The 112,553-nt window shown below is 68.7% G+C and carries 100 protein-coding genes, 2 tRNA genes, 10 pseudogenes and 1 riboswitch (1 of these 113 running past the window's edge); of the genes and pseudogenes, 52 read left to right on the top strand and 60 right to left on the bottom strand.

Annotated elements, in window-relative coordinates:
- The 4 genes from ACZ68L_RS23840 to ACZ68L_RS23825 form a co-directional block, all read left to right on the top strand.
- Positions 1–28: the final stretch of a NaeI family type II restriction endonuclease gene (locus ACZ68L_RS23840; protein ID WP_469579928.1), read on the top strand. Its footprint begins 899 nt before the window's first position; only the last 28 of its 927 coding nucleotides appear in the window; its start codon lies beyond the left edge, outside the window; it ends in the stop codon at positions 26–28.
- A gap of 143 nt (positions 29–171) precedes the next feature.
- Positions 172–1,581, top strand: coding sequence for a PIN-like domain-containing protein (locus ACZ68L_RS23835; RefSeq protein WP_469579926.1), 1,410 nt, complete (start codon positions 172–174; stop codon positions 1,579–1,581).
- A gap of 41 nt (positions 1,582–1,622) precedes the next feature.
- Positions 1,623–2,231 carry a hypothetical protein gene (locus tag ACZ68L_RS23830; protein ID WP_469579925.1) on the top strand — a complete coding sequence of 203 codons (609 nt, stop codon included), beginning with the start codon at positions 1,623–1,625 and terminating at the stop codon, positions 2,229–2,231.
- A complete protein-coding gene (locus ACZ68L_RS23825; RefSeq protein WP_469579923.1) occupies positions 2,218–2,673 on the top strand; it encodes a very short patch repair endonuclease in 456 nt (151 codons plus the stop codon). The genes ACZ68L_RS23830 and ACZ68L_RS23825 overlap by 14 nt, the downstream gene beginning before the upstream one ends.
- Here ACZ68L_RS23825 and ACZ68L_RS23820 read toward each other — a convergent pair.
- Positions 2,608–3,819: a DNA cytosine methyltransferase gene (locus tag ACZ68L_RS23820; RefSeq protein WP_469579921.1), complete on the bottom strand. Its 1,212-nt coding sequence runs from the start codon at positions 3,817–3,819 to the stop codon at positions 2,608–2,610. The genes ACZ68L_RS23825 and ACZ68L_RS23820 overlap by 66 nt on opposite strands.
- 855 nt (positions 3,820–4,674) lie before the next feature.
- Positions 4,675–5,307 (bottom strand): ATP-binding protein, encoded by a 633-nt coding sequence (locus ACZ68L_RS23815; protein ID WP_469579919.1) that lies wholly within the window; start codon positions 5,305–5,307, stop codon positions 4,675–4,677.
- 213 nt (positions 5,308–5,520) lie between these two features.
- On the opposite strand from ACZ68L_RS23815, the gene ACZ68L_RS23810 reads away from it, so the two are divergent.
- Positions 5,521–6,387, top strand: a complete 867-nt coding sequence (locus tag ACZ68L_RS23810) for a helix-turn-helix domain-containing protein (protein ID WP_469579917.1) — start codon at positions 5,521–5,523, stop codon at positions 6,385–6,387.
- Positions 6,368–6,577 (top strand): DUF397 domain-containing protein, encoded by a 210-nt coding sequence (locus ACZ68L_RS23805; RefSeq protein ID WP_469579915.1) that lies wholly within the window; start codon positions 6,368–6,370, stop codon positions 6,575–6,577. The genes ACZ68L_RS23810 and ACZ68L_RS23805 overlap by 20 nt, the downstream gene beginning before the upstream one ends.
- A gap of 62 nt (positions 6,578–6,639) precedes the next feature.
- Here ACZ68L_RS23805 and ACZ68L_RS23800 read toward each other — a convergent pair whose 3' ends face one another.
- From ACZ68L_RS23800 to ACZ68L_RS23785, 4 genes and pseudogenes are all read right to left on the bottom strand, one after another.
- Positions 6,640–12,183 carry a DEAD/DEAH box helicase gene (locus ACZ68L_RS23800; RefSeq protein ID WP_469579913.1) on the bottom strand — a complete coding sequence of 1,848 codons (5,544 nt, stop codon included), beginning with the start codon at positions 12,181–12,183 and terminating at the stop codon, positions 6,640–6,642.
- Positions 12,184–12,191: 8 nt separating this feature from the next.
- Positions 12,192–13,157 carry a hypothetical protein gene (locus tag ACZ68L_RS23795; RefSeq protein ID WP_469579912.1) on the bottom strand — a complete coding sequence of 322 codons (966 nt, stop codon included), beginning with the start codon at positions 13,155–13,157 and terminating at the stop codon, positions 12,192–12,194.
- Positions 13,154–15,271: a hypothetical protein gene (locus tag ACZ68L_RS23790; RefSeq protein WP_469579911.1), complete on the bottom strand. Its 2,118-nt coding sequence runs from the start codon at positions 15,269–15,271 to the stop codon at positions 13,154–13,156. Before ACZ68L_RS23790 ends, ACZ68L_RS23795 begins: the two co-directional genes overlap by 4 nt.
- Before the next feature lie 325 nt (positions 15,272–15,596).
- A pseudogene (locus ACZ68L_RS23785) lies at positions 15,597–16,097 on the bottom strand (DUF5753 domain-containing protein); the annotation flags it as partial.
- Between the two features lie 425 nt (positions 16,098–16,522).
- Here ACZ68L_RS23785 and ACZ68L_RS23780 point away from each other — a divergent pair.
- Positions 16,523–16,975 carry a hypothetical protein gene (locus ACZ68L_RS23780; RefSeq protein WP_469579909.1) on the top strand — a complete coding sequence of 151 codons (453 nt, stop codon included), beginning with the start codon at positions 16,523–16,525 and terminating at the stop codon, positions 16,973–16,975.
- A gap of 125 nt (positions 16,976–17,100) precedes the next feature.
- Here ACZ68L_RS23780 and ACZ68L_RS23775 read toward each other — a convergent pair.
- Positions 17,101–17,217: pseudogene (locus tag ACZ68L_RS23775) on the bottom strand (IS5/IS1182 family transposase); the annotation flags it as partial.
- 280 nt (positions 17,218–17,497) lie between these two features.
- On the opposite strand from ACZ68L_RS23775, the gene ACZ68L_RS23770 reads away from it, so the two are divergent.
- Together ACZ68L_RS23770 and ACZ68L_RS23765 are read left to right on the top strand one after the other, a co-directional pair.
- Complete coding sequence (locus ACZ68L_RS23770; RefSeq protein WP_469579908.1) at positions 17,498–18,688, top strand: NAD(P)/FAD-dependent oxidoreductase; 1,191 nt, start codon at positions 17,498–17,500, stop codon at positions 18,686–18,688.
- Positions 18,689–18,698: 10 nt separating this feature from the next.
- Positions 18,699–19,637 carry a sigma-70 family RNA polymerase sigma factor gene (locus ACZ68L_RS23765; protein ID WP_469579906.1) on the top strand — a complete coding sequence of 313 codons (939 nt, stop codon included), beginning with the start codon at positions 18,699–18,701 and terminating at the stop codon, positions 19,635–19,637.
- A gap of 358 nt (positions 19,638–19,995) precedes the next feature.
- On the opposite strand, the pseudogene ACZ68L_RS23760 reads toward ACZ68L_RS23765, so the two are convergent.
- The 5 genes and pseudogenes from ACZ68L_RS23760 to ACZ68L_RS23740 form a co-directional block, all read right to left on the bottom strand.
- A pseudogene (locus ACZ68L_RS23760) lies at positions 19,996–20,178 on the bottom strand (IS5/IS1182 family transposase); the annotation flags it as partial.
- Between the two features lie 337 nt (positions 20,179–20,515).
- Positions 20,516–21,964, bottom strand: coding sequence for an amidase (locus ACZ68L_RS23755; protein ID WP_469579904.1), 1,449 nt, complete (start codon positions 21,962–21,964; stop codon positions 20,516–20,518).
- A gap of 156 nt (positions 21,965–22,120) precedes the next feature.
- On the bottom strand, positions 22,121–22,696 hold the full coding sequence (locus tag ACZ68L_RS23750) for a DUF4240 domain-containing protein (protein ID WP_469579903.1): 576 nt from the start codon (positions 22,694–22,696) through the stop codon (positions 22,121–22,123).
- Positions 22,689–23,843 carry a hypothetical protein gene (locus ACZ68L_RS23745; RefSeq protein WP_469579901.1) on the bottom strand — a complete coding sequence of 385 codons (1,155 nt, stop codon included), beginning with the start codon at positions 23,841–23,843 and terminating at the stop codon, positions 22,689–22,691. The genes ACZ68L_RS23750 and ACZ68L_RS23745 overlap by 8 nt, the downstream gene beginning before the upstream one ends.
- 158 nt (positions 23,844–24,001) lie before the next feature.
- Entirely contained in the window at positions 24,002–24,391 is a 390-nt protein-coding gene (locus ACZ68L_RS23740) for a hypothetical protein (protein WP_469579900.1), read from the bottom strand.
- 150 nt (positions 24,392–24,541) lie between these two features.
- On the opposite strand from ACZ68L_RS23740, the gene ACZ68L_RS23735 reads away from it, so the two are divergent.
- From ACZ68L_RS23735 to ACZ68L_RS23710, 6 genes are all read left to right on the top strand, one after another.
- A complete protein-coding gene (locus tag ACZ68L_RS23735; RefSeq protein ID WP_469579898.1) occupies positions 24,542–25,348 on the top strand; it encodes an alpha/beta fold hydrolase in 807 nt (268 codons plus the stop codon).
- A gap of 168 nt (positions 25,349–25,516) precedes the next feature.
- Entirely contained in the window at positions 25,517–26,608 is a 1,092-nt protein-coding gene (locus ACZ68L_RS23730; RefSeq protein ID WP_469579896.1) for a Rossmann-fold NAD(P)-binding domain-containing protein, read from the top strand.
- A gap of 181 nt (positions 26,609–26,789) precedes the next feature.
- Positions 26,790–27,101, top strand: coding sequence for an ArsR/SmtB family transcription factor (locus tag ACZ68L_RS23725; protein WP_351073365.1), 312 nt, complete (start codon positions 26,790–26,792; stop codon positions 27,099–27,101).
- A 75-nt stretch (positions 27,102–27,176) separates the two neighbouring features.
- Positions 27,177–28,385 carry an MFS transporter gene (locus ACZ68L_RS23720; RefSeq protein ID WP_469579894.1) on the top strand — a complete coding sequence of 403 codons (1,209 nt, stop codon included), beginning with the start codon at positions 27,177–27,179 and terminating at the stop codon, positions 28,383–28,385.
- Between the two features lie 92 nt (positions 28,386–28,477).
- Complete coding sequence (locus ACZ68L_RS23715) at positions 28,478–29,077, top strand: DinB family protein (protein WP_469579892.1); 600 nt, start codon at positions 28,478–28,480, stop codon at positions 29,075–29,077.
- Positions 29,078–29,647: 570 nt separating this feature from the next.
- Positions 29,648–30,505, top strand: a complete 858-nt coding sequence (locus tag ACZ68L_RS23710) for a hypothetical protein (protein ID WP_469579891.1) — start codon at positions 29,648–29,650, stop codon at positions 30,503–30,505.
- Between the two features lie 259 nt (positions 30,506–30,764).
- Here ACZ68L_RS23710 and cpt read toward each other — a convergent pair whose 3' ends face one another.
- Positions 30,765–31,286, bottom strand: coding sequence for a chloramphenicol phosphotransferase CPT (cpt, locus tag ACZ68L_RS23705; protein ID WP_469580059.1), 522 nt, complete (start codon positions 31,284–31,286; stop codon positions 30,765–30,767).
- A 242-nt stretch (positions 31,287–31,528) separates the two neighbouring features.
- Here cpt and ACZ68L_RS23700 point away from each other — a divergent pair, with 242 nt between their 5' ends.
- The gene (locus ACZ68L_RS23700) at positions 31,529–32,158 is read left to right on the top strand and encodes a hypothetical protein (RefSeq protein ID WP_469579890.1); all 630 of its coding nucleotides are present in this window, start codon (positions 31,529–31,531) and stop codon (positions 32,156–32,158) included.
- Positions 32,159–32,298: 140 nt separating this feature from the next.
- On the opposite strand, the gene ACZ68L_RS23695 is transcribed toward ACZ68L_RS23700, so the two are convergent.
- Positions 32,299–32,823, bottom strand: coding sequence for an SMI1/KNR4 family protein (locus ACZ68L_RS23695; protein ID WP_469579888.1), 525 nt, complete (start codon positions 32,821–32,823; stop codon positions 32,299–32,301).
- Between the two features lie 302 nt (positions 32,824–33,125).
- Here ACZ68L_RS23695 and ACZ68L_RS23690 point away from each other — a divergent pair, with 302 nt between their 5' ends.
- Positions 33,126–33,782: a DUF6461 domain-containing protein gene (locus tag ACZ68L_RS23690; protein WP_469579886.1), complete on the top strand. Its 657-nt coding sequence runs from the start codon at positions 33,126–33,128 to the stop codon at positions 33,780–33,782.
- A 25-nt stretch (positions 33,783–33,807) separates the two neighbouring features.
- On the opposite strand, the pseudogene ACZ68L_RS23685 reads toward ACZ68L_RS23690, so the two are convergent.
- The 6 genes and pseudogenes from ACZ68L_RS23685 to ACZ68L_RS23660 all read right to left on the bottom strand — a co-directional run.
- A pseudogene (locus tag ACZ68L_RS23685) lies at positions 33,808–33,984 on the bottom strand (recombinase family protein); the annotation flags it as partial.
- 59 nt (positions 33,985–34,043) lie between these two features.
- On the bottom strand, positions 34,044–35,153 hold the full coding sequence (locus ACZ68L_RS23680) for a 2,5-dihydroxypyridine 5,6-dioxygenase NicX family protein (protein ID WP_469579885.1): 1,110 nt from the start codon (positions 35,151–35,153) through the stop codon (positions 34,044–34,046).
- Between the two features lie 5 nt (positions 35,154–35,158).
- On the bottom strand, positions 35,159–36,385 hold the full coding sequence (locus ACZ68L_RS23675) for a CynX/NimT family MFS transporter (protein ID WP_469579884.1): 1,227 nt from the start codon (positions 36,383–36,385) through the stop codon (positions 35,159–35,161).
- The gene (locus tag ACZ68L_RS23670; protein ID WP_469579883.1) at positions 36,385–37,125 is read right to left on the bottom strand and encodes a FadR/GntR family transcriptional regulator; all 741 of its coding nucleotides are present in this window, start codon (positions 37,123–37,125) and stop codon (positions 36,385–36,387) included. Before ACZ68L_RS23670 ends, ACZ68L_RS23675 begins: the two co-directional genes overlap by 1 nt.
- A 425-nt stretch (positions 37,126–37,550) precedes the next feature.
- Positions 37,551–38,525 (bottom strand): Lrp/AsnC family transcriptional regulator, encoded by a 975-nt coding sequence (locus tag ACZ68L_RS23665; RefSeq protein WP_469579882.1) that lies wholly within the window; start codon positions 38,523–38,525, stop codon positions 37,551–37,553.
- Between the two features lie 202 nt (positions 38,526–38,727).
- Positions 38,728–40,308 carry an MFS transporter gene (locus ACZ68L_RS23660; protein ID WP_469580058.1) on the bottom strand — a complete coding sequence of 527 codons (1,581 nt, stop codon included), beginning with the start codon at positions 40,306–40,308 and terminating at the stop codon, positions 38,728–38,730.
- Positions 40,309–40,751: 443 nt separating this feature from the next.
- On the opposite strand from ACZ68L_RS23660, the pseudogene ACZ68L_RS23655 reads away from it, so the two are divergent.
- Both ACZ68L_RS23655 and ACZ68L_RS23650 read left to right on the top strand, forming a co-directional pair.
- Positions 40,752–41,085: pseudogene (locus tag ACZ68L_RS23655) on the top strand (transposase); the annotation flags it as partial.
- Positions 41,075–41,602 (top strand): annotated as a pseudogene (locus ACZ68L_RS23650) (IS5 family transposase); the annotation flags it as partial. The pseudogenes ACZ68L_RS23655 and ACZ68L_RS23650, both read left to right, overlap by 11 nt.
- An 8-nt stretch (positions 41,603–41,610) precedes the next feature.
- Here the strand turns inward: ACZ68L_RS23650 and ACZ68L_RS23645 are convergent.
- The gene (locus ACZ68L_RS23645; protein WP_469579881.1) at positions 41,611–42,414 is read right to left on the bottom strand and encodes a sulfite exporter TauE/SafE family protein; all 804 of its coding nucleotides are present in this window, start codon (positions 42,412–42,414) and stop codon (positions 41,611–41,613) included.
- 85 nt (positions 42,415–42,499) lie between these two features.
- Here ACZ68L_RS23645 and ACZ68L_RS23640 point away from each other — a divergent pair, with 85 nt between their 5' ends.
- The gene (locus tag ACZ68L_RS23640; protein ID WP_469579879.1) at positions 42,500–43,273 is read left to right on the top strand and encodes an AraC family transcriptional regulator; all 774 of its coding nucleotides are present in this window, start codon (positions 42,500–42,502) and stop codon (positions 43,271–43,273) included.
- Between the two features lie 127 nt (positions 43,274–43,400).
- Here the strand turns inward: ACZ68L_RS23640 and ACZ68L_RS23635 are convergent, their stop codons facing one another.
- Positions 43,401–43,667, bottom strand: coding sequence for a hypothetical protein (locus ACZ68L_RS23635; RefSeq protein ID WP_469579877.1), 267 nt, complete (start codon positions 43,665–43,667; stop codon positions 43,401–43,403).
- Between the two features lie 551 nt (positions 43,668–44,218).
- Here ACZ68L_RS23635 and ACZ68L_RS23630 point away from each other — a divergent pair.
- From ACZ68L_RS23630 to ACZ68L_RS23620, 3 genes and pseudogenes are all read left to right on the top strand, one after another.
- Entirely contained in the window at positions 44,219–44,566 is a 348-nt protein-coding gene (locus tag ACZ68L_RS23630) for a hypothetical protein (protein WP_469579874.1), read from the top strand.
- Positions 44,567–44,782: 216 nt separating this feature from the next.
- Entirely contained in the window at positions 44,783–45,337 is a 555-nt protein-coding gene (locus ACZ68L_RS23625) for an NADPH-dependent FMN reductase (protein WP_469579871.1), read from the top strand.
- Positions 45,306–45,605: pseudogene (locus ACZ68L_RS23620) on the top strand (IS5/IS1182 family transposase); the annotation flags it as partial. The gene ACZ68L_RS23625 and the pseudogene ACZ68L_RS23620, both read left to right, overlap by 32 nt.
- Before the next feature lie 27 nt (positions 45,606–45,632).
- Here the strand turns inward: ACZ68L_RS23620 and ACZ68L_RS23615 are convergent.
- From ACZ68L_RS23615 to ACZ68L_RS23605, 3 genes are all read right to left on the bottom strand, one after another.
- A complete protein-coding gene (locus ACZ68L_RS23615) occupies positions 45,633–46,313 on the bottom strand; it encodes a DUF4232 domain-containing protein (RefSeq protein ID WP_469579869.1) in 681 nt (226 codons plus the stop codon).
- Positions 46,314–46,829: 516 nt separating this feature from the next.
- Positions 46,830–47,411: a TetR/AcrR family transcriptional regulator gene (locus tag ACZ68L_RS23610; RefSeq protein WP_469579868.1), complete on the bottom strand. Its 582-nt coding sequence runs from the start codon at positions 47,409–47,411 to the stop codon at positions 46,830–46,832.
- Positions 47,408–48,919: an MFS transporter gene (locus ACZ68L_RS23605; protein WP_469579866.1), complete on the bottom strand. Its 1,512-nt coding sequence runs from the start codon at positions 48,917–48,919 to the stop codon at positions 47,408–47,410. The genes ACZ68L_RS23610 and ACZ68L_RS23605 overlap by 4 nt, the downstream gene beginning before the upstream one ends.
- Positions 48,920–49,096: 177 nt before the next feature.
- Here ACZ68L_RS23605 and ACZ68L_RS23600 point away from each other — a divergent pair, with 177 nt between their 5' ends.
- Positions 49,097–49,399 (top strand): hypothetical protein, encoded by a 303-nt coding sequence (locus ACZ68L_RS23600; protein WP_469579864.1) that lies wholly within the window; start codon positions 49,097–49,099, stop codon positions 49,397–49,399.
- Between the two features lie 309 nt (positions 49,400–49,708).
- On the opposite strand, the gene ACZ68L_RS23595 is transcribed toward ACZ68L_RS23600, so the two are convergent.
- Positions 49,709–51,091, bottom strand: a complete 1,383-nt coding sequence (locus ACZ68L_RS23595) for a DUF445 domain-containing protein (protein WP_469579862.1) — start codon at positions 51,089–51,091, stop codon at positions 49,709–49,711.
- A gap of 144 nt (positions 51,092–51,235) precedes the next feature.
- Between ACZ68L_RS23595 and ACZ68L_RS23590 the strand changes: the two genes are divergently transcribed.
- A complete protein-coding gene (locus ACZ68L_RS23590) occupies positions 51,236–52,486 on the top strand; it encodes an SGNH/GDSL hydrolase family protein (RefSeq protein ID WP_469579861.1) in 1,251 nt (416 codons plus the stop codon).
- A 67-nt stretch (positions 52,487–52,553) separates the two neighbouring features.
- Here ACZ68L_RS23590 and ACZ68L_RS23585 read toward each other — a convergent pair whose 3' ends face one another.
- From ACZ68L_RS23585 to ACZ68L_RS23570, 4 genes are all read right to left on the bottom strand, one after another.
- The gene (locus ACZ68L_RS23585) at positions 52,554–53,237 is read right to left on the bottom strand and encodes a DUF1707 SHOCT-like domain-containing protein (protein ID WP_469580056.1); all 684 of its coding nucleotides are present in this window, start codon (positions 53,235–53,237) and stop codon (positions 52,554–52,556) included.
- A 61-nt stretch (positions 53,238–53,298) separates the two neighbouring features.
- On the bottom strand, positions 53,299–54,306 hold the full coding sequence (locus ACZ68L_RS23580) for an ABC transporter ATP-binding protein (RefSeq protein WP_469580054.1): 1,008 nt from the start codon (positions 54,304–54,306) through the stop codon (positions 53,299–53,301).
- A gap of 170 nt (positions 54,307–54,476) precedes the next feature.
- The gene (locus tag ACZ68L_RS23575; protein WP_469579859.1) at positions 54,477–55,364 is read right to left on the bottom strand and encodes an ABC transporter permease; all 888 of its coding nucleotides are present in this window, start codon (positions 55,362–55,364) and stop codon (positions 54,477–54,479) included.
- Positions 55,357–56,157: an ABC transporter permease gene (locus ACZ68L_RS23570; RefSeq protein ID WP_469580053.1), complete on the bottom strand. Its 801-nt coding sequence runs from the start codon at positions 56,155–56,157 to the stop codon at positions 55,357–55,359. The genes ACZ68L_RS23575 and ACZ68L_RS23570 overlap by 8 nt, the downstream gene beginning before the upstream one ends.
- Positions 56,158–56,334: 177 nt before the next feature.
- Here ACZ68L_RS23570 and ACZ68L_RS23565 point away from each other — a divergent pair, with 177 nt between their 5' ends.
- Positions 56,335–58,842 (top strand): transglycosylase domain-containing protein, encoded by a 2,508-nt coding sequence (locus ACZ68L_RS23565; protein WP_469579857.1) that lies wholly within the window; start codon positions 56,335–56,337, stop codon positions 58,840–58,842.
- Here the strand turns inward: ACZ68L_RS23565 and ACZ68L_RS23560 are convergent.
- The 3 genes from ACZ68L_RS23560 to ACZ68L_RS23550 all read right to left on the bottom strand — a co-directional run bounded on the left by ACZ68L_RS23560 (position 58,836) and on the right by ACZ68L_RS23550 (position 60,065).
- A complete protein-coding gene (locus ACZ68L_RS23560) occupies positions 58,836–59,156 on the bottom strand; it encodes a DMT family transporter (protein ID WP_469579855.1) in 321 nt (106 codons plus the stop codon). The two genes, ACZ68L_RS23565 and ACZ68L_RS23560, sit on opposite strands and share 7 nt — an antisense overlap.
- Before the next feature lie 39 nt (positions 59,157–59,195).
- Positions 59,196–59,260, bottom strand: a riboswitch (guanidine-III (ykkC-III) riboswitch).
- 54 nt (positions 59,261–59,314) lie between these two features.
- Positions 59,315–59,653, bottom strand: coding sequence for a GroES family chaperonin (locus ACZ68L_RS23555; protein WP_030923137.1), 339 nt, complete (start codon positions 59,651–59,653; stop codon positions 59,315–59,317).
- 91 nt (positions 59,654–59,744) lie between these two features.
- Positions 59,745–60,065 carry a DUF3618 domain-containing protein gene (locus ACZ68L_RS23550; RefSeq protein ID WP_469579853.1) on the bottom strand — a complete coding sequence of 107 codons (321 nt, stop codon included), beginning with the start codon at positions 60,063–60,065 and terminating at the stop codon, positions 59,745–59,747.
- A 128-nt stretch (positions 60,066–60,193) separates the two neighbouring features.
- On the opposite strand from ACZ68L_RS23550, the gene bcp reads away from it, so the two are divergent.
- From bcp to ACZ68L_RS23525, 5 genes and pseudogenes are all read left to right on the top strand, one after another.
- On the top strand, positions 60,194–60,661 hold the full coding sequence (gene bcp, locus ACZ68L_RS23545) for a thioredoxin-dependent thiol peroxidase (protein WP_469579850.1): 468 nt from the start codon (positions 60,194–60,196) through the stop codon (positions 60,659–60,661).
- Between the two features lie 174 nt (positions 60,662–60,835).
- Positions 60,836–62,332, top strand: a complete 1,497-nt coding sequence (gene proP, locus ACZ68L_RS23540; protein ID WP_469579848.1) for a glycine betaine/L-proline transporter ProP — start codon at positions 60,836–60,838, stop codon at positions 62,330–62,332.
- Between the two features lie 164 nt (positions 62,333–62,496).
- Positions 62,497–63,124, top strand: a pseudogene (locus tag ACZ68L_RS23535) (HNH endonuclease signature motif containing protein).
- Entirely contained in the window at positions 63,121–63,960 is an 840-nt protein-coding gene (locus tag ACZ68L_RS23530) for an HNH endonuclease signature motif containing protein (RefSeq protein ID WP_469579846.1), read from the top strand. The pseudogene ACZ68L_RS23535 and the gene ACZ68L_RS23530 overlap by 4 nt, the downstream one beginning before the upstream one ends.
- 12 nt (positions 63,961–63,972) lie before the next feature.
- Positions 63,973–64,048 (top strand) — tRNA-Leu (locus ACZ68L_RS23525).
- A gap of 53 nt (positions 64,049–64,101) precedes the next feature.
- On the opposite strand, the gene rdgB is transcribed toward ACZ68L_RS23525, so the two are convergent.
- From rdgB to ACZ68L_RS23505, 4 genes are all read right to left on the bottom strand, one after another.
- A complete protein-coding gene (gene rdgB / locus ACZ68L_RS23520) occupies positions 64,102–64,704 on the bottom strand; it encodes an RdgB/HAM1 family non-canonical purine NTP pyrophosphatase (protein WP_469579845.1) in 603 nt (200 codons plus the stop codon).
- 57 nt (positions 64,705–64,761) lie between these two features.
- Positions 64,762–65,154: a hypothetical protein gene (locus tag ACZ68L_RS23515; protein WP_469579843.1), complete on the bottom strand. Its 393-nt coding sequence runs from the start codon at positions 65,152–65,154 to the stop codon at positions 64,762–64,764.
- Between the two features lie 125 nt (positions 65,155–65,279).
- Positions 65,280–66,017 carry a ribonuclease PH gene (gene rph / locus ACZ68L_RS23510; RefSeq protein ID WP_469579841.1) on the bottom strand — a complete coding sequence of 246 codons (738 nt, stop codon included), beginning with the start codon at positions 66,015–66,017 and terminating at the stop codon, positions 65,280–65,282.
- Positions 66,018–66,228: 211 nt separating this feature from the next.
- Positions 66,229–66,462, bottom strand: coding sequence for a PTS sugar transporter subunit IIB (locus ACZ68L_RS23505; RefSeq protein ID WP_014156020.1), 234 nt, complete (start codon positions 66,460–66,462; stop codon positions 66,229–66,231).
- 222 nt (positions 66,463–66,684) lie between these two features.
- Between ACZ68L_RS23505 and ACZ68L_RS23500 the strand changes: the two genes are divergently transcribed.
- Both ACZ68L_RS23500 and ACZ68L_RS23495 read left to right on the top strand, forming a co-directional pair.
- Positions 66,685–67,995 carry a PTS transporter subunit EIIC gene (locus tag ACZ68L_RS23500; RefSeq protein WP_469579840.1) on the top strand — a complete coding sequence of 437 codons (1,311 nt, stop codon included), beginning with the start codon at positions 66,685–66,687 and terminating at the stop codon, positions 67,993–67,995.
- Between the two features lie 258 nt (positions 67,996–68,253).
- Positions 68,254–69,519 (top strand): PTS transporter subunit EIIC, encoded by a 1,266-nt coding sequence (locus ACZ68L_RS23495; RefSeq protein ID WP_469579838.1) that lies wholly within the window; start codon positions 68,254–68,256, stop codon positions 69,517–69,519.
- 100 nt (positions 69,520–69,619) lie between these two features.
- Here the strand turns inward: ACZ68L_RS23495 and ACZ68L_RS23490 are convergent, their stop codons facing one another.
- Positions 69,620–70,372 carry an MBL fold metallo-hydrolase gene (locus tag ACZ68L_RS23490; RefSeq protein ID WP_469579836.1) on the bottom strand — a complete coding sequence of 251 codons (753 nt, stop codon included), beginning with the start codon at positions 70,370–70,372 and terminating at the stop codon, positions 69,620–69,622.
- Positions 70,373–70,550: 178 nt separating this feature from the next.
- Between ACZ68L_RS23490 and ACZ68L_RS23485 the strand changes: the two genes are divergently transcribed.
- The gene (locus tag ACZ68L_RS23485) at positions 70,551–71,057 is read left to right on the top strand and encodes a type II toxin-antitoxin system PemK/MazF family toxin (RefSeq protein WP_469579835.1); all 507 of its coding nucleotides are present in this window, start codon (positions 70,551–70,553) and stop codon (positions 71,055–71,057) included.
- A gap of 239 nt (positions 71,058–71,296) precedes the next feature.
- On the opposite strand, the gene ACZ68L_RS23480 is transcribed toward ACZ68L_RS23485, so the two are convergent.
- From ACZ68L_RS23480 to clpS, 7 genes are all read right to left on the bottom strand, one after another.
- Positions 71,297–72,247: a PLP-dependent cysteine synthase family protein gene (locus ACZ68L_RS23480; protein ID WP_469579833.1), complete on the bottom strand. Its 951-nt coding sequence runs from the start codon at positions 72,245–72,247 to the stop codon at positions 71,297–71,299.
- Complete coding sequence (locus tag ACZ68L_RS23475; protein ID WP_469579831.1) at positions 72,247–72,558, bottom strand: MoaD/ThiS family protein; 312 nt, start codon at positions 72,556–72,558, stop codon at positions 72,247–72,249. Before ACZ68L_RS23475 ends, ACZ68L_RS23480 begins: the two co-directional genes overlap by 1 nt.
- Positions 72,559–72,662: 104 nt before the next feature.
- A complete protein-coding gene (locus ACZ68L_RS23470) occupies positions 72,663–72,788 on the bottom strand; it encodes a putative leader peptide (RefSeq protein WP_469579829.1) in 126 nt (41 codons plus the stop codon).
- A 192-nt stretch (positions 72,789–72,980) separates the two neighbouring features.
- Positions 72,981–73,412, bottom strand: a complete 432-nt coding sequence (locus ACZ68L_RS23465; RefSeq protein ID WP_469579828.1) for a M67 family metallopeptidase — start codon at positions 73,410–73,412, stop codon at positions 72,981–72,983.
- Positions 73,413–73,583: 171 nt separating this feature from the next.
- Entirely contained in the window at positions 73,584–75,023 is a 1,440-nt protein-coding gene (locus ACZ68L_RS23460; protein WP_469579827.1) for an amino acid permease, read from the bottom strand.
- Positions 75,024–75,558: 535 nt separating this feature from the next.
- On the bottom strand, positions 75,559–76,143 hold the full coding sequence (locus tag ACZ68L_RS23455; protein ID WP_469579826.1) for a DUF2017 domain-containing protein: 585 nt from the start codon (positions 76,141–76,143) through the stop codon (positions 75,559–75,561).
- A gap of 50 nt (positions 76,144–76,193) precedes the next feature.
- Positions 76,194–76,508, bottom strand: coding sequence for an ATP-dependent Clp protease adapter ClpS (gene clpS, locus ACZ68L_RS23450; RefSeq protein WP_469579825.1), 315 nt, complete (start codon positions 76,506–76,508; stop codon positions 76,194–76,196).
- Between the two features lie 78 nt (positions 76,509–76,586).
- Here clpS and ACZ68L_RS23445 point away from each other — a divergent pair, with 78 nt between their 5' ends.
- Positions 76,587–77,915 carry a nicotinate phosphoribosyltransferase gene (locus ACZ68L_RS23445; RefSeq protein WP_469579823.1) on the top strand — a complete coding sequence of 443 codons (1,329 nt, stop codon included), beginning with the start codon at positions 76,587–76,589 and terminating at the stop codon, positions 77,913–77,915.
- Between the two features lie 198 nt (positions 77,916–78,113).
- Positions 78,114–78,698, top strand: coding sequence for a nicotinamidase (locus ACZ68L_RS23440; protein ID WP_469579821.1), 585 nt, complete (start codon positions 78,114–78,116; stop codon positions 78,696–78,698).
- A 52-nt stretch (positions 78,699–78,750) separates the two neighbouring features.
- Here ACZ68L_RS23440 and ACZ68L_RS23435 read toward each other — a convergent pair whose 3' ends face one another.
- Together ACZ68L_RS23435 and ACZ68L_RS23430 are read right to left on the bottom strand one after the other, a co-directional pair.
- Entirely contained in the window at positions 78,751–79,086 is a 336-nt protein-coding gene (locus ACZ68L_RS23435; RefSeq protein ID WP_469579819.1) for a hypothetical protein, read from the bottom strand.
- A 124-nt stretch (positions 79,087–79,210) separates the two neighbouring features.
- On the bottom strand, positions 79,211–81,610 hold the full coding sequence (locus ACZ68L_RS23430) for an immune inhibitor A domain-containing protein (protein WP_469579817.1): 2,400 nt from the start codon (positions 81,608–81,610) through the stop codon (positions 79,211–79,213).
- A gap of 376 nt (positions 81,611–81,986) precedes the next feature.
- Here ACZ68L_RS23430 and ACZ68L_RS23425 point away from each other — a divergent pair, with 376 nt between their 5' ends.
- The gene (locus ACZ68L_RS23425; RefSeq protein WP_469579815.1) at positions 81,987–82,352 is read left to right on the top strand and encodes a hypothetical protein; all 366 of its coding nucleotides are present in this window, start codon (positions 81,987–81,989) and stop codon (positions 82,350–82,352) included.
- A gap of 95 nt (positions 82,353–82,447) precedes the next feature.
- Here ACZ68L_RS23425 and ACZ68L_RS23420 read toward each other — a convergent pair whose 3' ends face one another.
- Positions 82,448–83,155, bottom strand: coding sequence for an RDD family protein (locus tag ACZ68L_RS23420; RefSeq protein ID WP_469579813.1), 708 nt, complete (start codon positions 83,153–83,155; stop codon positions 82,448–82,450).
- 206 nt (positions 83,156–83,361) lie between these two features.
- Positions 83,362–85,047 carry an RDD family protein gene (locus ACZ68L_RS23415; protein ID WP_469579812.1) on the bottom strand — a complete coding sequence of 562 codons (1,686 nt, stop codon included), beginning with the start codon at positions 85,045–85,047 and terminating at the stop codon, positions 83,362–83,364.
- Positions 85,048–85,259: 212 nt separating this feature from the next.
- Here ACZ68L_RS23415 and ACZ68L_RS23410 point away from each other — a divergent pair, with 212 nt between their 5' ends.
- Positions 85,260–85,736: an SsgA family sporulation/cell division regulator gene (locus ACZ68L_RS23410; RefSeq protein ID WP_469579811.1), complete on the top strand. Its 477-nt coding sequence runs from the start codon at positions 85,260–85,262 to the stop codon at positions 85,734–85,736.
- A gap of 23 nt (positions 85,737–85,759) precedes the next feature.
- Here the strand turns inward: ACZ68L_RS23410 and ACZ68L_RS23405 are convergent, their stop codons facing one another.
- The gene (locus ACZ68L_RS23405; RefSeq protein WP_469579809.1) at positions 85,760–87,127 is read right to left on the bottom strand and encodes an FAD-binding oxidoreductase; all 1,368 of its coding nucleotides are present in this window, start codon (positions 87,125–87,127) and stop codon (positions 85,760–85,762) included.
- A gap of 97 nt (positions 87,128–87,224) precedes the next feature.
- Between ACZ68L_RS23405 and ACZ68L_RS23400 the strand changes: the two genes are divergently transcribed.
- A complete protein-coding gene (locus ACZ68L_RS23400) occupies positions 87,225–88,940 on the top strand; it encodes a tetratricopeptide repeat protein (RefSeq protein WP_469579807.1) in 1,716 nt (571 codons plus the stop codon).
- Positions 88,941–89,058: 118 nt separating this feature from the next.
- Here ACZ68L_RS23400 and hppD read toward each other — a convergent pair whose 3' ends face one another.
- The gene (gene hppD / locus ACZ68L_RS23395; protein ID WP_469579806.1) at positions 89,059–90,204 is read right to left on the bottom strand and encodes a 4-hydroxyphenylpyruvate dioxygenase; all 1,146 of its coding nucleotides are present in this window, start codon (positions 90,202–90,204) and stop codon (positions 89,059–89,061) included.
- 133 nt (positions 90,205–90,337) lie between these two features.
- Between hppD and ACZ68L_RS23390 the strand changes: the two genes are divergently transcribed.
- The 8 genes from ACZ68L_RS23390 to ACZ68L_RS23355 all read left to right on the top strand — a co-directional run bounded on the left by ACZ68L_RS23390 (position 90,338) and on the right by ACZ68L_RS23355 (position 97,162).
- Entirely contained in the window at positions 90,338–90,811 is a 474-nt protein-coding gene (locus ACZ68L_RS23390) for an Lrp/AsnC family transcriptional regulator (protein WP_361451003.1), read from the top strand.
- Positions 90,812–90,826: 15 nt separating this feature from the next.
- Positions 90,827–91,474: an ABC transporter permease gene (locus tag ACZ68L_RS23385; protein WP_361451000.1), complete on the top strand. Its 648-nt coding sequence runs from the start codon at positions 90,827–90,829 to the stop codon at positions 91,472–91,474.
- Positions 91,467–92,753, top strand: coding sequence for an ABC transporter ATP-binding protein (locus ACZ68L_RS23380; RefSeq protein ID WP_469579803.1), 1,287 nt, complete (start codon positions 91,467–91,469; stop codon positions 92,751–92,753). Before ACZ68L_RS23385 ends, ACZ68L_RS23380 begins: the two co-directional genes overlap by 8 nt.
- Complete coding sequence (locus ACZ68L_RS23375; protein ID WP_469579801.1) at positions 92,750–93,649, top strand: ABC transporter permease; 900 nt, start codon at positions 92,750–92,752, stop codon at positions 93,647–93,649. The genes ACZ68L_RS23380 and ACZ68L_RS23375 overlap by 4 nt, the downstream gene beginning before the upstream one ends.
- Positions 93,650–93,651: 2 nt before the next feature.
- Positions 93,652–94,632: a glycine betaine ABC transporter substrate-binding protein gene (locus ACZ68L_RS23370; RefSeq protein WP_469579799.1), complete on the top strand. Its 981-nt coding sequence runs from the start codon at positions 93,652–93,654 to the stop codon at positions 94,630–94,632.
- Between the two features lie 86 nt (positions 94,633–94,718).
- Entirely contained in the window at positions 94,719–95,327 is a 609-nt protein-coding gene (locus tag ACZ68L_RS23365) for a helix-turn-helix domain-containing protein (RefSeq protein WP_469579797.1), read from the top strand.
- Positions 95,328–95,531: 204 nt separating this feature from the next.
- Complete coding sequence (locus ACZ68L_RS23360; protein ID WP_469579795.1) at positions 95,532–95,729, top strand: hypothetical protein; 198 nt, start codon at positions 95,532–95,534, stop codon at positions 95,727–95,729.
- A complete protein-coding gene (locus tag ACZ68L_RS23355) occupies positions 95,726–97,162 on the top strand; it encodes an MFS transporter (protein WP_469579793.1) in 1,437 nt (478 codons plus the stop codon). Before ACZ68L_RS23360 ends, ACZ68L_RS23355 begins: the two co-directional genes overlap by 4 nt.
- On the opposite strand, the gene ACZ68L_RS23350 is transcribed toward ACZ68L_RS23355, so the two are convergent.
- The 4 genes from ACZ68L_RS23350 to ACZ68L_RS23335 form a co-directional block, all read right to left on the bottom strand.
- Positions 97,101–97,889, bottom strand: a complete 789-nt coding sequence (locus ACZ68L_RS23350) for a YlbL family protein (RefSeq protein ID WP_469579791.1) — start codon at positions 97,887–97,889, stop codon at positions 97,101–97,103. The two genes, ACZ68L_RS23355 and ACZ68L_RS23350, sit on opposite strands and share 62 nt — an antisense overlap.
- Before the next feature lie 77 nt (positions 97,890–97,966).
- Entirely contained in the window at positions 97,967–98,608 is a 642-nt protein-coding gene (locus ACZ68L_RS23345; protein ID WP_148838225.1) for an IclR family transcriptional regulator, read from the bottom strand.
- A 335-nt stretch (positions 98,609–98,943) separates the two neighbouring features.
- On the bottom strand, positions 98,944–100,914 hold the full coding sequence (locus ACZ68L_RS23340) for a hypothetical protein (RefSeq protein ID WP_469579789.1): 1,971 nt from the start codon (positions 100,912–100,914) through the stop codon (positions 98,944–98,946).
- Positions 100,915–101,110: 196 nt separating this feature from the next.
- Positions 101,111–102,727, bottom strand: a complete 1,617-nt coding sequence (locus ACZ68L_RS23335; RefSeq protein ID WP_469579788.1) for a WxL domain-containing protein — start codon at positions 102,725–102,727, stop codon at positions 101,111–101,113.
- A 310-nt stretch (positions 102,728–103,037) separates the two neighbouring features.
- Here ACZ68L_RS23335 and ACZ68L_RS23330 point away from each other — a divergent pair, with 310 nt between their 5' ends.
- From ACZ68L_RS23330 to ACZ68L_RS23315, 4 genes are all read left to right on the top strand, one after another.
- Complete coding sequence (locus ACZ68L_RS23330) at positions 103,038–103,607, top strand: hypothetical protein (RefSeq protein ID WP_469579786.1); 570 nt, start codon at positions 103,038–103,040, stop codon at positions 103,605–103,607.
- A 377-nt stretch (positions 103,608–103,984) separates the two neighbouring features.
- A complete protein-coding gene (locus ACZ68L_RS23325; protein ID WP_469579785.1) occupies positions 103,985–104,431 on the top strand; it encodes a hypothetical protein in 447 nt (148 codons plus the stop codon).
- Positions 104,431–106,728 (top strand): hypothetical protein, encoded by a 2,298-nt coding sequence (locus ACZ68L_RS23320; RefSeq protein ID WP_469579783.1) that lies wholly within the window; start codon positions 104,431–104,433, stop codon positions 106,726–106,728. The genes ACZ68L_RS23325 and ACZ68L_RS23320 overlap by 1 nt, the downstream gene beginning before the upstream one ends.
- 73 nt (positions 106,729–106,801) lie before the next feature.
- Complete coding sequence (locus tag ACZ68L_RS23315; RefSeq protein WP_469579782.1) at positions 106,802–107,431, top strand: hypothetical protein; 630 nt, start codon at positions 106,802–106,804, stop codon at positions 107,429–107,431.
- Positions 107,432–107,494: 63 nt separating this feature from the next.
- On the opposite strand, the gene ACZ68L_RS23310 is transcribed toward ACZ68L_RS23315, so the two are convergent.
- From ACZ68L_RS23310 to ACZ68L_RS23295, 4 genes and pseudogenes are all read right to left on the bottom strand, one after another.
- The gene (locus ACZ68L_RS23310; protein ID WP_469579781.1) at positions 107,495–109,276 is read right to left on the bottom strand and encodes a DEAD/DEAH box helicase; all 1,782 of its coding nucleotides are present in this window, start codon (positions 109,274–109,276) and stop codon (positions 107,495–107,497) included.
- A gap of 164 nt (positions 109,277–109,440) precedes the next feature.
- On the bottom strand, positions 109,441–109,809 hold the full coding sequence (locus ACZ68L_RS23305) for a type II toxin-antitoxin system death-on-curing family toxin (protein WP_469579779.1): 369 nt from the start codon (positions 109,807–109,809) through the stop codon (positions 109,441–109,443).
- Entirely contained in the window at positions 109,809–110,006 is a 198-nt protein-coding gene (locus ACZ68L_RS23300) for an Arc family DNA-binding protein (RefSeq protein WP_469579777.1), read from the bottom strand. Before ACZ68L_RS23300 ends, ACZ68L_RS23305 begins: the two co-directional genes overlap by 1 nt.
- A gap of 32 nt (positions 110,007–110,038) precedes the next feature.
- Positions 110,039–111,504: pseudogene (locus ACZ68L_RS23295) on the bottom strand (MFS transporter).
- Between the two features lie 186 nt (positions 111,505–111,690).
- Between ACZ68L_RS23295 and ACZ68L_RS23290 the strand changes: the two are divergent.
- Positions 111,691–111,762: transfer RNA gene (locus tag ACZ68L_RS23290), tRNA-Cys, on the top strand.
- A gap of 258 nt (positions 111,763–112,020) precedes the next feature.
- Here the strand turns inward: ACZ68L_RS23290 and ACZ68L_RS23285 are convergent.
- Positions 112,021–112,461 (bottom strand): annotated as a pseudogene (locus ACZ68L_RS23285) (IS30 family transposase); the annotation flags it as partial.
- Positions 112,462–112,553: the final 92 nt, after the last annotated feature.

Raw genomic sequence — 112,553 nt, 5'->3', positions numbered from 1 at the left:
GAGCCGGGCCAAGGTACTGAGCGAGTGAACAACCATTTCCAGCCGTGGCTAGGTTCCACACCACAGCCCTCAGGCGGCCCCTCAGGGGCTGACTGACGGACTTGTAGCGCCGCCGCGCCGAAGACGAGATCATTACTTACAAAACCCCGACCGAGGCAGAGGAGTTGATCCGTGGCCAGCCCTGAGGACGAGTTTCCATTGATCAGGCAGTACCGGGACTGGATTCAAGACGGCCCGTCAGAGACGGATCCAGATCGGGAGCCCTTCTTCACGCGTGGGACCGTCGTGCTCGACACGAACGTCTTGCTCAGCCTCTACGAATACACGCCTACCGCACGGGAACAGGTACTGAACGCCCTCCAAAGCGTGCAGCAGCGCCTTTGGCTTCCACACCAGGTCGGACTTGAGTTCGTTCAGAACCGCTACCGCATCATCACGGGCAGGAAGAAAGCACTGGATGAGGCTCACAGATCCCTCCAGAACAAGCTCCGTGAAGCAAAAACAGCAATCAAGGAGGCTAGGACGTTCACCCAGAGCTTGTTGATCAAGTACGCGCAGGACGCCAAGGCCAGCGATGAACTTGATTCAGAGATATCAAATAAGGCCATTGAAGAGCTTCTCGGCAGCTGGAGTACGACACTCGAAGGTCAAATTAAGAGGCTCAGAGAATACGATATCTCCATTTCACCAGGAAATCAGGGCGACTCCGTACTTTCCCAAGTGGCCGCCCTGTTCGGCGATAGGATCGCCGCTCCTCCGGCCCCAGACGAAATCCGCCGACGCGTAGAGAAAGCCTCGTCATACAGATTTCCTAACCTCATCCCCCCAGGCTTCAAAGACGCTGGCAAAGGAACCGCCTTGTCATCGTCCGGCGACTTCCTGCTCTGGGAGGAAACGATCGGACACATGGCAGGGTCAGAAGAGCGTTCACATCTGCTACTCGTCTCCAACGACACGAAGGACGACTGGTATCAGCCGCAGGGCGAAGGCCGGAGCAGATCTCGGCCCTGGCCGTCCCTGGCAAGTGAGTTGAGGCTACGAACGGGTGCTGAGCTGCGGATCGAGACACCTGGGGATTTCTACCGCGGCGTAAACCGCTTCCTGAACGCGAAGATCGCCCCGTCGACATACGCAGAGATCGACCGCGCAGCCAAGAACCTCGTCGAGACCGTAATCGCAGAGCAGGAAGCCGTCCATACTCAGCCACCGCCTGACCTAATTGCAGCAGCATTCGATGCGATCGGTCTGGACCAGTCCATGCTGGGCAGCATCAGCGATGCAGCTTCTCGGCTGCTGTTCATCTGGTGGCTGGTCGGCGTCACCGCACAGCTGGGTCGACGCCCACGCTTGGACGATGAACCAGACGTGTCAGTCACCCCCGCAACGCGCTCAGAAGTACCGCCAGACCCGAGCTGGCTACCTGGCCTCCGCCTCCACCTAGGCGAATGGCCCTACCGGAGTTCATCCTGGATCGCCCCATGGTTCGCTCAGACCGTCAACCTCTCGACACGGCACGACAGGAAGATCCTGCAAGGGCTCGCTGCCCAGCAGCTGGATTTCGAGCTGGCAGACGAGGATTAATCATGTTATGAACGTCCCCCGCCGGAAGACTGGAGTGACTTATGACCAGCCAGCACTCGCCTGAAGATGAGTGGCAGCGACTCAGGCCGGACGCCGAGCACGCCCTGATTCATCTCCTCTCAGAAATCTCAAACCATAAGAATCCCCAGTCGCTGTTCGAGGCATACACGTACGCCAAGGACATTGCAGCCCGCACCATAAAGTCCCGGATGTTGATGCACCTTCCGGCTGAGAACCACCAGTTCAAAGCGCTGCACATGGAGATCCAGCAGAAAATTCACTCTCGCTACGCAGGCATAATTCCGGAACGGCTTCTCAGGGCTCCCTACAGCGGAAAGACTCACGAGCGCCTCTTCTCTTTGCTACAGGAGAACCTGGGTCGGCCCGTACCAGCCGCCATGCTGCGCATTGTGACAGGCGACGACGTACACACCGAGCGGAGAGCACGCGAACTGCGCGAGCTCGGATTCGACCTCGACTGGTATGAGCGGGAAGAAATCAACGTATACGAGCTACGGTCACTCGAGCTGGATTTCAGCATGGTCTTGGCCATCGTGAGAAACAAAGTGCGGCAGACGAAGTCGCTTAGCAAGGACGAGAAGCTGCGCATCCTCAAGAACGCGGGTATTCCTGAAGATGGAAAGTGGTAGCAGCTGGGAGCCCCCGCACGGCTCCTGGGCCTCATCGGCCGCCCGGCGCCGGAACATGCAGGCGATCCGGAGCCGGGACACCAAGCCGGAGCTGGTGATCCGGCGACTTCTGCATGCGCAAGGGTTGCGGTACCGGGTAGCGACCAAGCCGCTACCCGGGCTTCGCCGGACGGCCGACATTGTCTTCCGTCCGGCGAAACTCGCCGTGTTCATCGACGGCTGCTACTGGCACGGCTGCCCAGAGCACTACGTCTCGCCGAAAACCAACCCCGACTACTGGTCGGAAAAGGTCGTGCGAAATGTGACCCGAGACCGGGACACAGATGAACGCCTCCGCCAAGCCGGGTGGACCGTGCTCCGATTCTGGGAGCACGAGTCACCCGACGACTGCGTCCTCAAGATTACTACGACGGTCAGCCGGCTTCGGGAAAGCCGGGACTGAGAGATCGTCCATACTGAACAACTCTCCGTTGTCCTGCTCCCTGACCTTGATCCGCTTCTGCCGCACCGGCGCTTTGACCCCGGTTTTCAGAGCCGCCTCAAGCGCCGCCCTGATCTGCTCCCCTACAGCCTGCGCGACCGGCGGCGGGAAAGCGTTCCCAACCTGCCGGTACGCAGCGGTTTTCTTGCCGGTGAAATTCCAGTCCTTAGGGAATCCCTGGATGAGCGCTGCTTGGGTCACTGTGAGTTTGGGGCCCGCATCAGCAAAGAGGTCACGCTCTACACTCTCCATGCGCTCCATGTCCTCCGGCTCATTCGCGACCCCGAGTCCGCACACGCCCAACGCTGCCCACGCCTTCTTGGCCCGGGTCGGCCCGAGGTCAGCGCCGCCATGCTTCTTCGAGCCGCCGACGAGTGTGGGCGCGACACCCTTCGAGGCATCTTTGAGCCAATCCTTGAACGCTTCGTCAGCCCGAGGGTCGTCGACTGCCTCGAAGCGCTTGCGCATGGAGTCCTCGAGCGCCTCCCTCACCGTTACCAGAGGGAGCACCGCCGGCTTCTTCGTCGGAAAGAACGGAACGTAGTCCCGCTTCATCGCCACCAGAATTGCGCGCGGGCGGAGCTGCGGAACCCCGTAGTCTTTGGCTTCCAAGACTTCCCAGTAGCACTTCCCGTAGCCCATGGTCTCGAGTTCTTTCAGGATCCAGCGGCGGTACCCCCGGAACTTCTCCACCGGCTCCAGCAGCCCCCGGACGTTCTCGATCATCACAGCCTTGGGCTCAAGCTCGTCGACGAGCCTGAGCATCGTCGGAAAAAGATCCCTCTCATCGTCCCGACCCAGCTGCTTCCCGGCGACAGAGAATGGCGGGCAGGGGACGCCACCGGCCAGCAGGTCCAGGTCTCCTGGCTCCAGCCTCAGGCGCTCCCTCAACTTCTTCGGAGCGAGTTTCGTGAGGTCAGCCGGGATGACCTCACAGCCCTCCCACTCCGCGTTGCCCTGCACGTTCTTCTCAAGAGTGGTGACCGCGTTAGGGTCCATCTCGATCAACGCAAGATGCTTGAACAGTGCATTGTGCAGGCCTAGCGCTTGCCCACCCGCCCCAGCGCAGATCTCAACCGAGGTGAGCTTCCTCTCGGTGCTGGTCATGCACCCTCCTTCCAGACGTGCCCGACTGGCACCGATTGCCACCAGCCATCACAGAGGGTGACAGACCCCACTGACAACGCGACCTCATCCCAGTCTGCGTCACTCATCATCGCGCTCTGGCCGCCCCACACGTGATAGCGAACACTCAAAACGATATTGCCCATGCCGAGGCGCCCCGCACGGCCCCGTGATGAGCTGCTGTCGGCCCGCGTGCTTCGTGGTCGAGAGCGACTGCCAGGAGCTTCGGGGGGCGCCTCTCGCGCTGGCGACCCTTCCGACCTGCTCCGGTCGCTGCCCAACCATGACGGTGCAGCACAGCTCAGATCCATCTGCAGCGTCAGCCGCAAGCTTCCGACCTGGTCTCGAACCTCTCGCAGGCCGACTCGGCAAAGAAGCATCGCCGCTTTCGCAGCCCGGCCATCCGAGATGATCGAGACTGCCACAGCTCTGCGGCCGGGCATCGGCGCGGGCGAGCTGCACGCTACACCCGAAGACCCAGATGAGCTCAACGATGAAGGAAGCTCGGTGATCGAGGGCCGCCTCCGCGCCCGCCGAGCCTTGCATCGCGAGCGGGGCGGAAACTGCGGGCTCGCAAGATCGCACGGCCTGAGAAGCTGGGGCAGCCCTTGCAGCACCAGGCCTGCACTTCCGATTTCGGCCGGTTCTCCGGAGCCCTCGGCAAGGGCTTCGTAGATGTTCACGCGCACCGCCCCTCCACAAATCCGGGCCCTGGCATTCCTGTGCATTAATTGCCACCGCATGTGACACAGGGCCGCTCCGAATCCTGGCGCACGCCGGCCGCGCTGCGGACCGAGATAGCCCACTCCGCGCCAGAAACCGCCACCACCTGGGAGATCACGCAGCAGCATCCAGTTCGGCCTCGTAATGCCGCTGAGCACGGTCAAGGACTTCATCCGGATCGCAGCCCTGAGCGACCAGCCAGTGAAGCATATCCGCGATCAGATTGGTCGCCGCCTCCTGCGCCAGCAGGCGGCCAAGCAGCGGCGCATTGGCCGACCCAGCCAGCTCCCAGTACTCACCGAGGACCGCCTTCGCCCGCTGGATCCGGCCACACGCGCCGTCTCCGGCAAACGGCAGTTCACACCAGACCCATTTCCCCGACGCCGTCACAACAGTGCCCCAGTCGCTGCCCAGCGCGGCGAGCAGATGGAGACCACGGCCGCACTCTGACATACACCCCGTCTCGTTGAGAACCGGAACTGCGTAGCTCGTGTCATGGACCTCTACGCAGATCCCGAGCGCGTGCAGTTCGAGGACGAGGGTGGCCACACTTCCCGCACCTACGTGCTTGGCAACGTTTGTCGCGAGCTCCGTCACTACGAGCTCCGCCTCAGCTGCGAGACCAGCCAGACCCCAGATGTGGAGCTCTGCCCGCACGACGCGCCGGAGGCTGCATAGCACCTCAGGGGACGCTCTGAACGGAAGTACGTATCGGTGCGGAGTCTGAGCATTGCCACGACTTGTCATGCCGGTACTCCCTCCCTGGCCACACGAGTGCCCAACCTGCCGTATCCGTACGACTGCACTGTGTAGCGATTGATGTGAGTATGGCATTGAGACATCTCGTTTTGTAACTTCTCACGACTCTCGATCGAGTGAATCCGTAGTACGGCAAGTCAACGCCGATCTAGCCTCATTGGGCCGCCGGTCTGCATCCCGGCGCCTCAGGAAGGGATCCGTATGTCAGCGAGGGCCACAACCCGCCGACGCCACCTCGGTGCGACGATGCGAAAACTGCGCGCCCGCGCAGGAATGACCCTGGAGGAAGCCGGTCAGCTCGTCGGGGTATCCAAGGCCACCGTCAGTCGTTACGAGGCCACCGAAGGGCCCGTCAAGTGGCTGGTGATCGATGCCCTCTGCCGTGAATATGGAGCAAGTGACGCAGAACGCAAAGCACTTGTGTCCTTGGCCAAAGATTCAAAGCAGCAAGGCTGGTGGAGCTCGTTCGCCGACCACATCCCCGAGACGATGAATCTGATGCTCACCCTCGAAGACGAGGCTGTACGCGAGGACCACTTCTCCTGTGTGTACGTCCCAGGCCTGCTCCAGACGCGGAGCTACACCACTGCGCTGCAGCGGGCCAATGAGATGCGGCGCTCGCCCGAGGAGATCGAACGCCTCGTGGACATCCGCATGCGGCGCCAGGAGATTCTGGCCCGCCCAAAGGCGCCACACCTATGGGCCATCCTCGATGAGTCCGTCATCCGCCGGGTGATGGGCTCCCCCGGGATCATGTGCGAGCAGCTCAGTCATCTGCTCGCTGCCAGCGTCTCAGGGAACATCACCCTTCAGATCCTGCCTTTCTCCCGCGGTGCACACTGCGCGGCCCTGGGCAGCTTCGTCATCCTCGGCGGCGCCGAGCCCTCGCTGGATGTGGTGTACGTCGACCTTCACGTCGGCTCCGTCTTCATGGAGAAGGATGCGGAACTGGATCGCTACCGACTTGCGTTCGAATACCTGCGCGCACAAGCGTTGGACATCGAAGCGTCACGGGAGCTGATCAGCCGTGCCAAGGAGGACCTGAAGGATGCCAAGGACGAACATTGAGGTTCCGGACTCTGCCTGGTTCAAGTCGTCGTACAGCGGCGGCAACGAGACCGAGTGCGTAGAGGCGGCCTTCACTGCCGCCGACGCCTCTGTACGCGACAGCAAGTGGCCACACAGGCACCGGCTCGTGGTGCAGTCGGCGGCCTGGACCGGGTTCATTGGCGCTGTGCGGAGTGGGCAGCTCAGCTGACCTGCGCGGCGAACGTGCCCTGCCACAACATCGGTTGTGGCAGGGCACGCGGATCTGGTCTGCTACTGCTCCAGGAACTCGTCAAGCTGGACAGTGAACCGTGACGGCACCCGCTCCAGCAGGAAGTCATCAACAAAGACAACCTCCTCTACATCCCAGCCCTGCTGAGCAATCTCATCACCGAATTCCATGATCCGCTTGCTCTCCAGATCCTCGCCAACCATTTCGAAGGGGCTCTTCACCGCAACCGCGACGCGTTCATCAAAGAGCACCACCGGATGGCTCTCGAGCTCCACCACGGACCCCGCGTCTTCCGTATCAGTAGCCCAGTTCGTCAACAGGATGGTTGCGTTCTGGCGGTCTACGTCAAGCTTGCCGCCACGCATGATCTTCAGCAGGTCGGCGGCCAGCCGCCAGTCAAGGAGCGGGTGGAAGGCCATGTTCGTGTAGTCGCGCAGGCACTCGTAGCAGGAGCCCCTGCACTCATCTCCGTGGCTGCCTTCCCCGAACTTTGCCAGCATGGCGTCCGTGGCCTCCATCAACTGACTGAAGGTCTCCGGCTCTGCCAAGTGCGTGCAGTAGCCGGCACCGTTATCAAGGGTGTCAGAGAGAAAGGCGAAGACCCTGGCTCCCACGTCCTTGGAAACCGCACCATGGATACCGGCGGCGATCTCTGACGGCTGGATATCGAGCAGCACCCCGGCCGACTTCCGCAGTAGCGCGGCCAGGGAGTACCAGGCTGCCTTACGGCCCGTACGGTCGTCGGAGAATCCGTTGACATGCGGTACGGGCGACAGGTCGAGCCGGTATCCATGTTCGCGGAAGACGGGCTCACGGGGTCCGAAGAGAAACAGATCTGTCCGCTGGGTGGCGCCGAGGGCCACGCTGATCGCCTGGTCCTCGTGCACCTTGATCAGCGATGACTGCTCGATCGCGCCAAGCTCGGCGTAGGCGCCGGACCACAGGTTGGTGGCCTGGACGGGGGCGAACCTGAAGAGGCTGCCGCCGTTGTCATTCACCGCATATCTGCGTCCCTTGCCGGCATGGATGGCGATACTCTCCGGGCCGACCTTGCGTTCCCGAGCTTCAGTCTCCAGGTTCGCCCCGGTCCTAGGAGCTAGCGAGCGAGCCCGCCAGGAGAAGTTTCCGTCGAAGTCTCGCTTGAAGGGCGGCCTCGTGGGTGCGAAAAAGCCTTCAGGTTCACGAAGCTCGACATGTGCGTACATACCCTCGGATGAGGTGCACGCGGGGCAGGAGAGCGGCTTGTCGCTCTCCTCGGACACTGCGGGCGTAATCCCTTCCTCCACATGGGAGCAAGCGCGGCAGATGCCGATGTGCCGCGCGGGACCCAGCGGATCGTGGAGAGCCTGTGCCTCGAGCCCCGCAGGGCGGAAGTTCGCGACACCTGCGGACGTATAGACCGCGCCGTCCTTCACCGTCTCTGCGCCTGGTGCGAACTGCGATACGGCAATGGGCAGCCCGCGGTCGACCACACCCGCTGGCGGCCAAGGGTAGGCCCGGTTGGGCTTGCGCGTGTAGAGGTACCGGACGCTAGTAGGGAAGCCGAACATGGGCAGCAGGCCCTCTTCGGCCAGACGCTGGCTGAGATCTCCGTGGCCATGTCCAGCTTCAGAGATTTCATCAATCGTGCTGATGAGGCTGCTCTGGACCCAGAGGACCGCATGCTGCGCCTGCTCCGGTTCCTGCGTATGGGCCGCGAGTGCCCGGGCAATCCCGGTGATGACCTGATGGTGTCCGTCGATCCAGATACCGATGGGCTTGCGTACTCGCTCCCAGTCAGCAACAGTGCCGAACTGCCCGTGCACATTGCGTGTCAGATCCAGATCCTGCCCGTCCGCTGCGACACCGCCGACCGCCGCGAAGGCTCGGCGGAGGACTTCAGCTGAGAGAACACGCTGATAGATGTCGCGCATGTTCGTCGAGAGGTAGGGCTCGGGCGTTTCATCGTTGGTGATCCGCTCTGGTGCCTGGAAGTAGTGCTCGTCGTGGCTACGGCCTCGGCATACGGTCAGCGCGAGTGCCACCGGAGCGGTACGACGTCCAGCACGGCCCACACGCTGCTGGTAGTTGAACCGGGTGGGAGGCATGTTGGCCATGAGCACGATGGCCAACGAGCCGATGTCCACCCCGGCTTCCATGGTCGTGGTAACTGAGAGGACATCGACGCTGTCGGGCCCCTTGGTCTCCGTGCCCTCAAGGAAGATTTCCTGGAAACGGGCCTGCCGTGCCTGGGCTTCGAGACGATCCGTCTGTCCGGTCAGCTCCGCGCAATTGAGGCGGAACCTGCCGTTGCCCTGGGACGCCTGCCAGGCGTAGTAGTCATCGTCTGCCCTGCTCACCAGCACGGGCTCCATCGAAAGCGGACGACCGCACTTGGGCTTCGTGCAAACGCCGGTTCCCGGGTGCAGGTGCTTGCGCTTGCACTTCGCGCAGACCCACATGTGCGGGCCAGCGGGCCGAATGCAGACCTTCTCCGGGTTGATGACGTATTCGAGTACTGCATCGCCCCAAGCCCGCTCAGCCCGGCTACGCACATCCTCCGGCTCCTGGCCGGCATTCGCGGCGACAGCCTCCCAGAAGATCCGCAGCGGTGCGGGCGGCTCAGACTGCCCGCCCCGCAGTTCCTGAAAGCGGCGAAGGTGGCCGAGTACACGCAGGCTGGCACGCACAAGCGCCGTGTCCGAGGAGGGATCAGCATCGATAGGAGAGGTGTCAGACGCTAGGCTCAGCCAGCCAAGGCCCAGCGACTCGAAGTCCCTTCCAGCACTGCCGAAAAGGCCTCCAAGTACCTCGCTGCGGAGGGACTCCTGAATGCTTCTCAGGAGGTCTCCCTGGCGCACCTCAAGCCCAAACTGCGGCTCGACTGGCTCCCTGGTCCAGTCGTAGAGGGATGCCCAGGACAGGTCAGGCGCCCCCTTCTGCCACGCCACCCGCTCCAGACTTTGCTTGGGGCCGCCGGGATTCACGCCGAGACTGAGGAGGGACTCCTCGATCTGTACCGAGTGCGACTTCAGATTCGGGAACTTGCCAAGGTGGGCCAGGAGTTCCGCCTCACGAACCGGGTCAGGAACTCCATCGATCGGGTCTGCACTCCAAATCTCCCTGAGTGCGACCACCGCATCCTTGTCGCGTGAGCGCATTCGGGCGAGCGCCTCCGTGGCACTCTGCGTATCGACCTGCCCCTCATGCTTGAAGTACCTCCGCACAAGCTCTGCGTCGTCGGCAGGGTTGCCCTGCCCCGCCACTTTCTCAGCGAGCAGCAGCCTGAGCAGGTCCTGGTAGTGGCGAAGCCCCAGGCCTGCCGAGATTTTGGCGGCGTCCTGGCGGCTGTCCGAGAAGATGACCGCCTTCTTCTCGGACAACATCGACAGCACACTGGTCGTGAGTACCTGGTTGATCTTTTCGAAACCAGTACGCATAGAACGTACGGGGGTCCTCATCCGGCGTCTGTCCGCCAAGCTCAGCGCCTCGGATCTGATCTTGGGCGTCTCCCAATCGTCCCCGCAGGCAGGGCAGCGGGTGGGGGCTGCGGGCAACTGCTCCAAGCGGAGGGCTTGCTGCTTCCTCGACTGAGGAACCGACACGTGGAACGACCAACCCGTAGCCTCACTCCGGTCACGGGAGTTGGCCAGATGCCCCGTGCACGGGCTGAACTTGCTTCGCTTGAACTTGAATTCGGCACTTCGCACGCCGCCCTCAGAGGACCTCGCCCACGCAAAGTCAGTTGCGTCGATCACAGGTTCCTGCGTGCGCGGCCAGTACACGATGTAGTTCGCGGCACTCGATCCCAGCGACGCACCCTCAGCCTGTGCCTCCAGATCCGGCAGGTCGGGGAGGAGCCCCCCGTCAAAGCTCTTGGCTGTGATCGCCGAAGCCGGGGCGTAGCCGCCCAGCATCACGTCACCGCAGTTCTGGCAGTAGAGCAGCTCTAGGACGCGGGAGGCGCAGCTGCTGCACCGGGAAGTCGGGCGCGCGAAGAGCTTGCCGACGGTCCGGTCATCGCCCTCGGTGCGCACCACACCAGAGCAGTCCGGATCTGAGCAAGCCCAGATTCCCGGGATGTTCCTGAAGAAGAGGTGACCGCGCAGTTTGGGGAGCGGTCCCGTCACTTCTTCATCTGCGGTACGCAGGGTGGTGAGGAGGCCGCGGAATGCCGCTGTCCTTGACTCTTCATCCACTTCAGGGAAGAGGATCGCGGCGACATCATTGTCCAGTCGAGCGACAAGTTTCTCACCGTCATGAAGAGCAGCTACCAGAGCCCGGTGGGCGGCGGTTTCCCGTAGCACCTGGGCAGAGTCCGCAGCGGATGGAGACTCTCCGATCCCGCTCAGCCTTTCCGCATGTTCAGAGATATTGGCGGTTTCGGCCATCGGGAGATCAAGCTCACCGCCCAGCACCTCAAAGCGGTCCTGTGGAAGTCCGAAGAATTCCTCCAAAAATTCACCGTCTCGCTGCGGGTCCAGAGAGGCGGATGCAGCAAGGATTCTGAACTGTTCTGGCCGCTCGCTGAGCCCCAGCCGGTGGCGCAGATTTCGGAGGAGGTAGGCAACCTCAGTACCGGCAGTGCCGCGGTACATGTGCAGTTCATCGATAATCAGCGTGAACTTCGCCGCCGGATCGTCCTGCAGCCACTGTCGGGTCTGCTCGAAGATTGCGTCCTCTTCAGGCCGCTGGAGCATGATATTCAGCATCGAGTAGTTGGTGATCATGATGTCCGGCGGAGAGTCGATCATGTCCCACCGGGATCGCATTTCAGCGCCGTCTGCGCGCGGCACGAAGTACTGCTCACCGCGCTCGCTCGCGTTCTCCCTCGCGCGGTTCGACCGCTTCTCGGTCTCCTGCAACAGGGTGCGGAGCTTTTTCACCGCCTGCTTGTTGTCCCGATTCCCCGTAACCGGGGTCGCCCCGGTGTACCGGCCGAAGTAGAAGCGGTGTCCGTTGCGATACTTGTCGGCCCACTGCCGTGCCGCATCGCTGTCGAGGGCCCTCCGCAGGCGCATCATCTGGTCTTCTACCAGCGCGTTCATGGGATAAAGCACCAGTGCGCGTACGGCAGGCCTGTGCCCTGTCTCGCCACGCCGTTGCGGGACATACGAGCCGTCCTGGCCAGACCACCACTTCCCTGGCTTCGCCGGTGTGCCGACCATCCAAGCCTCGGACTCCCGTACCAGCTCGGCCAGGACAGGCGCCATGAACGACTCGGTCTTGCCGGATCCGGTTCCGGCCGTAATGACGACATCCTTGCCGTCCCGGACGGCGGCCACCAGGGACTGATGCTGGTGGGAGTGCATCTTCTCGATGCCTTCCATCAGTCCGGCGCTGATCAGCCCGGCTAGCTCGCCGGGCGCTCCCGCCGCTGCCACCGACCCCGCGATGTCCATCCCAGAGGACTTGTACTGCGGACGAATTTCGATGAGCGGCCGGCGCCAGGCCCCTCCATCCACATCAAGGAGGTCACGGCGCTCTTGCATCAGCCGCTTGTTCGCTAGTCCGAATGGAGTGTCGTAGTAGCGGAAAAGCGCATGGCGCAGCTGCTCAAACGATCCATTGATATCAAGTGCGTTACCGTCCCCGGACACCTGCACACCCTTCCTTAGTCTTCCCTGTCACCGAGTTCTTGCTTGAGCGATATTGCAATGCGCTCGGCGACAGCGCGAGGAACATTGCGATAGGTGATCGTCCTATGGTTCTTGCCAAATTCAGGAGGCAACGCAGTGCACATAACAGCGATGCGCCGCTGGAGATCTGGAAGAGGTTTCCCCCAGTCGATAATGAGTCGCCCAACGCGCCCCCGCCCCATACCCTCCTCCTTAAACCAGCGGAGGTTCTTCCGGGGGTCAATCGCTAGCCGGTCCAGCTCCAGATAGACACCACGCTCCTGGGACACGGAGTACCAGGAACCTTCCCTGAGAATCTGGCACACCTGCCGGTGGTCGGCGCGCCTGAAGCGGTAGAGCCCGTCATCTTCACAGCGTCGGACCGGAACGAACGTCGGCCGTTCCAGCTTCAGGTCGTACATCTCCAACCCGGTACCGAAGGCCGGAGCCGATGCCAGCGGACCGAGCTCGAGTGGCGGAAGCCACGCGGCAGCCTGGATTGCGAAGCAGTCGGAGTACTCAACTCCCAGCCCAGCCGCAGTCGTGGCGAGCTCCCGGGAATCCTCGTACTGCACCAACCAGGCGTCCGGCACCGGGATGTCAGCCTCTGGGAGCGAGCTGGGCACCCTGACCAGTGTGATGTCTTCCGACTCCGCCTGCTCCACCTGCTCTTCGAACCTGGCCGAGCGGCTCCCCACAAGCGCGGCCAAGCCATCTGCCGACGGCAGCCGGGTGAGTACGCCAGGGGCCACACTCCAGCGCCCAGAACGCCAGTCCACGTCGAGGTGCCCAAGCGACTGGCAGTCTCTGATCCACCTGCCTCCTGCGCCATACGTAATCGGCAGGTTCTCGCTGCGAGCCAGCCAAGTGACTCCGCGTTTCAGGTCGGTTATGTTCCCCGACCCCAGCTCACTGACCCAGCGCAGCAGCAGTCCGCCAACATCGCTCCCCGACCCCGTCACTTCAGCACCTTCCTTGCTGCAGCGACGTACGCATCCCACAGAGGTCCAGTCCGTGATGAGGCTGCGGACAACACCGTCTCCGCCCACTCAGTATCGTCGTCCCCGGGAGCGGGATCGGGAGTCCGCCCACCGCTGTCCTCCAGGCTCCTCACCGTCGTCCGGCGTTCCCAACGCTGCACCGCCCAGACGTAACCCTCAGGAACTGACACCTCGGCGCAGTAGCCGAGCGTCTCGCCCGGCAGCCGCTTGACCATCCAATCCGGAATGGCCGGCAGATCCAGTGGCAGCAACTCACCTTTCGCACCAATGAGTATGATCTGCTGCACCAATCGCGGGACCATCAGGGACCGCGGCAGTGTCAGGCTCTCGGGTACCTTCGCACCCCGGATCGCCGAGACCTCGGGGCCCACCCTCGTCGCCTCAAGCTCTGCCAACACATCGCAACGGTGACCGATACTTCCCGCGTCAAACGCCTGCCTCTCGCGCATCGCCGACGAAACAGTGAACGTCGACTTCCCAGCGCCTGGTGTGCTCAGGTGATACGTGCCATCAGAAAGCCGCAACCGCCTTGCTGGAAAAGGCCGCAGAATCTCCCTCAGCGGAAAGTCGTGCGAGTGGGAAGGCTGATCGTCGCCCTCCGTTAGCGTGACCCGCAGAGTCGCCGCCTCACCTTGCGCAAGGTCACCTGGCAGCAGCCAGTCCGGAATTCCGCCCTGGAGGTAGTGGTGGCGCCCGACGTCACTGCCGATCCGAAGGCCTCCGGAGAACCGGATCCCGCGGCGTGTCGACGGGACGAAGTGCTCTGCATGCAGTGTGCCGCCCTCGAGCAGGTTCGCCGGGGACACATCGACGTCCAGGTCGACGTTCTTGATAAGCGTCCAGCCAGCCAGGGGTGCCTTGCGCGTGGTGATCCGCCCACAGTCAGCAACCTTCTCCAACACGGAGCGGACACTGCCTAGAGCACTGTTCGGGACCAGGATGTGGTGCGGTTCGCCCGGGCTGAAGGCACCGACGCTGGTGAAGTTGCCGTCGTACTCGTCCTCCCTGAAGAAGATGAGCGGTTGAGGCGACCACGTCAGGTAGAGTTCCTCACCTTCAAGCACCAGCCCACTCATCACCTGGTGTGTAGATACTTCAAGCTCCCTGAGCCCTTCGTAGAAGCCGCCGTAGGGGACCGACAGTTCGTAGTGCTCCCCCGACTCCTTGTGCAGCACCGTCGTGGCAGACAGGCCCCGTGCCGCCTCGGCCGCCCAACGCAACTCACGGCCGCGACGCTCCAGCACAAGCCGCAGCGCGGAGACAGGGCGGGGCCTGTGGCCGTCCTCGTACAGCGCGCCGTCCCAGTGCTCAACGAGACGCTCAAGGAGCTTCGCCAAGACTTCTCGCTTGTCTGCCAGCTCACCTCCATTCCCCCTCCCATGGAGCACTTTGAGCAGGGGACCGGACAGACCGCGCTGGTTCGATGAAGTCCACAACCGAAGCCGCCTCGTGATCTCCGGCCCGGGGAAGTCCTCCGGGCTCCCCGGTTTCACATCGCTGGTGGCAAAGAACGTTGTAAGAATGCGCCGGTCCTGTTCCCGCAGGAGCGCCTGTGATATTGGGTAGCCGATGCGAGTCCGGTGGCTGTCGCCGGAGATGGTGCTGTAGCCCCGTTCGCCACCGCGTGACTCCAGCCAGGAGTCCAAGGCCCGCCACATACCAGCTACCGGCGCAAATTGGGCGCGCAGATCGTCTCGTCCGACCTCATCCACGCCAAAAACTTCGGCTAGCCGCGTGTAGTAGTTGGAGGACGAGATCTCGCCGTCCGACGCCATTCGGGAGGCCGCCAGCACACTCACGGCCAGCAAAGGGAGGCTGGGCGGCGCTTGACTCTGCTCCCCGTACGCCCACTCACGGCACCGCATGGACAGCCAGCCGAACATCTCGGTTGGCCGATTCCAGTGGAGCTCCTCACCGACTGCAGCCGCGAGCGCTTTCAGAGGGGCGTGTGCCTCCCGGAGCTCGCTCTCCACGTCAACGTTCACGTAGAATACTCCGGCGCGACCGGCCATCTGAGGCCCGAAGAACTCGCGCTCGAGGACGTGCTGCCACTGGTCGTACGCCGATGCAGGCACAACTCACTCACTAACTGACAATCCGTCACGATTTGACGTGCACCCTCATTGCGTCCAACAGACCCGACACGAAGTCCCCATGACCAGCCGATTGGTACACACACGCATCATCTGCGATGTCTCGCCCACAGGGAACCCGATTCCCTCAAATCGACCAGGTGTACGTCGAGATCGTCGGACAGCAGAGTGCAACAGCCTCATGAAGCTACCTCTGGCCTATTACCGCAGCCCCGTGGTGAAACGCCATGACCCGGCCGCCCTCGCCGAGATGATGGCGCTGCATGCTTGGCGGGATGCCCGGCGGTGTTCCGCCTGGCCGCCGCGGTCAGCAGACATCGAGGCTCCGGCGCGCCCTGGCGATCACATGTTGTGCCTCGGCTCCGAACAGGGCAGATTCACTCAAGGACTGCCACACCCTCTGGTACGTGGCGATGGTGTCCGTGTCGTCGAGCCATAGTTCGGCATGCCAGTCCTCGGTGATCACGGGGCGGCCGTCGAAGCTCCAGAAGCCGTTGGCCGGAGGGACCCTCACTGCTGCGTGGAGAGGGACGATCCCGAGGTCGACGGTGTCCATGCCGATGGCACCGGCCAGGCGGTCCAATTGCGCGGCCAGTACCTGCGGAGGGCAGATCAGGGTGTGCAGCGCCGCTTCCCACATCAGGACGTGAAGCTTCTTGCCCGGGCGGTACAGCCACTCCTGCCGCTTCATTCGGGAGCGGACGGCTTCTTCTGTGTCACGGACCGAGTTCTGGAGCTCCGCGTACCTGATGAAGACAGGGCGCGCGTAGTCGACCGTCTGAAGCATGCCCGACACCATGGTCGGCTCAAGTGGACGTGGCGTGCATGAGCCACACCGGGCTCAGCGGGCACAAGACCTTCCGGCGTGTTTGTAGGTCGTTCGCCGTGGTCGTGCGCGAGTGAGATCCCGGGGCACAGCCCTGGCAGCAAGCGTGTCAGCTCAGGTGCCGGGATCTCTTCGCCAGGAGTGGTGTGGTCGTGGTGCTCACCTTGAGATGGGGCGCCCGCAGTGGGGATGGGAACCATCCTCTGTTTCGTCCCCTCGGTGGAACAGGACCACGGGACTGCTGCATCGTGCGCTGAGGTGTTGCGTTGCTTCCTGGATCTCGGGCTGTGTCCACCCGAGGCGTGCGGCCGAATCTGAGTCGCTGAGCCGCCCGCCGGGGGAGCCCGTGCGGCACCGAATCGTCGGAAGGAATCCCTCCGCGGCGAGCAGTGGTTAGTGTCCGTCGCATGACACATATGAGGAAGATCCAGGCACGACGGATGACGGTGGCGCTGGTCGGCGCGGCCGTCGCGATGGTGCTGGGTGTGGGCGGGGCGATTGCCGTGGCCGACCAGGACGGCGGAGCGTCCGGCCCGACTCCTGTGTCCGAGGAGACGTCCGATACGGGAAGCGGCGGTCTCTCGGGCGGCGCGGACACCGGCGCTGGGGACAGTGGCTCCGTCAGTGGTTCAGGTGGCACCGACGGCGGCGGCTCGGACGGTTCGGATGCGGGCCCGGGGTCGTCCGAGTCCCCAGCTCCTACGGACGGACCCACATCGCATCCCACGGCTCCGGCAAGCCTGGACGACCTGGCGGAACGCATCGACGGTCTGGAGAAGAAGGTGGATGAGCTGCCCACCAAGAAAGAGCTGGCCGATGCTCTCCGCGCCTTCGCCGACGCGTTGGAGCAGCAGGACTGAGCCCACGGAACATGCTGCGGCGCACCCAGGGCGAGGCCGTATCGAAGGCTGATCCGGGCAGATCTGCTTCGTCGCGTGCTCGTCAAAGCTAGGGCGCGTGTTGAGTTGTGATCAATCGGCGGCCCGATGAACTGCGTGCTGTCCGCGGCCTGGCCCGCGGTCAGCACGAACGCCGGCGGGCGGCACTTGCGATCGGCGACGAGATGGACCTTGCTGGTCAGCCCGCCCCTGGAGCGTCCGAGGGAATCAACCCTCGAACTGCTGCCGCAGCCGCTCGGAGCACGGGCCGTACGCGCCGATCGGCAGGTGCGGCCCGATGAACTCCCGCTCGTTGTCCGTCAGTTGCATGCGCGTCATGCCAGAAGGTCTACCGGTCCAGGCCCCACCGCGAGGGCGAATCCGGCAGATTGATCACGACTCGATACGCGCCCCGGTTCGGTGACCCGCGTCACACCCGGCTCCTGTCAGCAATCGGGGCGCCGTCTCGTTCAAGGGGCACGCGAACGAGACAGGAGCAACGCCATGAAGCACCGCATCGTCGTACTCGGCGCCGGATACGCCGGGGCCTTCGCCGCCGGAAACCTGGCCCGCCGACTCTCCCCCGCCGACACCGAGATCACCGTCGTCAACGCCGTGCCCGACTTCGTTGAGCGGATGCGGCTCCACCAGCTCGCGATCGGCCAGGACCTCGCGTTCCGCAAGCTCGCCGACGTGTTCGAGGGCACCGGGGTGCGGCTGCGCCTGGCGCGCGTCACCGGCGTCGACCCCGAGCGCAGGACCGTCGCCGTGACCGGCGAGGACGGCGACGGCGAGCTCGCGTACGACACGCTTCTTTACGCGCTCGGCAGCTCCGTAGCCCATCATGACGTCCCCGGCGTGGCCGAGTACGCCTTCGATGTGACCGGCCGGTCCTCGGCGCTGCGTCTGCGCGAGCGCCTGGCCGACCTGGGCGAGGGCGGCACCGTGCTGGTCGTCGGTGAGGGGCTGACCGGCATCGAGACCGCCACCGAGTTCGCCGAGTCCCGGCCCGACCTCTCGGTCGCGCTCGCCGCCCGCGGCGAGCTGGGCGCCTGGCTCTCCCCGAAGGCCCGCCGTCACCTGCGCCAGGCCTTCGACCGGCTCGGCATCACCGTCCACGAGCACACCGGCATCGAAACTGTCGAGCCGACACGGGCGATCGCCGCCGACGGTACGTCCATCCCGGCCGACGTGACCGTGTGGTCGGCCGGGTTCGCCGTGCACCCCATCGCGGCCGCCAGCGGCCTGGAGGTCGCCGAGACCGGCCAGATCGTCGTCGACCGCACCATGCGCTCGGTCTCGCACCCGGACGTCTACGCCGCCGGTGACTGCGCCTACGCGATCGGCGAGAACGGCCGGCCGCTGCCGATGTCCTGCGCCTCGGCCGGCCTTACCAACATGCAGGCGACCGCCGCGATCACCGCGCGCCTGACGGGCAGTAAGGTCCCGACCACCGGGCTGAAGTACCACGGCAACCACATCAGCCTCGGGCGGCGGGACGCGATCTTTCAGATGGTGGACGGGGACGTCCGGTCGAAGTCCTGGTACCTGGGCGGCCGGACCGCCGCGTGGCTCAAGTCGGGCGTGCTCAAGGGGGCCGGATGGGGTATCGCCCACCCGACCTTCGGCATGCCGAAGCGCAAGCGCCGCCTGGCCACCGCGCTTGACCGGGCCGGTGTGAGGGCCGCCGCATAGGCTGCTCCGCATGGACAGCGCAGCCATCGATCGGTTCGAGGCCAGCCGGGGCCGGCTGGCCTCGCTCGCGTACCGTCTGCTCGGCTCGGCCGCCGACGCCGAGGACGCCGTGCAGGACACGTTCCTGCGCTGGCAGGCCGCAGACCGCGAACGGGTCGAGGTGCCGGAAGCGTGGCTGACCAAGGTCGTCACCAATCTCTGTCTCGACCGGCTCCGCTCGGCGCAGGCGCGCCACGAGCGAGCGGCCGGTGCCTGGCTGCCCGAGCCGCTCCTCGAGGGCGACCCGATGCTCGGCCCGGCCGACACCTTCGAGCAGCGCGAATCGGTGTCCTTGGCCGTACTGACCCTCTTGGAACGCCTCTCGCCGGTCGAGCGGGCCGTCTACGTCCTGCGTGAGGCCTTCTCGTACAGCCACGCCGAGATCGCCGGGATCCTCGACATCACCGAGTCCGCGAGCCAGCAGCATGTCCACCGGGCCCGGATACGGGTAGCCGCCGAGCGCCGCCGCGGCGGCGAGGCCGACCTCGCGTCCGCGCGCCGGGTCGTCGAGGAGTTCCTCGCCGCCGCCAAGTCGGGGCGCACCGAACGGCTGGTGGCGCTGCTCACCGACGACGTGACGGCGCTCTCGGACGGCGCCGGACTGGGCAAGCGGCTGCTGCGGTACAAGACGCGCGAGCGGGTCGCCTCCTACGTGCGGGCCGGCTTCAAGCCCACGCCGGCGAAGCGGCGGCTGGCCGGCGGCTCGCCGGCGATCCATATCGCGCTGGTCAACGGCTCTCCGGCCGTCCTCGCCGTGGTCGACGACCGGGTCGTGGGCGCCGTGGCGTTCGAAGTCAGCGACGGCAAGGTCGCGTCCCTGCGCGGCATCGCCGCCGCGGGCCGGCTCGCGCGCCTCAACGATGCCTGGCGGCAGCACGAACCCGACGCGCCGGTCATCAACGCATGGTGACCGGAGCCACCGGAAAAACAGGCGATACCGAACTCGGCGCCGATCCTGACAAGTTGAGGGACCATTCCCGCCATTTCGCACCAGGGTTCGAGCCCGGCTCGGTTGGCTGCTTCACGGTCCGCGGCTTCTTCCGCCTGGCGCCGCGCAAGGCGTTCGGCTTCCGCGCGGTCGGCGTCGTCCTTCGCACTCGGCCCAGCGGCACGTACTCGCCACTGTCCGGAACGGCCGCCAGCGTGGTGACCACGTTGGTCACCAGGTTCGGGACATCCGCCTCGCAGGACTCAGTCAGTGGACCTTGTATCCGTCCCACGCGGTGTCCCGTTTGACGCTGCCTCGTGCGTCGGTGCCATAGAGGGTGACCGGAGGGCGGTCTGGCAGGGCGGCCCCGGGAAGCGAACAGATCCGCGAACTCCTCGCCGCGGAACATCGGCCCCAGCGCGTCCCGGCCCCGGATCGCCAGACTCCCTTTCGGGAACGCAACCCGCGCAACCCGCACCGTCTCCACCGGGATCCCGCCCGGCCCACTCGGCCGCATCGACACCCGCACCACGCCCATACGACAACGTCGGCCTTCAAGACCACAACCAGGTCTTGAAGGCCGACGTCACGCGCGGGACCGAATTGACCAACAGCGTCCCGGGGGTGGCGCGGGCCCCGGTGTGAGGGGCAGCAGCCCAGGTTGTCCTGTCACAGACCGCAGACCGCACCTTCCCTGTCGACGGGCCTGGCGGCAGCCCCGCGACCCGCGACGGGGGTTGACCGACCGACCCGGCCTGCCCGCAGGCACCCTCGGCCAGGGAAGCGCTCCGCACACGACGAGAACGCGGCGGCCAGGTCGCCCGCCGCTACGCCACAGGCCGGCAGCCCGGTGGCGGCTCTCAGAATCCCGGCGGACGGCGGAACCCGCCGATCACCTCCGCTAGGCACCGCACGAACTGGACCGCGGTGCGGTCGTGCAGGTAGGGCGCGATCACCTGGATGCCGACCGGAAGCCCGTCCCGGGTCGCCCCGACAGGTGCCACCGCCGCGGGCAGATGGTTGACCGCCGACGGCGCCATCCACGTGAGCATCTCGCGATACGGCCGGTCGGCGCCGTCGACCCGCAGGGTCCGGACCGACCACCCGGGATCGGGTCGGTGGTCGTGGGGGAAGGCAGCCGTGGGGCTCACCGGGCAGAGGAGCACGTCGACGTCGCGGAAGAACTCGGCCCAGCGGCGGCGGGAGTGTTGCCGACGTTCGTCGAGGTCGTGCCAGTCACGGAAGCGGAGCGTCAGGTCCGACGCGAACCCGCCGGCGGCCCCTTCCGCCACGGCGAGCTCCACGAGCCCGGCATACGACTCGTCCGGCTCGACCAGCCCGCTCTGTGCCATCAGCAACGGCTGGTAGAGGGCCATCGTCTCTTCGAGCCCGACCGGCCCCTTGCCCTCGACCACGACGGCGCCCTCGGCCCGCACCGCCTCCAGCGTGGCCTGCATGATCGCGGCCAGCTCACTGTCGACGGGGCAGAACGGGTCGTCGACCCATGCCGCGACTCGAAAGTCCCGCAGGGTGCTCGACCTGGCGGCGGGCAGCTCCAGCCGCCATCCCGGGGCGCGGTCGTGGTCCGCTCCTGCGAGGACGTCGAGACCCAGGTCGAGGTCGTCGGCGTGCCTGCCGAGCGGGCCGAGTACCGCCATGTCGAAATCCGCCAGCGTCCCAGGAGCATGTCCCGAGACGCTCCCGTACCTCGGCACGATCCCGAACGACGGGCGCAGCCCGTAGATGCCGCAGAAGTGGGCAGGCACCCGGATCGAGCCTGCCGTGTCGCCGCCGAGTTCCAGGCCGGTCAGCCCCGCGGCGACTGCCGCGGCGGACCCGCCGGACGAACCGCCGGGTCCGCGGGTCGGGTCCCACGGATTGTTCGTGGTCCCGTAGACCTCGTTGTAGGTCTGCCAGTCCCGGGCGTCGGGCGGCATGTTGGACTTGCCGAAGACGACCGCTCCCGCGTTCTTGAGCCGCGCGACCGACTCGGCGTCGCTCGTCGAGACATGCTCTCCCCAGCGGGCCGAACCCCCGGTGGTCCGCATGCCCGCAACCTCGAGACTGTCCTTGATCGTCACGGGGACGCCGTGCAGGCGGCCGAGCGGCTCGCCACGGGAGACCGCGCGGTCGGCCGCCAGTGCTGCGGCTCTCGCACCCTCCTCGTCCCGGGCGACGATGGCGTTCACCTTCGGATCGAGCCGCTCCACCCGGGCGAGGTAGTGGTCGAGCAACTCGATGCTCGACACCTCTTTCGCCGCGACTGCGGCAGCGAGCTGGCCTGCGGAGCGAAATGCTAGATCGGTCATGCAATCTCCAGGAAAGGCTAGACCCGCGGCGATCACATCGCTGTGGCCGACGCAAAATCCCAGTTCAGGGCGGGTCTAAGCCGACCTTAGCGGTCGTGGGGGACCATGTCGGGGTGTGGTTTTGCTCACTTTCACCCGCGAACAAAGCCAGTGGACTCAGCCGGTGAGTGGAAACATTCGACTGAGGCGCGGCAGCCGACGTGACGCCTCATCCGCGTTGCGTATGTCCCACGCCTCGCCGCTCGGTTCGGGGTTGCACGGGTTGTCCAGTCCCTCGGCCTCCAGGGCCGTCTCAAGGCCTTCCTCTTCGCCCGTCAACGTGTCGAAGGCCTCAGCCGCGACGTAGTCCAACGACTCCCACTCGGGCCACTCGTCGTCCGACCATGTCTCCATGGACCGCCCGGCCAGCCGGCGCAGCTCCGGGACGTCCGCCAGTGAATCCGGGTCGGCCGCGGCCCTCCCGAGCACCTCTCGGCCGAGGCCGAGCACCCAGAACTGGAAGTACCAGAAACTGTCGTCGGAGCACCATCCGCCGTGAATCTGCTCGGCGGCGGCCCACATCTCCCACGTGTCGATCCGCCCTCGCACCCGGTGCAGGCAGGACTGGAACTGCACTATCTCCGGCAGTGGCCGCTGCATGAGTTGCTCACGCAGTGCCTCCAGCCGCTGGTCCGGGTTGCTGGTCTGCTGCTGAGAGCCCTCAATCAGGGCCCAGAAGGAGTCCTCATCCATGGACCGCACTATGGCAGTCGGGTCGGACACTCCTCTGCCGCTCGGGCAGGGCCACCGACGTCCCGTTGATTCTCGCGATCCGTTCCCGCCACGGGATGGGGTCCGGCTCCGGCGCGGGGGTGCCGTGTTGGGTCGCTTGCGCTGCGGACCGGCGGCACGGCGCGCATTCCGTCTCGTCGGCCAGTGGGCGGAAGAGGTGTTTGCCGCCCGGCCCCTCGCACTCCAACAGCTCGCGTACGGGCCGGGGCTCGTACGGCGGGGGTGGGGTCCGGGGCTCGGGGAGCTTTTGGATGAGGCGGTAGCGGAGGAAGCCGACCGCTGAGCGCACGCCGTTCTCCGGGCGTTCGGCGAGTAAGGCCTGGCGCAGGTCGGACTCGCTCAGGCCGCGCTCCAGCCACTTGACCGCCTCCACGGCCAGCGCACTGGCTTCCCTTACGCCGAGGTGAAGTTCGCGGCGGTAGTGGCGCAGGGAGAGCAGGATCCGTTCCGCGCGGGCCAGTTGGAGGGAGTCGGCCGGATCCGCCGTCGGCTCGGGTGCCGGGGCCGGAGCCGGGGCGGGGCCGCGAGCCGGAGGCGAGTCCGGGGCCGGTGTCTGGGCCAAATCCGGTGTCGGCTCCGGGGCCAGGGCCGGGGCCGGTGTCGGTGTCGGTGTCGGTGCCGGTGTCGGTGCCGGTTCCGACGTCGGCTCGGCTTCGGAGGGTGGGTGGGTTGTGGTCTTATCACTGTGGTCTTCTACCAGTTGATAGCCACCGGCCGGCCGGGCAGTCGGTTCGCCGACCGTCGGGAACTGCTTACTCGGTGGCGGGGCGACCGTGGGCGGGGCCCCTCGCAGGTGTCCCGCCTGCTCACCCGTCAGTGGGTTGTTCGCGACCAACTGCTCGGTGAGCCAGCGGCCTCCGCCGCCCTGGCTCCGCCACTCGTGCACGTATCCGTGCGCGACGAGCTGTTCCTTCGCCTTCTGGTACGCGCGGCCCTTGATGCCCAGCTTCTGGGCGAGTTCGCTCAACGGCTTGTACGTGGGGTCCTCGGGCAGGCCCTGGACGTACAGGAGCAGGATCTTCGCGTCACTGCTCAGACGCGGATGGCGGACGACATCGTGCGATGCCTTCGTATAGCGCGCGGACGGCGCGATAGCATGACGCAACATTTCCGGTGGCTCTCTCCACTGGTGGTGTAGGCCCTCGGAATGGTGTTGGCGCACCGCCGGGGGCCGCCCTATGTGCGCGCGGGCACACGGAGCGTGATGTTTTCGTCACCGTACCGCATTGTCTTCATCTCTGGCCACGCGAACGGGACTTCGCTCCATCAGGCGAGCCAGATCGAGCCGTGCCGGTGGTTTGCCGGTGGTACGTCCACCGTCTCCGCCGCTTCGCGCGCGAGTTCGCCGGTGGGGTTGTTCACCAGGCGTCGGATGGTCTGGGTCTGTGCGCGGAGGCTTTGGCGGGCCACGCGTTCCGCCAGGGCGGAGGCCCGTGAGACCCCGCGGTCGCGGTTGTGCCGGGGGAAGCAGTAGACGTCCACCCGGCGGCGCACCCTTTGCGGCCGGGGCCTGCGCCCCTCCCCTGCCGCTTCGGTGAGGCTTCGGGCGCTGTACCGGAGAGCGTCCAGGACCGCGGAGTGCCAAGGGCCGCTCACACGGTCGTCATGGCTCTTCCTGGTCAGCGAAGGGGGAAGGTGATGTGCGGTACGTGCCACGAGGCTCCGTCGGTAGCGACCAGCGGGGATGGATCAGCTCCTGGCGGGCTACGAGAAGGGCATCCGCCGGGGCCGGCGGTCGGTGTCGGCAGCGCGGAATGTCGGCGGACTCCCGGCGCGAGACCGGCCGCCACGTACAGACTCGTGCGCATGGCTGAGCTTCTCGCAACATCCGATGACGGTCGACCGATTACCGCTCTCGACGACGGACGCGGGGCGAACATACTGGTGGTCCACCCGGGCGGCGGGACCGCCGCGACCTGGGACGGCGTCACCCGACAACTGATCGCCGACTACCGCGTCGTCAGGATTCACCGACGGATCTACGCTCCCGGGGCGGACATCGCGCTGCCCCATTCGATGGCCGTCGAGGCAGCCGACATCGTCGCCGTCGCGGATCTCCTCAAGCCCCCGGCGCTCCTCGTGGGGCATTCCTCGGGCGCCGTCGCCGCGATGGAAGCCGCGTTGCTCGCGCCGTCGGCATTCGCCGGGCTGTTGCTCTACGAACCTCCTATGCCCACACGCGAGTTGGTCGCGGGGGCGGCGGGAGTCCGTGCCCGTGCCGCACTCGACGCGGGCGATCCGGTCGAGGCGATGCGGATCCATATGCGCGACATCGTCCGCATGCCCGCCGACGCGGTCGACGCGATGCTCGCCGACCAGCGGGTGCGGGCCGCCCTCTCCGTCCACGCGGAGGCGCTGATCGCCGACGACGAGGCGATCGACGCGCTCGGGGTCGGTACCGATCGCTTCGCCACGCTCGAAATGCCGACGACCCTGGTCGAGGGAGACCTCAGCCCCGCCCACTTGCGTGAGCGCCTGGCCGACCTGGCGGCAACCCTGCCGAACGCGCGGATCGTCACGCTCACCGGCCAGGGGCACGTCGCCCACCTCACCGCTCCCGACGCGCTGGCCGACGTGGTCCGGGACGCGGCGGAGCAGGTTCTCCGCACCTGAAGCCTTCGGGACCTGAAGCCTTCGGGACTTGTAGCTTTCGGGGCGTCGCCGCCGCTTTCCGGCTCCGGGAAGCGGTGCCGGAAAGCGGCTCCGGGCCTGCCTCCGGCGCCCCGGACGTTCCGTGTCGCGGTGGTGCGGTGCGGGTGCTTTCCTCGGAAGGAGGGGGAAGTGGAGGTGCCTGCGGTGTTGCGGTTGTGGATGCGCCACGAATCGCGACCGTCCGAGCGGCGCGCACCGATCGTGCCCGAGGACGCGCGGACGCTCACCGGTGCCGGTGTCGAGCTGATGGTGGAGGCCTCACCGCAGCGGGTGTTCCCCGTGGAGGAGTACGCGGCCGTCGGGTGCCGAATCGTTCCTCGGGGCAGCTGGGGGGACGCGCCGGAGGAGGACTGCGTCGTCGGGCTCAAGGAGCTCGACGCGGAGCCGTGGGCGCTGCGTCACCGGCACGTCTTCTTCGGGCACGCCTTCAAGGGCCAGTCGGACGGACGGGTGCTGCTGGAGCGGTTCATGGCGGGCGGCGGGGAGTTGCTGGACCTGGAGTACCTGGTGGACGGGCGGGGGCGTCGCCTCGCCGCGTTCGGGTACTGGGCGGGTTACGCCGGGGCCGCCCTGGCAGTGCTCCACCGGGCCGGCCTGCTGACCGTGCCGGTGGGGCCGCTGGCCTGGCGCGATCTCGATGCCCGGTTGCGGGCCTGCCGGCAGCCCGCCGTCGGCACGGGCGAGGCCGGGAACGCGCTGGTGACCGGGGCGTGGGGCCGGTGCGGATGCGGGGCCCGTGACGCGCTGGCGGCGGCGAGGATCGCCACGACCGCCTGGGGGCCTGCCGAGACCGCGTCCCTGCGACACGAGCGGCTGCTGGCCCACGACATCCTGGTCAACGCGATCGGCACCAACCGGCCCATGCGGCTGCCGTTGCTCACCCCGGCGGATCTCACCGCGCCGGGACGGCGGCTGTCGCTGCTGTGCGACGTCACCTGTGACTTCGGCTCCCCCTACAACGCCGTACCGGTCTACGACCGACTCACCGACTGGGACCGGCCGGTACTGCGCATGCGTGGCGCCGGACGCCCACTCGACGTGATCGCCATCGACAATCTGCCCTCGCTGCTGCCCTTCGAAGCAAGCCGTGCCTTCTCGTCGGCGCTGGCCCCCCACCTGCTCGCCCTTGCCTCGGGGCACGGCGACGGGCGGGCTTGGCAGCGCAGCTTGCGCGCCTTCCACCGGGCCGTCGACGCCCACGCCTGCCGCCCGTCGGCCTGAGCACGATGCCCGACGCTCCCCATGCCATGCCCTGCCCTGCCATGCCCGCCGCCCCTGCCTCCCGTCGGCTCTCAGGATCCGCACCACAGGGCTCCGCTCCGGCGACTTGACTTGCTCCTACATATCGCGAAAGCTAGATGCATCCCCTTCAGGGACACAGAGAGCACGGAGAGGCAGACCGGTGGACCCCCTGGCCGTACACAAGGCGCTCGCCAATCCCGCACGCCTGCAGTTCATGCAGTGGCTGCGGGAGCCGGAGAAGTACTTCGACGAGGACTCCTACCGGCAGCAGGGGCTCGGCTTCCACATCGGCGTATGCGTGGGCGACATCCAGAAGCGTGCCGGGCTGGCGCAGTCCGTGGTGTCCGGATACCTGCAGACCCTGAAGGACGCGGGGCTGCTCACCTCGGAACGCATCGGCAAGTGGACGTACTACCGGCGCAACGAGCCGGTGATCGCGGAGTTCGCCGCGCACGTCCGCGACGAGCTGTAGACCCGACGAAATCCCCTGTGCGCGCCGCCTCGGGGCGCAACATATCTACTTTTTTAGATTTGACGAAAGGTTGCGATGAAAAAGGCCTCCCTCACCGTCCTGGTGCTCGCCCTGGGCGTGTTCGGGATCATCACCACAGAGATGGGCATGGTCGGCGTGCTCCCCCAGGTCTCGGCGGAGCTCGGCGTCGCGCCGTCCACCGCCGGCTGGCTCGTCGGAGTGTTTGCCCTGGTCATCGCCGTATCCGGGCCGTTCACCACGCTGCTCGCCTCCGGCATCGACCGCAAGAAGGTGCTCGCGGCCGCGATCGCCGTGTTCGCCGTGTCCAACGCCGTCTACGCGCTCACCACGCAGTACGAGGTGATGCTCGTCTTCCGGATCGTTCCCGCGCTCTTCCATCCGGTGTTCTTCGCGGTCGCGCTCGTGACCGCCGCACGACTGGTGCCCGCCGAGGACACCACCCGGGCCACGACCACCGTGTTCGGCGGCGTCACCGTCGGCTTCGCCTTCGGGGTGCCGCTGACCTCGTACCTCGCCGAGCATGTGTCCCTGGCGTCGGCGTTCTGGTTCGGCGCGCTCGTCAATCTGCTCGCCTTCCTCGGCATCCTGCTGTTCGTGCCGCCGATGCCGGTCGGTCAACGGGTGTCCTACGGCGCTCAGTTGAAGGTTCTGAAGCGGTTGCGGCTGTGGCTGACCATCGCATCCGTCGTCCTCGTCTTCGCGGCGATGTTCTCGGTCTACGGCTACTTCGCCGAGTACCTGGGCCAGGTCACGCACATGGACGGCACTTGGGTCAGTGCCATGCTGATGGCATTCGGCGTGGTGATGGTCCTCGGCAACTTCGCCTTCGGTGGGCTGTTGCGGCGCGATCTCATACGTACCGTGGTCGGCTACCCGGTTCTGTGCCTGCTCGTCTACGTGCTCCTGTACGCGGTGGGCCCACTGTTCACACCGATGATTGTGGCCGTACTGGTCTGGGGGGCCGTGCACTCGGGCGGACTCATCGTGAGCCAGAGCTGGCTGGGGCGGGACGCCGTCGACGCGCCCGAGTTCGGCAACAGCCTCTTCATCTCGTTCTCGAACCTCGGCATCACGATCGGAACAGCGGTCGGGGGGTGGGTCATGTCCGCGTACGGCACCCGTCAACTCGCCTGGGTGGGGGCGGGATTCGCCATCGCAGCCCTGTTGGTCATGGTTCTGCGGCTGAGCCTGGACCGCGCCGGGATGCGGCAGACACCGTCGGTCACCCCTGGCGGACGGATACGCGGAGAGGTGCGGACCTGACACCCGCAGTACCCGTCTCGTCTTCGCTCCGGGGCCGTCCGGGAGACGCCGTAGTGTTTGCGGCCAGGAACCGTCCGGAGGGGGAACGTTTCATGGGAACGACAAGCACGAACGACGCACAGGCCGGGGAACGCGAGGATCTTCTCGCGATCGTCGCCGATCAGCGCACCAACTTTCTCTATACCGTCGCGGACATCAGCGACCAGCAGGCCGGCCTCCCCACCACTGTCAGCGAGCTGACGCTCGGCGGCCTGGTCAAGCATCTCGGCGATGTGCAGCGGACGTGGCTTGCCGTGGTCGACGGTACGGCGCCGGGCGAGATGGGCTGGGCCGACCTCGACCCCGACGGCAATCGGATGACCGACGGCGAGACCCTGGCCGGGCTGCTCGACGCCTTTCACGCGGCGGCGGCGGACTTCGATCGCACCGTGCGGCAGGAGCCCGATCTCGGCCGTCTCGTGACACTCCCCCGGTACCCCTGGTCACCGCCGGAGCCGATCACATGGACCGTGCGGCACGTGCTGTTGCATGTCTTCCGGGAGATCGCGCACCACTGCGGGCACGCGGACATCATCCGCGAGGCGCTGGATGGTGCCAGCACCACGGCCCGGATGGCCGAGGCCGCCTCGCGCGGCGCCGAAGCGGAAAGCGGAAACGCGGAAAGCGGCGTCGGCAGCGACAACGGCAGCTGAGGGCCGGGGCCGGCCCGGTGGTTCACTTCGGTTACGGAACCCGTGCCCGACCTGGATCCGACCTGGCGTGGACCTCGCCCCGGTGGTGGGTCCGCCTGGATACGCCTCCGCCCCGGATACGCCTCCGCCCCGGACCTGCGCGGTACGCGGTCCGGGGCGGTGTGCGTCCCCGGTGTCACCGGGGACGAGCTGCCGTCGGCCGCGAACCGGCACTGCTCGGAGAACTCGGCCGGTGGCCCGCAGCAGTGGCGCCCCCGCCGCGAAAACCCCACGTCCTGCCGTCTTCTGGCGCACCGCGTTCCGCCACTCCCCTCGTGCCGCCCTACGTTGCGATGGCGTGGGCCGTGCCGGTCCGGCAGGGCACTCCACCGGTGAAGCGCATGCGGCCAAACGAGTGTCTCGGGGTCGGTCTCGGGGCGCGCGGCAGGAGTAATCAGGAGACTGGCGGTCAGTACTGAAAGTGGCTCCTGGCCGTTCGCGCCGAAGGGGCGATTTCCGGCCACAACACAACGCCCCTTACGCTGCACCATATCGGTCACCAACGGTCGGCCGGGAGAGAAGGGCGACACCATGACCTCAGAGACCAACACCCTGGGCACCATCGATGCCACAACTGCCGTGCTGGAGGCGGAACTTCCCCGCCTGGAGCAGCACCAGCAGACCCTGGAGAAGGAACTCGCGACTGTCACCGAGCGGCTGGAGTCGGTGCGGACCGCGCTGACGGCACTGCGTTCGCTGGCCGCCTCCCCCGTTCCCGCGAGCGCGGAGGCGCGTGACGTCAAGACGGAGAACGTCAAGACGGAGGACGCGGGCGTCAAGGCCGAAGCCGAGAGCGTTGTCGCGGCCAAGGTTCCGCAGACCCCGCAGATCCCGCAGCAGGCTCAGGATTCCATCGACTCCGCCGTCCGGGCAGAGGCTCCGCAGGAGCCGGCAGCGGCTGCCCCCGCACGCGGCACCGCCCGGAAGGCGTCCGCGCCCAAGGGCCGCAAGCAGGCTGCCGCCGCCAAGCCGAAGAGCGAGCGCGGCCAGGCCAAGAAAGCCGTCGCGACCAAGGCCGCCAAGTCCGCGCAGCCCGCGAAGACCACGAAGTCCGCCGAGCCCGCTGCCGAGAAGGCCGCCGACCCGAAGGGCAAGAAGGCCGCCGCGGCACCCGCCAAGGCCACCAAGTCCGCGAAGGCCGCGGCCCCGAAGAAGGCGGCGCCCGCCGCACCGGCGGTCGACGACAGTGGCAACCTCACCGAGATGGCCATCAAGGTGCTGTCCACGTTCGGCGACACCCCGGTTCGTGCCCGTGACGTCACCAAGGCCCTGGGGCGTGAGCTGACCCCCAACAGCATCAACACCGTGCGCAGCACCCTCGACCGGCTCGTCGCCACCTCTCGCGCCCACCGCGCCGGCCGGGGCCTCTACCAGGCCCCCGCCAACTGAGGTTCCCCCTGGGGAACAGCAGGGGCCGTGCGTCCCCGCTCCTGTTGCGACCTCCGGGCCGCAACAGGAGCGGGGACGAGGTCGCCGGTCAGCCGGAACTCGGCGACGTGCGGTGCAGTCATCGGTGACGTGTGGTGCGGCCGTCGGCGCCGCGTGCGTTGTGCGTGCTGCGCGCGCTGCGCGCGCTACATGTGTGGTGCGTGTCGTGCGTGTCGTGGCCGGAAACAACCATGGCCGGGACGGGGTGTGAACGAACGGGTCACTCGACTCGGTCGACGATGATCCGCGCGCACTCCATGGACTCGCTCCGCGTCGTGTCCACCTCCAGGTCGTAGAACACTCCCCGGTGGACCACGTCCGCCTGCGACGCCGCCATGCCCGTGACCCGGTCGCCGCGCGCGACCTCGCGGGCCGCGGCGACCTCGCTGTCGCACCGTACGCCGACCCACAACACCCCTACGCCGTCGAGCGCCTTCTGCCAACGCCGCTGGGACTCCGCTCCGCCGAGGAAGACCTCGTCGACGATGACTCCGGCTCCGGCACGGGCCATCGCGGCGACCCCCTCGATCCACGCCGTCTCCAACGTACGGAACTCGGGGCCGACGATCACCTCACCGTCCGGTGCGAACGCGATGCCCGCGTCCGATGCCCGCATGGACGCGGGCATCGCGTCGACGAGTGTGTCGACGCCGAAGGCCAGCCAGGGCTCCGGCAGGACCGCCTGCAGACACCGGGCGATCCCGGACTTCCCCGAGCTGGAGCCACCGTTGAGCACGATCATCCGGGTCATCACGGCGCCACTCTATGACCGTGCCCGCTGACCGTGCAGGGTCTCCCCCGCAATGCGTGCGACCGGGTGCCGGGCGGGCTTCCGGGCCGGGCCTCGGGCAGGCTTCCGACACAGCCTCGCCACCGCGCGCAACCGCTCACACAACAGATCCATAAGCTCTGGACGTGCCCGCCGGGCTCATGAGTCCATAGGAGACCGGAAGAGGCCGGATCAGCGTCGTCAGGGGGTCGTCAATGCCACGCCTCAGAATGAGATTTCCGAGTGGTCGGCTGTGCGCGGGGATCGTGCTCGGCCCGGTCGTCGGGCTGGGAACACTGTGGCTGCTGACCCTGCTCGGTCGCGCCCTCTACACCTGGGAGGGCACGCTCGGACTGCTGCTGCTGGTGGCGGGGAGCGGCATTGTCATCGGTTGTGCCATGGCACTCGCGCGGCTGGGCACCGGCACCGGGTACTCGTGGGGGTTGCTGGGCGGGATAGCGGCCATGTTCTTCTGCGCCCTGCACATGCAGTACCTCTCGTCCAACGCCCTGCACGACCGGGGCCGGGAGGTGTACGGCGTGATAGAGAAGGAGACCTCCGCGTCCTCCGACCCGGAGGGCATCACGACCTACTCCTACGCCGTCTCCTACCCGGGGAACCTGCGTCAGCGCGAGCTGTCCACGGTGAGCACGGAGTTGCGGACCGGAGCGCGGTATCTCATCACCATCGACCCGCAGCGCAAGGTCCACCCGGTCGTCGGCCCCAGACCCGGTACGGACATCAACGACCTCGTCTGGGAGATCGTGAGCGGCGTATTCGTCGTGCTCTTCTGGACCGCCTCCGTCATGATGGGCTTCCGGCCGCACGAACTCGAAGGCTGGTGACACGATTAGGGCCGCTCGCTCGGATCATGCCGGGCTCGCGTGCCTGTGGGCCGGCCGCGGAGGTCGGCGCGATGCTTCGCGTGGTCATCGCATGGTGGCATCTCCCTTTACCAGGACGGGAGATGCCGCCGTGTTCATTTTCAGGGCAGGAACTCGTAGAACGGGCGGTCGGGCGCGAAGTTGCGGGAGCATAGCGTTACGTCCCTACCTCTGAGGTACGCCAGCAACCAGTCGCTGAACGACATCTCGTAGAGAGTCCAGGCCGGGCTGTCGAACTCCTGAACCACGACGCGCCAGGGCGACGAGGGGCCGTCAGGTACACGGAGGAAAACCGCTTCCCCCGTCGTGGCCGATGCCACCGGTATCAGCTCACCGGGGTTCGCCCCCACCGGACTCGGCAGGAACTCGGCCATGTCCTCCTCGCGCCAGAGGTCGAGGTCCCTCCTGATGAACTCTCCCAGACTATGCAGAAGATGACCGGCGGGGTGCTTCAGATACAACTGCCGGTTGACCTCGATCGAACCGTAGGCGTCCACGATCTCACGGAAGTCCGCGGGAAATCCGATACCGAGTTCCCGCTCCAGTTCGATCCACGGAGCCGGATCCGACCAGTTGAACCGGGGTTCGCCCATCAGGGCCGTGATCTCTGGAAGCGTTGCCACCACTGGGTTCCTTCTCGCACGCCGAGCCGATGCCTGTCTTGGAGTTGACCGCAGTACAGGAGGGAGTCTCCTCGGCCCCCGAAGTTCGTCCATGGTCGTTCCCCCTGGACGGTGGCAGGAACGGCCGAATGAGGGTCCCCGTACACGGGCACAACGTAACCCGCCGAACAACGGAACGCGTTCACCATGTGCAATCAGGCATCATGCGCCGGGCTCCCCGCCGTGCCGCGCGCACGGCCGGGAGCCCGGCGGCCTTGGGGACCCGGGGCCGCCGGGCTCCCGGCCGTGAACGACGGAGGCAGGACATGGAAGCAAGCGCGGACGAGCGGTCGCTCCGCTGGGCGACGGCCTGGATGTGCGTCACCTTCACCCGCGGCCTGAGCCCCGAGGAGGTGTTCACCCGCTACGGGGCCGACCCGGACCGGGCGCGCCCGCTCGACTGGGACGCGGCCTCGGAGCTGCCCTCGGGCGACTCCGGCGACGGGGCGGTCTCGCTGCTGCGGGCCGGGAGGCTCGGCGAATGGGCCTTCTGCGTCGAGGAGGACGGCGTCATCGGCTCCTGGGACGAGCCACTCGCGGAGCTGTCCAGGGGCACCGAGACGTACAGTGTGGCGACCACCGATGGCCTCGACGTCTTCCAGTACTGGCGCGACGGCGAGTGCGTCGAGAACTTCGAGCCCGGCATGGAGTACACGCGGCCCGACCGGACCGCACCCTGGTGGGACCGGGTGGAGACGGCGCTCGCCGCGCACGAGGGCGAGGGGATGGCGCCCGTGGTGGCCCTCGTACTCGACCACCTCGGCATCGCCCTGGACGACGCCACCCTCGCCGGGCCCTGGCCCAGCCTGACGCTCGCCGAGGACAACGCGACGGCGGCGCCGCTGGGCGACACCTACGCGGGCGAGGGGCCGATGCCTCCCCGGCCGCCGCGCGAGGCGTGCGGCCGAGCCGGTCCAGGGTGAGCACGTTGATCCGGTCGCCTGGCCGCGCGAAGCCGAGTAGTGCGGTCAGGCCCTCGCGGTCCATGTTCGCGCCGGTGCGCTTGTCGACGTAGATGTGTTCCTCGGCGATACCGGCTTCGCGAAGCGCGTCGATCTGCCGGTCGAGGTCCTGAGCGGTCGTACTGAAGCGGGCGTAGGCGAGATCGGCTTGCCGATCCGGCACACCCGGCCAAGCGGTCCGGGTGTGCCGGGCACGGTCTTGAGACCTACCGGCCGCTGCGGTCAGCGGCTGTAGCGGGGCGGCAGCACAAGGCGGTCGTTGGGGTCCAGAAGGATGTCGGCAGGGCCGAACTTTCTGGCCAGCTCTTGGATTTCGGGGTCGTCGAGGAGCAGCAGGTAGCCGTCCTCGATGAAGGGCTTGCCGTCGAGGGTGATGGTCGGCCTGTCGAACTGGCAGTCGCAGTGGGCATGCCCGGGGCCTTTGCGGTCGGCCGTTCCCTCCGGGGTGAGGCCGTCGAGGCCGAAGTAGAAGGCGCCGGCGTGCTTCTCACGCTCGAACTGGGTTCCTCCTGCGGACCGCACCTTGGGGTTGAGCCCGATGAGCGCGTGGCGCATGTAGTAGCCGTTCGGTGCGTAGCGCCGCAGTGCGGCGGCTGCGCCGCCCTCGATGGCGGTGACGCGGTTGTTGGCCAGCTCAATTGTGGTCCGTTCGGCGGGGACGCCGGTGACGGTGGATTCCTCGATGACGACGACGCCGTCGGTCTGGTCGGGGTAGAAGTTGACACCGCCGTAGGGGAAGGGGCGCCACATGCCGGGGGTCAGGGGGGCGTGGTGTCCGGCGGTGGTGAAGCTGCGGAAGGTCACATCGGTGCTGAGTGCGGTGGTCACCCGGATTTCTTCTGCAGCGGCGAGCTGGGCCGTTGCCCTGGCCTCCAGCGCAAAGTACAGATCGAGTGGGAGCCGGGCACCAGTGGACAGGGCCGCGGCGGTCGCCGTTTGGTGCAGCGAGACGAACCGGGCTCGGCGCTTGGCGATCTCATCGAAGAACAGGTGTGGTGTGTGCACCTCTCCCCACCAGGTCAGTGAGATCACGACATCGGCAGCGCCATGGGCGGCGGGCAGGAGCGGGGAGGGCGTCGCGCGGTCCCATCCGCCTGCGCTGAACGGTGCGGTGGACAGCACGTGGACGTCGGCGTTGCGGTAGGCGGCCGCTGCCGCGATGGCCTGGATGACCACCGGGTCGGTACTGTGCTCGGCAAGTATCAATACCTGTTCCCCTGCCGCGACGGCGGCGTACTCCAGCAGGTTGTAGACGCCGGGCATCAGCTCGGTGATCGACAGGGGTGCCGCTGTCGGCGTGTCCAGGTAGCTGAAGGGGGCGGTTACGGTCATGGTCGTCAGTCTCCGATCCGTACAGGTGCAGAACTGCATGAGGTGGTCTTCAGGAGGAGGTCCCGGCCAGCGCCGGCTCCGACGACGGCCTGGGTGAGGGTGAGGGCGACCAGCACGGTCAGCGGAAGCGCCCAGCCGCCGGTGAGGTCGTGCAGCGCGCCTAGAAGCAACGGCCCCGAAGCTGCCACCAGGTAGCCGACGCTCTGGGCCATGGAGGCGAGCGCGGCCGCCTGCGAGGCATCGGCCGCCCGCTGGCCCTGGAAGGCCAGGGCCAGGACCAGGCACGCTCCGCCGCCGAAGCCGATGAGCACACTGGAGACGACCGCCAGCTGGGGGGCCACCGCCAGCAGTGCGAAACCCAGAGCGCCGATCGCCGAGGCGGCCGCGGCCAGGATCCGCTGGTCTTTCCACCGGCGGGTCAGGACAGGCAATGTGCTGCTGGAGACGAGGCCGACGATCTGGAAGAGAAACAGCTGCCACCCGGCGGCGGCCTCGCCCACTCCCTGATCGTGCACGATGCTGGGCAGCCAGGCGATGGTGCTGTAGAAGCCAAGGGACTGCAGCCCCATGAACAGGCTGACCTGCCAGGCCAGGGGGGAACGCCAGGGAATGCGCTGCCGTCCCGCATACGTGGGCGTCGCGGGGCCGGTGCGGCGGTACTGCGGAGCCCACACTGCGTAGGCCAGCACCGCGAGGACGGCCCAGCAGCCCAGCGCGGCGCGCCAGCCCCCGGGCAGATGGTCGGCCAGCGGCACGGACACTCCTGACGCCACGGCGGCCAGGAAACCCATGGCGGTGACGTACAGGCCGGTCACCTGGCTGATCCGGTCCTCCGGCACGGTGCTCTTGACCACGGACGGCAGCAGCACGTTGCCGTAGGCGATCGCGGCGGCGACCACCACAGTGCCCGCGAACAGGAAGAACGTGCCGGGAAGGGACCGCAGCAGCAGCCCGACCGCCAGGACGGCCAGAGAGAGGCCCAGGGTGCGCGGGGCGCCGTAGCGGTGTGTGGTGCGGCCGACCAGCGGGGAGGTGGCGGCGAACGTGAGCAGTGGCAGGGTGCTGAGCAGTCCGGTCCAGGCTCCGGACAGGCCGGTCGATCTGCCGATGTCCGGAAGCAGCGGACCGACCCCGGTCAGCGCGGCGCGAAGGTTCGCGGCCACCAGCAACACGCCCACCAGCAGCAACGCAGACACCTGGCCGCCACGTACGGCACCGGGCACCTCACGCATCAGGACCGGCCCCGGTCTACCGCATCGTCGTGTTCGGCGACCGCGTCCTGGCCCGCTTCGTCGGCCAGCCGGCTGGTCACCCGGACCAGCATGGATGCCGCGTAGCGGGCGGCAACCGCGTCGCCTGCGGCGACTGCGTCGACGAGCGCACCGTGCCAATGGTCGTGCTCGGCAGCGACGTCGTCGTCCCAGGGCAGCGCCGTCAGCAAGGACGACAAAGCACTGCCCAGGTAGTCGTACAACTCCCCGAGCAGTTCGTTGCCACCGGCCTGTACCACTGCCCGATGGAAAGCGCCGTCGGCGGCAGCGACCTGCGTCATGGACCCCGAGCGGTTACTCTCCTGCACCGCCGCCAGCACCTCGCGCAGCCGCGCAATGTCTGCCTGGGAGCGCCGTTCGGCAGCCAGCCCGGCGGCATGCTCCTCCAGCACCGCCCGCAACTCCAGAACATCCACCGGCCGCGTCGTGGCCGTCCGTCGCAGCAGGACGGCTTCCAACTCGTTGGCCACCCGGACATAGGTGCCGTCGCCGACCCGCGACTCCAGCAGACCCAGATGCACCAGAGCCCGCTGCGCCTCACGGACTGTATTCCGGCTGACCTGGAGCAGGCCGGCAAGCTCCAACTCTCCCGGGATCCGGGTGCCTACCGGCCATTTCCCCGTGGCCAGCTGCTCCCGCAGCTGGTCGGCGACCTGCGCGGCGAGAGTCGACGCTCGGCGCGGCTGCCGCAAAGCATCCATGGAGACCTCCAAATGTTGGACATCTGAACATCTGCATAAAAACACACGGACAGTCGAATCGGCTAGCGCCGACTTGCGCGGCCTGGCCTAGGAGCCCTCGTCGTAGGGGGTAGCCGGTCAGGTCGATCAGGCCGGTCGGCTCGGCGACTTCCGCGCCCTCGCGCAGGATGCCGTCCTGTCGCTCCGGCTCGCTCATCCACCCGGCGGAGTTCTGCCAGTTCTTGGACAGGCGCGGGTCGATGAGCGTCGCGCGGGCTTCGTCGTGTCCGACGATGAGCCACACCTCACGGCCGCCGGGAAGGCGGACCCACTGAACGGGCCCCTGCGCACGCAGATCGGCGTATACGGGATAGGGGGCGGCGGTGAACGCCTGCCGGTCGGAGCCGAGGTCGATCACGGTGCCTCCTGGGGTGGGGGACAGGAGGTCAGCGGCTGGGCTCGTAGGTGAGCTGCTTGACCTGGCGCAGGATGAAGGCGGTCTCGGCAGACTGGATGCCGTCGAGACTGCCGATCTTGTCGCTGAGGTAGGCGTAGACGTGCTCGGGGCTACGGAAGAGGCCAGAGACGACGAGGTTGGCCAGGCCGGTAGTGGCGGAGGCGAACTGCACCTCAGGGTGGCTGGCCAGGGCCTGTCCGGCGGCGGTGGTGGCGTGAGGGGCGACGGTGAGCCAGAGCATGGCCTGCACGTCGTGGCCCATGGTCGCGTGGTCGTACTGGACGTCGAAGTACAGGACGCCCGTGGACCGTAGACGGTCGAGCCGTCTTTTGACGGCGGATTCCGGCTGCCCGGTGACGGTTTGCAGAGTGCTGAGGGTGCTCCGGCCATCCCGTGACAGGAGAGCCAGGAGTTCGTCGTCCGCGGCGTCGAGCAGGACGGGGTCTTCGAGGGGTGCAGGGGCCGGCGGGCGCAGTGCTTCCTGCTGGCTGCGGTCGAGCGCGTCGATCTTGGCAAGCCATCCAAGCGGGCCGCCGTAGAAGCGGTGCAGCAGGCAGTGGGCCGTCACGGAGCCCACGTGCGGGGTGCGGGGCAGCCGTTCGAGGAGCAGTTCGTCTCGCTCGCGGGTGCTGCGCGGCTTCATCCCGCAGATGACTTCGGTGCCGCCGGACATGAGGGCGACGTAGATCGTGTCAGGGCGCTTGGCGAGCGCGCCGGCGAGCTGTCCGGCCACGTCCGGTGTGCAATGCAGGCGGACGATCCAGCTCTGCCGCGCGAGCCGGGCGTCGTCGGTCATGCCAAGGACGCGGAGGTTGACGGCGGCGAGCAGGCGACGGTAGCGACGGGCCACGGTCTGGTCGGAGACACCAAGCACGGACGCGATCCGTTTGAAGGGCGCGCGTCCGTCGAGTTGCAGCGCCTGCAGGAGCTTCAGGTCGAGGGAATCAAGTGTGGGCAAGGGCACCGGTGCTCCTGACGGACTGAGTCTGGGCGGGCTGTGCTGTCGGACATGCGGCCCGCGGCGATCCCAGGATCAGCCCGGTTCGGGGTGGGAGGCCACCGTGTGTCCGTCGGGTGAGAGGCCGGGAGCGGGCGCCTCCGCTCCCGGCCTTGCAGGGTGTCCCGCTGTTCCCGCAGGGAACACCCTGCAGGCAGTGGGGCCGCTGTCAGGTTGCTGTGTGCCCTGCGGGAGGGCCGGTCTGTACCAGCGCAGCAGTGGCTTCACGGACTATTCCGCGCCGGTCGTCCTGGATATCCGGTGTGTCAGGCGTCGAGTGCTGCGGTGGGCGGCGCAGCAGGACCATGCCGACCAGCGCTGCGAGCAGAACCAGGGCTGCGGCGACGATCAGGCACAGATGGATGCCGTCGAGGAAGGAATCGCTCACGGCGCTCAGGGCCCTCCCCTTGGCGCTTCCCAGATCCATCCGGGCCACTGCGCCCAGGCCCCTGCTGCTTACGGCTGACGTGATCCGGTCCGTGGTCGGTCCGGGCAGGCCGGCCCCGGTGAGGTGGCCGGGCAAGGCGTCGGTGGCCTTGGTGGTGAGCAGCGCGCCGAGGACCGCAGGTCCGAGCGCGCCACCGACTTGACGGAAGGCGTTGTTGCCGGCGGCAGCCATGCCTGCGAGGTGGTGCGGGACCGAGGCCACGGCCGTGGCGGTCATCGGCGTGATGATCGCGCCCAGGCCCGCGCCCAGGAGAGCCAGCCGCCAGGCCAACGATCCGAAGGAGGTGTCGGCGCCGATGCTGGTCAGGGAAAGCAGGGCAGCCGCCGTGACGAGCAGCCCGCTGGTGATGAGCAGGCGTGCCGAGACCCGGTGCATCAGACGTCCGGCCGGGATGCCCACCAGGATGGACATCCCGGTGACCGCGAGGAGCCTGTAGCCCGCCGCCAGGGTGTCCAGCTGCTGCACGAGACCGAAGTACAGGCTCAGGACGAAGAAGAAGCCGATCAGCCCTAGGAAGGTGATCGTTGCGATCAGGGTCGTCGCGGTGAATGCGGGACTGCGGAACAGGGACAGGTCCAGCATGGGACTGCTGCTGCGGCGCTCCGCCACCACGAAGGCCACAGCGCTGACCACGCCCACCATCAGCGACAGAACCACCCGGGAGTCGGTGAAGGAGGCGGCGCCACCCTCGATGACGCCGTAGACCAGGGCGGTGATGGCAAGGGCGGCAGTGATCTGGCCGGGCCAGTCCAGGCGCCGTGTACCTGGGGCACGGGAGTCGGTCACCAGCCGGGCCGCAGCCGCCATGGTGAGGAGGCAGGCGGGAATGGGCAGAAGGTAGATCCAGTGCCAGGCAGCGCGGTCGAGGATGACACCGGCGATCAGCGGCCCGATGGCCAGGGCGGCCAGAAGGGCGGTGGCCCACAGGCCGACGTACTTGCCACGCTCGCGCGGGTCGGGCACTGCGTGACTGATCAGCGCCAGCGTGGTGGGCAGCAGCGCGGCCGCGCCGAGCCCGGCGAATGCCTGGCCGACCCACAGGACCTGGACCGACTGGGAGCACAGGGCGATAGCGGCGCCGACCGCGGCGAAGGCGAGCCCGGCCTGGAAGACCTTCTTGCGGCCGTGGACGTCACCGAAGACACCGGCGGTCAGGATCAGCGCGGCCATGGGCAGGACGAAGGCGTCAGAGACCCAGGACAGCTCGGCCGTCGATGTGTGCAGGGCCCGTTGGATGGCCGGCAGGCTCACTGACACGGTGGTCACTGGCAGATAGGCGACAAACACGCCGACGCAGGCCATCACGACCGTGGCCGCTCGCCGCTGGGATGGCAGGTTTGCTGGACTGGGGGCGTTCACAGAGTTCTCCCTTGCGGCGCCGAGCGCCGCGGTCAGATGATTCCGGCCGTCACCCTCGGACACGGACCGTTCCGAGGCCAGCCACCGGCGCGAGCCACCGGAAAATCGACACAGGCACCCAACGTCGTGAGGATTTTCGACACCCGCTTGCGGTGTTGACCGATCGGCCTTGAGCGCCGTTCCCCGCGGCGCAGGAGTGCCGCGATCTGTGGAAAGCCCTGGCAATGGCCGGCGTCCCGCTCCTCGACTCGCTGGCCAAGCAGGGATACATGACGTGAGTCGTCATGTACGTGGCTCCATGCTTGGGGTATGAAGTCGGAGCGGTTGCTCTCCAGCCTGCTGTTGCTGCAGACCCATGGGCAGATGACTGCCAGCGAGCTGGTGACCTGCACGTATGTGATGTCGCCGTGGTCTCGCAGGCCGGGTCGGTCCTGCTGGTGGAAACGGTCCGCAAGACCGGCCTCGACCAGGCGATATCCGTGGCGCCGGCGCCGTGGCGGAAGTCGCGGGCCGTCCATGATCCCGGGAAGGTTCTCCTGGACGTCGCGCTGGCGGTCGCGTTGGGCGGGGACTGCCTGGCCGATGTCGGCATGCTGCGGTCCGAGCCGGCCGTGTTCGGGGCGGTTATCTCCGACCCGACAGTCTCCCGCCTCATGGACGCCCTCGCAGCCTCCGGGGAGCAAGCTCGGCGGGCAATCCGTGCCGCGCGGTCGGCGCGCGGGGGGAGTTGGACTGGTCGCGGTGCGCGATCGACTCCGTCAGTGTCCGGGCGGCAAAAGAGGGCTTCTGACGGGACCGAATCCGACCGACCATGGCAAACCCGGATCGAAAATCCACTTGATCACCGACCGGAACGGGCTGCCGCTGTCGCTCGGGATCTCCGGCGCCAACATGCATGAAGTCAGGGACTGGAACCGCTCGTGCGCGGTATCCCGCCCATCCGGTCCCGCCGCGGCCCCCGCCGCAGGCGTCCGGCCAAACTGCACGCGGACAAGGGGTACGACTACGACCACCTGCGCCGATGGCTCCGCAAACGAGGCATCCGCCACCGCATCGCCCGCAAGGGCATCGAGTCCTCAACCCGCCTCGGCCGCCACCGCTGGGTCGTCGAACGACCGTGTCCTGGCTCGCCGGCTGCCGACGCCTGCACCGCCGCTACGAACGCAAACCCGAGCACTTCCTCGCCTTCGTCGGCATAGCCGCAACCCTCATCTGCCACCGCCGCCTCACCAAGTGAAACGACCTCTAAGCCGCGAGCAACATCGCGACCGTCACCATGGCAAGCAGCCCGATGTACGCCCAGGCGTAGGTGCGGTCGGGGATCCGCGGCGGGCGCCGCCGCAGCACCGCGATCACCGGCAGCGCTCCGAGGAGCAGTGCCGAGGCGGCGCGGAGGTCGACGAGACCCACCAGGTGCACCTGCGCGTCCGCGGCGGCGGGGACCGCGGCGCCGCCCAGCGACAAGGCGGTGGCCGGGAGCGCGATGGCGAGGGTGAGGGGGTTGGCCAGCGCGGTCGCCACGTGCATCGTGTGCCCGGCCCGTCGCATCGCGGGGACGGTCATGACGCTGCCTCCCACGCCGAGAAAGGCCGCGACCGCGCCGACCGGCGCGCCGAGGACGGCCGACGGCGGACGCGGAGCATCGCGGGTCGCCTCGACCCGGGTGCGTGGGCGCAGGAAGCCGGGGCGCAGGAGCAGGTCGGCGATGGTGAGAGCGACGTACGCGACGAACGCCCAGCGGGCCAGATCGGCCGGGGCGAGGCGTGTGGCGAGCGCGCCGGCCGAGGCACCGGCCGCCAGCAGGAGCAGCAGCGTGCCGCTGCCGCGGAGCGCGAGGAGGACCCGCCGCGGTGTGACGGCCGTCGCGAACCCGGCGTTCACCAGCATCACCAGGGCCGAGGTGGCCGTCGCCACCCGCATCGCGTCCGCGCCGAGTGCGGCGTCCGCCCACACCACGACCGGCACCGCGACGAATCCGCCGCCGAACCCGAACAACACCGTCGTCGTCCCGGTGAGGAGTCCGATCCCGATCAATGCCACCACGTCCATGGGCCCCACTCCACCAGCTCGGGCAGGGTTCCCGCATGCGATGGTCGGCACCATTCCTTCGCGTCTCGGCCAGTAGGGTGGGTGGGTGAAGAACGTCTCCTTGGACGACGTCGACCACGTCGACCGGGCCGTCCTGCCGATCGGCACCGACTACCCGCACGGCCATGTACTGGACTGGCACGAACACCGGCGCGCGCAGTTCCTCTACGGCGCCACCGGGGTCATGGTCGTCGACACCGCCGAGGGCAGCTGGACCGTTCCGCCCGAGCGCGCCGTACTGATTCCGGCCGCTACCCGGCACCGGGTCCGCATGATGGGGGTGAGCACCCGGAGCCTGTACATCGAGCCGGACGCCATCCCCTGGTGGCCCGGCACCTGCACGGTCGTGGACGTTTCGCCGCTGCTGCGCGAACTGCTCCTGGCCGCCGTCGAGTTCGAGGCCGACTACAGCCTTTCCGGGCGGGAGGGAAGCATCGCCGCGCTCCTCCTGCACGAGATCGCCGAGCTCTCCCCGCTCCCGTTCCACGTCGGCCTTCCCGCCTCAGCCGATCTCGCGAGGCTCTGCCGCGAGTACCTCGCCGCTCCTGACGCGGGCGTCACCAATGCCACGTGGGCCGCGAGGACGGCCATGAGTGAACGGGCCTTCACCCGGCGCTTCCGCTCCGAGACCGGTGACAGCCCCGCCGTCTGGCGGGCTCGCGCCCGCCTGCTCGCGGCCGTCCCACTGCTGCGCGCCGCCTCGGTCAGCGAGGTCGGCGGCCGTCTCGGCTACGCCTCTCCCGCCGCGTTCACCGCCGCCTTCACGCGTACCTTCGGCATGCCGCCGTCCCGCTTCGCGGCCAGGAGCGTGTCTCAGTAACGGGCAAGCGGCGGGCGGTCGTGATCGGCGGGGACGGTGCCCAGCGGATGGCTCACGAAGTCGTCGGCGGTCCCGGCCGCGCAGGGCGGGAAGCAGGGGACGCCGACAGCAGCCCGGATGCGATGAACTACCGCACGTCCCCCAGCCAGTCCCACCTGTCCGGCGCGCCGTGCCTGGGCCCGTACTCGGCGCGGCCACCCGGACCGTAGGCGCCGATCTCCGTGATCAGCATGGCTCCGGTCGCACGTTCCTCGGCCGTCCAGCCGGTCACGTCCAGGAGCAGCCCGTCGAGGGGGCCGCCGACCAGTTCCACGTACTCGTGGCCGGGCTGCGGTCCGGGGTCGGGGTCGTCGTGGTCGGCGCCGTAGACCCGGCGCCGCATCAGCTCGTCCATGTGGGCAGGATCGCATCGACCACTGACATCACCAGGCGACTTCGTACTTCACGAACGGTCTCGGCAGGGACCGGGGTCATGGACGACGACAGCCCCCGCTGACGTCGGCCGGTTCCTCTGCCGTGCGGTCGTGCTGTTCGGTGAGGTTGTCGACGCCCTCCAGGAGAAAGCGAACAGGGTTCAACTGGGCGTTCACGTAAGAGTTGTAGGACGCGGTCAGCTACGACCAGTCGCAACACAACAGGAAGACCGCATCGGCGGGATCATCCTCCTCTCCATCGGTGGGATCGTGGTCGCGGTGGTCGGCTGGGCCGGGGCGGTCATGGGCAACCAGAGGTTCAAGGAGTCGCGGCCTCGCGTCGTTGGGCCCGGCCAGACCCCGGGGAGCCACCGGTGGCGGGGGTTCGCACGTGACCCGCATGGCCGTCGGCAGAACCGATTCAGCAGTTCCCGTCCGGGTGAAGAAATCCCGTATCCGTCAGTAGTCGCAGGTCAGCCGCACAGACTTGGGCGGTTCCGATATTTCCTTTCCCGCACAAGGAGTGCCTTTCATGCGTCTTCGTTCCACCGTGGCTGCCGCCTTCGGAGCGCTCGCGCTCATCGTCGCCGTGCCGGCCTCCGCCGACGCGGCCTCCGGAGACTTCGGCTACACGTACAGCGGTCTCGACGGCTCCCCGCAGATCGGCTTCCTCGTCGACCCGCCGAGCGGGGTCTGCATCACCCTGCCCGAGGTCGCCGACCCCGCCTCGTCGAGCCCCGCCCACACGCCGTGGAACCACACCGACGCGACTGCCGTCGTCTTCACCGGCGTCGACTGCGAGGGCGACTACTACCCCCTCCGGCCCAACGGCGGCCACGCCTCCAGCCGGCTGAAGCTGCGGTCCGTCGTCTTCAGCTGATCCGTCACCACCGTGCGACCCCACCCCGGTACGAGCCTCACCGCGCTCGTACCGGGGTGGGTGTTTGCGGGGTGGCGAGTCGTCACGGGTGGCGAGTCGTCACGGGAGGGGGTGGAGTCGTCGCAGGCGGGTGAGGGGGCGCCGTCGGCGGGGCCGCCACGGCGCGGGTTCCATGGGATGGGGGAATGAGGCCTGGCCCGAGCTGGTTGGTCGGACATGTCGACGCCTCGTGTGATCCTTTTGCTGTCCGGGAGTCTGCGCAGCGGCTCCTCCAACGAGACCGTGCTGCGCACCGCACGGGCGGTGGCGCCCGCGGATGTCCGGACCGTCCTGTACGGCGGCCTCGCGACGCTCCCGCATTTCAATCCCGATGACGACACCGATCCGCTGCCGGAGCCGGTGGCCGCGCTGCGCGCGGCGATAGGCGAGGCGGATGCCGTTCTGGTCTGTACGCCGGAGTACGCGGGGACCCTGCCGGGGGCGTTCAAGAACCTGCTGGACTGGACGGTCGGCGGCACCGAGATCTGCGACAAGCCGACCGCGTGGGTGAACACCGCCACCCCCGGCCGCGGCCAGGGCGCGGAGGCCACGCTGCGGACGGTTCTCGGCTACACCGGCGCGGACATCGTGGAGCCGGCCTGCGTACGGATCGCCGTGGACCGGAACGCGGTCGACGCGGAGGGGATCATCACGGACCCGGATGCCCGCGAGCGACTCGGGCAGGTCCTCGGGCTGCTGACGGGGCGGGCCGCGGAGATCAAGCACGACTAAGGCCGGTCCGCGGGTCCCGAAAGAAGGAACGACGCCCCGAAACCACCGCCCCGACGAGGGAGTCGGACGGTCGCGGGGCGGTCTGACCAGCAAAATCCACCTCTCCGGTGAAGGCGGCTGCCGCCCCTGGCCCTTGCGCAACGAAGTCGAGCGGACCATCAACCGGCTCACGAACTTCCGGGCCGTCGCGATCCGTTACGACAAGCGGGCCTACGTCTTCCACGGCACACTCACCGCAGCAGCGATCCGCCTCTGGCTCCGCCCATGATCCGCCGGACAGTGCCTGACGCGCGGGTCAGCCCTCGCCCTGACCGGCGCTGCCCATCGGGCCGACCTTCACCTGGGAGCCGGAGCCGTCCGTGACGGGCAGCGTGGCGGCACCCGGCCAGTCGAGCGTGACCGACTTCGTCTCGTCCGGCGGGGTCACCACCAGGCCCGTGATGCGGACGCCGGAGCCGCCCGACTTGTTGCTCGGGTAGTTGATACCGAAGTACACCGACTTCCCGGCCTTGAGGGTCATCGGGGTGGCCTTCTCACCGGTGCGCTTCGCGGACAGCGACCCCGAGCTGGTCTTCAGGTCGACGCCCGCGTACCCGGAGAGCGTGCAGTCCCGGCCGCCGCCGTTCTTCAGCTCCACCGCGACGGTCTCATCGGTGTCGCCGTCGATGGTGCTGTCCGCCGCCGTGATCTTCAGCTCGTCGGTGCGGCACTTGCCGACCTGGCCGTTCTCGTTGGAACCGGTCCCGGCGGCCGTGCCCTGTCCGCCGGCGCTCTTCCCGGCGGAGTCCTTCCCGCCGCCCTGATCCGAACCGCCCGAGCCCGAACCGCCCGAGCCCGAACCACCGCTCGCGGAAGACGCGGTGGACGCGGACGACGGGGCGCTCTGTCCCGTGCTTTCGTCGCCGTTCTGGCAGGCCGTGAGCGAGAGACCCGCGACAACGGCCAGGGCGGCGAAGGTCAGCTTGTGAACACGCATCGTTTCTTCCTCAGTATCGGTGGGGGGTGCCGGCTGCTCGGTACGAGTCGGTACGAGCGAGAGTTTCTGATCACCAGGACCCGCCCTGCCCGGTGAACCGTTCCGCCCAACCACCCCCTAATACATCCCTGTTACACGCACAGCCAGGCACAACACGCACCACCACCGGGCACACCGCGCCGGGGCACGCCGCCGGCCGGCCGGGACGGCGGTTCCCGCCACCGTTCCGCACCTGTCCGCGGCCGCCGCCCGCTGGGACAGACCCGTAACCCGGCGGATCTTGACCACAACCGGTGGCACGCCCTCCTCGACCCGCCTCGCCCGCGCCCGGGGCAGCCGCCCGGCCGCACCGCCCAGTCCGCGAGCGCCGGTTCCACGCTCCTCGCCGATGGCGCCACACCCCCGGTCGTTCCCGGGCGCTCCATCACCCGTGACGACGCCGTCCGCCCGGCCCGAGGACAGCGGTTCGCCTCGCGGAGGAGTCGCCCTTCGCGGAGGGCCGCACCTCGACGCTCCTCAGCCGGCGATCAGGGCCTGCAGCGCGGGCGCGTACAGATCCGCGATGTGTTCGGGGGCGGCTTCCGCACCCGCGCCGTCGCGGTGGAGGCTGAGGGTGGCGCCGAGGCCGAGGAGGTGGCCGGCGATCAGTTCGGCGCGCAGGGCGGGTTCGGGACCGGGAAGGCGGGCGGCCAGGGGTTCGGTGACCTGTTCGTGGAAGCGGTCGCGCAGCAGCGAGCGTTCGTCGCGATTGCCGAGCGAGAAGACCACCCGCAGCAGGGGGTCGGACTGCAGCTCCCGGCGGCGCCTGACCAGCGTCACAACCATGTGGCGGCCCAGCGTGCCGAGCGGTGCGTCGAAGAGTTCCGCGGCCGCGGGGCCGAAGTCGGCGACGGTGTTGAAGAGCTCTTCCTTGCGGCCGAAGTGCTTGACGACCAGGGACGGGCTCACCCCCGCGTCGGCCGCTATGCCTCTGATGGTCACCTCGGCGTACGGTCGCTGCGTGAACGCCCGGCGCGCGGCCCGCAGGATCGCGTCCCGGCCCGTGCCCGCCGCGTCCACGGCACCCGGCGCCGGTACGGTGGCCTGGCCGCTGGTCATGCGCCCTCCCGGATCGAGATCGTCCGCACACCGTCCTCCCGGTCGCCGGGGGCGTTGCGGCTCCCTTCGACCGTACCCGTCGCGGACGTACGGCTGCCGGGCAGGCACAGCGTGACCAGCAGCGCCGCGAGTGCGGCGCCCGCCGCGACCAGGAAGACCACCTGGTAGGCGTGGAGCGTCGGGGCCGTCCGGCCGCCCACCAGGAACGTGAGGTTGGCGAGCACCGCGGCCACCGTCGCGCTGCAGAACGCCTGCCCGACCGACCGCATCAAGGTGTTGAGGCCGTTGGCCGCGCCCGTCTCACTGACCGGGACGCCGCGCATCACCAGCGCGGGCAGCGCCGAGTACGCGATGGCCGTGCCCGAGGCGACGACCGTCGCACCGGCGATGATCAGCCAGAGGCTGTGACTGGTGAAGTACCGCACCACGTATCCGGCCGCGATCACCCCCGCCGCCAACGCCAGGCTGACCTTGGGACCGTACTTCGCGGAGATCCGCGCCGAGACCGGCGAGAGCGCCACCATCATCACGCCGCCCGGCAGCAGACACAGCCCGCTGACGACGAGCGAGGCGCCCAGCCCGTAACCCGTCGCCTTCGGCTCCTGCACCATCTGCGCGGTGACCAGGGAGTTGGCGTAGAAGGCGAAGCCGATCAGCAGGGCCGCGACATTGGTCAGCAGGACGGCCGGGCGGGCCGACACACGCAGATCCACCATGGGCGTCGGGACGCGGAGCTCGTACGCGCCCCAGACCGGCGCCAGCACCACGGCCGCGACGAGCAGTCCGACCGTACGGGCCGAGGTCCAGCCCCAGTCCGCGCCCTGGGTGACCGCGAGCAGCAGGCAGACCAGGGTCCCGGACAGGCCCAGCGCGCCGACGGCGTCGAAACGGCCGCGGGTGCGGATCGGGGACTCCGGTACGCACCACAGCACCAGCAGGATGTCGATGACGCCGATCACCCCCGAGACCCAGAACATCGTGTGCCAGTCGAAGTTCTCGACGACGAGCGCCGCGACCGGGAGCCCGATCGCCGCGCCGATGCCGAGCGTCGAACTCATCAGCGCCACGGCGGACAGCACGCGCTCGGGCGGGAGTTCGTCACGCAGGATGCTGATGCCCAGCGGCGCCACGGCGAGCGCCGCGCCCTGCAGGGCGCGGCCGACAATCAGTACGCCGATGTGGGAGCTGACCGCGCACAGCACCGAACCCAGCACCAGCACCATGAGCGAGGCGACGAGCACCCGCCGCTTGCCGTACATGTCACCGACGCGGCCCAGGACGGGCGTGAAGACGGCGCCGGTGAGCAGAGTGACGGTGACCAGCCAACTGGCCGCGGCCGGGGTGGCGCCGGTGAGGGCCGGGATGTGCGGGAGCAGCGGTACGACGATCGTCTGCATGACCGCGACCACGACGCCGCAGAAGGCCAGCACGCCGACGGCGAAACGAGGATGCGGGGCCGGTTCGGCGGTGGCGGCGGCGGTGGTCGAGGCGGGTATGTCCGCGGGCATGGCTCTCCGTACGGTGCTCGTCGGCCGGGGCATCGCGCAGGGGTGCACGAACGTTCACCCGCTCAGGGTAAACGCCTGTGCACCCCCTCGGCGACAGGAAGTACGGGCTCCGCGTTAGCCTCGAAGCCCCGGGCTCCTGACCCGGACGACACGGACGAGAAGGCGAAGGTGGCTGCGATGGCGAAGGTTCCGGCAGCGGCGGTGGCGGCGAGCGGGCTGGTCGGCGGGTACGCCGTCGCCCGGTGGACGAAGAAGCGGCCGCTGGGCGGGGTCGCCCTCGCCGCCGCGGGCAGCGTCGCCGCGTACGAGTGGAACCGGCAGGCGGGACCGCGTGCGGCCGCCGGGCTGACCGCCGCGTATGTCGCCGCGTTCGCCGGTTCGCACCCGCTGGCCAAGAAGGTCGGTGCCTGGCCCGCCGTCTTCGCCGTGGCGGGCGGCGTGGCCGCCGCGTCGTGGGCGGTCACGCGCCGGGCCGTCTGAATCACCTCGGACGCCCGCGATCCCGTCGCCGGCGCACCGCCGGTGACGGCCCGCCGCACCGTTCGACCGCGGGCGGTGCCCCCGTACGTTCACGGGGGCACCGCGCGCGAGAGCGGGCACGCATCCGTACGGCCGAGGACGGGCACACGGACGGGTACACGGACGGACACGCCCCCAAAGCCCCTCAAGGGCCCTGGAGTCCCCTCCGAGCTCCCGGCGCCCGTCCCCGCGAACCGGCGCCCCGGGGGCACGCCGGGCCCTCGGCTTTCCTCGGACCGGAACCCCCGGCCTTCGCGCGCGCCCCGCGCCCTACGCCCCCAGCGCCCGCGACACCGTGTAGATCAGCAGCCCCGCCAGCGCACCCACCACCGTGCCGTTGATCCGGATGAACTGCAGGTCGCGGCCGATGTGCGCCTCGATCTTCTTCGACGTCTGCTCCGCGTCCCAGCTCGCGACCGTGTCGCTGATCAGCGAGGTGATCTCCGGGCGGTACGTCGTGACGACATAGACCGCGGCGTCCTCCAGCCAGCCCTCCAGCTTGGCCTGCATCCGCCCGTCCGTCGCCAGCCGCGCGCCGAACGTCAGCAGTGAGGCGCGCGCCCGCAGCCGCAGCTCGCTCTGCTCGTCGTCCGCCGCCGCGATGACCATCGTGCGTACGGACGACCAGGCCGACGCGATGACCTCCTGGACCTCACCGCGCCCCAGGATCTCCGACTTCAGCCGCTCCACTCGTGCCCGGGTGTCCGTGTCCGTCTGGAGGTCGGCGGCGAAGTCCGTCAGGAAGGTGTCGATCGAGGCGCGCGCCGGATGCCCCGGCATGTCCCGCATCTCCGTGATGAAGCGCAGCAGCTCCTTGTAGACCCGCTCCCCCACCCGCTTGTCGACGAACCGCGGCGTCCAGCCCGGTGCCCCGCCCTGCACCGCGTCCATCACCGAATCGCCGTGCAGCACCAGCCAGTCGTGGGCGCGCACACAGATCAGGTCCACCACCCTGCGGTGGCCGCCGTCGGCGACGATCTTCTCCAGCATCTTGCCGAGGCCGGGGGCGATCTCCGCCGCGTTGGCCCGCCGGGTGATCGCCTCGCCCACCACGGCCTGCACATCGGAGTCCCGCAGCACCGTCAGCGCGCCGCGCAGCGCGGTCGACAGCTCGGCGGTGACCCGGTCGGCGTGCTGCGGCTCGGCCAGCCAGGCCCCGAGCCGACCGCCGATGCCGAGCGAATGTATGCGGCTCCGTACGACATCGCCGGAAAGAAAATTCTCCCCGACGAAGGAACCCAGGGAGGCCCCCAGCTGGTCCTTCTTGGTGGGGATGATGGCGGTGTGCGGGATCGGCAGGCCGAGCGGACGCTTGAACAGCGCCGTGACGGCGAACCAGTCGGCCAGCGCACCCACCATCCCCGCCTCGGCTGCGGCGGCGACGAAGCCCGGCCAGCCGCCCACGCCCGCGTTCTTCGCCCAGGTGGCGAGGACGTACACCAGCGCGACCAGCAGAAGGAGGCCCGTCGCCGTGGTCTTCATCCGGCGTACGCCGCGCCGCTTCTCCTCGTCGGCGGCGGTGTACGCGAACGAGGCAAGGGGGGCCGGACGGCCGCCGGGCGCGGAACGGGCCGCACCCGCCACCTGCTCTTGGGCACGCTCCGCCTGCCCCGCACCCTGTTCCCCGGGTCCGGTCCGATCGATCCGTTCCATCCGCTCCACCCGTCCGCGTACGTATCGCCCCCGGTGTCCCGTACGCATTGTCCTTACCTGACCTACTCCCGGGCCGCACGTCGAGTTCCCGGAGCCCTGCCCCATCATGGGATCAGCCGACAACCACGAGGAGAAAAACCGCCCATGCCCAGGCGTCAGGGGTACGCCCTGCTCATCGCCCTCGTGGCGGGCACCGCCGCACTCGCCGCCGGTGTGGCGTTCGCCGGCTCCCTGCTGTTCTCCGGCTCCGGCACCGGCCGCAAGCAGATCGCCGCACCCGACCCGCGGTCCGTCGCCCGTACGCCCGCCGCGCCCGCCCACTCCACCGGCCTCTGGCTCAGCACCTGGACGGCGGCACCCACCACCGGCGTGATCGACACGTACCACGGCGGCGACCCGGCCCGGCGCACCATCCGTAACGTCGTGCACACCAGCATCGGGGGCGACGCGGCCCGCATCACCCTCTCCAACCTCTTCGGTACGCACCCGCTGGTGATGGACCACGCCACGGTGAACACCCGCCCCGTGACCTTCCGGGGCGCGTCCGCCGTCACCGTCGCCGCGGGCGGACGGGTCGTCAGCGACCCGGTCGTCGTCCCGGTCGCCGCCGACACGGATCTCGTCGTCACCCTGCGCACTCCCACCGCCGAGGGTCCCGTCACGATCCACCCGGGCACCCACCAGACGTCGTACGTGGAGGACGCACGGGGCACCTGGCGCACCACCGACTGGCGCTACCTCACCGCCGTCGACGTGCACAACGAGACCGCCGCCGGAACGATCGCGGTGATCGGCGACTCGCTCACGGCGGGCACCGGCTCCACCCTCGACGCCGACAGCCGCTGGCCCGACGTCCTGGCCGACCGGCTGCACGACCGGTACGCAGTGGCCAACGCGGGCATCGCGGGCAACCGCATCCTGCGCGACGGACGCGGCGTACGGGCGAGTGCCCGCTTCGACCGCGACGTACTGGACGTCGCCGGGGTGAGGACCGTCGTCATCGCGCTGGGCATCAACGATGTGCAGCAGTCCCCGCAGGAGACCGACCCGCGACGCATCGCGGACGCCCTGCGGTCCCTGACCCAGCGCGCCCACGCACGCGGAGTGCGGGTCGTCGGGGCGACGCTGATGCCGTACGAGGGGTTCCGCACCTGGACGCCCGCCCAGAACGCCGTACGGGAACAGGTCAACGGGCTGATCCGGGCGGGCGGGATCTTCGACTCGGTCATCGATTTCGACCAGGCGGCCCGCGACCCGTACCGCCCCTCCCGGCTCCTGCCGTCCTACGACTCCGGCGACCACCTCCACCTGAACGACACGGGCTACCGGCGGCTGGGCTCGCTGATGGATCCGGCGGCCCTGCGGCACGGACAGCCCGTCTCCGACCAGCTCTGACGAGAAGGGCCGGGGCACGCGAGCCCGGCCCGGTCCAGACGAAGGGTTACGGCCTCGCCCGCGGCCGTTAGTCCTTCTCCAGCCGCCCGCGCCGCCGGTCCAATTCCCGCACCCGTTCGGCCTCCTTCAGCCGCTGCTTCTCCGCCTTGCTCCGCTTGCGCTCCACACCGACGCCGCCCATCAGCGCGAACCCGGTGACACGCACCCGCGGGGCATCCGGCGACGGATCCCCGTCGTCCTTCGAGCGGTCCCCGAAGCCGCCCATGATGCCGAGGCCCCTGACGTCGGTATTCAGCTCCGGCGGCACCACCACATGAATACCGCCCATGATCGTGATGCAGCGGATCACCACCTCGCGGTCCTCGAAGTCGGCCTCGCGCAGATCGATCTCACCGCCGCCCCACATCGCGAACGCGGTGAACTTCCGGCCCACCGTCCAGTTCCCCCGGCGACCGAACCCGCCCCAGATCGCGAAGGCCCCGTTCGACGTGGCGGGCTTGCCGACCCGGTCCGCCCAGCGCGCCGCCGATCCCGTCGCCCGGCGTGCCGGGGCCGGGGCCGGGGTCAACGAGGCCACCTCCGTGCCCGGCGCCGGAAGGTCGCGTACGAGCGGCTCCAGTTCCCCGTGCGTACGCGCCTTGTAGGCCGATTCGAGCCGATGCTCGAACTCCTCCATCTCCAGCCGGCCCTCGGCCACCGCCTCGCGCAGGGTCTCGGCGACACGCTCACGCTCGGTATCGGAGGCACGCATTTCCGGAAGTTCACTTGTCATACCGCGCAGCCTATTGAACGCGTACGCTCCCGTCACCGACCTACATGCCGCCGGCCGACGCGTACATCTTCGCGATCACATCCTCGATGTCTGGCTCGCGCACCGACAGGTCGACCAGCGGGTAGTCCGCGGCGATCCGGGCGACCAGCGGCGCGGCCGACTCCGAGGCCGGGAAGGCCAGCCACTGGCGCGGCCCCTCCACCTTCACCGTGCGGACCGAGGGCGACGAGTCCAGCCGGATCGGGGGGAGTTGACGCGCCAGGTCGACCACCAGGGTCCGCTCGCTCTCGCCCACCTCATGCAGCCCGGCGAGCGCGCCGTCGTACATCAGCCGGCCGTGGTCGATCACCATCACGCGCTTGCAGAGCTGCTCGATGTCCGTCAGATCGTGCGTGGTGAGCAGCACGGTCGTGCCGCGTTCTGCGTTCAAGTCCCGCAGGAACTGCCGGACTTTGACCTTGGACACCACATCCAGGCCGATCGTCGGCTCGTCCAGGTACAGCACCTCGGGATCGTGCAGCAGCGCCGCCGCGATGTCACCGCGCATCCGCTGCCCCAGCGACAGCTGCCGTACGGGTACGTCCAACAGCTCGCCCAGATCGAGGAGTTCGACGCAGCGGTCCAGATTCTCGCGGAAGCGGGCGTCGGGAATCCGGTACATCCGGTGCATCAGCCGGTAGGAGTCGCGCAGTGGCAGGTCCCACCAGAGCGTGGTGCGCTGGCCGAACACCACACCGATCCGGTGCGCCAGCCTCGTACGCTCCCGGGACGGGTCGATGCCCGCCACCCGCAGCCGGCCGCCGCTCGGGGTGAGGATGCCGGTCAGCATCTTGATCGTGGTCGACTTCCCGGCGCCGTTCGGCCCGATGTAGCCGACCATCTCGCCGCGCGCGACGCGGAAGCTGATGGAGTCGACCGCCCGCACCTGGCGGCGTTCACCGCGCATGAAGCCGGTCTTCCGGCGCACGTCGAAGACCTTCTCGACGTTGTCGAGCTCGATGAATCCGGCGCCGGCGCCGGCGCCGGCGCCGGTGCGTGCGGCGTCCATGGTTTCGGTGGTGTCGGTGGTGTCGATACCGCTGACAGCGGTGTCGGTATCGGTGTCGGGTCCCGCGTCCATGTCCCTCGTCCCTGACCTTGTCCCTGGCCTGCCCTGCGCTGTCCTGCGCTGCCCTGCGCTGTCCTGCGCTGTCCTGCCCTGTCCTGCCCGGTGTTCCGTCAATTTCCCGTGCTGCGGTAGGCGCGCAGCCCCGTGCGCCAGGCCAGACCCGCGAGCAGCCCGCACAGGCCCGCCACCACCGGGGGCAGGAACGCCACCCAGTCCGGCAGGTCCAGCGGATAGTCCCGGCCCAGCACGTAGAGCGCGGGCAGCCAGTTCACGAAGGCCAGCGGCACCACGAACGTCACCCCGCGCACCAGATCCTTCGCGAAGATCGACGGCGGGTACTGGAGCAGCGTGTTCCCTCCGTACGTGAAGGAGTTCTGCACCTCGGAGGCGTCCTGCGCGACGAACTGGAACGCCGCCCCGGCCACGAACACCGCGGCGAAGATCGTCGCCCCGCTCAGCAGCATCAGCGGGATCATCACCACCCTCAGCGGCGTCCAGTCGATGTCCAGCGCCACCAGCGCGTACCCGAGGACCAGCGCCCCCTGGGTGATCCGCCCCAGCCTGCGCAGCGCGAACCGGTCCGCCGCGACCTGGGCGAGCACCGGCACCGGCCGTACCAGCAGCGTGTCCAGCGTGCCGTCGCGCACCCGCCGCCCCAGCCGGTCCATCGAGCCCATCACCAGGTCGGCGAGCCCGAACGCGGTACCCGAGGCCCCGTACAGCAGGGCGATCTCGGGCAGTGAGTATCCGCCCAGCGCGTCCACGTGCGAGAACATCAGCAGGATCGCGACGAAGTCGAAGGCGGTCGCCGCGAAGTTCCCGAACGCCGTCATCGCGAACGAGGCACGGTACGCCATCGTCGAGCGCAGCCACATCGCCGCGATCAGCCCGTATGCCCGGACCCCCTCGACGAGCCTCGACCGCTCGACGAACACCACCTCGGGCGGGTCCGCCGTCCCGGCCCCGGCCGCCTTCACCGCCCCGGCCGTCTCAGCCACCCTGGACCACCACCCTCCTCGTCGCCACCGACTGCACCAACCGCCCCACCAGCAGCAGCGTCACAGCCCAGCCGCCCTGGAAGGCATACGCCTCCACCAGACCCCACCCCGTGCGCTTGCCGAGCAGCACATCGGCCGGCACCTGGAGCAGCGACGCCCACGGCAGGACGCGCGCCACCTCGCCCAGCGCCCCGGGGAACAGCGTCAGCGGCAGCAGCATCCCGGAGAAGAACATCCCGGCCAGGGCCGTCATCTGCGACACCCCCGCCCCGTCCAGCAGCCAGAACGCGGAAAGCGCCACCAGATAGCGGAGGGCGAAACTGACCACGACACCGAGCGCCACCGAGACGAGAAAGGCCAGCCAGACCCCCGGCGAGCCGGGCAGCGCCAGCTCGAAGGCGAGCGAGCCCAGCAGCATCGGCACGATGCCGCGGCCCAGCAGATGGAACGCCGCCCGCCCCAAGTCTCCCGCCAGCCACCACAGTTGGAGATCCACGGGCCGGTAGAGATCGACCGCGACATCGCCGGTACGGATCCGCTCGATCAGCTCGTCCTCGAAACCGCCGCCCATCATGGCGCAGGTCATCAGCAGAGCCTGCCCCAGCCACACATAGGTGAGCGCCTCGGGCATGTCGTAGCCGCCGAGCCGCGGACGCTCGTCCCACAGCGCCACATAGGTGTACGCCATGATGAAACCGAAGACGGTGTTGGTGAAGACTCCCGCCGCCGTCGCCGTCCTGTAGGTGGCATAGCGCCGGAACCCGCCCGCCGCCACCACCGCGTACAGCCGCACCGCATCCACCCCCGTCGCTCATCGCACGGGCGCCCAACGGCGTTGGACACCAAAGCGCAAGACCTTAGACCAGTGGAGGCAGCCGCCGCGACCGCTTTTCGGGGGTCGATCCGGGGCTTATTCCATAGAAAAGGGCACTATGAGGGAACTGACCGCGGCCGAGGAGTCTGCACGGACATGAGCGACGAGCCACAGCAGCCGAGCGGGGAGAACGAACCCCGGCCCTGGGCCCCCAGGGATCCGTCCGCCCACGACGACAACAGCGCTCACGCCGGCCACGGCAGCCACAGCAGTCACAGCGGCCACGGCGGAGAACAGAGCGGCGGGCGCGGCAGGACGAAGAAACCCATGCGCCCCAAGCGCAACGGCTGGCGCCGCGCCGTCCCCACCTGGCGGATGGTCGTCGGCGCTCTCCTCGTCGTCGTCGCCCTCCTGATCGGCGGCTTCATCGCCGGGTACGAACTCGTCGGTATCCCGCCCGCCAACGCCAACGCCACCGCGCAGTCCAACGTCTACCTCTACAAGGACGGCAGCGTCATCGCCCGCTCCGGCGAGGTCAACCGGGAGAACGTCAAGCTCGCCCAGGTCCCGCTGACCGTCCAGCACGCGGTCCTCGCCGCCGAGGACCGCGACTTCTACTCCGAACGGGCCGTCGACCTCATGGCCATGGCCCGCGCCGCCTGGAACACCTTCACCGGCAAGGGCACCCAAGGCGGGTCGACCATCACCCAGCAGTACGTCAAGAACTACTACCTCGGCCAGGAACAGACCGTCGCCCGCAAGATCAAGGAGTTCTTCATCGCGGTCAAACTCAACCGCGAGGAGTCCAAGAGCCAGATCTTCGAGGGCTACCTCAACACCAGCTACTTCGGCCGCAACGCCTACGGCATCCAGGCCGCCGCCCAGGCCTACTACAGCAAGGACATCGGCTCGATCACCACCGCCGAGGGCGCCTACCTCGCCTCTCTCCTCAATGCCCCCAGCGCGTACGACGTCGTCGTCCACCCCGAGAACAAGACGGCGGCCCTCGCGCGCTGGAACTACGTACTCGACGGCATGGTCAAGGAGAAGTGGCTCGGCACCGGCGAACGCGCCGCCATGAAGTTCCCCATGCCGGGCAAGGTCAAGCCGTCCATCGGGCTCTCCGGACAGCGCGGCTACGTCGTCCAGGCCGTCGACGACTACCTCACCAGCAACAACATCATCGAAGAGAACACCCTGGCCACCGGCGGCTACCGGATCACCACCACCCTGGAGAGGAAGAAGCAGAACGCGCTCGTCAAAGCCGTCGACGACAACGTGATGTCCCAGACGAGCGCCGACCGCGAGACCGACCGCAACGTCCGCGTGGGCGGTGCCTCCATCGACTCCGGTACCGGCCGGGTCGTCGCCATGTACGGCGGTGTCGACTACACCAAGCAGTACGTGAACAACGCGACCCGCCGCGACTACCAGGTCGGCTCCACCTTCAAGCCGTTCGTCTTCACCTCCGCCGTCGCCAACGGCTCCACCACCCAGGACGGGCAGCGCATCACTCCCAACACCGTCTACGACGGCACGAACAAACGCATGGTCGAGGGCCCCAACGGACCCACCGGATACGCCCCCGCCAACGAGGACGACATCGACTACGGCCCCATCACCGTCCGCGAGGCCACCGACAAGTCCGTCAACGCCGTCTACGCCCAGATGGCCGAGGACGTCGGCCCCGGAAAGGTCAAGCAGACCGCCATCGCCCTCGGCATCCCCGAGAACACCCCCGACCTCGCCCCGTACCCCTCCATCGCGCTCGGCGTCGCCACCGCCGCCGTCCTCGACATGGCCGAGGCGTACGCCACCCTCGCCAACCACGGCACGCACGGCGCGTACGTCCTCGTCGACAGGGTCAGCAAGGGCGGCACGGACCTGGAACTCCCCAGCAGGAACACCGAGCAGGCCGTCAGCCGGGAAGCGGCCGACACCACCACCTCGATCCTCCAGAGCGTCGTCGAGCGCGGCTCCGGCGCCGCCGCCCAGGCGGCCGGCCGCCCCGCCGCGGGCAAGACCGGCACCGCCGAGGATGACAAGGCTGCCTGGTTCGCCGGGTACACCCCCGACCTCACCACCGTCATCGCCGTCATGGGCCAGGACCCCGACACCGGCGCGCAGAAACCGCTCTACGGAGCACTCGGACTGGCCCGCGTCAACGGCGGTGACGCACCCGCCCGGACCTGGGCCCAATACACCGAGGCCGCGCTTCGCAACACCGTGGCCCAGGACTTCGTCCTCAACCTCGAAAGCGGCGCCGAAGAAACCGCCCCGCCCACCGAACAGAGCAGCAGCCCAGGCAACACCGTGACACCGTCCGGGCCCCCCGCCGGCACTCCGCCCAGCAGCACCGGCGGAGGCACCTCGCCCAGCAGCCCACCCGGCCCCGGAACCGGCGGACCCGCCGACGGCGGCGCGGCTAACGGCGGCGGGGGCATCAGTGGTCCAGGCGGCCCGGGCGGCCCAGGCGGCGGGAACGGCTACGACCTCTACCCGGGCGCCCAGGGCACCCCCGCCCCCTCGGCACCCCCGGCGCCCGCACCCCCGGCCCCGGCACCCCCGGCCCCGGCACCCCCGGCCCTGGCCCCGGCACCCCCGACGCCCGCGGCACCCCCGACGGCCGCGGCACCCCCGGCGACCGTGACACCGCGTCAGTGACCCGAGGTCGCCTTCAGCCCCACGACCGCCACCAGCAGCAGACAGACGAAGAAGATCCGGGCGGCGGTCGCCGGCTCACCCAGCACCGCCATGCCGAGAATCGCCGCACCGGCCGCCCCGATACCGACCCACACGCCGTACGCCGTACCGATCGGCAGCGTCTTCGCCGCATGGGACAGCATCACCATGCTCGCCACGATCCCGAGCCCCGTGAACACACTCGGCCACAGCCGGGTGAACCCCTCGGTGTACTTCATCCCGATCGACCAGGCCACTTCCAGCAGACCGGCGACAACCAGCAGAACCCATGCCACGACGGCACCTCCGACAAGACAGAACGCGAACAAAAACGGGGTGCGTCGTCTTTGCGAAGCCCGGTACGGCGCGTCTCGTCGGGGTGGCTCCACCGTAGCAAAGAACAAGCAAAAGACCTGGTGACGCCGGTCACCAGGTCACTCGCGACTGCCACGACCTACAGATACAACCCGGTGGAATCCACCGACCCCTCGAACCGGTCCGCCGCCACCGCGTGCAGATCCCGCTCGCGCATCAGCACATACGCCACACCGCGCACCTCGACCTCCGCACGGTCCTCGGGGTCGTACAGCACCCGGTCACCCGGCTCCACCGTCCGCACGTTCTGACCCACCGCGACCACGACGGCCCAGGCCAGCCGACGGCCGACCGCGGCCGTCGCCGGAATCAGGATGCCGCCGCCCGAACGCCGCTCGCCCTCCGGCGTATCGGACCGGACCAGCACACGGTCGTGCAGCATGCGGATGGGCAGCTTGTCGTCGGTGTTCTCGCTCACGCCCCGCAACCTACCTGCCCGCCACGGCTCCGCACGCCCCCGGGGTACACGGATCGCGGCACCAGTTCTTGCGGCACCAGTTCTTGCGGCATCAGTTCTTCCTGCGCCGCTTCGACACCACGACCAGACCCACGACCCCCACCGCGAGCAACGCCGCCGGAATCACCCGCTCCATACGCGGAGCACCGTCCTCGGACACGAACTGCGCCTTCACGTCCGAAACCGTCCGGTTCACCGCGACAAAAGCCCGCCCCGCCGTCCGGTCCACCGCCTCGGCGGCCTTGGCCTTCGCATCACCCATGATCGTCTTCGGGTGCACCCGCACCCCGATCTCATCGAGCACCACCGCAAGCTGCTCACGCCTGCTGATGATGTCCGCCTCGATCTGCGCAGGGGTCCTGGCATCCGACACCGCGCCGCCTCCGTGGTCCTCGTCCGGTAAACCTTCATCGACAGTCTGTCAGCTCGACCGCCCACGCACCCGGCGGCACCCCTATTACGCTCGGTCCCGTACACCCCACGTGCCACCTGAGGAGAACCATGAGCGAGCGACTCCAGCCCGGCGACACCGCCCCCGCCTTCACCCTCCCCGACGCCGACGGCAACGAGATCTCGCTCGCCGACCACAAGGGCCGCAAGGTCATCGTGTACTTCTACCCGGCCGCCCTCACCCCCGGCTGCACCAAGCAGGCCTGCGACTTCACCGACAACCTGGAGCTGCTCACCGGCGCCGGATACGACGTCATCGGCGTCTCCCCCGACAAGCCCGAGAAGCTCGCCAAGTTCCGCGAGAAGGAGAGCCTCAAGGTCACCCTGGTCGGCGACCCCTCCAAGGAGACCCTTGAGGCATACGGCGCCTTCGGCGAGAAGAAGCTCTACGGCAAAACGGTGACGGGCGTCATCCGCTCCACGATCGTCGTGGACGAGGAGGGCAAGGTCGAGCGAGCCCTCTACAACGTCAAGGCCACCGGCCACGTAGCCAAGATCATCAAGGACCTCGGCATCTGACCCGCCCCGCCGAGAACGGCTCCCGCGACCGCCGAACCCCTGGCGGAAGTCCAGGAGCCCCCGGACGGCCGAATGCATGTGAGGGACATCGCATTCGGTCACCGATTCGGTTTGCGACCGCCATGACCGCGCAGAAGCCTTTCCCGAACACCCACCCGAGGAAAGGACCCGGCCATGGCGGCCCCCGACCCCCACCAGGCGGCCGATCCGGAAGCGGTCAAACGCCACCCCACCCTGTTCCGCGCCATCCGGCAGCGGAAGAACCCGAGGCTGCGCCGGACGGACATCACCGTCACCGACGACCGGGCGGTCAAGCGAGCGGTGAAGGCGGCATCACTCGGCAACGCCATGGAGTGGTTCGACTTCGGCATCTACTCCTACCTGGCCGTCACCCTGGGCCATGTCTTCTTCCCGTCCGGGAACGACACCACCCAGCTCCTCTCCTCCTTCGCCACCTTCGCCGTCGCCTTCCTCGTACGACCCCTCGGCGGAATGTTCTTCGGCCCCATGGGCGACAGGATCGGCCGCAAGAAGGTCCTCGCCCTCACCATGATCATGATGGCGGTCGGCACCTTCGCGATCGGAGTCATCCCCTCGCACGACTCCATCGGGCTCTGGGCCCCCGCCCTGCTGATCTTCTTCCGCCTGGTCCAGGGCTTCTCCACCGGCGGTGAATACGGCGGCGCCTCCACCTTCATCGCCGAGTACGCCCCCGACAAACGCCGCGGCTACTTCGGCAGCTTCCTCGAATTCGGCACGCTGGCCGGCTACGTGGGCGCCGCCGGACTCGTCACCGCGCTGACCGCGATACTCGACTCCGGCCAGATGGACGCCTGGGGCTGGCGCATCCCGTTCCTCGTCGCGGGCCCGCTGGGCCTGGTCGGTCTCTACCTGCGACTGCGCCTCGACGAGACCCCCGCCTTCCAGAAACTGGAGGGCGGCACCGCGCACGCGACCGAGGCCGCCGACGGCGTCGAGACCACCGCCAAGGGCGACCTCGCCACGATCTTCCGGGAGTACTGGCCGACGCTGATCCTCTGCATCTGCCTGGTCGGCGCGTACAACATCACCGACTACATGCTGCTGTCGTACATGCCGACCTACCTCTCCGACGCACTCGGCTACAGCGAGACGCACGGCCTGCTCGTCCTGCTCGTCGTCATGGCCTTCCTGATGCTGATCATCAGTCAGGTCGGCAAGCTCTCCGACCGCTTCGGCCGCAAGCCGCTCCTGATGACCGGCATGCTCGGCTTCTTCTTCCTCTCCCTCCCGGCCTTCCTCCTCATCCGCCAGGGCGGCATCCCCGCGATCACGACCGGCATGCTGATGCTGGGCCTCTCCCTGGTCTGCATGCTGGGCACCATGTCCGCCGCCCTCCCGGCCCTCTTCCCCACCCAGGTCCGCTACGGCTCCCTCTCGGTGGGCTACAACCTCTCGGCCTCCCTCTTCGGCGGTACCACCCCGCTGGTGATCACGGCCCTGATCAGCTGGAGCGGCACCAACCTGATGCCGGCCTACTACGCGATGGCGGCGGCCCTGGTCGGCGTGATCGCGGTGGCCTGCATGAAGGAGACCGCCCAGCAGCCCCTGGCCGGCTCCCCGCCCTCGGTGGAGACGGAGGAGGAGGCGGCGGAACTGGCTGCGGCCCAGACACCGGATCCGAGGTTCTGACCCGCGGACACCGTCTCTCGACGAAATGGCCCGCACCACCTTCGGCCTCGGTTGAAGCGGTGCGAGCCATTCCACATCTTGTCGGATATCGGACGTGACTGTCCGATATAAGACTCGTTGATCCGCACGAGGCCGCGAACGTGCGGTCGGATGCGGAGGGGAACATGCCGGTTCGGTATACCCGCGAACTGCTCGAAGAAGCGGCGCGGGAGACCACGAACGCGGATGATGCGGTCCGTTGGTGCGGTGGGACACCGACGCCGGGGAGCCGGAGATATCTGCGGGCCAAGATGGCTGGGGCGGGGATAGACATCTCGCACTTCGTCGACACAAGGGTGCGCCACACCGAAGAGACGCTGCGCGAACTGGTCGCCTGCTCCAAGAGCGTGGCCGAGGCAGTACGCCGATTGGGCATCAGTCCCGTGGGCGGCAATCAGGCACACATCGGCCGCCGCATAGCCGCGCTGCGCATCGACACGTCACATTTCCTGCGTACTCCTCCCCGCAGGCCCAGAGGGGCGCTGGGGACCCCCCTGGTTCTCGGTTCTCCGTCCGCCGGCAGAATTCCCGGCGAACGACTGCGTCGCGAACTGATCCGCAGCGGAGTTGAAGACGCATGCGCCCTGTGTGGCAACAGAGGAGAGTGGTTGGGCCAGCCGTTGAGACTCGAAGTCGACCACATCAGCGGGCGACTGGTGGGACAACCGCCAAGATAACCTTCGGCTCCTCTGTCCCAACTGCCATGCCGCAACAGACACTTACCGCGGTCGCAAGCGCAGGAAATCGGCATGAGCGAGCAAAATAAGTATCCTCGTGACCTGCTCGTACGAACCGCAGCCGCTTCGACCAGCCTCGTCGACGTTTTGCGTCGGCTCGGCGCCCCGCTGGGCAGCCGTCCGCGCCGATACCTGCGTGACCGGCTGCAGCACTACGGCATCGACACGTCCCACTTCGTCGAGGAGCCTCTTCCGAATCGAGAGCACCGCAGTTACACGGCGGAGCTTCTTGCTGAAGCCGCCGCCCACTCGCACAGCATCCGGGAGATGTTCGTGTACATGGGCCTGCCGCCGAGCGACAGCCCGTACGCCTACATACGAAGGAAGCTCGATCGCCTCGAGATCGACACCTCCCACTTCACCAGCGGACGCAGGTATGGGACGCCTTCCACACCACGCGATGAACTGGCATCGGCCGTCATCCAGTCCCGGAGTCTGGCCAGCGTCTTGAAGCTCCTCGGCTACGTCGATAACGGTGGCACCCGTGCTCGCGTGAAGCGGGATATCGAGGCGTACGGCCTGTCAACTACTCACTTCTCCGGCCAAGGCCATTGTCACGGCACACGTTCTCCGTACCGCAAACCAGCGGCCGAGATACTTCAGCGCCTGGAGTCCGGAGCGTCGCGGACGAACACATCCTTGTTGCGACGGGCACTCGATGAGACCAAGGTTCCTCACGTATGCGTGAGGTGCGGCATCGGTGACACCTGGCGGGGGATGCGCATCGTTCTGGAGATCGACCACATCAACGGCGACCGGCTCGACAACCGCCAGGAGAACCTGCGCTACCTGTGCCCGTCCTGCCACAGTCAGACCGAAACCTTCGCGAAGCGACGCCACGGCGCACAGTAGAGTGGGATACGCGGGTCCGTACCCCAGCTGGCCAAGAGGGCGCCGGTTTAGGTCCGGTGTGTCGTGGGTTCGAGTCCCACCGGGCCCACAGGCAAAAAGGGCCGTCGCCTTCGCCTCGAAGGCGACGGCCCTTTTTGGGCGTCACCCCACCAGCTCCCGCACCACCGGCACCAGGGCCCGGAACGCCTTGCCGCGGTGGCTGATCGCGTTCTTCTCCACCGGGGTCAGCTCGGCGCAGGTGCGGGTCTCGCCCTCCGGCTGGAGGATCGGGTCGTAGCCGAAGCCGTTCGTGCCGGACGGGGTGTGGCGCAGGGTGCCCAGCAGACGGCCCTCGACCACGCGTTCCGTGCCGTCGGGGAGGGCCAGGGCCGCCGCGCAGGCGAAGTGGGCGCCGCGGTGGGGGTGGTCGATGTCGGAGAGCTGGGCCAGGAGCAGGTCCAGGTTGGCCCGGTCGTCGCCGTGGGTGCCGGCCCAGCGGGCGGAGAAGATGCCGGGGGCGCCGCCGAGTACGTCCACGCAGAGGCCGGAGTCGTCGGCGATCGCGGGGTGGCCGGTGGCCTTGGCGAGCGCGTGGGCCTTGAGGAGGGCGTTCTCGGCGAAGGTGACGCCGGTCTCCTTGACGTCGGGGATGTGCGGGTACGCGTCCGCGCCGACGAGTTCGTGGTCGAGGCCTGCGTCGGCGAGGATCGCGTGGAGTTCGGTGATCTTCCCGGCGTTGCGGGTGGCGAGGATGAGGCGGGTCATGTCACCCAGTATCGGTGGCGGTCAGGACGTGCAGGACCGTCACGGCTGTCCCGGCTGTCAGGGGGTGCAGACCTTGCCGATCTCCTTGGCGGCGGCGGTGACCGGGGTGATGTCGGGGGTGGCGTCGCCCTTGTCGATGGCGTCGCGGACATTGCCGACGCCGGACCGGAGGTGGTCGACGGCCTTGCCGAGGTCGGCGTTGTCGGTCTTGTCGCCGAGGTCGCCGAGCTCCTTCTCGATGGCGTCGAGGGCTTCCGATGCCTGAGTGGGGTCGTTCGAGGCGTTGGAGACGGCCTGTTGGAGGTTGTCGACGCCGGTGGCGATGGCGTCGGCGGTGCGCACGCAGTCGAGCGCCTTGTCGACGGCGCCGCAGCCGGCTGCCGCGGTGACGGTGAGGGCGGTCAGGGTCAGCGCGACGGCGATGCGGCGGTGGCGGGCGGCCTTGGCCATGGTGCGGTTCCTCCCCGGGTGCGGATACACGGACGGGCGCACGGTTCGACCCGTGCGCCCGTGTTCGCAACGACGCGTTGCGGTGCGTACTTGGTTGCTTCTTTACCCGTGCCTCGCGGGGGGAGTCACTCGCCGAGGGTGCGGGCGAGGGCGTCGTTCTGGAAGACGGTGAGGTCCGCGCAGCCGGCGGTGGCGAGGTCGAGGAGGGCGCCCAGTTCCTTGCGGTCGAAGGGGGTGGCCTCGGCGGTGCCCTGGACCTCGACGAAGCGGCCGTCGCCGGTGCAGACGACGTTCATGTCGGTGTCGGCGCGGACGTCCTCCTCGTAGCAGAGGTCGAGGAGGGGGGTGCCGTCGACGATGCCGACGCTGATCGCGGAGACGGTGTCGGTCAGCGGCTTGCGGCCGTGCTTGACGAGCTTCTTGTGCTGGGCCCAGGTGACGGCGTCGGCGAGGGCGACGTAGGCGCCGGTGATGGCGGCGGTGCGGGTGCCGCCATCGGCCTGGAGGACGTCGCAGTCCAGGACGATGGTGTTCTCGCCGAGGGCCTTGTAGTCGACAACGGCGCGCAGGGAGCGGCCGATGAGCCGGCTGATCTCGTGGGTGCGGCCGCCGATCTTGCCGCGTACGGATTCCCGGTCGCCGCGGGTGTTGGTGGAGCGGGGCAGCATGGAGTATTCGGCGGTGACCCAGCCTTCGCCGCTGCCCTTGCGCCAGCGGGGGACGCCCTCGGTGACGGAGGCGGTGCAGAAGACCTTGGTGTCGCCGAAGGAGATGAGTACGGAGCCTTCGGCGTGCTTGCTCCATCCGCGTTCGATGGTGACGGGGCGGAGCTGTTCGGGGGTGCGGCCGTCGATACGAGACATGGCGTCGACTGTATCCGGTGCGGGGATGGCGCCCGTTCGGGTGCCGGGGGCGGCTGCCGGAGCGATGCCGTGCGGGGTCGGCGCGGTGCCGTGCGGGGCCCGGCGCGGCTCCCGTTCGGGTGCGGCACAGGCCCCGTCCGGGCGGGCGGGGCCTGTGTGGTGCTGAGCGGTCCGGCTCAGCGGGTGGCTATGCGGAGGGTCCGGCGGCCGGTCACATCATGTCTTCGATGTCGGCGGCGATGGGGTCGGCGTCGGTACCGATGACGACCTGGATCGCGGTGCCCATCTTGACGACGCCGTGGGCTCCGGCGGCCTTGAGCGCGGCTTCGTCGACCTTGCTGGGGTCGTGGACCTCGGTGCGGAGGCGCGTGATGCAGCCTTCGATCTCGTCGATGTTCTCGATACCGCCGAGCCCGGCGACGATCTTCTCAGCCTTGCTGGCCATGGCCTTCTCCCTGGTTGTTCACATGCGTGCGACGGCCCACCCTGGGTCCGTTTCGTCACCGTAACGCACGTTTGGCCCAGCTTCGCGGGCGGGTGTCTGGACCGTCCTCAATGATGACGATCACCGGTGCCCTGCCTTCCAGGCGGGTTACGCACCGTACCTCAATTGGTCTACACCAGTCTGCAACGACCGCCGACCGCGCCGTGTTCCGGGAGGACGCCGATGAGCTCAAGCAGCGCCGCAGTGCCACGGAGGACATGGTGGAACGGCTTCTTCCAAGGCCTCCAGAAGATGGGCCGCAGCCTCCAGCTCCCGATCGCCGTCCTGCCCGCGGCGGGCATTCTCAACCGGCTGGGCCAGCCGGACGTATTCGGCGACGAGGGCCTGCGCTGGGGCAACGTGGCCAAGGTGTTCGAGGCCGCGGGCGGTGCGCTGCTCGACTCGGGGCTCGGTCTCCCGCTGCTGTTCTGCATCGGTGTGGCGATCGGCATGGCGAAGAAGTCGGACGGTTCGACCGCACTCGCCGCGGTGGCCGGCTTCCTCGTCTACTACGCGGTACTGCACGCCTTCCCGGTGGACTGCGCGCCCGGCTCGACCTTCACCTCGGGCGGCACCTGGTTCGGCACCTGCGTCACCGGCAACGCCAAGGTGACGGCCGCGCAGTACCAGAACCCCGGGGTGTTCGGCGGCATCGTGATGGGTCTGCTGTCCGCCTGGTTCTGGCAGCGGTACCACCGGGTCAAGCTGGTGGACTGGCTGGGCTTCTTCAACGGCCGCCGGCTCGTCCCGATCATCATGGCGTTCGTCGGCCTGCTCTTCGCCGCGCTGTGCGCATGGCTCTGGCAGCCGATCGGGGACGGTCTGACCAGCTTCTCCAAGTGGCTGGTGGACCTGGACTGGGCCGGCTCCGGCATCTTCGGTGTCGCCAACCGCGCGCTGCTGGTCATCGGTCTCCACCAGTTCCTGAACACGTTCGTCTGGTTCCAGTTCGGCGACTTCACCAAGCCGGACGGCACGGTCGTGCACGGTGACATCAACCGCTTCCTCGCGGGCGACCCGACGGCCGGTCAGTTCACCTCGGGCTTCTTCCCGATCATGATGTTCGCCCTGCCCGCGGCGGCTCTGGCGATCTACCACTGCGCCAAGCCGCATCGCCGCAAGGCGGTCGGCGGCATGATGCTCTCGGTCGGCCTGACGTCGTTCGTGACGGGTATCACCGAGCCGATCGAGTATTCGTTCCTCTTCGTCGCGCCGCTGCTGTACGCGATCCACGCGGTGCTCACCGGTGTCTCGATGGCGGTGACGTGGGCGATCGGGGTCAAGGACGGCTTCAGCTTCTCCGCGGGTCTGATCGACTACGTCATCAACTGGAGCCTGGCGACCAAACCGTGGCTGATCATTCCGATCGGCCTGGTCCTCGCCGCCGTGTATTACGTGATCTTCCGGTTCGCGATCACCAAATTCAATCTCCAGACGCCGGGCCGAGAGCCGGACGAACTGGAGGCCGAGATCGAGAGAGACCTCACGAAGTAGCACGTCACCAGGGTCTTTCGACCCGGTTGGAGCAGGCCCTCGGACCCCTTGGTCCGGGGGTCTTCGCCATGTCACCGAGCGTGGATGATTGCTCATGCGAAGTAGTCGGATGCGAAGGTTCCTTATCCAACCCACATCATGCTACAACTGGTCTACACCACTGAGTGGTCCAGACCACGTGGCGCTCTGCCGCGTTCTTCGAGTCGTCGCCTCCCCCCTCATCGACCTGGGCGGCGCCTTGTCCAATGGAGGAAGAAGATGTCTACGGCAGACACCGCGCCCGCGGTCACCAGGAAGAAGGGCGCCGGCGTGATGGCGGTCATGCAGCGCATCGGCCGCAGCCTCATGCTGCCGGTCGCGGTGCTGCCCGCGGCCGCGCTCCTGGTGCGTCTCGGCAACGACGACATGCTCGGCAGGGACTCGTTCCCGGACTTCGTCACCAAGATCGCGAGCTTCATGGCCGCGGGTGGCAACGCGATTCTCGACAACATGGCGCTGCTGTTCGCCGTCGGTATCGCGATCGGCTTCGCCAAGAAGTCGGACGGCTCGACCGCCCTCGCCGCCGTCACCGGCTACCTGGTCTTCCAGAAGGTGCTCGCCACCTTCACCGACAGCAACCTGCCGCAGGTCGCGACGGTCGTCGACGGCAAGGTGGTCATGACGGACGCCCCCGTGGACGCCAAGGTCCTCGGCGGTGTGGTGATGGGCATCGTCGTCGCGCTGCTCTACCAGCGGTTCTACCGGACGAAGCTGCCGGCCTGGGCGGGCTTCTTCGGCGGTCGCCGCCTGGTCCCGATCCTCTCCGCCTTCGCGGGCCTGGTCATCGGCGTCGTCTTCGGATACATCTGGCCGGTGCTCGGCACCGGACTGCACAACTTCGGTGAGTGGCTGGTCGGTTCGGGCGCGGTCGGCGCGGGCATCTTCGGTGTCGCCAACCGTGCGCTGATCCCGGTCGGCATGCACCACCTGCTGAACTCGTTCCCGTGGTTCCAGGCCGGTGAGTACCACGGCAAGAGCGGCGACATCAACCGCTTCCTGGCCGGTGACCCGACGGCCGGACAGTTCATGACCGGCTTCTTCCCGATCATGATGTTCGCCCTCCCGGCGGCCTGCCTCGCGATCGTCCACTGCGCCCGTCCCGAGCGCCGCAAGGTCGTCGGCGGAATGATGTTCTCCCTCGCCCTCACCGCGTTCGTCACCGGTGTGACCGAGCCGATCGAGTTCACCTTCATGTTCATCGCCCCGGCGCTGTACGCGATCCACGCGGTGCTCACCGGTGTCTCGATGGCCCTCACCTGGGGCCTCGGCATGAAGGACGGCTTCGGCTTCTCCGCCGGCGCGGTCGACTTCTTCCTGAACCTCGGCATCGCGAGCAAGCCATGGCTGCTGGTGCTGGTCGGTCTCTGCTTCGCGGTGGTCTACTACGTCGTCTTCCGCTTCGCGATCACCAAGTTCAACCTGCCGACGCCGGGCCGCGAGTCCGACGAGGAACTGGCCGAGCTCCTCAAGGCCGAGGCGAAGTAGCCCTCGTCGCGGGCCCCGCCCGCAGGCCGCAACGGCTCGAAGCCCTCACCTCCCCGGCGGGAGGTGAGGGCTTCGTCGTCCCCCGGCGTCGGGCCGGACTTCAGATCTCGTAGACCGCGCCCGGCGCCGCCACCTCGACCGGTCCGTCGAAGAACATGCGGGCGTCGGCCAGGTTGCGGTCGGCGTCGGTCCACGGCGGGATGTGGGTGAGGACAAGACGTCCCACTCCGGCGCGGGCGGCGATCTCGCCCGCCTCGCGGCCGTTGAGGTGGAGGTCCGGGATGTCCTCCTTGCCATGGATGAACGATGCTTCGCAGAGGAACAGGTCGACGCCCTCGGCAAGCTCGTCCAGGGCTTCGCAGGCGCCCGTGTCGCCGGAGTACGTGAGAGAGCGGCCGCCGTGCTCGATCCGGATGGCGAAGGAGTCGACGGGGTGGCAGACCTTCTCCGTGCGGACCGAGAAGGGGCCGATCTCGAACGAGCCCGGCTTCAGCGTGTGGAAGTCGAAGACCTCGCTCATCGCCCGCTCGGACGGGGTGTCGCCGTGCGCGGTGGTCAGCCGCTGTTCGGTGCCGTCGGGGCCGTAGACCGGGAGGGGGCCGGCAGGGCCCCCGTCGTGCCGGTAGTAACGGACGACGAAGTACGCGCACATGTCGATGCAGTGATCGACATGGAGGTGGCTGAGAAAAATGGCGTCGAGGTCGTAGAGACCGACATGGCGCTGCAGCTCGCCGAGGGCGCCGTTGCCCATGTCGAGGAGCAGCCTGAAGCCGTCGGCCTCTACGAGGTAGCTCGAACACGCCGATCCCGCGGACGGGAACGAGCCGGAGCAGCCGACGACGGTGAGCTTCATGGAGCGTGAACCTCCGAGACGTGGGAACGGGGAGGGTTCGTGCGGTCTGTTGAGCGATTTGTCGAGCGTAAAGCGCGAAACAGCCGGTCGCTCCTCCACGGCCGTCCGTTGTGGGGCAACTCACCTGCTCTGTCACCGGTTCGATGGAAGAGGCGGGGAACGCCGGTACGGTCGAGACATGGACATGTCCTGGTGGTGGATCGCATTCGCTGTTGTCGTGCTGCTCGCGCTCGTGGCGGCGCTCGCCGATGGGCGGGGGCGGGGCGGGCGGCGGCCGGGCGGGCGTTCCGGCAGGTCGGCGGGGACGCGCTCGGGTGGGCGGCCGGGCGGGCGGACGCGCCCGCCGGCGGGGCCGGGGCGTGGGACGGGGCCGGAGCGCGGGCCGCGGCCGGGTGAGATCTGGTGGGCCGAGGTGCCGTACGAGGACGGGCCCGGGGCGAAGGACCGGCCCTGTCTGGTGCTGTCGGTACGGGGCGGCTCGGCGCTCGTCGCGAAGATCACCAGCAAGCATCACCAGGAGCGGCCCGGGGTGATCGCGCTGCCCGCGGGAACGGTGGGGGATGCGTGGGAGCGGGCGAGTTTCCTGGAGACGGACGAGTTGCGGGAGGTTGCCGTGCGGGGGTTCCGGCGGCGGGTGGGGGTAGTGGACCCGGGGGTGTGGGAGCGGGTGCGCGGGCTCGGCTGAGGCCGGGGCGCACGGCGAGGGGCGGCCCGGAGACGGCCCCGATCGCCGGACGGGCCGGTGGTCCGGTCCATCCGGCTCGTCCGGCTCGTCCGGCTCGCCCGGCTCGTCCGGCTCGTCCGGCTCGTCCGGCTCGTCCGGCTCGTCCGGCGATCGAGTACGAGGGGCTGGGCTCTTTCGTTCGGATCGGGCCGGATCAGCGAGCGGAGCACGCGAGCCCGGCCTGATCCGAACGAGAGGCGCTACGCCCAGAGCTGGCCGTGCAGCGTTTCGATGGCCGCTTCCGTCGTCGGGGCGGTGTAGACACCCGTCGACAGGTACTTCCAGCCGCCGTCCGCGACGACGAAGACGATGTCGGCCTGCTCCCCCGCCTTGACGGCCTTGTTCCCCACTCCGATCGCGGCGTGGAGCGCGGCGCCGGTGGAGACGCCCGCGAAGATGCCCTCCTGCTGGAGGAGTTCGCGGGTACGGGTGACGGCGTCCGCGGAGCCGACCGAGAAGCGGGTGGTGAGGACCGAGGCGTCGTACAGCTCGGGCACGAAGCCCTCGTCGAGGTTGCGGAGCCCGTAGACCAGGTCGTCGTAGCGCGGCTCGGCGGCGACGATCTTGACGTCGGGCTTGTGTTCGCGCAGGTAGCGGCCGACGCCCATGAGCGTGCCGGTGGTGCCGAGGCCCGCCACGAAGTGGGTGACGGACGGGAGGTCGGTGAGGATCTCCGGGCCGGTGGTGGCGTAGTGGGCGCCCGCGTTGTCGGGGTTGCCGTACTGGTAGAGCATCACCCAGTCGGGGTGCTCGGCGGCCAGCTCCTTGGCGACGCGTACGGCCGTGTTGGAGCCGCCGGCCGCCGGGGAGAAGATGATCTCGGCGCCCCACATGGCGAGCAGGTCGCGCCGTTCCTGGGAGGTGTTCTCCGGCATGACGCACACGATGCGGTAGCCCTTGAGCTTGGCCGCCATGGCGAGCGAGATGCCGGTGTTGCCGCTGGTGGGCTCCAGGATGGTGCAGCCGGGGGTCAACCGGCCGTCCTTCTCCGCCTCTTCGACCATATGGAGCGCGGGGCGGTCCTTGATCGAGCCGGTGGGGTTGCGGTCCTCCAGCTTGGCCCAGATGCGGACGTCGGCCGAGGGTGACAGCCGCGGCAGGCGGACGAGCGGGGTGTTGCCCACCGCGGCGAGCGGGCTGTCGTACCGCATCAGTTCATGCCCACCCGTCGCCCGGCCGTCGCCCCGGCGGCTCCTCCGGCGACGGCCGGGAGGATGGTGACGTTGTCGCCGTCGCTGAGCTTGGTGGAGATGCCGTCGAGGAAGCGGACGTCCTCGTCGTTGAGGTAGACGTTCACGAAGCGGCGGAGTTCGTCGCCGTCGACGATGCGCTCACGGATGCCGTTGTGGCGGCTGTCCAGGTCCGTGAAGAGGTCGGCGAGGGTCTCTCCGTTGCCCTCGACGGCCTTGGCGCCGTCGGTGTAGGTGCGGAGGATGGTCGGGATGCGGACCTCGATGGCCATGGCGTGGGCTCCTGTCGAATGCGGAGAGATGGCATGGGGCGCGCGGCTCTGCCCCCGCGCGGGGTTGGTGCGTTTCGGACGGGTGCTCGGGCCTCGGGCCCGGCTCAGGCCCGGCGGCCGGCGGGCAGGTGGCTCGTACAGATCGCGCTGGAGAGCCTGCACAGGTCGACGTGCAGCCGCGCAACGAGCAGCATGCCCGGCGTCTTCTCGCTCACGTCATGGGGAACCATGCGGTCATCGTATCGATTCCCGGTCCGTGATCCGGAGTGTGATCTCACCTGGTGGATGATCGGCGTTCGCCAGGTGGACAGAGGCGCGGTGGGCCCGGCCCCGTCCGGCCGACGGGGCGGCGCGGCGGCGGGGTCGAACGACGGGGTCGGGCGGCGCGAGGAGGTCGGGCGGGATCGGGCGGCGCGAGAGGGTCAGGCGGGCTGGTACGCCTCGACGACCTCGACGGGCTCCTCGGTGATCTCGCCGTCCACGATGCGGTAGGAGCGGAACTGGAAGGGACCAGCGTCGTCGGTGTCCGCGGTGGAGACGAGGACGTAGTGCGCGCCGGGTTCGTTGGCGTACGTGACGTCGGTGCGGGAGGGGTAGGCCTCGGTCGCGGTGTGGGAGTGGTAGACGATCACCGGCTCCTCGTCGCGGTCGTCCATCTCGCGGTAGAGCTTGAGGAGGTCGCCCGAGTCGAACTCGTAGAAGGTGGGCGAGCGGGCGGCGTTGAGCATGGGGATGAACCGTTCGGCCCGGCCGGTTCCGGCCGGGCCCGCGACCGCGCCGCACGCCTCGTCGGGGTGGTCGGCACGGGAGTGCGCGACGATCTGGTCGTAGAGCGTCTGGGTGATGGTCAGCATGGCGCCCAGGATAGGCGGGCCGGTCAATGGCCGGCCTTGGCGTGCGGGCCCCGGCGTACCGAGGCGTGGTACGTCGGGGCCCGCATGGTGGACATGACCGTGGGGCGGCCCGCTGTCCGGGGACGGGCCGGTCATGAGTTGGTGACGGGCCGGAACGGGCCACAGGTGGTCTCAGCTCTTCGCGAAGGCCTTGTTCTCGGGGTTGCGGGCCCTGAGCGCCAGGTACGAGACGCCCAGGACGGCCGCCCAGAGCGGGGCGCAGTACAGCGAGACCCTGGTGTCCCTGTCGATGCCCATCATCACGACGACCAGGCCGATGAAGGCCAGTGCGAAGACGCTGGTGTACGGGGCACCGGGGGCCCGGAAGCCGGAGCGCGGGAGCACGCCGAGGTCGGCGAGACGGCGGTAGCGGATCTGGCAGACGAGGATCATGATCCAGGCCCACATGCCGGAGATGGTGGCGAAGGAGACGACGTAGGTGAAGGCGTCACCGGGCCACTGGTAGTTGATCCAGACGCCGACGAGCATCAGGGCGGCGGAGAACGTGGTGCCGGCGAGCGGGGTACCGCTCCTGGTGAGCCGGGTGAAGAACCTCGGGCCCTGCCCGTTGAGCGCGAGGTCGCGGAGCATGCGGCCGGTGGAGTACATGCCGGAGTTGCAGGAGGAGAGGGCCGCGGTCAGTACGACGAAGTTGACGATGCCGGCGCCGATACCGAGGCCCATTTTCCGGAACGAGGCGACGAACGGTGAGATGCCGGGCTGGAACTCGGCCCACGGGACCACGGAGAGGATCATGACGAGGGCGCCGATGTAGAAGACCGCGATGCGCCACGGCACGGTGTTGATGGCCTTGGGCAGGACGGTCTTCGGGTCCTTGGACTCGCCCGCTGTGACGCCGACGAGTTCCACGGCGAGGAACGCGAACATCACGATCTGCAGGGTCATCAGGGTGCCCGTGATGCCGTGCGGGAAGAAGCCGCCGTCGTCCCAGAGGTGGGCGACGGACGCGGTGTCCCCGGCGTCGGAGAAGCCGAGGGTGAGAATTCCGGCGCAGATGAGGATCATGCCGACGATGGCCGTCACCTTGACCATCGAGAACCAGAATTCGAGTTCCCCGAAGAGCTTTACGGAGATCAGGTTCACGCCGTACAGGATGACCGTGAAGACCAGCGCCGACACCCATTGCGGAATGTCGAACCAGAACGTCATGTACTGGGCGGCGGCGGTGACTTCGGTGATTCCGGTGACGACCCAGAACAGCCAGTAGGTCCAGCCGGTGACAAAGCCGGCGAAGGGGCCGATGAATTCACGCGCGTACTCCGAGAAGGATCCCGATACCGGGCGGTACATGAGGAGTTCACCCAGGGCGCGCATGATGAAGAAGATCACCAGGCCGGCGACGGCATAAGCCAGGATGAGACTGGGGCCGGCCTTGGAGATCGCCTTTCCCGCGCCGAGGAAGAGGCCGGTGCCTATGGCCCCGCCAATGGCGATCATCTGGATCTGACGGGCACCGAGGGCCCGCTGGTACCCCTCGCCCGTCGCGCCGGCATCCGCGGCCGCTGCGGCCTGACGGCCGTCCTGTCCCTTGTCGACCTGCGCCGATGTCATGTGCTGCGCCTTTCTCCACGCCGATCCGCGCCGTCGAAGCCGCGGATCGGGTCCCGATCCCCCCGGACATGGATGGAGTGCCACCGGCGGTCGCCGGCTTGTAGCGCCCTCGGGAACAAGAGTGACGCCCCCGAGTGGTCGTGAAGATTTATCACGGGCACACGGGTGAATCACTGGAGCCGATGCGGCGCACAGCACAGGGAAAAGCGGACAAGGGTTTTCAGTCGCCTCATGAGCGACCGTTCAGGTGACGGGATCGTCATTCGGATTTGAGTGTCCGTCGAGCGAACACCCCTGACGCGGGAGACGGGGTGCCCGGACGCGGAAAGCCCGGAAACCGGGGCTGGGAGACCCGGAAACCGCGGCCTGGACCGGGACCGGGAGACCCGGATACCGGAATCGGCGCCGGGGCGCCCACAGAACCGGGGCCCGAGGCCGGGAGACCGGAAAAGGAAGCCCAGAAACCCGGAAACCCGGAAGCCGGGAAACCGGGAAACCGGGAAACCGGGAAACCGGGAAACCGGGAAACCGGGAACTACGGCATCAGGGTTTCCACCAGGGTTTCCTGGAGCGCGCCGAGCCAGAGATAGGCCATGACCATCGGCTTGCGCGGATCGCTGTCGGGAAGCCGGTAGAGCGATCCGGCCTCGCCCTCGTCGTCGTCGGAGACCTCCAGACGGGTGCCGATGGTGAGCCGGAGGTCGTTGAGGGCACCGAGCCAGTGACGGCATTCGTCACCGGAGAGCTTGAGTACGGCGCCGCCGTCCTCGGCGATGGACAGGGCGTCCAGGGTGCGTACGACGGCGAGGGCGTCAACACGCTTGCGGGCGCGCAGATCGTTCTCGGTGAAGCGGCGGAACTCCGCCGAAGCGGCGCGCAGTTCGCTGTCCTCGTCGCCGTACGCCTCGGGGAAGAGGCGGGCCAGCGCGGGATCGGTGGGCGGTTTGCTGGGCCCCTCCGCGAAGAGGGCGGCCAGCGGGTCCTCGCCCTCGGCGGGTTCGTCGCCGGGGCCGATCAGTTCCAGCAGCTGGACGGCGAGGGAGCGCAGGATCGCGATCTCCACCTCGTCGAGCGCGACGGCCGCGCCGCCGCCGGGGGTGGCCTCGAAGTGGCCGGCCATGGGTTTTCTCCGATGGTGGGTCGGGCGGGGCAGAGGGGGAACGGATCGGTCTAGTTGCGGTCCTGCGTGAGGGTGGCCCACAGCCCGTAGCCGTGCATGGCCTGGACGTCGCGCTCCATCTCCTCGCGGCTGCCGCTGGAGACGACGGCGCGGCCCTTCTGGTGGACGTCCAGCATCAGCTTGCGGGCCTTGTCCTTGGAGTAGCCGAAGTAGGCCTGGAAGACATAGGTCACATAGCTCATGAGATTGACCGGGTCGTTGTGGACCAGCGTCACCCAGGGCACGTCGGGCTCGGGGACAACGAGACTCTCCTCGGCCGATTCGGGACGCTCGATCTCTGTGGGGGCGACGCTCACCCACCCCATGCTGCCACTCGGGAGGGGTCATCGCACAAACGACCCGAGATCTCGTCACTCTGACGAAATAGCGGTAGCATCCGGAACATGAACTCTGCGGACCTTGGGCGACGGGTCGGTGTGCCATCGACGGCACTCTTCACCGACCAGTACGAGCTCACGATGGTGCAGGCCGCGCTGAAGGCCGGCACGGCCGACCGGCGCTCGGTCTTCGAGGCATTCACCCGCCGGCTGCCGGAGGGCCGGCGCTACGGCGTCGTCGCGGGCATCGGACGGGTGCTGGACGCGGTGGAGAACTTTCACTTCGACGACGAGATGCTCACCTTCCTGCGCGAACAGAACGTCGTCGACGGACCCACGCTCGCCTGGCTGGCCGACTACCGGTTCAGCGGTGACATCTGGGGCTACCCGGAGGGCGAGGTGTACTTCCCCGGCTCGCCGATCCTGCGGGTCGAGGGCTCCTTCGCCGAGTGCGTGCTGCTGGAGACGGTGATCCTCTCGATCCTCAACCACGACTCGGCGATCGCCGCGGCGGCGTCGCGGATGTCCGCGGCGGCGGGCGGACGTGGCCTGATCGAGATGGGTGCACGCCGCACCCATGAACTGTCGGCGGTGGCGTCGGCGCGTGCCGCGTACATCGGGGGCTTCGACACCACCTCCGACCTGGCCGCGGGCTTCCGCTACAACATCCCGACCGTCGGGACGAGCGCCCACGCCTTCACTCTGCTCCACGACACCGAGCGCGACGCGTTCCGGGCCCAGGTCGACTCGCTGGGCCGGGGGACGACGCTGCTGGTCGACACGTACGACGTCGCCGAGGCGGTCCGTACGGCGGTCGAGGTCGCCGGGACCGAGCTCGGTGCCGTGCGCATCGACTCCGGGGACCTGCTGCTGGTCGCGCACCGGGTGCGGCAGCAGCTGGACGAGCTGGGCGCCACCGGGACGAAGATCGTGGTGACGTCGGATCTGGACGAGTACGCGATCGCCTCGCTGGCCGCGGCGCCCGTCGACGCGTACGGGGTGGGCACCCAGCTGGTGACCGGCAGCGGGCAGCCCACCTGCTCGATGGTCTACAAGCTGGTCGCCCGCGCCGGATCCGCCGACCCCGCGGAGCCGCTGCGCCCGGTCGCGAAGAAGTCGCTCGGCTCGAAGTCGTCGGTGGGCGGTCGCAAGTGGGCCGCGCGCCGGCTGGACTCGAACGGCGTGGCCGAGGCGGAGGTGATCGGCACCGGTCCCGTACCCCTGGAGCTGGCCGACCGGCTTTTGCTGGCCGAGCTGGTCAGGGGCGGTGAGGTGATCGCCCGTGAGCCGTTGGACGCCGCGCGTGCGCGGCACGTGGCGGCGCGGGCGGGGCTGCCGATGTCGGCGATGCAGCTGTCCCGCGGGGAACCGGTGATCCCCACGGAGTACGTGTGACGGGGCGGGCGCGGGGACGGTGACCGGTCCGCCCGGTGGCCGTTTCGTCCTCCATCGCCGGACGGGCTCGATGGTGCCGCCGGCAGCGCCCGAGCTCGCTGCCGGCGCACCGTCCCCTCCCTGAACCGCTCCGGAGTCTCTAGGCTCGAATACGTCCCTCATGACCGCCGACCCGTCCCCCACCGAAGGACACCCGCCATGCACCGCGCCTTGATCGTCGTGGACGTCCAGAACGACTTCTGCGAGGGCGGCAGCCTCGCCGTGGCGGGGGGCTCCGATGTCGCCGCCGCCATCACCGACCTGATCGGCGAGGCCCAGCCCGGGTACCGCCATGTGGTGGCCACCCGTGACCACCACGTCGACCCCGGCAACCACTTCTCCGCGCAGCCGGACTTCGAGCACTCCTGGCCCGTGCACTGTGTCGCCGGTACGGAGGGGGTGGGCTTCCACCCGAATTTCGCCCCGGCGGTCGCCTCGGGGGCGATCGACGCGGTGTTCGACAAGGGGGCCTACGCCGCGGCGTACAGCGGCTTCGAGGGCCTCGACGAGGACGGTGTGGGACTGGCCGACTGGCTGCGGAGCCACGGGATCACCGAGGTCGACGTGGTCGGCATCGCGACCGACCACTGCGTGCGGGCGACGGCGCTGGACGCGGTCCGGGCAGGTCTCACGACGCATGTGCTGCTCGATCTGACCGCGGGGGTCGCCGAGGAGACCACGGACCGGGCGCTGGAGGAGCTCCGCAGGGCGGGTGTGAAGCTCTCCGGCAAGCCCGTGGTGTAGCCGGGCGGGTCGGCCAGGGCTCACCCTCGCCGCTCCCACCGTCGTCCCCGCCTCAGGCCGGGCGGCGGGCCGGTACGGACGGGCGGAGCAGGGCTCGGATCGGATGCCAGAGTTCCTGCGCCCGCTGGGGCCGGGCCCGCCAGAGCATCCCGTCGGGGTGGTGGAGCACGGCGGTGATCTCGTCGGGGGTGGGCGGCTCGGCGTTGCCGCGGAGATAGACGGCACGCAGGCCCAGATTGCGCAGCCGGGTCAGCGCGCGGGCCCGGTTGGCCGCGTGCACCAGGACCCGGACGGGACTGCCCGGACCCGTTCCGTCCGTCGGGCCGGTCAGGGTGATCGCCACCACCACCGTGCCGTTCGGCAACTTGCTGAACCCTCCGCCTGCCATGCTCCGCGCTCCCCCGTGAGACGTCGTGTCAATAAGGATCTGAACAAGAGGCACCTAAACACGATCGGCCGCCGCCCGCTAGAGGGCGACGGCCGATCAAGCTCTGACCTGCGGTGATACGGAACTACTTGTGCGAGGGCCCCACCTTGACGATCATCGTCGAACCGTCGCGCGGCTCGCTGACGACCGTGATCCGGGTGTTCGTGTCAGTGACCTGAACACTTCCGGTCTTGTTCTCCTTGTACCAGTAGGTTCCCTTGTGGTCGTCGAAGACCGGGATGCCGAGCTGCGACTTGATCTGCACCGGCACATCGGCGTTGTGCAGGGTGAAGCCGTCGGTCGCGTACCGGCTGAAGGGTGCGTCGAAGGGCTGGATCTTGTTGCGGATGATCGTGCCGTCCGCCCACTTCAGCGGCTTGGCGTGCGCGTCGATCGGCAGGATCAGGCCCTGGCCCGGGTGGGCCGAGACGTTGTTGTTCTTCTGGGAACGGTCCCACTGCCAGATGAGCAGACCGTTCTGGTACGGGTAGTGCTCGACCCAGTCCGGACGGGTCTTGGAGAAGCCGAAGTTGTACGGTCCGACCTTGAGGGTCTTGTCGTAGCTGACGTACTGACGGTTCTCCGCGATGTAGTACTGCGGGTAGTCCTTGGTGAACGACTCGCCGACGCGGGAGAAGCCCTTGGCGGTCCAGCCGTTGTCGTCGCCCTCGGCGTTGTCCGTGAAGAGCGCGGCACCGTCGGCGTTGACCGAGATGGTGTCGGCGGCGAAGCCGACGCCGCCCGCGCCGCCGTCGGTGGTGTAACGGAAGCGGATGTCGATCTTCTTGCCCGCGTAGGCGTCCAGCGGGTAGGAGAGCTTCTGGTACGCGCCGGAGACATCGGTCAGGGCCGGCTTGTCACTGGCGTCGCGCGGGATCGCCTTGCCGTCGGCCGTGCCGTCGATCGCGGTCCAGCTGGTGCCGCCGTTGTCCGACACCTCGGTGTAGAGGAAGTCGTAGTCCTTCTCGATGTCCCAGAAGCCCGCGAGGTCCAGGGACGCCTTGGACTTGCCGGTCAGATCGACCGAGCGGGACAGGGTGTTGTTCAGGTTGTCGCCCATGTTGCTCCACCACTGCTTGGAGCCCTCCGCGGGCTTCGTGACAGCGGTGGTGACGGGCTTGTCGGGCAGTGTGACGAGGAGCGCCTGCTTGTCCTTGGTGTTGTACTCGGACACGCCCAGCTTGTGGGTGGACTTCGTCGCGGCCTTGGCCTCGTCGTAGTTGAGCCAGCCCAGCTGGAGCTTGTCCCAGGCGGTCATGTCGCCGGGCAGGTCACCGATCTGGTTCTTGCCGGTGCCGAGCCAGGAGCCCGCCGACATCAGGGACCAGAAACCGACCGAGTTCTCGGCGGTGTTGGTGGTGTCGTACAGGTCGGGCAGGCCCAGGTCGTGGCCGTACTCGTGGGCGAAGACGCCCAGGCCGCCGTTCTCGGGCTGCGCGGTGTAGTCGCCGACCCAGATGCCGGTGTCACCGATCTCGGTGCCGCCGGCCTTGTTGTAGGCCGGACCGGTCGCGCCGGCGTCGGTGCCGTAGGCGTACCAGCGGTGCGCCCAGACGGCGTCGGTGCCCTGCGCACCGCCGCCCGCGGACTCGTCCTCACCGGCGTGGACGATCTGGAAGTGGTCGATGTAGCCGTCGGGCTCGTTGAAGTCGCCGTCGTTGTCGTAGTCGTAACGGTCCCACTGGTCGTACTGTGCGAGATCCGCCTTGATCTGCTCCGGGGTGCGGCCCTTGGCCTTCTGGTCGGCGGCCCAGGCGTTCACGCCGTCGCGGACCATGTCCCAGACGTTGGCACAGTTGGTCGAGCCGCAGTAGTTGGAACCGTAACGGGCCTCGTTGTACGGGATCTTGACCCAGTCGGTGACCTGGCCGTCGACCGAGTAGCGCCCGGAGGACGTCTTCTCGTAGTAGGTCTTCAGCGAGTTCTTGCCGGCGCCCGTACCGAAGTAGAGGTCCTGGAAGTGCGCCTGGTTGTAGTCGGCCTGCCAGGCGGTGCTGTTGTCCTTCTTGGGGTCCGGCTTGGCGATCGTGTTGTGGGCCGGGCCGGGCGTGCCGCCGTACTTCTTGACAGGAGGCTTCGGGCCGTCACCGTCCGGGTCGAACATGGTCGTGTCATCGACCTTGTCGCCGAACTCGACCAGGATCGTGAAGATCTTGTCGGTCTTCTCGCGGCCGAGCTCGACGTACTTCTTGTCGTCGAGCTTGACGACCTGGGAGCCGCCCCGCTTCGATATCTTCTTGTCACCCGATATGACCTTTTCCAGGGCGGCCTGACGCTGCGCGTCCTGCTGCTCGCTGAAGGGGCCCTTCAGATCGTGCTCGTTGCCCTTGGCCGAGCCCGGGTCGCGGCGCTCGACCGCGGAGGCCTTGGCTCCTGATGCATGGTCATCCGCCTGCGCGGTGGCGAAAGCTGACGCCGTGGCGGCAGTGGCGGCCATGGCCACGACAACCGCTGCGGCGCGAAGCGCCCGTCTATGAGTGGTCACTTGATGCAGTCCTCCCCGGCGCCCGCGGCTGCGGCCTGGGGTGGTGTGGTGGGGGCCGCGCGCGGATACGCGTCACAAGTGACGACATTCGACCGGAGTTACGAGAGAAAAGACAGATCTTGACTTGAACAGGCCAAGTGCACTATGCAGGAGCGCATTTCCGTTATCCGGACGTCCACCACGCGGGCAACCGGCGCGTCACAGCCCGAGCCCGGAGCGTGGAATGACTCCGTGCGCCCCCCGTGCACCGGCACCGTGGGTTAGGCCATGCTTACTACCGGCTCCTCTCGGGCATCCACCGTCGTAGAGTCGCTTGACAGTGCGACCGTGTTGAGAGACTGCCCACCCATCCGATGCCCCGAGGACGGATACCGCCATGCCGCGTATCACTGCCGCACAGCTCTCCTACGGTTCGGTCACCGTCGTCTTCTCGACCCTCGCCATGCTGCTGCTCTCCCGTACGGGTTCGGGCCTCGGCATCGCCGTCATCGGGACCGCGGCGCTCGCGCTCGGTCTGCTGGTGGCCGTGACCGTACCCCTCCCGTCCCGGGCGAAAACAGCGAAGTCGTCGAGGGCCGGGGCCGCGGCCCGTACGAACCAGGACGCGGTTTCCGCCGCCGTCGAGGCCGAGGGTCTCGCCCGCGACGGCGTCCAGGCCTCGATCCCGGCGGCCCGCGTGGCCGAGCGGCGTGGAACGGCGCGTGTGGACGGGCGTCTGAACGAGCACTCCCTGCGTCGCTGACGCTCAAAGGCCTCGGTCTCCGTACGGGTTCGACGACCGAACCCGTACGGAGACCGAGGCCTTTGAGGCGTGGGGCGGTGAGGACGCCTGTTGCCTCAGTTGGTCTGGACGACCACCGTCTTCGCCGACTTGTCGTGCAGGCCCTGCCGGTAGGGCTTGTCCGTGAACATGAGCACGATGTTGATCAGCCACCACAGGCAGGGGCAGCACAGCAGCGCCGGCAGCCACAGCACCACGGCCCGCAGGAACGCCGTCCCGGTGTCCGGCACCCGGCCGTCGTTGAGCATCGCGACCCGCAGCTTCAGCAGCCGTTTGCCGATGGTCCGGCCGTCCTTGTGCGTGAAGTACGTGTCGTACGCGACGTAGACCACCAGCCCGATCAGTGACCAGAGCAGTTGGTGGCCGCTGTACGTCTGGCTGAAGACGTTGCCGACACCGTTGTTGCTGGTGTTGTCGTTCGACATCTCGACCGCGCCGCCCCAGGGCAACGAGATCAGATACAGCGGGATCGAGATGATCAGGAAGTCGATCAGCCGGGCCAGAATCCGCTTTCCCGGTTCACCGAGCGGCGGCATGCCGGCCAGCGGATCGGCACCCCCGTACGGGCCACCGCCGCCATAGGGACCGGGATCGTAGGGCGGCGGAGGCGGAGCGCTGTCGTAGGGCGAACCCGATGGCGGGCCCTGCGGGCCCTGGGGCTCCTGCGGCCCCGGCGGCTCCTGCGGCCCTTGTGACCCCTGCGGCTTCTTGAGGAACGGGTCGTCCTCGGGCGGCTCACCGGACGTCGGCTGATCGTTGCTCATGGGGGCAGTGCATCCCGGCCCACGCGCGCCCGCAACGGCTCAGGTGCGTTCGGGGGAACGGGTCTGCCCCGAGGCTCCTCACCCGATGGGCCGTCAGCCGGACGAGTGCGCTCAGCGGCTCCCCGCGCGGGTCGGCCCCGATGTCGGCCGCGACCTCTGGCCCGAAGCCGGCCCGCGCGGTCGGCGCGACAGGCCGGCGCCCGGGGTCAGCCCGCGACGAAGGTGTGCGCCGCCTTGTCGTGCCAGCACTGCCGCCACGGCCGGTCGAACACGCACCAGAGCACATTGACCACCCCGACCACCAGGACGCCCAGCACGCCGTAGACCAGCCAGCGGCGCAGCGCGGCACCGAAGGCCGGGGCCCCGTGGGACTCGATGTCCCGCACTTCGAGCCCGCAGAGCTTCTTGCCGAGCGTACGGCCCCACTTGGCGGTCGGCAGTGCCTCCACCAGGACGCCGAGCACCAGGAACGCGGCGAGCACCGCGCCGAACAGACCGGCCGTGGTGGAGTCCACCAGCCAGACGGTGACCGTCTCGCCGGACAGTTTCGCCGCGCTGATCTTCGCGTCGATGTGGTCCATCGCCCGCGAGCCGAGCGGGAACCCGATCGCGCCGACCAGCGCGGCCAGCACCACCGTGTCGATGAGCCGGGCGGCGAACCGCTTGCCGAGTCCGGCGGGCCTGGCCGATGCCTGGGCCTGCGCGAGCTGCTGGAAGTGGTCGTCGACCGGGGGCTTCCAGGGCACGACGGGCTGGTCCGGCTGTCCGCCCTGCGCACCGAACTGCGGAGGGGGCTGCTGAGCCTGGAGCGGGAGCTGAGGCTGAGGGCGGGGGGCCTGCTCGGGGTGGGCGAGCTGATGGATGTGCTGCGGCCAGGAGGCGGCACCGTCGCCCGCGCCCGGCGTGATGGGGCTGTTGGGCTCGCCCGAGGTGAGGGCGGCCGGGGCCGGGGCAGGGGCCGGCGCGGGACTCGGGCCGGGAGCCGGGGCGGGGGTCTGCGCCGGGGTCTGCGCGGGAGGCCGCGAACCGGTCCCCGGGGTGAGCGCGCGGATCGCCATCGTCCCGTCCGCGGGCGGCTGTTCCGTCGTCCGGGGTGCGGGCGGACGGGTGCCCCGGCCCATGGCACGGATCGCGACCGTGCCGTCGATGGGCGGCCCTCCCGCGTCGCCGCCGCTGCCCGTACCGCTGCCACCGGGGCGGCCCGTGCGGTCGGCCCGGATCGCGACGGTGTTCTCGGGTGCCTGGCCACCGCCGCGCACGCCCGGCAGCGCAGCCCCCGCCGGGTCCGGGGAAGCGGGCCGCCGCGGGTCCGCGGGAGCACGGTCGACGGGCGCCCGGACCGCGGGGGCGAGATCGGCCGGGAGCCGGGAGCCCGGCGCCCGGACCGCGGGGACACGGTCGGCCGGGATCCGTTCGGCGGACATACGGGGATCCCGGCTGGGCTCCGGTCCCGAGCCGGACGCGGCCCCGGACCGGGACTCCGGCCCCGACGGCCGTCCCTGCTCGCCCCGTTCGTCCTGCTCGCCGGGCTGCCCGGTGCCGCCCCAGGAGACCCGCCGGTCGCGCTCCCCGCCGAAGCCGGTCTGCCGGGACGCGTCGGCCTGCCAGGCGGTGGCTGGTTCGGGACGGTTGTCCGCGAACGGCTCCTCGTCGAGGAAGACCGGACCGGTCTCGTCCACCGGTGCGTCGGCCGACGCGGACGCCGGGGCCGCCGGCTGCGGTCCGCCCGCCGCTCCGCCGGGCGCCGGCTCGCCCTGGGGAGGGGCGGGCCGGCTCGTGCCGGGCACCCACGAAGCGCCGTTCCAGTACCGGACGTATCCGGGAATGGACGGGTCGGGGTAGTACCCCTCGCGGGGGCTTTCGTCACCGGGTGCCGGGGTTGGGGCGCTCATCACCGTGGTCCCGTATCTCTTCGAGGCCGCAATTCAACGGGTCCACATCTATCAGACGCCCGCGTACCCCTGGGCCGGTCCAGGGGATTGGGCCACTTTCCGGTCACCCGGAAATTTTTTCCCGAAGTCGCGTAATAGGTGGCGGGGAGGGCGCTCTCTCCCTGTGCGGACCGGTCACGGGACCGGCCCACAGGCACTGGAAGGACGCACTCATGCACACCGTCGTGGAACGCGAGCTGGAGTTCAAGCTGGTTCTGTCGCCCGAGCGCAGCATCCCCGTCCCCGCCCGGCTGACGTTTCGCACCGAGGATCCGTACGCCGTGCACGTCGCCTTTCACATCGGCTCCGAGTTCCCCGTCCGCTGGACCTTCGCCCGCGATCTCCTGATCGAGGGCGTGTTCCGGCCGTGCGGCCACGGGGACGTACGGATCTGGCCGACCAAGGTCGACGTCCGCAACGTCCTCTTCGTGGCGCTGACTTCGCCGGACGGCGACGCGCTTCTGGAGATGCCGTCCGCCGCGGTGGCCGCCTGGGTGGAGCGGACGCTGCGGCTGGTCCCGCCGGGTACGGAGTCCGAGCGGCTGCGCATCGACGAGGGTCTCGCCGAACTGCTCGCGCCGCTGCCGGCCGACGATCTGTGGCTGAGCGACCCGTGGGGGCCGGACGAGTCGCAGGACGGCGACGCGTGAACGGCCACGGTCCCGGCCGGCCGTCAGAACACCTTGCCCGGGTTGAGCAGCCCCAGCGGGTCGAACGCCTGCTTGATGCCCCGGTGCAGTTCGACGCCCACCTCGCCGAGCTCGCGCGCGAGCCACTCCTTCTTCAGCACCCCGACCCCGTGTTCGCCGGTGATCGTGCCGCCGAGCGCCAGGCCGAGCGCCATGATCTCGTCGAAGGACGCACGGGCCCGCCGGGACTCGTCCTCGTCGGTGTGGTCGAAACAGACGACGGGGTGGGTGTTGCCGTCGCCCGCGTGTGCGCAGACACCGATGGTGAGGCCGTACTTCTCGGCGACGGCGGCGGTGCCTTCGAGCATCGCGCCGAGTTTCGAGCGCGGCACGCAGACGTCGTCGATCATCGTGGCCGGCTTGACGGTCTCCAGCGCGGTGAGCGACATCCGCCGGGCCTGGAGCAGCAGATCGGACTCGGCGGCGTCCGCGGCGGGGACCACCTCGGTGGCGCCCGCCGCGGTGCACAGCTCGGCGACGGCGGCCAGGTCGGCCGACGGGTCCGGGGTGTCGAAGGCGGCGAGCAGGAGCGCCTCGGTGGTGTCGGGGAGGCCCATGGAGGCCATCGTGTTGACGGCACGGACCGTCGTACGGTCCATCAGTTCGAGGAGTGACGGGGTGTGACCGCGCTCCATGATCCGGCAGACCGCGTCGCAGGCGGTGGCCGCGCTCGGGAACTCGGCGGCCAGGACCAGCTGTCGCGGCGGCCGGGGCTTCAGCGCCAGCACGGCCTTGACGACGATGCCGAGGCTGCCCTCCGAGCCGACGAAGAGCCGGGTGAGGTCGTAGCCGGCGACGCCCTTCGCGGTGCGGCGGCCGGTGGTGAGCAGCCGCCCGTCGGCGAGGACCACCTCCAGGCCGAGCACGTACTCCGCGGTGACCCCGTACTTCACGCAGCACAGACCGCCGGACGCGGTGCCGATGTTGCCGCCGATGGTGCACATCTCCCAGCTGGAGGGATCCGGCGGGTAGCAGAGGCCGTGCTCGTCGACCGCCCGGGACAGCACCGCGTTGACGACGCCCGGTTCGACGACGGCGATCCGGTCGACCGGGCTGATCTCCAGGATCCGGTCCATCTTCACCAGGGACAGCACGATGCAGTCGTCGGAGGCGTTGGCCGCGCCCGACAGACCGGTGCGGGCCCCCTGCGGGACGACCGGGACGCGCAGGGCCGTGGCCGTGCGCATGACGTGCTGGACCTGCTCGACCGTGCGCGGGAGCACGACGACGGCCGGTGTGCCCGCGTCGCAGAAGCTCGCCATGTCGTGGGCGTAGGAGGCGGTGACGTCGGGATCGGTGATCAGGGCCTCGTCGGGCAGCCCCGCACGCAGTCGTTCGAGAAGACCGTTCATGATCCAATCGTGGCACCCGGGCCCATTGGTGTGAACCCGTCTCCGGCTGCCTTCGCAAGACGCGGTGTGCTCTTCGTACTGACGCAGAGTGATCGGCATGGATGTCATGCCGCAGCAGCCTCCGGAGTCCCCCGATTCGACCGAGCCTCCCCTTGAGCCCCCCGGAACCCGGCCGGCACCGCCGGACCCGGCGGCGTCGGAGGACGAGCTGCCACCCGTGTCGCTGCGGACGACGCTGCGCAGGGCGGCCATGGGCATGGTGGCGGGTGCGGTGCTGGTGACGGGTGCGGTGGTGGCCGTGCCGGAGGACGAGAAGAAGTCCGCGCCGCCGCCCGCGCCGGGTCCGGTCTCGCGGGCCCTGAAGGCGACGGACCTCGGCTATCCCGCCTCGCTCTCCGATCTGACGGCGCTGATGGGGGACCGGCAGCAGTGGGTGGGCACGCATCCTTCCGACGCGGGGGCGTGGGCGCTGCTCGGTACGTCCTACGTGGAGTGGGGGCAGCGCTCCGCGGACGAGGCGTACTACGGCCGGGCCGAGCAGGCGCTGCAGCGCTCGCTGAACGTCGAGCCGGGTGAGAACGGGAACACGGCGGCCTGGGTGGGACTCGCGACGCTCGCCAACGCCCGGGGCGACTTCGGCGCGGCGAAGAAGTGGGGCGAGAAGGTACGGGCGCGGGAGCCGAAGCAGTGGACGGTCTACCCGTCCCTGATCGACGCGTACAACGGCCTCGGTGACTACAAGGCCTCGCGCACGGCGGTGGAGAGGTTCACCGCGCTGCGCCCCGGCAGCACTGCGCTCCTGCGTACGGCGCGGATGTACCGGGACCGCGGCCGGCGCGAGGACGCGCTGGCGAACGCGCAGGACGCGGCCGACCGGGCCACGGCTCCGGCGCAGAAGGCGGACTGCCTGCACCTGCTGGGTGAGCTGGCCTGGGAGCGGGGCGAGCCCGAGGAGGCGGTGGCGCAGTACGGCGCGGCGCTGCGGACCGACCGTGCCCACCCTCCGTCGCTCGCGGGCCGGGCCAGGGCGCTGGCGGCGCTCGGCCGTACGGACGAGGCGCTGCGCGACTACCGGGCGGCGCTGGCTCGTCTCCCCCGGCCCGAGTACCTGCTCGAACTGGGTGAGTTGTACGAGTCGCTGGGCCGGGACGACGAGGCCCGGAGCCAGTACGGGCAGCTCGGTGAGGCTCTCTCGCGCGGCGACGCCCAGGGGGTGGACAACGCGCTGCTGCGCGGCCGTTTCGAGACCGCTCACGGGGATCCGGCGGTGGCCGTGAAGTCGCTGCGGGCGGAGTGGGGCCGATCGCACCGCAGCGCGGCGGTGGCGGACGCGCTGGGCTGGGCGCTGCACCGCTCCGGTGATTCGTCCGCCGCGCTGAAGTACGCGACGCAGGCGGTCGCGACGGGTGGGCAGAACGCCTCGTACATGTCCCACCTGGGCGCGATTCAGCAGGCGCTGAAGGACTACGGTCCGGCGCGCCGCAGTCTGGAGGCGGCACTGCGCACCAATCCGCACTTCTCACCGCTGGAGGCTCCGGCGTCCCAGGAGGCACTGGACTCGCTGGCCCGGCTCCCGGCGGGCGCCCCGCAGGACGTGCGGCCCGCCCCGGAACCCGAGCCGGCGGCGCGGGCCGAGCCGGCGGCACCCGCGCCGGCGCCGCAGCGGCGGACGCCCGCGAGAACCCCGGCCCCGGCCTCGACCCCGGTGGCGGAGCCGAGCGCGCCGAACCCCGGGCCGCAACCGAGCGATCCGGACCTGCGGATGGCGGCGGGAGCTCCCGGCCCCGGCACGCACGCGCCGGGCGGCCGCTGACAGACCGCCGGGGCCAAGCGGCCCGTGCGCCGTGTGCCGGGGCGTGCCCGCCGGTGGGAGCCGCACCTGAGGCGGGGCCCCCGGTTGTGCCGGGGGCCCCGCCGTCACGCCCTGGGGATCAGAGGTTGCCGCGCTTCTCCTGCTCGCGCTCGATCGCCTCGAACAGGGCCTTGAAGTTGCCCTTGCCGAAGCCCATCGAGCCGTGGCGTTCGATCATCTCGAAGAAGACGGTCGGGCGGTCCTGGACCGGCTTGGTGAAGATCTGCAACAGGTAGCCGTCCTCGTCGCGGTCGACGAGGATCTTCAGCTCGCGCAGGATCTCCACGGGGACCCGGGTCTCGCCCGCCCACTCGCCGAGGGTGTCGTAGTACGAGTCGGGGGTGTCCAGGAACTGGACGCCGGCCGCCCGCATCGCGCGCACCGAGGCGACGATGTCGTTCGTGGCGAGCGCGATGTGCTGGACGCCCGCGCCGCCGTAGAACTCCAGGTACTCGTCGATCTGGGACTTCTTCTTGGCGATGGCCGGCTCGTTGATCGGGAACTTGACCTTGAGCGTGCCGTCGGCGACGACCTTCGACATGAGCGCGGAGTACTCGGTGGCGATGTCGTCGCCCACGAACTCCTTCATGTTGGTGAAGCCCATGACCTTGTTGTAGAAGCCGACCCACTCGTTCATCCGGCCGAGTTCCACATTGCCGACGCAGTGGTCGATGGCCTGGAAGACGCGCTTGGCGGGCGGCTCGACGATCGGGGCCGCGGCGACGAAGCCGGGCAGGTAGGGGCCCTCGTAGCCGGTGCGCTCGACGAGGGTGTGGCGGGTCTTGCCGTACGTGGCGATGGCGGCGAGCACGACCGTGCCGTGCTCGTCCTTGACCTCGTGCGGTTCGGCGAGACCGAGGGCGCCGTGCTCGACCGCGTACGCGTAGGCCGCTCGGGCGTCCGGGACCTCGATGGCGAGGTCGACGACGCCGTCGCCGTGCTCGGCGACATGGTCGGCGAGGAAGCGGCCGTGGTCGGTGGACGCCTTGATGACGGAGGTGAAGACGAAACGGGCGGACCCGTTGGTCAGGACGTAACTCGCCGTCTCGCGGCTGCCGTTCTCCGGTCCGGAGTAGGCGACCAGCTTCATGCCGAAGGCCGTCGAGTAGTAGTGCGCGGCCTGCTTGGCGTTGCCGACGGCGAAGACGACCGCGTCCATTCCCTTGACCGGGAAGGGGTCGGCCTGCCGGGCTGTGTCGGGGGTGGTGTGCAGAGTCTCAGTCATGTTCGAAGACTCTCGCCGCTCCGCAAGGTGCGCAACAGTTCGCGAATTCCCTGGGCAATCTGCATAGCCGAAAGGGACGATGGCCGGGCCATCTGTACATGATGACCATCACAGCGACCCCCGGAGGCGGACCATGGCGATCGATCACTTGGACGGGCGGCTCATCGTACTGCTGGCCCGCGAACCCCGTATCGGCGTCCTGGAGGCATCGCGTCGGCTCGGCGTGGCGCGCGGGACGGTGCAGGCCCGCCTCGACCGGCTTCAGTCGAATGGCGTCATTCGCGGATTCGGTCCGACCGTCGATCCGGCGGCGCTCGGCTACCCCGTCACCGCGTTCGCGACCCTGGAGATCAAGCAGGGTCAAGGGGGCGATGTACGGGCCCACTTGGCCGGTGTTCCGGAAGTGCTGGAGCTGCACACGACCACGGGGCACGGCGACATGCTCTGCCGTCTCGTCGCGCGTTCCAACGCCGATCTCCAACGGGTGATCGACCGGGTTGTCGGATTTGATGGCATCGTCCGGGCCTCCACGGCCATCGTCATGGAGAACCCGGTTCCCCTGCGCGTCATCCCGCTCGTCGAGCAGGCCGCGGGGGACGACGACTGAAGCGAGGAGTGGCGTGTGAGCTTCTGGGAGTATCTGGGCAACCGGCACCAACAGCTGCTCACCGACGCGTACCAGCACGTCAGCGCCGTGTTCCAGTGCATGGTCATCGCCACGGTGCTCGGCGTCCTGATCGGCGTCGTCACCTATCGCAGCGGATGGGCGGGGTCGCTGGCGATCACATCGACGGCGACGGTCCTCACGATTCCCTCGCTCGCCGCGATCGGTCTGCTCATCCCGCTGGTCGGGCTCGGGGTCGCGCCCACGGTGATCACTCTGACGCTGTACGGGCTGCTGCCCATCGTCCGCAACTCCATCGTGGGACTGCGCGGCGTCGATCCGGCACTGGTCGACGCGGCGCGGGGCATCGGGATGTCGCGGCCGGCCCGGCTGTGCCGGGTGGAGCTGCCGCTCGCCTGGCCGCCGATCCTCACCGGCATCCGGGTCTCCACACAGATGCTGATGGGCATCGCCGCCATCGCCGCGTACGCCTCGGGCCCCGGCCTGGGCAACGAGATCTTCCGCGGCATCGCCTCGCTGGGCAGCGCCAACGCGATCAATCAGGTGCTCGCGGGCACGCTCGGCATCGTCATCCTCGCCCTGCTCTTCGACGCCGCGTACGTACTGCTCGGGCGGCTCACCATTCCCAGGGGGATCCGTGTCTGAGACCGCCGGCTCCGGGGCCGCCCACGGGAGCACGGTCGCCGGTGACGCCGCGACGACGCGGAGCACGTCCGGTGCCACCATCCACCTGGACAACCTGACCAAGCGCTACCCGGGCAATCCGAACCCGGCGGTGGACAACGTCTCGATGGACATCAAGGCCGGCGAGACGGTGATCTTCGTCGGCCCGTCCGGCTGCGGGAAGTCCACCACCCTGAAGATGATCAACCGGCTGATCGAGCCGACGTCCGGACGGATCAGGATCAACGACGAGGACGTCACCGACATCGACCCGGTGAAGCTGCGCCGCAAGATCGGATACGCGATCCAGTCGTCCGGGCTCTTCCCGCACATGACGGTCGCCGAGAACATCGCCCTCGTACCGAGGATGGTCGGCTGGTCGAAGTCGAAGGTGAAGGACCGGGTCGAGGAGATGCTCGATCTGGTCGGACTGGATCCGCGGGAGTTCCACGGGCGCTATCCGCGGGCGCTGTCCGGCGGACAGCAGCAGCGGGTGGGCGTGGCACGGGCCCTGGCGGCCGATCCGCCGGTGCTGCTGATGGACGAGCCGTTCGGCGCGGTCGACCCGATCACCCGCGACCACCTCCAGGACGAGCTGATCCGCCTCCAGCACGAGCTGCACAAGACGATCGTCTTCGTCACCCATGACTTCGACGAGGCGATCAAGCTGGGTGACCGGATCGCCGTACTGCGGGAGCGTTCGCACATCGCGCAGTTCGACACCCCCGAGGCGATCCTCACCAACCCGACGGACGACTTCGTCTCGGGTTTCGTCGGTGCCGGGGCGGCGCTGAAGCGGCTCAACCTCACCCGCGTCCGGGATGTGGAGATGGCCCAGTTCCCGACGGTGACGGTCGACGACCCGCTCCAGTCGATCTTCAACAGGCTGCGTGGCGGCCCACACAACGAACTGCTCATGCTGGACCGCAGGAACCGTCCGTACAAGTGGCTGCGGCGCGGCGACCTGATGCGGGCCCGGGGTTCGCTGGCGCGGGCCGGGCAACTGGTCCACGACACCGTGACGCGCGACGCCACGCTGCACGACGCGCTGGAGGCGGTCCTGATCGACAGCGGTGGACGGGTCGCGGTGACGGGGCGGCGCGGCGAGTTCATCGGGGTCGTCGACATGGAGACCCTGATGAACTCCGTCCATGAACTGCTGGAGGCCGACCGGCTCGCCGCCATCGAGCACCAGCACGACCTGGAGGAGCTCCGCACCCACCAGACCGAACAGGAGCTGGAGGGCGGTCCGGGCGCATGACTCCCAACTCCCCGCCGAATCCCGAATCGAAGCCGTCCCGGCGCTCCCTTCGCCCGGCGCCCGCGTCCGACAAGGACCGCCCGCCCGGCGAACACGACGTCAGGGGCCACGCCTTCCGCGACGAGGAGGAGGAACCCGCACCGCCACCGGCCGGGCCGCGGCGCCGGATCACCTGGCGCCAGCTGGTGCTCCTGCCGCTCGCGCTCGCGGTCGTCCTGGCCCTCACCTATCTGTGGATCACCCACGTCCACCTCGACTCGATCGCGCGGAACTCGCTCACCGGCGGCAATGTGCAGCTGCGCTGGTGGCAGCATGTGAAGCTGACCGCGATCTCGACGTTCTGGGTGCTGATCATCGCCATCCCGCTGGGGATCGCGATGACCCGGCGCGGGCTGCGCAGGGGCGCCCCACTGGTCACCGCGATCGCCAACATCGGGCAGGCGACCCCGGCGATCGGCCTGCTGGCACTGCTGGTGATCTGGCTGGGCATCGGCCCGTCGACGGCGATCATCGGCATGGTGATCTACGCGGTGCTGCCGGTCTTCTCGAACACGGTGGCCGGTCTGAAGGCGATCGAACCGAACCTGGTCGAGGCCTCGCGCGGCATCGGCATGTCCGCGATGGGGACGCTCACCAAGGTCGAACTGCCGCTCGCCGTGCCATTGATCCTGGCCGGTGTACGGACGGCGCTGGTGCTCAATGTCGGTACGGCGACCCTGGCCACCTTCGTCGGCGGCGGCGGACTCGGGGACCTGATCACCTCGGGCATCCAGACTCAGCGGATGCCGGTGCTGGTGCTCGGTTCCGTACTGACGGTGGTGCTGGCGCTGCTGGTGGACTGGCTGGCCTCGCTGGTCGAGCTGGCACTGACGCCGCGTGGACTGGAGGTGGGGTGAGCATGGGCCCGCGAAAGGTGCGTGCCGGGCTCGTGGGGGCGCTCGCTCTGGCGCTGACGCTCTCCGGGTGCGGACTGAAGAGCGGTTCGCCGATGGCGGACGACGTGGTGCCGGGCTCCGTCGGCCGGGGAAAGCCGCTGTCCGGCGCCTCGCTGACCGTCACCTCGAAGAACTTCAGCGAGAACATCGTCCTGGGCCAGATGATCGGCCTGGTCTTCAAGGCCGCCGGGGCGGAGGTCCTGGACCGGACGAACCTGCCCGGTTCGATCAGCGCGCGCGAGGCGATCGTCAAGGGCGGCGCGGACGCCATGTACGAGTACACGGGCACCGGCTGGATCACCTACCTGGGCCACGCTAAGCCGATCGCCGACCCGCTGAAGCAGTGGGAGGCGGTCCGTGACGAGGACCGGAGGAACGGCGTGACCTGGCTGCCGCCGTCCACCCTCAACAACACCTACGCGCTCGCCATCAGCAGGAAGAACAACGCGAAGTACCACCTGAGGACACTCTCCGACGTCGCCGTGCTGGCCGGGAAGAACCCGTCGGCGGTGACGATCTGCGTGGAGAACGAGTTCGCCTCGCGCGACGACGGGCTGCCGGGCATGGAGAAGGCGTACGGGATGACCCTCCCGGCCGCCAACATCAAGAAGATGGACGCCGGGATCATCTACACCCAGGTCTCGAAGTCCAACTCCTGCCTGCTGGGCGAGGTGTTCACCACGGACGGCCGGATCAAGGCCATGGACCTCGAAGTGCTCGTGGACGACAAGCACTTCTTCCCCAACTACAACGCGGCGCCCGTCATCCACAGCAAGACCTTCGAGAAGTATCCGCAGATCGCGGAGCTGCTCGACCCGGTCAGCAGGAAGCTGACGACGGAGGTCGCCCAGGCGCTCAACGCCAAGGTGGACGTCGACGGGCAGGACCCGCACGACGTGGCGAAGGAGTGGCTGATCCAGGAGGGGTTCATCAAGAAGGGCTGAACCGCCGCGGCACCCCGAGCGACATGCAAAGAAGTCGCTGCAAAAAAACTGTTGCAAAGAGAGCTTTGCAACTCTACGGTTGTGCCATGCCCGCAACAGAGGACGACGGCAAGAGCGCCGTCGCCGGTCCGAAGGTCCACACGGTCGACGCCCGCACCCTGCGCGGGCTCGCCCACCCCCTGCGACTGCGCCTGCTGAGCGCGCTCCGCGAGTTCGGCCCCGCCACCGCCTCCGGTCTCGCGGACCGGCTGGGCGAGTCCAGCGGCGCCACCAGCTACCACCTCAGGCAGCTGGCGGCGTACGGCTTCGTCGAGGACGACCCCGAGCGCGGCAAGGGCCGCGAACGCTGGTGGCGGGCCGTCCACACGGGCACCGCCTTCAACAGCGACCGCTTCATGAGCCACCCGGACCCCGAGGTGCGCGGCGCCGTCGGCGTCGTACTCCACGAGATCGCCACCACACACGCCCAGGAACTGAACACCTGGCTCGGCACGATGCACGAATGGCCCGAGGAGTGGCTGCACGGCTGGGACGTCAGCGATTTCAAGGTGCGCCTCACTCCCGATCTCTCCAGGGAACTGATCGGAGAGATCCACGAGCTCGTCGCGAGCTATGAGGGCCGGGTCCCGGAGGGCACGGAGGGATCGGCCACCGTCCGCAGCCACGTCCACCTCTTCCCTCGCCCCACCGAGTAACGAGCCCGCCGGGCGACGCCCCGTTGGGCGACGCCCCGAAGCGCGACGCCCCGAAGCGCGACGAACCCGTCCGGCGGGCGAGACCACCGCGCGACGCCGCCGGCCGCGCGAGGAGCCCGCCGGGCACCGAGCCGGCCGTGCGACGAAGTCACCGAGGAACGAAGTCGCCGAGGAACGAACACCTCCGACCGGAAGGACACCGCCATGCACCCCGACACCCATCTGCTGCTGCACCACCAGCGCTCCGCCGAACTACGGCAGCGGGCAACGGATTTCGCTCTCGCCCCGGCTGATCCGCGCACCTCGCTGCGCGCCCGGCTGGGCTGGCTTCTCGTGGAGTCGGGGCTGCGCATCATGCCCCGCAGCCCCGACCGCCCCACTGTCGTACCCCGTACGGCATGAGCGGCCGGGGGGACCGCACCCCGCTCATCGCCGTACTGTCCGCCAACGCCATCTCCACGGCCGGTACTTCACTCACCCTCATCGGCGTCCCGTGGTTCGTCCTGGAGACCACGGGCAGCGCGGGCCGGGCCGGTGTCGTCGCCTTCTGCGCGACGCTGCCGATCGTCGTCTCCGCGCTGATCGGCGGGCCGGTCATCGACCGGATCGGACGCCGCCGGGTCTCCGTCGTCTCCGACCTGGTGTGCGGCCTCGCCGTCGCCGCCATCCCACTGCTGCACTACGCGGACGCCCTGGCGTTCTGGACGCTGTGTGCGCTGATGGCCGTCAGCGGGCTCCTGCACACGCCGGGCAACACGGCGCGCTACGTCCTCGTACCGGATCTCGCCGAACACGCCGGGACCACCCTCGCCCGCGCCGCCAGCCTCTTCGACGCCGTCTCGCGCGGCGCCCGGATGGTCGGCGCGGCGCTGGCAGGCATGCTGATCGCGCTGGTCGGCGCGGAGACCGTACTCCTGCTGGACGCCGCGACGTTCCTGACGTCCGCGCTGCTGATCGCGTTCGGGGTGCGCGGCGTGCGCGCGGCCGAGCCCCGCAAGACCGCGGCACCGGTGTCGCTGCGCGCGTACCGCACCGAACTGCGCGAGGGATACACCTACTTGCTGGGCAACCGGCTGCTGCTGGCGGTCGTGGTGATGGTCCTCTTCATGAACGGCACCGATCAGGGCTGGAACGCCGTCCTGCTGCCGGTGCACGCCTCCGCCGAACTGGGCGGCGCCCGGGACATCGGGCTGCTCACCGCGCTGTTCGGCGCCGGTGGACTGACCGGGGCGCTGCTGTACGGATGGTTCGGCGACCGTTTCTCGCGGCGCGCCGTGTTCACGGTGTGCGTGCTGTTGTGCGGTGCGCCCAGGTACGCCGTCGCGGCGCTGACCGGTACGACGCTGCCGCTCGCCGTGACCATGGCGCTGAGCGGCATCGCGGGCGGGATGCTGAACCCGGTCCTGACGACGGTGATCTACGGAAGCGTGCCCGACGAGCTGCGCAGCCGGGTCTCCGGGGTCCTCACGGCGGGCGGCGAACTGGCCATGCCGGTGGGCGGTCTCGCGGCGGGCCTGCTGGTGGAGAGCGTGGGCGCGCGGGGCGCGCTGCTGGCGATGGGCGGGGTGTACCTGCTGGCGACGCTGAGCCCGGCGGTGTTCCCGGTGTGGCGCACGATGGACGAGGTGGGGTCCGGGGGCAAGGCCGGGGCCGGGTCCGCCACCGGGGCCGATTCCCGGACCGTCGAGAGGCCGGGGACCGTGGGCGGCTGCGGGTCGGAGTCCGGGGCTGTGGAAGCGGTGGACGCCGCCGTACCGTCACCGGCCGCCGAGGTCAGCAGCTCGGTACCTTGTGCCCCTGCTCCAGTGCCCGGAGCGAGGACACCGCGTTCTTGAGGGTCGTGACCGGGACCAGCCGCAGCCCCTTGGGAAGCTCGGCGCCCGCCTCGTTGCATTCGGCCTTCGGGACGAGGAAGACGGTCGCGCCGTCGCGGTGCGCGGCCTGGGTCTTCAGCGACACCCCGCCGACCGCTCCGACCTCGCCGTTCGCCTGGATCGTGCCGGTGCCCGCGATGGTGCGGCCACCGGTGAGATCGCCGCCGGAGCCGTCGCCGTCGAGCTTGTCGACGATGCCGAGCGCGAAGAACAGTCCCGCGCTCGGACCGCCCACATCGGCGAGGTGCAGGGTGACGTCGACCGAGCCCTTCGGCTTGCCGAGGTAGTTCAGCGCCGCGTCGACGGCGGAGTTCTGCGACTTCCTCATGTCCTCAAGGTTGTGCTTCTCGATCTGCTTCTCGGAGCCGCCGGTCGGGTAGACGGAGTCGCGGGGCAGCACCGCTCGGTCCGTGCGGAACCAGCTGTCGATCACATCGCCGATGCCGACGTCGGCGTTGGGCCCGGTCGCGACGATCGTCGTCATCCGCAGTTCGCCCTTGGTGGGGCGGGTGGGCACGCCCTTGATGCTGATCACCGGCGTGCCGTGATCACTCCCGAGCACGTTCGCGGTCGTGCCGGGCTGCGCCAGCGTGAACGGCAGCGGCGCGAAGGCGGCCACAACGAACAGGGCGAGGACGGGCAGGGCGCACAGGACGAGGGTGCGGGAGCGCGAGAGACGAGTGAGCACCCGCCCAATCTAACCGCCGGGGCGACCGCGCACGGGCCGGGTGGCGCGGGCGCCCCGGACCGCACCCGCCGAAACCCCTATCTGAGCGCGTCCGCCACCTCACGGGCCGCGTCCACCACGCGGGGGCCGACCCGTTCGGGTACGGAGTCGGCGAGCATCACCACACCCACGCTGCCCTCGACCCCCGTCACCCCCACCAGCGCGGCCGCGGCCCCGCTCGCCCCGGCTTCCAGTTCGCCGTGGGTGAGGGTGAAGGCCGTCTCCCCCACCGGTTTCTGGCGGGCGGCGAGGATCGCCCGGCCCGCGGCACCCCGGTCCAGCGGGTGGCGGAAGCCGGCCCGATAGGCCACGTGGTAGTCGGTCCAGGTCGGCTCGACGACCGCGACCGCCAGCGCGTCGCTGCCGTCGACCAGCGTGAGATGGGCGGTGGCACCGATGTCCTCGGCGAGGGAGCGCAGCGCGGGGAGCGCGGCTTCCCGTACGAGCGGATGCACCTGGCGGCCCAGGCGCAGCACACCCAGGCCCACCCTGGCCCGGCCGCCCAGATCGCGGCGCACCAGGGCGTGTTGTTCCAGGGTGGCAAGCAGACGGTAGACCACTGTTCGGTTGACGCCGAGTCTGTTGGACAACTCGGTGACGGTCAGGCCGTGGTCGGTGTCGGCGAGCAGTTTGAGGACCCTCAGTCCCCGGTCGAGCGTCTGGGAGGTTTCCGCGGTCACGACGCCCTCTCCTCTTTGGTGAGCGGCGGCGGCTGGTCCCACGGAATGTGCGCCGCCGGTCCCAGCGGCGACGCACGGAGAGGCCGCCGGCCTGGCCAAGGCACCGGCTGCGCTCCGCGGCGGCATTGCCACGGGGCGTTCATTTTTTGGGACAGTAGCGAGCCAGTCCGCTCAGCGGAAGACCTCGTCCAGAATCCGGGCGTCAGCGGAAGAGGAGTTGTGGTGAAGAAGCATATGGGCCGGTCAGCGCGGCGCCGGCCGAAGCCTGGACGTCTACGCGCGTCCAGGTCGGCCGACGCCCTCGCGACCCTCCGTACACCACAAGTGAACCGTCGTTAACTCACCGTGAACGACTGTTGCACAATTTTTCCGTTCACGAGCACCTCGCAGGCCCTGATCGCCTTCGTCGCCGGGTCGCGGACGGTGAAGTTGAGGGCGAAGGTGCCGTCCAGGCCGATGACCCGGGTGACGTACGAGTCCGAGGTCTGCTTCCCGTCCGCGGTGCGGCCGGTCACCGAGACCGTGGCGACGGGGGCGAAGCCCCGCCCGGTCACCTGGACCGCCGTGCCGACCGGGCCCTCGGGCGGCGAGAGCGCGAAGGACGGCCCGGCGGGAACGCTCCCGTCCTGCACGGTGAACGCCGCCGTCTCGGTACGGGGATTGACGAGCACCTCCCTGACCCGGATCGCGACGGTGTCGGTGGCATTGACCGTGAAGGTCTGCGAGAACGCCCCGTCCAGCCCGACCACCTTCGTCTTCACCGGGTCGGACGTCTGCGAACCGTCGGCCCGCAGACCGACGATGGATACGGTGGCGACCTTCGCGAAGCCCTGTCCGAGGACGGTGACGGCGGTGCCCTTCGGACCGGCCGACGGGGTGAGGACGACGAAGGACGGCGCCACGGTCAGCGGGGTGACCGCCTGCGCTCCTCCGGCGGTGACCTGGAGCGCGTACACGGCGCGCGGGGTGGATCCGGCCACCGTGACCGTACCGGCGAGCGTTCCGTCGGCGGTGATCCGGAGGGTGGAGCCACTGATCCGCGCGCTGTCGCAGCCGCTGCCGTCGGCGGCGCAGAGCGCGGCGACGGGTGTGGTGCCGGTGGGCCAGTCACCGCCGGAGACGGTGATCGTCCCGCCGGGTTTGACCTTCGCCGCGCCCGCGGAGAGCGTCGCGGAGGCGTCCGTCACGGTGAACGGTGTGGTCAGCACGGTGGCCGGGTCGTTCCCCTCGTCGACCTGGATCGAGGCGATGGCCGGGTCGGAGACGGTGAAGTCGACGCTGAACGTGCCGTCGGGGGCGCTCTTCACATAGACGGCGGTGTCGTCGAGCGTCGCCCCGCTCGCGTCCAGGCCGACGGTGTTGATCCAGCGGTCCTGGAAGTAGTTGCTGCCGGTCACCCGGACGACGCTGCCGACCGGCGCGCCGGAGCGGGAGAGCGCGATGGCCCGCGGCCCGCCGGGCTGATACGCCTTGACGGTCAGGGGCGCGGTCGCCTCCTTCGTACCGTCGCCGACCTTCACCAGGTACGAGCCGTCCGGCACCGTCCCCGCGGGGGCGAGCACCGCGCTTCCGGTCAGCTCCCCCAAGCCGCTGATCGCGAGGGTGCTGGAGACGAACTTGCCGGTGTCGCAGCCGCCGCCGTCCGCCGCGCACAGCGACGGTACGGGGGTGGCGCCGGCGGTCCACAGGCTGCCCGTCAGGGCGACGGCCGTGGACGGCCGCACGGCGGTGGTGGGCGCGGTCAGGGTGGCCGGATGCCCCGCGGTGCCCTCGGCGGTCACGGTGCCGATGGAGCCGCCCCCGCCGACCACGTCGCACGGGGTCTCATAGGTGGAGCCGAGCACTTTCGTACGCGTCAGATTGCGCACCGGGGTGAAGGAGATCGGCCCGCTCGCGTCGGACGGGATGATGAAGTCCCCTTCGTACGGCGGGATCTCGATGGGCTTCCCGGACGGGATGTCGAGGTTGACCTGGGGTCCGGTGACCGTGACCGTGCCGCTCGCGCCGCCCGACATCGCGAAGTCGATGCTGGGGGTGGTGGGCACATTGCTCAGGCTGAGCCCGCTGGTCGCGGGCGACGGTCCGAGGGTGACCTTGGCGTGGACCTTGCCGCCGGGGTCGACGATGGCGGGCGAGAGGTCGACGCTCATCTGCTGCGGCCCGGTGGCCTCGCCCTGACCGGCGGGCAGGGAGCAGTGGACGGTCGGGGTGACCGTGCCCGCGTGGGCGGCGGGGGCGAGTACGACGGTCCCACCGGTCCAGACGAGCACGGCCCCCGAGGTGAGCGCGACGGCACGACGTAACACCGCACCGGGTCTTTCCGTCCTTCTCGATCTCGGTCGGGCGAACATGTGACTCCTCCATGGCTACGGGAATTCCGCGAATTCGAAAGGGCGACGCCCGCCTGCTCCCTCGCGATACGGAGCAGGCGGGCGTCTCCGGTACTTTCCCTGACTTCCCTGACTTCCCTGACTTCCCTGACTTCCCCGACGGTGACGGATCTCAGAGAAGAGTGAGTGTCAGGGTGGCGCTGTAATCTCCGGGCCGGGTGAAGCCGGGAACCGTCAGCGTGAGATCGGCATCGGCGTCGAACCGGCCGCCGGTGAACGGGCGGGAGCCGTCCGGATTCATCCGGCACAGGCTCGCCGCCTCGCTCCCGAGCGCGGCGGGCGAGCCGGCCACCGGCACGCCCACGCTCCCGTTCTGCGCCGTGCATCTGGGTGTCCACCGGACGGCGTCCGCCGGGATGGTGCCCCCGTCGGCGCTGGTGAAGCCGGTGAGGGTGGCGGTGAGGGACCAGCCGCTGTTGACGCCCCGGCCGTCCTCCACCTCGACCCGGTTGAGCCGGGAACGCTGCACACCGCTGCCGGTGCCCAGGACCGTCGTCCCGAAGTCGACGGTGTCGCCGTCCTGGACCATGGACAGCGTCCCGGCCCGGACCGAGGTGTTCAGCTTCTGGTCGGCACTGCTGCCGTCCCCTCCCCCTCCCGTGGAGACGGTGAACGGGGCGGTCCGTACAGTCGCCGGATCATTGCCCTCGTCGGCCTGGACGGCGACGACCGCGTCGGAGATCACGGTGAACTCGACGGCGAAGGTACCGTCCGGGCCGCTCTTGACGTAGACCGCGCTGTCGTCGAGCCCGGTGCCCGTCGCGTCGAGGCCGATGACATTGATCCAGCGGTCCGGGTTGTAGTTCTTGCCGCTGACCGTGATCACACTGCCGACCGGTCCGCTGCTCCGCGACAGCGAGATCTCACGGTCGCCGGCTGCGACCGCCTTGACCGTGAGGGGAGCGGTGGCTTCCTTCGTACCGTCGTTGACCTTCACCACGTACGCGCCGTCCGGCACCGCGCCGGCCTCCGCGAGGGTGGCCGTACCGTGCAGCGTTCCGTAGCTGTCGATGGTGAGGGTGTGGCTCTTGAACTTCAGCGGATCGCAGCCGCCACCGCCCACCGCGCAGAGCGAGGGCACGGGCGCGCCGCCCGGCGTCCATCCCGAACCACCCAGTGTCACAGCGGTGTTGGGGCGTACGGCGTCGGCGGGAGCGGTCAGGTGTGCGGGCTCGGAGCCGGTGCCCTCCGCCGTGACGGTGCCGACGGAGCCGCCCCCGTCGACCACGTCGCAGGGTGTCTCGAAGACCGAACCGAGCACCTTCGTCTGTGTCAGCGTACGGACCGGGGCGAAGGAGATCTCCCCGGAGGCGTCCGCCGGAACCAGGAAGTCCCCCTCGTACGGCGGGAGTTCGATGGGCTTGCCGGCCGGGATGTCCATCGTGAACTCGGCACCCCGCACGGTGACGGTGCCGGTGGCCCCGCCGGACATGGCGAGGTCGAGGCTGGGAATGGTCGGCACATCGTCCAGCGCGAGAGCGCTGGTGGCGGGGGACGGGCCGAGCGTGACCTTCGCGTGCACCTTGCCGCCGGGGGCGACGACCGCGGGCGACAGTTCGACGGTCATCTCCTGCGGGCCGGTCGCCTCGCCCTGACCGGCGGGCAGGGTGCAGTGGACGGTCGGCGCCACCGTACCGGCGGCCTGCCGCCCGGCCGTCCCGGCCGCCTGGGCGGTGGCCCCGACGCAGCTCAGGGACAGTACGAAGCAGGCAGCGAGCAGACCGGTCACGCCAGGTCTTCGTCGTCGAATCACCAGACACCCCTCCATGGCCCATTGATTGCGCACATTGAGGAGGTCGCATGCGGAGAAGTCAAGAGAGAATTGACTGATCCTTGTCCGGAGAATGATCGTTATCTGAAATGCCCGAAAAGCATTTCTGTAGGCACTTTCCACACACCTGTTGACATCTCTTGACATCTCTGAAGATCACAGTTTCACTGCACCCGACATGCCGGGCCCGGCACGCAGTTCCGCAAGAAGATCGCACACGGCGATTCTTCGAATCCACGGAATTCAACCGGAAGGAGTTCCTCCCGTCATGTCGATCACTTCTGCACGGCCGTCGAGAGTACAGCCGTCGAGCCGAAGACGCGTCCGCGTCCCGCTCGTGCTCGCCGCGGCCTGTTCCGCGGCCGCCGCACTCGCCCTGGCGCCGACGGCCCAGGCGGTGACTCCGCTCATCGCGACGGCCACGTACGACTGCGGCACCTGGGGCAGCGGTCTCGCCACCCTGACCGCGGCCGACTCGGGCACGTCCAAGACCATCAAGATCAACTCCACCGCGATCACCATGCCGCTCGGCACCAGTGCCGACCCGAACAGCATCACGACGACGCTCAAGCTCACCAAGACCTCGGGCGGCGTCACCAGTCAGGTGCAGTTCTCCGGGAAGACCAACCCCGGCATGATCAGCCCCAACCCGATCACCCTGGGGCCGCTGAAGCTCACCTCCGGCACTCTGGCGGCGGGTGACAGCACGAACTCCGTGGTGCTGTCCGGTCCGCCGAGCGCCACCAACTGGTCACTGCAGATCGTGGCCTCGTCCCCGACGTCGGCCACGGTTCCGTGCGTGGCGACGGTCAACCAGTCCGCGGCGTTCGTCTGGTAGCGGTTCGTCCGGTAGCCGTACGTACGACATCCACTCACCCGGCAACGACACCCGACCGGCCCCCGGCGACCGCAGCCGGCGACCGGAGCCGGCGACCGAGCCCGATCCGCGCCCGGCAGCCGAGCCTGATCCGCACCTGATCCGCGCCAACGACGCCGGCCCGGGGCGAGGACCGCTGTCCCCGCCCCGGGCCGGCCCGCCGCACACCTGACACCCGGCGTTGCCACGCCGAACACACTTCCCTTACATTTGATCATTTCAATTCATGGTCAACTCTTACAACAACTGCCCGGTCTCATTGATAAAGTGACGCACCGTTTATCGCCCACAGGAGCGACATACGGGAATCACTGGGACTACGGGGAAGGTAACCACCAGTGGCGTGGGACGAGTGGGAGCAGCTGAAATCCGAGGCGGCGGAGAGACACTCGGCTCAGATGCAATTGAACCAGGTCGAACCAGGTGGCGGAGGGCCGATTCCTCAAGGCGACCTGAAGGTCGATCAGCAGGACCTGGCGGCGATCGGCAATACCGCATACCGGATGTACGGAGATCTCGAAAAGGCCGGTGACCACGCCCGTGCCGCCACCCAGAAGGCCGCCGGAGGCCTCAAGACGGAGACCTTCGCCATAGGCGCGGCCCTCGATCACGTGGCGTCACGGTGGATCGACCAGGTCCGCTCCCTGCTGGACGCCTGCGCCCACATCTCGAACCACCTCGATTACACCAAGGGTGCCCACGCCGGCGACGAGGTCTACATCGGCACGATCATCAGCAGCATCGACACGCTCGACAAGGGCTTCGACGAGAGGCCGGCCCACTGATGGACCTCGACTCCCTGCGCTTCGCGAACTTCTCCGACCTGGACGCGGCCATCACCGACTGGGAACAAATGGTCACAAAGCTCAAAACCCTCCAGGGTGACGCCAAGGACGACCTCAAAGCCAAGTCGGACAAAGCGAACTGGGCCGGTGAAAACGCCACCGTGACTCGCGCTTTCGTGGACAAGACGGCCGGAGAATTCGCCGACGCCCACACCCAGGCCGAAACCATCACGAAGATCCTCACCGACACCCGTGGGGAGCTCGTCGGCTACCGCACAGAGCTCAACGACGCGATCCACCGCGGGGTGCAGAAGAACCTCACCGTCCAGGACCTGGGCGAGGGATCCTTCACCGTCACCATGAACATCCACCCCGACCGGGCGGCGAAGGGCACCACGCTGCCCGAGCACACCCAGCAGGACGTCGACAGGTTCCGGGACGAGATTCAGAACATTCTGAAGAAGGCCACGGAGAGCGACACATCGGCGGCAAAGGTACTCACCCTCATCGTCGACCAGGCCAAGTACGGCTTCTCCGACGCCAGTTACTCGGACCGCGACTCCGCGGCCAAGGCGGTGGCGGAGGCGGAGAAGGCGGCGAGGATCCTCAAGAAGGACCCGCGCGACGTCACGCTGACCGAGCTCAACGCGCTCAACACCACCCTGGCCGCCTACAAGAACGACCCGCTCTTCGCCGAGCGGTTCGCCACTCAGGTGGAGCCGAAGAAGGTCCTGGAGTTCTATGCCGGAATCGCCGATCCGTACCAGGGATACGGGACCGACCGGAAGCGTCTGGAACAGGCGAAACAGCTCCAGAAGAATCTCGGTATCACGCTGGGCACGGCCACGCTCTCCGACAGCGACGAGATGGAGCGCTGGGAGAGGCAGATGGTGAAGCTGGGCCCGGACCGGCTCGGCATCGACGACGCCAATGACCCGACGGGTTTCGCGGTCATGAGCAACCTCATGCGTTTCGGCGACTACGACGACCAGTTCCTCAACGACTACGGCGACAAGCTCGTCGCGTACGACAAGGAACACAACGTCAAGAACATGAGTCTCTGGATCAACAACTGGAACCAGGGCGACCTCAACTTCTACGGCAAGTACGACCGGGGCCGCGACCCGATGACCGGCTTCCTGGAAGCCCTGGGCCACAACCCCGACGCCTCGACCCAGTTCTTCGCCCAGCCCGACGGCGCGGGAGCCACGGTCGACAAGGAATCCGAGGTGAACGACCACCTCAAGTATCTGACCAAGGACCGGATCTGGATGTCGGACTCCCCCATGATGGGCGGGGACATCAAGGTCATCGCCGGTCACGATTCGCTCGGTCACGCCCTGGAGTCCGCCACCACCGGTTACGCGTACGACGCCGAGCCGATGTCCGGCAAGGACCCGATGGTCCCCGGCAACAGAGACCACCGGACGGCTGCGACAGCAGGTGTCATGGAGCAGGTGGTGTTCCTGTACGGGGGCGAGGACGGCCCCAAGATGCTGCACGAGCAGTCACAACTGGCCGACAGCCTGGGGAAGATGGGCGCGGCCTACATCGACGACATCGACTACAGCCTGTCGGGTATCGGGGACCACGGGAAGAACAGCGAATCCTTCCCGGCCAAGTACGAAGGGCGGGCGAACTTCGGCGAGCAGGGCGCCATCAACTTCCTCAGCGTGCTCGGACAGGACGAGACCTCGCACGGTGTCGTCACGGCGGCGCAGCACCTCTACACACTGAGCGCTCTGGACGCCAACCCGGCCACGAGCGAGGAGAACATCAACCACGCCAAGGACGCGCTCACGACCGGCGCCGAGGCGCGGGGCATCCTGGACCACTCGCGCGTCCAGCAGGCGGAGACCACCTACAAGGACGACGCCGAGCAGGCCAACAAGTCTCTCGGCCGGTCCGGGGACTGGGTCAAGCTGGGCGCCGGCGTGGTGGTGGGAGGCGGAATCGCGGCGATCCCGCTGCCCGGCTCCACCGCCGCAGCCCTGGTGGTCGCTCCCATGGCGGCGGACACCGTCGGCGACATGGTGAATACATTCATCGGTCACGAGGTCGACAAGAGCATCGACAAATCCGAGCAGGACGCCACCGAGAAGTCGCAGATGACCAGTCAGAAGTTCTACCAAAAGGGCGCCGACGAACTCGGCGCAGCCTACACCAGCTACGGCGAAAACAATCCGAAATGGGAAAACAGCGAACATTCGGAGTGGGCGAGAGACATCGAGAGCAGCTACATCAACACCGGTTCGAATCAAGACGACTTCCGCGGGCGCGCCTCGTACAAGGGATGACCAGCGGTGCGGCACAGTCGGCTATGCATATGTCGGAGCGTTCATGAAGGCAAAAACGTGCTGGGCTGTATTCGTGACTCTTGTCGTCACCGGGGTGACCGCGTGCAGCAACGACAGCAGTGACCACGGAAAGCCGGACGTGCTCGCGGCTTCCCAGGTCTGTGACGGGACGCTGGACACGGCGGCAGTGACCGCGCTGGAAAGGCTCGGCGGCACAGACCGTTTCACCGAACTCCAGGGAACCAAAGCGCCCGGGATCCCGTACAAATTCTCCTTGGAACTTGCGGCGGGGACCCTTCACGACAAGTCGACCGAGAAGAACGTCTGCCTCATCTACAAAGCCGATGGCGAGAACGATTTTCCGCTTCTCGACATCAGCTTCCAGGCACAGAAAAGTCACCCCGACCTGGCCGAAGAGGACAAAGCGAGCAGCTCGGGGAAAATGTTCTTCCCCCTCGGCCTGTTCGCGTCCGCGCAGGGTGACGATGGCACCTCGCTCTACTTCGCGTGCCCCACGGAGGGGCCCGACGGAAAGACGCCCTACGTGAAGGCGGAGATGTATTCCGCACGGGGCCAGGTGAACCCCGACGGAAAAGGACGCATGACGGTCCTCAACTCCGTTTCCCGTGCCCTGGCCAAGGAACTGGGCTGCGCCGCCCAGGCGAAGCTGCCGGCGAAGGTGCCCGACGCCACGTCGGACTGACAGTCGGCCCCCGGTGCGTGGGCGGATCGCTCCGCCCACGCACCGGGGGCCGTCGGCACCGGCTCACCGCATCCGGGTGGCCCACTCCTGGACCTTCTGGATCCGCTGCTGGATCTGCCCGGCCGTCGCCTCCGCACTCGGGGGCCCGCCGCACGCCCGGCGCAGCTCGGTGTGGATCACGCCGTGCGGCTTTCCGCTCTGGTGCGTGTACGCAGACACCATGGTGTTGAGCTGCTTGCGCAGCCCCAGCAGCTGCTTGTGCGTGACCACCGGTCGGGCCTCCGCCGGCTTCTCCAGCAGGTCGGCCTCCCCGGCCGGCTTCTGGCGGCTGTGCGCGATCTGCCGGGTCTGCCGCTTCTGGAGCAGCAGCTGCACCTGGTCGGGTTCGAGCAGTCCGGGAATCCCCAGGTAGTCCTGCTCCTCCTCGCTCCCGGGGTGTGCCTGCATACCGAATTCGGCACCGTCGTACAGCACCCGGTCGAAGACCGCGTCGGATTCGAGGGCCTCGAAGGGCAGCTGTTCCTCGGTCTCCTCGTCCTCCAGCTTCTCGGCGTCGGCGAGGAGCTTGTCCTCCTCCGCGAACGGGTTCTCCTCGTCGCTGCCCTTCTTGGGCTTGTCGAGGACGTGGTCCCGTTCGACCTCCATCTCGTTGGCGAAGTCCAGGAGCATCGGGATGGTCGGCACGAAGACGGAAGCGGTCTCGCCGCGCCTGCGCGAGCGCACGAAACGCCCGACGGCCTGTGCGAAGAAGAGCGGCGTGGAGATGGTCGTGGCGTACACGCCCACGGCGAGACGCGGCACGTCGACGCCCTCCGACACCATGCGGACCGCGACCATCCAGCGCGATTCGTCCGCGCTGAACTGGTCGATCCTCTTCGACGCGGCCTTCTCGTCGGAGAGGACCACGGTGGCCTTCTCGCCCGTGACCTTCTTGAGGATCTTGGCGTACTCGCGCGCCGATTCCTGGTCGGTGGCGATGACCAGCCCACCGGCGTCCGGAATGCCCTTGCGTACTTCGGTGAGCCGCTTGTCGGCGGCGCTCAGCACATTGGGGATCCACTCCCCGGTGGGCGCGAGCGCGGTGCGCCAGGCCTGCCCGATGGCGTCCTTGGTCATCGGCTCACCGAGCCGGGCGGCGATCTCGTCACCGGCCTTGGTGCGCCAGCGCATGTTGCCGCTGTAGCTGAGGAAGATCACGGGCCGGACGACGCCGTCGGCGAGCGCGTTGCCGTAGCCGTACGTGTAGTCGGCCGAGGAGCGCCGGATGCCGTCGTTGCCCTCCTCGTACACGACGAAGGGGATCGGGTTGGTGTCGGACCGGAACGGCGTACCGGTGAGCGCGAGCCGGCGGGTGGCCGGGTCGAAAGCCTCCTGGCACGCCTCGCCCCAGGACTTCGAGTCACCGGCGTGGTGGATCTCGTCGAGGATCACCAGGGTCTTGCGCTGCTCGCACCGGTTGCGGTGCAGCATCGGCCGGACGCCGACGCCCGCGTAGGTGACCGCGACGCCGTCGTACTCCTTGCTCAGCGGGCCCGCGCTGTAGTCGGGGTCGAGCTTGATCCCTATCCGGGCCGCTGCCTCGGCCCACTGCTTCTTCAGGTGCTCGGTCGGCGCGACGACGGTGACCTGCTGCACGACGTGGTGGTGCAGCAGCCATGACGCGAGGGTCAGCGCGAAGGTGGTCTTCCCCGCGCCGGGGGTGGCGACCGCGAGGAAGTCGCGCGGCTGCTCCTGGATGTACTTCTCCATGGCGCCCTGCTGCCAGGCTCGCAGCTTGCCGGCCGTGCCCCAGGGGGCGCGGCCGGGAAAGGCGGGTGAGAGGTGGTGGGAGGCGGTAGTAGTCACGGTCTCCGGTTCGGGTCTCTCGGGTACGTGGGGCGCTGTCCGCACAGGCCGGGACGGACCCGTACGCGATACGACAACCGGGCCACCCTACCGGGGGGCCCGGCGGAACCCCGTATGAACGAGCGGTGGTTCGGCGCCGCTGAGACCCTCTTCACAGAACAGCGTTATGCGGCGAACCCGGGGAGCCGTTCCGCGATCCTGGGCATGTCGAGGGCCCCCTGGCACACGTCCAGCACGAACTTCTCGGCCTCGTCGACATCGAAGTCCGCGCTCAGGCGATGCCCGTTGATGTGCAGGAAGACCCAGGTGGCATACCAGGCGATCCACTTGTTGCCGTCGACGAGCGCATGATTGCGCGCCAGGGACTCCATGAGCGCCGCGGCCTTCTGCCACACGTCCGGATAGGCGTCCTGGCCGAACACGCTCGCCTGCGGGCGGGCGAGTGCCGAGTCGAACAGCCCGTAATCGCGCACCTCGGCGGCCCCGAGGCGCTCGGCGAGGTTGAGCAGCTCGGGAAGTGTCAGGTACTTCATCAGGCGAGCCTCCGGTTGAGCTCCTCACTCACCTTCAGCACGTGGTCCGCGGCCTCGTTGAAGAGGCGCGAGCGTTCGTCTATGGCGGTGATCACCGCGTCGTGGGCGAACGACTGCATGCTCCGCCCCTCCGACTCGGCACGCGCACGCAGTGCGTCCAACTCTTCTTCGGTGAACCGCAGATTCAGACCAGCCATGTACGGATGGTACCGCGTGGTACCACGCGACACTAAAGCTTTGTCCGCACCCGCCCCGCCACCCACGCCCCCACCAGCGCCACCCCCGCCATCGGCAGGAAGACCACCGCGAAGGCGCCCGGATGGGACCCGGAGGCCCCCGCCTCCACCGCGTCGTGCACAGCTCCCACCGTCCCGCCGCCGAGTGCGGCGAAGGCCGCCCCGCCCGCGGCCAGCAGCAGGACGTTGGACAGCCCGTCGGAGATCTGCAGGGCGGCCGAGTTCGCCCCTGCCTCCTCCGGCGCCGAGAGCTTCAGCAGCAGCACGCTCGTCGATGCGATCACCATGCCCATGCCGAAGCATCCGAAGGCCCAGGCCACGGCCACGGTCCAGACCGGCACCGAGTCGATCAGCACGGACGGCGCGGTGGCGATCGCCGCGGCGACCAGCACCATGCCGCCCACCATCAGGCGCTCCCGGTGCGGCTCCAGGCGCGGCCGGGACTGCACGTACGAACCGAGCGCCCAGGTCCCACCCCCGGCCGCGAGCGAGAGCCCGGCCATCGTGGGGCTCAGCCCGCGCTGGGTCACCAGCATCAGCGGTACGAACGACTCCGCGGCGATGAACGACCCGGCCGCCACCCCGCGCAGCAGCACCACCGAGGGCAGCCCGCGCGCCGCCCGGCCCGTCCCCGGGGGCAGCAGTCCGCGCACGGCGGGAACGAGCAGGGCAACGCCTACGACGGCCGGAAGCAGCGCGAACCAGTTCCTCTCCTGCCCGGCGTACTGGAGCAGTCCCGCCCCCACCGAGATCCCGAGGGCGAGCACGATGCGGCGCCGGTCGTACGGCTCGACGGGTGCGGCGGGATCGGCCGGTCCCGAAGCCCGGCGCCGGATCGCGGGCAGCGCGAGCGCCAGCGGGAACACCACGAGGACGGGGATGCCGATGAAGACCCACCGCCACCCCAGGTGCTCGGTCACGCTCCCGGCGGCGAGCGGCCCGACGACGGACGGGATCACCCAGCTCGCCGCGAACGCAGCCATGATCGAGGGGCGCAGATGCTCCGGATACGCCCGGCTGATCACCACGCGTACAACGCCACGATCACCAGCCCGCCGCCGAGCCCCTGGACGGCCCGCCCGGCGATGAACATCCACATGCTGCCCGCCGTACCCGACAGCAGCAGCCCGGCCCCGAAGGCACTGATCCCGGTGGCGAGCGGCGCCAGCGGCCCGCGCCGGTCCGCCCACTGCCCTGAAAGCACCATCGCGAACAGACTGGTGGTGAAGTACGCGGAGAACGCGAACGCGTACAGCGGGATGCCGTGCAGCTCACGGGCGGCGACCGGCATCGCGGTCCCCACGGCGGTCGCCTCGAAGGCGATCAGGAACACGACGGAGACGATGCCGATGCTCAGCGCCCGATAGGTCCGCCCGAGTACCCCTTCGGATCCGGCGGCGACAGGGGCGTCCACGGCAAGGGGCGAGACATCGACGTCGTCACGCGGTTCCACACTCATGAGCCCAAGAGTAAGGGGCAAGATCCCATATGAGCCCTGTCGCGAGGCGGTCCGCCGCTCGTCCGTTGGTCGTAGGACCGCAGGGCGGTTCGTGAACGCGGTATGGCAGTCGTGTTGCGGCCCGCCCCGCACCCTTGAGCAGCGCGGACACCCGGCCCTACGGTCGAACCACGACGAGGAACACACGGCCGTGTGCCCGAGTGGTTCAGGGGCTCGACTGCAACTCGAGTTACACCGGTTCGAATCCGGTCACGGCCTCCGAGCGGGGGAACCCGAAAAGGAACGGCCGCGCTCAGCCTTCTGCTCCATCTCCAAGTTCTTCGCGTCTTCGTCGCCCCTTTGGTCAAGCGTGGGCATCTGATGGGTGATTCACCGGGAAGGCGCCTTATGCGGCATGACGACGTCAGTGACAGCAATCCGACCGAATCGCGAACGAACGGATCAGCGTCTCACCGAGGCCCCGTCGAAGCAAAGCGGGCGGATTCTAGGGATCGTCGCAACACGTGATCGGTTGTGTCAGGCGGCGAGCAGTTTATGCAGACGCTCGGCTGGGGTTTCCCAGCCGAGCGTCTTGCGTGGGCGACCGTTGAGCTGGGCGGCGACGGCGTCCAGGTGCTCGCGGCTGTGGACGGACAGATCGGTTCCCTTCGGGAAGTACTGCCGCAGCAGGCCGTTGGTGTTTTCGTTGGAGCCGCGCTGCCAGGGGCTTGCCGGGTCGCAGAAGTAGACCGGGACGTCCGTGGCGACGGTGAAGCCGCGGTGGGCGGCCATTTCAGAGCCCTGGTCCCAGGTCAGGGACCGCTTGAGGTGCGGTGGCAGCCTGTGTGCGGCCTCCGTCAGGGCGTCTCGGACACTGGCTGCGGTGTGGTCGGTGGGGAGGTGGAGGAGCATCACGTAGCGGGTGCTGCGTTCGACGAGGGTGCCGATCGCCGAGCCGCTGTTCTTGCCGATGATCAGTCGGGTAGCGGGGACGCATTACTGCGTCCCCGCCCCCTCAGAACCGTGCAAGCAGCTTTCACCGCACACGGCTCAAGCAAGCCCTAAAGGCT

Source organism: Streptomyces sp. NPDC104309, assembly GCF_055584025.1.
This window is presented reverse-complemented; position numbering and strand designations above follow the sequence as displayed.

What these genes read in the sequence shown, in the direction of transcription:
- ACZ68L_RS23830 (WP_469579925.1), top strand. Translation starts at nt 1,623, where the DNA reads ATGACCAGCCAGCACTCGCCTGAAGATGAGTGGCAGCGACTCAGGCCG.
- ACZ68L_RS23825 (WP_469579923.1), top strand. Translation starts at nt 2,218, where the DNA reads ATGGAAAGTGGTAGCAGCTGGGAGCCCCCGCACGGCTCCTGGGCCTCA.
- ACZ68L_RS23820 (WP_469579921.1), bottom strand. Translation starts at nt 3,819, where the DNA reads ATGACCAGCACCGAGAGGAAGCTCACCTCGGTTGAGATCTGCGCTGGG.
- ACZ68L_RS23815 (WP_469579919.1), bottom strand. Translation starts at nt 5,307, where the DNA reads ATGACAAGTCGTGGCAATGCTCAGACTCCGCACCGATACGTACTTCCG.
- ACZ68L_RS23810 (WP_469579917.1), top strand. Translation starts at nt 5,521, where the DNA reads ATGTCAGCGAGGGCCACAACCCGCCGACGCCACCTCGGTGCGACGATG.
- ACZ68L_RS23805 (WP_469579915.1), top strand. Translation starts at nt 6,368, where the DNA reads ATGCCAAGGACGAACATTGAGGTTCCGGACTCTGCCTGGTTCAAGTCG.
- ACZ68L_RS23780 (WP_469579909.1), top strand. Translation starts at nt 16,523, where the DNA reads ATGACACATATGAGGAAGATCCAGGCACGACGGATGACGGTGGCGCTG.
- ACZ68L_RS23770 (WP_469579908.1), top strand. Translation starts at nt 17,498, where the DNA reads ATGAAGCACCGCATCGTCGTACTCGGCGCCGGATACGCCGGGGCCTTC.
- ACZ68L_RS23765 (WP_469579906.1), top strand. Translation starts at nt 18,699, where the DNA reads ATGGACAGCGCAGCCATCGATCGGTTCGAGGCCAGCCGGGGCCGGCTG.
- ACZ68L_RS23755 (WP_469579904.1), bottom strand. Translation starts at nt 21,964, where the DNA reads ATGACCGATCTAGCATTTCGCTCCGCAGGCCAGCTCGCTGCCGCAGTC.
- ACZ68L_RS23750 (WP_469579903.1), bottom strand. Translation starts at nt 22,696, where the DNA reads ATGGATGAGGACTCCTTCTGGGCCCTGATTGAGGGCTCTCAGCAGCAG.
- ACZ68L_RS23745 (WP_469579901.1), bottom strand. Translation starts at nt 23,843, where the DNA reads ATGTTGCGTCATGCTATCGCGCCGTCCGCGCGCTATACGAAGGCATCG.
- ACZ68L_RS23735 (WP_469579898.1), top strand. Translation starts at nt 24,542, where the DNA reads ATGGCTGAGCTTCTCGCAACATCCGATGACGGTCGACCGATTACCGCT.
- ACZ68L_RS23720 (WP_469579894.1), top strand. Translation starts at nt 27,177, where the DNA reads ATGAAAAAGGCCTCCCTCACCGTCCTGGTGCTCGCCCTGGGCGTGTTC.
- ACZ68L_RS23715 (WP_469579892.1), top strand. Translation starts at nt 28,478, where the DNA reads ATGGGAACGACAAGCACGAACGACGCACAGGCCGGGGAACGCGAGGAT.
- ACZ68L_RS23710 (WP_469579891.1), top strand. Translation starts at nt 29,648, where the DNA reads ATGACCTCAGAGACCAACACCCTGGGCACCATCGATGCCACAACTGCC.
- cpt (WP_469580059.1), bottom strand. Translation starts at nt 31,286, where the DNA reads ATGATCGTGCTCAACGGTGGCTCCAGCTCGGGGAAGTCCGGGATCGCC.
- ACZ68L_RS23700 (WP_469579890.1), top strand. Translation starts at nt 31,529, where the DNA reads ATGCCACGCCTCAGAATGAGATTTCCGAGTGGTCGGCTGTGCGCGGGG.
- ACZ68L_RS23690 (WP_469579886.1), top strand. Translation starts at nt 33,126, where the DNA reads ATGGAAGCAAGCGCGGACGAGCGGTCGCTCCGCTGGGCGACGGCCTGG.
- ACZ68L_RS23680 (WP_469579885.1), bottom strand. Translation starts at nt 35,153, where the DNA reads ATGACCGTAACCGCCCCCTTCAGCTACCTGGACACGCCGACAGCGGCA.
- ACZ68L_RS23675 (WP_469579884.1), bottom strand. Translation starts at nt 36,385, where the DNA reads ATGCGTGAGGTGCCCGGTGCCGTACGTGGCGGCCAGGTGTCTGCGTTG.
- ACZ68L_RS23670 (WP_469579883.1), bottom strand. Translation starts at nt 37,125, where the DNA reads ATGGATGCTTTGCGGCAGCCGCGCCGAGCGTCGACTCTCGCCGCGCAG.
- ACZ68L_RS23660 (WP_469580058.1), bottom strand. Translation starts at nt 40,308, where the DNA reads ATGGCCTGCGTCGGCGTGTTTGTCGCCTATCTGCCAGTGACCACCGTG.
- ACZ68L_RS23645 (WP_469579881.1), bottom strand. Translation starts at nt 42,414, where the DNA reads ATGGACGTGGTGGCATTGATCGGGATCGGACTCCTCACCGGGACGACG.
- ACZ68L_RS23635 (WP_469579877.1), bottom strand. Translation starts at nt 43,667, where the DNA reads ATGGACGAGCTGATGCGGCGCCGGGTCTACGGCGCCGACCACGACGAC.
- ACZ68L_RS23630 (WP_469579874.1), top strand. Translation starts at nt 44,219, where the DNA reads ATGCGTCTTCGTTCCACCGTGGCTGCCGCCTTCGGAGCGCTCGCGCTC.
- ACZ68L_RS23625 (WP_469579871.1), top strand. Translation starts at nt 44,783, where the DNA reads ATGTCGACGCCTCGTGTGATCCTTTTGCTGTCCGGGAGTCTGCGCAGC.
- ACZ68L_RS23615 (WP_469579869.1), bottom strand. Translation starts at nt 46,313, where the DNA reads ATGCGTGTTCACAAGCTGACCTTCGCCGCCCTGGCCGTTGTCGCGGGT.
- ACZ68L_RS23610 (WP_469579868.1), bottom strand. Translation starts at nt 47,411, where the DNA reads ATGACCAGCGGCCAGGCCACCGTACCGGCGCCGGGTGCCGTGGACGCG.
- ACZ68L_RS23605 (WP_469579866.1), bottom strand. Translation starts at nt 48,919, where the DNA reads ATGCCCGCGGACATACCCGCCTCGACCACCGCCGCCGCCACCGCCGAA.
- ACZ68L_RS23600 (WP_469579864.1), top strand. Translation starts at nt 49,097, where the DNA reads ATGGCGAAGGTTCCGGCAGCGGCGGTGGCGGCGAGCGGGCTGGTCGGC.
- ACZ68L_RS23595 (WP_469579862.1), bottom strand. Translation starts at nt 51,091, where the DNA reads ATGGAACGGATCGATCGGACCGGACCCGGGGAACAGGGTGCGGGGCAG.
- ACZ68L_RS23590 (WP_469579861.1), top strand. Translation starts at nt 51,236, where the DNA reads ATGCCCAGGCGTCAGGGGTACGCCCTGCTCATCGCCCTCGTGGCGGGC.
- ACZ68L_RS23585 (WP_469580056.1), bottom strand. Translation starts at nt 53,237, where the DNA reads ATGCGTGCCTCCGATACCGAGCGTGAGCGTGTCGCCGAGACCCTGCGC.
- ACZ68L_RS23580 (WP_469580054.1), bottom strand. Translation starts at nt 54,306, where the DNA reads ATGGACGCCGCACGCACCGGCGCCGGCGCCGGCGCCGGCGCCGGATTC.
- ACZ68L_RS23565 (WP_469579857.1), top strand. Translation starts at nt 56,335, where the DNA reads ATGAGCGACGAGCCACAGCAGCCGAGCGGGGAGAACGAACCCCGGCCC.
- bcp (WP_469579850.1), top strand. Translation starts at nt 60,194, where the DNA reads ATGAGCGAGCGACTCCAGCCCGGCGACACCGCCCCCGCCTTCACCCTC.
- proP (WP_469579848.1), top strand. Translation starts at nt 60,836, where the DNA reads ATGGCGGCCCCCGACCCCCACCAGGCGGCCGATCCGGAAGCGGTCAAA.
- ACZ68L_RS23530 (WP_469579846.1), top strand. Translation starts at nt 63,121, where the DNA reads ATGAGCGAGCAAAATAAGTATCCTCGTGACCTGCTCGTACGAACCGCA.
- rdgB (WP_469579845.1), bottom strand. Translation starts at nt 64,704, where the DNA reads ATGACCCGCCTCATCCTCGCCACCCGCAACGCCGGGAAGATCACCGAA.
- ACZ68L_RS23515 (WP_469579843.1), bottom strand. Translation starts at nt 65,154, where the DNA reads ATGGCCAAGGCCGCCCGCCACCGCCGCATCGCCGTCGCGCTGACCCTG.
- rph (WP_469579841.1), bottom strand. Translation starts at nt 66,017, where the DNA reads ATGTCTCGTATCGACGGCCGCACCCCCGAACAGCTCCGCCCCGTCACC.
- ACZ68L_RS23505 (WP_014156020.1), bottom strand. Translation starts at nt 66,462, where the DNA reads ATGGCCAGCAAGGCTGAGAAGATCGTCGCCGGGCTCGGCGGTATCGAG.
- ACZ68L_RS23500 (WP_469579840.1), top strand. Translation starts at nt 66,685, where the DNA reads ATGAGCTCAAGCAGCGCCGCAGTGCCACGGAGGACATGGTGGAACGGC.
- ACZ68L_RS23495 (WP_469579838.1), top strand. Translation starts at nt 68,254, where the DNA reads ATGTCTACGGCAGACACCGCGCCCGCGGTCACCAGGAAGAAGGGCGCC.
- ACZ68L_RS23490 (WP_469579836.1), bottom strand. Translation starts at nt 70,372, where the DNA reads ATGAAGCTCACCGTCGTCGGCTGCTCCGGCTCGTTCCCGTCCGCGGGA.
- ACZ68L_RS23485 (WP_469579835.1), top strand. Translation starts at nt 70,551, where the DNA reads ATGGACATGTCCTGGTGGTGGATCGCATTCGCTGTTGTCGTGCTGCTC.
- ACZ68L_RS23480 (WP_469579833.1), bottom strand. Translation starts at nt 72,247, where the DNA reads ATGCGGTACGACAGCCCGCTCGCCGCGGTGGGCAACACCCCGCTCGTC.
- ACZ68L_RS23475 (WP_469579831.1), bottom strand. Translation starts at nt 72,558, where the DNA reads ATGGCCATCGAGGTCCGCATCCCGACCATCCTCCGCACCTACACCGAC.
- ACZ68L_RS23470 (WP_469579829.1), bottom strand. Translation starts at nt 72,788, where the DNA reads ATGGTTCCCCATGACGTGAGCGAGAAGACGCCGGGCATGCTGCTCGTT.
- ACZ68L_RS23465 (WP_469579828.1), bottom strand. Translation starts at nt 73,412, where the DNA reads ATGCTGACCATCACCCAGACGCTCTACGACCAGATCGTCGCGCACTCC.
- ACZ68L_RS23460 (WP_469579827.1), bottom strand. Translation starts at nt 75,023, where the DNA reads ATGACATCGGCGCAGGTCGACAAGGGACAGGACGGCCGTCAGGCCGCA.
- ACZ68L_RS23455 (WP_469579826.1), bottom strand. Translation starts at nt 76,143, where the DNA reads ATGGCCGGCCACTTCGAGGCCACCCCCGGCGGCGGCGCGGCCGTCGCG.
- clpS (WP_469579825.1), bottom strand. Translation starts at nt 76,508, where the DNA reads ATGGGGTGGGTGAGCGTCGCCCCCACAGAGATCGAGCGTCCCGAATCG.
- ACZ68L_RS23445 (WP_469579823.1), top strand. Translation starts at nt 76,587, where the DNA reads ATGAACTCTGCGGACCTTGGGCGACGGGTCGGTGTGCCATCGACGGCA.
- ACZ68L_RS23440 (WP_469579821.1), top strand. Translation starts at nt 78,114, where the DNA reads ATGCACCGCGCCTTGATCGTCGTGGACGTCCAGAACGACTTCTGCGAG.
- ACZ68L_RS23435 (WP_469579819.1), bottom strand. Translation starts at nt 79,086, where the DNA reads ATGGCAGGCGGAGGGTTCAGCAAGTTGCCGAACGGCACGGTGGTGGTG.
- ACZ68L_RS23425 (WP_469579815.1), top strand. Translation starts at nt 81,987, where the DNA reads ATGCCGCGTATCACTGCCGCACAGCTCTCCTACGGTTCGGTCACCGTC.
- ACZ68L_RS23420 (WP_469579813.1), bottom strand. Translation starts at nt 83,155, where the DNA reads ATGAGCAACGATCAGCCGACGTCCGGTGAGCCGCCCGAGGACGACCCG.
- ACZ68L_RS23415 (WP_469579812.1), bottom strand. Translation starts at nt 85,047, where the DNA reads ATGAGCGCCCCAACCCCGGCACCCGGTGACGAAAGCCCCCGCGAGGGG.
- ACZ68L_RS23410 (WP_469579811.1), top strand. Translation starts at nt 85,260, where the DNA reads ATGCACACCGTCGTGGAACGCGAGCTGGAGTTCAAGCTGGTTCTGTCG.
- ACZ68L_RS23405 (WP_469579809.1), bottom strand. Translation starts at nt 87,127, where the DNA reads ATGAACGGTCTTCTCGAACGACTGCGTGCGGGGCTGCCCGACGAGGCC.
- ACZ68L_RS23400 (WP_469579807.1), top strand. Translation starts at nt 87,225, where the DNA reads ATGGATGTCATGCCGCAGCAGCCTCCGGAGTCCCCCGATTCGACCGAG.
- hppD (WP_469579806.1), bottom strand. Translation starts at nt 90,204, where the DNA reads ATGACTGAGACTCTGCACACCACCCCCGACACAGCCCGGCAGGCCGAC.
- ACZ68L_RS23390 (WP_361451003.1), top strand. Translation starts at nt 90,338, where the DNA reads ATGGCGATCGATCACTTGGACGGGCGGCTCATCGTACTGCTGGCCCGC.
- ACZ68L_RS23375 (WP_469579801.1), top strand. Translation starts at nt 92,750, where the DNA reads ATGACTCCCAACTCCCCGCCGAATCCCGAATCGAAGCCGTCCCGGCGC.
- ACZ68L_RS23370 (WP_469579799.1), top strand. Translation starts at nt 93,652, where the DNA reads ATGGGCCCGCGAAAGGTGCGTGCCGGGCTCGTGGGGGCGCTCGCTCTG.
- ACZ68L_RS23365 (WP_469579797.1), top strand. Translation starts at nt 94,719, where the DNA reads ATGCCCGCAACAGAGGACGACGGCAAGAGCGCCGTCGCCGGTCCGAAG.
- ACZ68L_RS23360 (WP_469579795.1), top strand. Translation starts at nt 95,532, where the DNA reads ATGCACCCCGACACCCATCTGCTGCTGCACCACCAGCGCTCCGCCGAA.
- ACZ68L_RS23355 (WP_469579793.1), top strand. Translation starts at nt 95,726, where the DNA reads ATGAGCGGCCGGGGGGACCGCACCCCGCTCATCGCCGTACTGTCCGCC.
- ACZ68L_RS23330 (WP_469579786.1), top strand. Translation starts at nt 103,038, where the DNA reads ATGTCGATCACTTCTGCACGGCCGTCGAGAGTACAGCCGTCGAGCCGA.
- ACZ68L_RS23320 (WP_469579783.1), top strand. Translation starts at nt 104,431, where the DNA reads ATGGACCTCGACTCCCTGCGCTTCGCGAACTTCTCCGACCTGGACGCG.
- ACZ68L_RS23305 (WP_469579779.1), bottom strand. Translation starts at nt 109,809, where the DNA reads ATGAAGTACCTGACACTTCCCGAGCTGCTCAACCTCGCCGAGCGCCTC.
- ACZ68L_RS23300 (WP_469579777.1), bottom strand. Translation starts at nt 110,006, where the DNA reads ATGGCTGGTCTGAATCTGCGGTTCACCGAAGAAGAGTTGGACGCACTG.